The following is a 95,952-nucleotide window of genomic DNA, read 5'->3' as shown; positions in this document are numbered from 1 at the left end:
GTGAGAGTTAGGATCTTTTAAAGCTTGTTTTAATAAAGGTTTACTTTGGAGTTTATCTACCTTGTCCGACTTGGGCGAACTATTATCACTAGCAGCTGTATGATTTTGTCCGATGACATTAATTGTGGCTAATTCGGATAACTGTTTGGTTTTTTGTAAGTGAGAGTTAGGATCTTTTAAAGCTTGTTTTAATAAAGGTTTACTTTGGAGTTTATCTACCTTGTCCGACTTGGGCGAACTATTATCACTAGCAGTTGCATGATTTTGTCCGATGACATCAATTGTGGCTAATTCGGATAATTGTTTGGTTTTTTGTAATTGAGAGCTAGGAGCTTTTAAAGTTTGTTTTAATAAAGGTTTATTTTGGATGTTATCTACTTTATTTGAATTGAACGAACTATTATCATTAGCATGGACATGATTTTGTCCAATGACATCAATTGTTGCTAATTCGGATAATTGTTTGGTTTTTTGTAGGTGAGAGTTAGGAGCTTCTAAAGTTTGTTTTAATAAAGCTTTTCTTTGGAGTTTATCTACTTTATCCGACTTGAACAAACTATTATTACTAGCACTTGCATTATTTTCTGCTTTCAAAGTAATATTATTTTTTCCGTCAAATTGAAAGGCGATCGCAGAAAATTGAACTAGGATTATTTTGAACAAAATTGTTGAAGACAAAAAGCAGCTTACAATTATCTTCAGATTTTTTTTGAATCTCATGAGTGAGATATTTACAATTCTTTGATTTGAAAGTTTACAGGTTTCCACAATAGAAATATGCTGTTTGGTAGATGCAACAATGAAAATCACAATGAATTCAAACTACAGAAGACTAACTACTAGTTGTTTTAGCTGTCAAAATCAATTTTAAGGATCAAAAAATAGTCATTATTTTATTTTTAAAACTCGTTTTTCTGGGTTTGCTTGGACGTATTCAATAGTCATTTCAGTTAATTCGATATAGCCAAATAAAACCGATTTTTTTATCCTGACTGTAAAGAAGAAAATAAAATTAAGCAGATTTACTGCAACAAGAGTGTAATTCTTGAGCAAAAATTAAACCTCAGCAAAATCACCAGAGCTAGAAAAGCGAGTTACTTTTTAGGTGTAAAAACACCTAATGTGAGGATATTCAGTCAAAAAAGTGGGTGAAAAATATGTTTCAGGCTACTCGCCGCCGTCTTGCAATTTGGTATACTGCCGTAACTGCCGTATTACTACTACTGTTTGCCAGTGGCGTTTATTTATACGTCCGCAATACACTGATTGAGCGGATTGATGATACCCTTAACCATGTAGTAGAAATAGTGGAGCGTTGTCTCACAACCAGCCCCTGTGCGTCTACGCTCATATTTGAGCCAATTAATGCTGATGCAGATAAATTTCGTATTAATGTAGAAGCCAGTCTTGGTAATAATACCGATACCGTAGAAGATGACCACATCGACCTAGAATGGTTTAGTCCGACTGGTGAATTACTTTGGTCAACGCTATCTGAACCCCTAAATATTCCTATTCATGCCAACCGCACTGGTGAAACTGTGCGCGTAGTCAAGGGAAAGAGTGAAAATTTAAAATCACCGTTGGCGCAGCCTCTCGTAGAGAAGCGTCTCCGACAGGAAAAGTTCAGTTCGGCCACCAAACTTCTGAGCGGAGAAAGCCTCCTCTCAGAGTCAAGAAAAGTCGCCGCCAAGGGCGAACTGAACTTCTCCCAAGGGAAGACGCCAAAGGCGAACGGTGATTCAGCACTGTTATTACGGCAAATCACACAACGGGTGGAAGTGGGACGGCAGGTATTAGGATATCTACGTGTTAGCCATCCCTGGTTTGAAGTCACTAAACCCAGTCGCCAGTTAATTTTTGATTTGGCGCTAGGCATTGGGTTAATGGTGCTTTCTGTGGGAGCAAGTGGCTGGTTTCTTTCGGGTAAAGCGATGGAACCTGTAGGTGAGTCTTATCAACGCCTCAAACAATTTACTGCTGATGCTTCCCACGAACTTAGAAGTCCTATTACTTTGATTCAAACAAATGTGCAAGTTGCTCTTGCTGACTTGGATTTAGCAGAGGTAGAAGTGACTACTTCTTTGCAGTATCGGCAACAGTTAAAGGTGGTGGAACGGTTAACGCAGCGTTTGGGTAAGTTAGTCAATGACTTACTGTTCCTAGCACGGCAGGATAGTGGTATTAGCAAAGATATGTTTTCACCTTGTCCGCTGGACGCTTTGCTGATGGAGGTGGTTGAAGAACAACAATTGTTAGTCCCTGAAAAAGAAATCGCCCTTTCTTTAGACTTAGTTGATCCTCCCGCCTCCGAAACTAGCCCCGAATTACTGGAAAATTGGTTTACCCTTGTGGGCAATTGGGATCAACTGGTGCGGCTATTCACAAATTTAATTGCTAATGCTTTGCATTACAGTCCAGCAGGTGGACGGGTGAAAGTGGAATTGGCGCGGATAGAGGGAATAAATCGCGTTTCTGGACTACGTTACACCAGTGCCCAGTTGCAAGTTAAAGTGAGTGATACCGGAGTTGGAATTCCAGCGTCAGCACTACCACACTTGTTTGACCGTTTTTATCGGGTAGATCCGGCACGGACTCATACAATTGGGAATACAGCTACAGCCAGCGCTACTGGTTCAGGATTAGGATTAGCGATCGCTCAAGCTATTGTCGAACATCATCAGGGTCATATTCAAGTTGAAAGTATCCAAGGCATTGGCACTACGTTTACTGTCACTTTACCAATAACTCTTGAGTCTTAATTCGGCAATAAATATTTCTTTCCTGTGATAGATGTAAGATTCCAGTCTACTAAAGTGAACTTTAACTATTAGCCAGAAAATTTATTTTTTAGCCGGATGTTATTAAACAAGACAATTTGACTGTTACAAAAATGTGGTTAATGACAATGATTAAAGTCTCTGGTCTTATCTAAAGATTGACGCTTTCAGTCTTGAGAATGAAATATATTTATTTTTTTAGATTATTTACGCATCCTTAGCTAGATACGAAAAATCGAGTGCTTTGTTATATATTAGATGTATTCAACCACTGACCAGCCCAAATTAAATTTACTGCTTGAGAAATCATTAAATAAAGAAAAATTGAAGTTTTTTTTAGGAGTCAATAATGAATATGAAGTCTCAAAAATTTCGCAAGTCCGCTGAGTTCTTTGGCGCTATTTGTGGGGGATTACTGATTAGTCTGCCAGCAATTCCTCAAGCAGTAGCACAAGAATCTACTCCCAAAATTAACCCTTGTCCGAGGATTTTCTACGAAGAACCACATAATAATCAGGTTGTGGTACCGCAGGGATGTCCTCCCAATGCGCTAACACAAAGACTAGCTGCTCAAGGGCTTCTTCCCGTCCCCGCTACCTCATCACAAGACCAAACAAAATTGGGTGTCGGCGGTGAAGCTCCACAACCAAATGTCATACCACTACGCCCAGTCCCTGGCGATCAAACTCAACAGCCCTCACCAGGGAAGGTTTCCACTGACCAACCAGCACTACTACAACCACGGCAAACCCCCAGTGCTACGATCGCACTAACAAATGGTACAGTTAATATCAAGTTGGTAAATGACACTGCGGCTAATGTAACTTTCCAAGTGATTGGCGATACGGCACCGCGATCGCTGCAAGGTAAGTCAGATGTAACACTGCAAGGTTTAAAGGTACCAGTAACGGTGACATTTGAACGAGAAGATCACGGACAGTTGATAGTGACTCCACAACCTTCTTCAGAGCCAGGAAGTTTGGAAGTTACATTTAAGGAAGCCACGAATGCAGCACAAGGTAGAAGTGCTATGAGAATTGAACGAAACGGTTCAGTCTTCTTGAATTAATCAAATAGTGCGAAAATTATAGTAGGGGCAATTCATGAATTGCCCCTACTTTCGCCGCAGCATTTTAGTGACCTTATTCAGCAATTGCACTTCTTGTTTGCTGTCTTCCAATGTGCGTGCTAGGATAATCGCCCTTTCGTAAAAATTGCGGGCAGTTAGGTAATTACCTTGCTGCTCGTATAATTGAGCATAGGACTCAAAAGATTTTAATTCTTCTTGCAAATTTTGCGATTCTTTTGCGAGTGTTAAACGTTGCTCTAGTAAATCAAAGGCCCGTTCGTAGCGTCCTATAGCACCGTGAGCAGTAACTAAACCGTCAATTGCCCGGAATTCATTAGTGCGATCGCGGTTAGTTTTAGCTGTCTGCATTGCTGCCCCATAAGTGGCAATGGTATCCTGATAATTTCCAGATGCTAGGTAGGCATCACCTAAATTATTGAGGGTATTTGCTTCACCGATGGCATCGCCAGTCTGACGGCGGAAAATTAAAGCATTTTCATACAATTTAATCGCCTTGTTATAATCTCCCAACCTGGCTGCTACCAAACCCAAATTACTCAAAGATAGTCCTTCCCCTTCAATATTTTTGACATTGTGAGCAATTGCGAGTGCATCTTCAACAGTTTTACCAGCAGCAGCAGATTCTCCTTGTTGCAGCAGAAATGTACCGATATTATTCAGCACAAAAATCTGAGCTTGCAAGTCTTTAGTATCACGAGCGATCGCTAATCCTCGTCGTAAAGAATCTTCCACCTCTTTTAAACTACCTAGCTGCACATAAGCCTTAGCAAGCAAATTGTAAGTTAGACCTTGTGCTTTCAGGTCGCCAATTGAGTGATATAATTCCAGTGCCCGCAAGCAAGACGCAATTGTTTTATCGGCATATCCTGAGGCGTATTGTTGTTCACCGATACTCAGCAAACTGTCTGCTTCATCTCTTGATTGTTCCCCAACGGAACTATTTAAAGGGCGGTGGAGTTGTTGCGTAATATCAACCGCACCCGCCGCTATCGGACTCAGCAAAAAAGTAAACAGTAAAAAGCAGTGCAAAAGTATCTGATTCGGAGAAATCGCACGCCAGTTGCTACAACTCTCTTGACCAGAGCAACGCACTGGCTTACCTACCCAAACTAAGCCTACCTTTTGCCTTGGAAATAAAAGCCGTTGTTTCATAAAAATTACCCGTAAAGTTGCGGGTTTAAGTAGAAGGTCTAAGAAGAAGTTTTAAGTTTTTAAATTGAAGACAAACAATATACGCATTTATACGCAAGTTATGATTGAGCAAAATCTTCCCCAAAGTATATGGCGCGGATATCTATGGGTAATTTGTCCTCTAGCATACGATAGCCTTCTTGGAGAAAATTGGCTACTTCGCTAGGAGCGATCGCTTGTCCTTCGGCTTGCAGATAGGCAGCGATTCTAGTTTCGCTCCAGTGGAAAGTTTGAGCCATTAAGACGATTAATCGTAAAACAGCTGGAAGTTGGTCTAATGCCTGTTGCACATAGCACCATAGCGGCGGCGAAGTCGCTTGAAGAGAATAATGAATTGCTTCTGTGGGTGGTAGCTTAATCTCGTTAATACAGAAAGCTGTCATATTAATTAACCAATTTTGCATGGTTAAGGCTTCCTCGCCTGATTCAGAGTCAGTTAAATTTAGTCCACCGAGTTCGTAGTAGATATGTCGCCAAGTGAGGGCAAACAGATAATCTGCCTGCACAGGCGATCGCGCCGAATGCCGAATTAAGGTATACACTATGGGACTATAGCGGCAAAAAATCACTGTAAAGTACTTTCCGGCATCTGGATGGCGCTGAAACAGAGTCAGTAGTTCATGGTCACTGTAATGGAACAGCGACTTCACCAGGGGGTGATTAGCTTCCGGAAAATGAGGAATTTGCATAAGCCTTTCAATTGATAGTTGTTAAAATAGTTTTGGGAATTGCACTCCCGTAGTTAATCGCATAATATCTTGGTGTTGCCCAGTTTGTAGCCCACACTCAGACTACTTGAGTATTGATAAACTAGAAACAAAGACTTAATTTTAGTCTTAATCGACAATCATAAAATTGACTCCCTTATAGAATCCTTATTTGTTCATGGTTATAGCAGTTAGTGTGATGTCGTTCCTGCTCAGTCCCCTTACCTTCGGCTCCTTTTTGCCTTCCCTGCCCTTAGATAGCCTGTTCTCCACCCAAGGCATTATGGTAATGCTGCTAGCAGCTTACGCTGGTGCCATGTGGATGTTCCTCACCAGTGCCCCAAAAGTACACACTGTAATGGTGTCAGATTTGGAGATTGCCCGACAGTTGTATGAAGGGCTGCTAGATTTGCCAGCTGCTGAGGTGCCATTGCACTACTACTACAACTACGAACAAACTATAGGCGCAACTGGCATTGATCCACTATATATGTCTACTGGGCCGAGCTTGTCTAGCAAAATGATGAATAATGCCAACGATGGGCTGTGGTATCAATTGAAGAAAAATACCCAGCTACACATCATTACTGGTGCGAGTTTAGGTAGCAAAAATCAGCAACGCCACGTTTGTTTCGACCACGACTGCCTGGAAATGATTTTAATGCGAGTCGAAATGCGCGGTTTGAAATTCAAGATTCGTAACCAGAAGCCTCTGAATTTTTTGGTCAAAGACTATGAAGGGCGAGTTATTGAACTGGCTGAAGTAGCGAATTAGTCGTTAGATTTTAGATTATTTTAGGTTGGGTGGTGCGATGCCTACGGCGGTAAGCATCGCACCACCCAATATTTTTTATATAGCAGGTGAGATATTCTGACTTTTCCCGTTAAGTTGTAGGTTGGGTTGAACGTTCGCGAACAGCGTCCCGTAGGGAAGTCAAACCCAACAAACCACGAAAAATTTTGGGTTTCGTTCCTCAAACGCCACTTGCTTCAAGTCGGGAAACCCGCCCAACACAGTGGCTCCCCAACCTACGCTGGTTTTGGTTTTTGGCTTTAACCCAAGCGTATTTTGCTATGAGCGATTCATCGCTCACTACGAACAGTCATTATGTGGTTTTGCTAAATAAAAGCTTATGGCCGTTGAAAAGATGTACACATCTCATCTGTATGAAACAGATTTCTATGGTTGGACTCAAGAGCAGGTTAGTTTGCTCAAAACTCAACAGTGGAATCAATTAGATACAGTCAACTTGATTGAAGAAATTGAAACTTTGGGCAGAAGAGAACGACAAGAATTGAGAAATCGTTTGGGAGTATTACTAGGACACTTACTAAAATGGCAATTTCAACCTGAAAAACGTAGTAATAGCTGGTTGGGTACAATTCGAGAGCAACGTGTTCAAATTAAGCTGCTTCTGCAAGATAGCTCTAGTTTGAAACCCTATCTAGATGAAGTTTTCCTGACTGTTTATGAACTAGGTTTAGCTTTGGCGATTCGAGAAACTGAGTTAGGTGAGCAAGTTTTTCCAGAAATCTGCCCTTACACTTTAGGCGAAACTCTAAATCCTGAATTTTTAGCAAATCCAAATCAGGTTGATGAGTAGGGCGAGTAATTACCCCAATATTCTTTTATCACCGTAAACCGTGGCAAATAAAAGCAGCCCAGTAACGAGGATGTGAAAAGGGAAATTCATTTTCCCTGATTGTTGTTTGGTCATATATTTCAAGTTCATCTTTTCTGAGTTCGCGTAGCTTAATTTGAGCATTGTGTAACGCTTCGGGACGGCTGTTACCTTCTTGTCGGTGCTGGTAGTAGAAGATGGAAAATAGTGCTGTCGCTAAATCATCTACTATCCAAAGGGTACTGATGACACTTCTAGCACCAGCACACAAAAAACCTGTGGCAAGAGTCAGAATATCATCAGTCAGGGAAGGAGTACCCAAATTAGTTTCGCAGCAAGAAAGAAATACTTCTACAAGCTGAGGCAAACGCCAACCGGGTGTCATCAATTCTCCCAAAGTAATATCACCATCCGCTAATTTTAAATAAGATTCTAAAGGATTATCGAGGCAAGATATCGCATGGTGACAGGAATGAAGTACATTAACTTTTTTTGCTAATTGCCGATAGTTATTACAAGTGGCTTGACTGCTACCAATTAATCTGTTTTCTGGTGGAATGTTGTACATTTGGGCGAGTTTTTCGCCTTCAAATCTAGCACGGGGAAGGTTATCTTCGGCATCTTCCACAGTTCCATATTGTAGAGATATTTCATTAAATGTCCCTACATTGTCGCGTTGTTGACAAAATTCTAAAATTTGGCAGCTTGGGGTATAACAAATCAGAAATTTATCTCCTAAATATTCCTGATATTCTCCTGTAGGCAAAGCAGCGAAGGGAATCTGATGCAGTAACAGGTGAGGTACTAAAATTAATTCTTCTATTCCTTGAAGATATTGGGAAATGAGTTCAGGTATTTGCAGCCGTTCAGCTAGTTCGCGGAGAATACTGTTGATTTGAGTTTCCCATTTTTTGGGATCATTCATATAAGGCAATAACCAATTCTGATCAATCCAGCCTTGTAAAGTTTCTAGTCCTTGTCCTATGCAAGTGTGGAGAGTAATTTGGTTTTGCTGCACGACAAAAATATGGGTGTCGTTGTTGGTAGTGTAGAAACTGAGGATAGCTGTATTGGGCTGGTCAATTAGCTTTTGAATTTCTGACAAGCTGAGGGGGTTTACTTGAATTTCTCCAGCTAATACGGGATCTTCGCGTCTGAGATTTTCCCAAACTTCTTGTTTTTGGGCTTCTAAAAATATAATTTTTTGATTGCATTCTTTCCAAATAGCGCGTGTTTCACTACGGTTATTTTCAGATTTATGGCTTTGGCGTTCTTGATTAATTTGCTGTTGCAGTTTTTCATACTGCTGCAATAATTCTTGGACTTTTGGGGGGATTTCTTCACCTTGATAGAGGTCGTTACTTGCCATTAAGTCTACCAGGCGTTTAGAACGCGATCGCTCTGAATATTCAAAAGCTTTTTCTATTTGTCCAGCGTTAATGCAAGCTTGCACCATGTTTTGATAAACGCCGATGGATTCTTCAAGAATTTTTTGACGACGTGATTCAGATTTTACCCAACTACGGCTAGTCTCTACTGCCTTAATAGCAATACTATAGCCTTTAATAGCTTCGTCCCAGTATCCAGATTTAAAAGCTGTATTACCAAGATTGCGAGAAGCCCTAAGTGATTCATTAGGGTAAGCTGTGTGTGTATGAATTTCTAAGGCTAACCAATAATAATTTATTGCAGAAGTCGCTAATCCTTGATCACGGTAAGCATTACCTAAGTTATTCTGAAGTATGGCATATGTAAATGGATAATTCTCACGAGTATAAAATTTTAAAGAATTATGATAAGCTTGAACTGCCAAATTAAAATTTTCTTGCCGATCTCCCTGAAGCCTTTTATCATATGCAATACCCATATTAAGTTGAGTATTTGCCCATTCTTCAGGAAGTAATTCTTGATTTAATACACCTAATACCTCATTGTAAATCTCTATAGCTAATTCAAAATTATTTGAGCGATTAGGATGTGGAATATCACAGCAAATACATGCGAGATGATTTTTAATAATAACCCATTTTTCAGTAAAACTATCTTGGGTAAAAATTTCTAACACTGCATTACAGATTGATACTAATTTATCTAAATTTACATAATTATCATCTTTTTTTATATTTTTGATTTTTGCAGAGTAAAGAGTAATCAAATTCGTTTGAGTTTCTGCCCACTCTATAGGATATTCTTCACGAGAATAAATTTTTAAAGCATCCTGATAAGCTGCAATTGCCTTTTCTCGATTATCTGTAGGATCGCCATAAATACGATTACCATAAGCATTTCCCAAATTAAGTTTAGATATTGCCCACTCTCTAGGATATTCTTCGCGAGTAAAAATGATTTCAATAACCTCAAAGCATACAATTGCAATATCTAAGTTGTCAGCTATGTTTCCCTGTGGAAACTGTCCAATTAATGTACCAAAATTACCAATAGTTTCTGCTACTGTTTGTACTTTATATAGACTTTCTCCAGCAAAGTAATTTTTAGACCAATGACGCAACAAGTCAGCAAAATTCAAATCTAGTTTGTCTAAATTATCTTGCAATAAAGGATAAAGTACCTTCTTATCACTAGAACTTTGTGAGGTTTTTAGCAATATTTGCAATAAGAAATCTATAACTTCCTCTCTCATCTTTAATTTGCCGATAGTTCATTAATTTAAGGCGTCTTGCTATTTAGCAAAAAAATAATACTTCTAACAATCATTCCAAAATATATGTTAAATTCTCTAGCAATTCATCAGCTAGAATCAACAACTCAATTTCATCAATTTCATCACTAGTTCCGCGATTACTTTCTCCAACCGCCACACTACCCACTAATACATTTTTAACAGCATAAATTCGGTCTTCTTGTTCAGATAAACTCAAACCTCTTTCCAACTCAATAGCAATTTCTTTTAGCGATTTCTCTTTTAGCAGCTTTCTTACCTTCACAGCCACCAAGTCATCACTTTGCAGAAAATTAGTCACTAATTCTATAAAACTTTGCTGCCCATCTTCGTCTTCACCCCATGTTTCTAGCCAATCTCCATCAACATTATCACAATATAAATGAGCGGCTTCAAGCCCATACTTCATAATGTCATCTTGTAATTTTTGAGCAGCTTCTACAACTTGTAAAAAGTTGTCTAATCTCTGCTGACGGTCAGATTGTTTTTCCTGAACCATAAGGACTCACTTTGTTAAGTAATAACGAGGCTATACAAATCCCGTAAATGAAAGTAACCGACAACTATAAATTAAATTTTAAATAACTACCTATACTGAGATTATCGCTGTTATATAATAATATGTTGACTATCTGATTCACAAAATCAGTTGCACGAGGATTGTAACTTAAAAATAATCCTCTATCTATTGTCCAAAAAATTAGGGAATTTTCCCAATCATTAAACTTTTCTTGAGAAAATTCCTCTGAGACGCTCGTGAGTTGAATACATAGTGGCCTATCTTGCCTACTGCTAACAATTATATCAGTTGCCATAGACAGGTCTGCAATATAGCGTTGTACAATTGTCCCGCCACAGTTTTTAATATTATTAGCAATAGAGTCAATTAATTTGGCATCCTCCTGATTGAACTCCCCCGCCATCAGTTTTCGTCTCCAAATATAAAATTTAGGGTCGTTTTCACTCAACCATTTAGGAAACAAGTAGCCATACCAATATTGTAAAGTTGGATTCAGCACTGTTAAAGCTGATTGCTGCTCCTCTTCAGATGGTAATGATTTAAGTCTTAGCCAAACTTCAGCATCTTGGAGCATTTGTTGCAAAAACAGGATGACAAATCTTTCAGCAGTCAGCGAACCCGGTTTGACATCTTTCACCCAGCGATTTATCTCTTCTAACCTTTTCGCTAAACCAGGATCTATGACAGATGCTTGCTCTATGAGTAATATTAATTGTTTTTTAATTTCTTTGGCTTGCAAATAATGATAAACCTCAAAACTGGAGTTGATCGCTGGAATTTTTAAGATTATTTTATCAGTCTAAGCGATCGGTGCAAAACTCCCCATCTTGAAATTTTAGATGTAGCACCAAGGTAGACTTTAGTCTGTGTCATCCTAAATATCTGCCAATTTTTCTAGCAATTCTTCAGCTAAATCCAACAACTCAACTTCATCATTCTCATCACTGGTTCCGCGATTACTTTCTCCAAATCCTACATTACCAACCAACACATTTTTAACAGCAAAAATTCGGTCTTCTTCTTCCGATAACCTCAGACATTTTTCCAACTCTACAGCAACTTCTTGGATTGTCCTTTCACCCAAACGGTCTCTCACTTTGACCGCTACTGAATCGTCACTTTCCAGCAGTTTTACCAAAGCTATTCTCAGTCCATCATCCTCGCTGAAAAACTTCTCAATCGCTACACGCACATATTCCCGCACGCTCATGTTTGCCGCCAATGCCTTTTGTGCAACCACATCTGGTACATCTACCAGCAATACACCTTCGTTATCACTGGCTTGATATAATTCATCCCCTTGTTTGACGGCTACCAGCAAATCTGCACCCAACGCGTGTAAATAGTGCAACACTGATTCCAACTCATGTTCTTTTAAGGCTGACTCCAGTTTGGACACCGCCGCTTGCTGCACTCCTAGTTTTTCCGCTAGCTGCGCCTGAGTCAATCCTGCTTTATTACGTATTTCCCGCATAGTATCGGTGAGATAAAGACGCAAATACTCTAACTTCCCCGCCAGAATCACTTCTGGTTCGTCGCTGACTTTCTGCTGCAACCAAGCTTGAAAATTAGGCTTTTTCATGACTTTTCCCTCTGCTGCAATTCACGCAATCTCACTCTTGCAGGTTCTTTGTCTCTATCTTTGATAGCGTTGTCGTATTTCTTCATAAAGGCGTGCAATACCACAAACCTTTGAGGAGTAGCAGCCGTTAAGATAAACCGTGGATTATGTTCGCTCTTAGTCATCCGTAACTCATACAAATCATCTTCCAGTTTCTCAAAGATGCCACTGGTAAGTGATGCGAGTCCTTTGTCGCACAGGTAGCCAAGATTAACTTGCAAACGCCTAGTTTCGGAAGCACTCAGTAATGGTTTTGGTGAATTTTCTGGTTGCTCCTCTTCAGGAATCATCCTGATGAAAAAAGCCAGCAAATCTTTGGGGATTCCCCCATTGACATCTAGATAAAGTTCCCAAGTCCAGGTCACTTCCTTCCTCACAGTATAGTATTCCTTATAAGGAATGTCAATCGCATTATTCCTTTAAAGGAATATCATATAGAATAAGTGAGTGCAACTTAGGCAATAAAAATGGTGCGTTATGGCTTTGCCTAACGCACCCTACTGTTTATATGCTTAAGTAGGTCAACTCAATTGTTCAAACTTAAATTTCCCTTTAATCAACTTGTTAAAGTATTGACCTTTAGACGGTGCATTGTCTAAGTCTTCCTTGACACTAGGAGGTACTTTGAAATACTCGTAAACACTTCCACTATCAAATTCAATAGTCAGTGTTTGAGTTTTTGGATCGTAGCTAAATTGCTTAATAACGCTGCCTTCTGGCTTGAGTAGAGGGAAAGCGATCGCATCCCGAATACTGGCACAATCTGTTAATAACATTACCAACCGATCAATCCCAATTCCTAAACCACCTGTAGGCGGCATACCATATTCAAGGGCTGTCAAAAAGTCTTCATCTACACCTTGGGCTTCCAAGTCGCCAGCAGCTTTTCTTTCAGCTTGGGCTTCTAGCCGTTCTCTTTGCTCAATGGGGTCTGTTAATTCTGAGAAGCTGTTCCCAGTTTCTCGCCCGACGATAAATAACTCAAATCTTTCCACCAAACCAGGTTGAGAACGGTGAGGTTTTGCTAGAGGCGAAATTTCTACAGGGTAATCAATTACAAAGGTAGGTTGAATTAAATTAGCTTCTACCTTTTCTTCAAAAGCTAAATTTAGTAACTTACCAATTGATTGGGCTTCATCTACACCAGGAATACTAGCATTTTTACTTGCTGTTTTTGCTTCTTCCAAAGTTTGGAAAGAATTGAAATCCAAGCCAGTAAATTCTTTAACTAAATCGTGCATTGTCACCCGCCGCCAAGGTGGTGTTAAATCTATAGGTTCCCCTTGATAGGTGATTTGCAATGTGCCGAGTACCTCTTGGGCGACAGTGGTAATAATCCCTTCTGCCAGCGCCATCATATCGTTGTAGTCGGCGTAGGCTTGGTAAAGTTCAATCGTCGTAAATTCGGGATTGTGTCGAGTCGAAATTCCCTCATTGCGGAAAACCCGCCCCAATTCAAACACCTTTTCAAAACCACCTACAATCAACCGCTTGAGATGAAGTTCTGTGGCAATTCGTAGATACAACTCCATTTCTAAAGTGTTGTGGTAGGTGATAAATGGACGCGCATCTGCACCCCCAGTTTCACTTTGCAAAACTGGCGTTTCAATTTCCAGAAAATCCCGTTCTTCCAAATAACGACGAATCCCAGCAGTAATTTGGGCGCGACGGCGGAAAGTTTGCCGCACTTCCGGGTTAACAATCAAGTCAACGTAGCGCTGACGGTAGCGCTTGGCAACATCCGTTAATCCATGCCACTTGTCAGGTAGGGGCAACAGGGATTTAGTGAGGATAGTATATTGTTTAACGTAGACAGATAACTCGCCCTTTTCAGTCCGTTTAATAGTACCTTTGACTCCCAGAATGTCGCCTGCATCTGTGAGTTGTTTTAAATGATTGAAGGCATCAGCATCAATATCTGCCATGCTTTCTTGGATGCGATTTTTATCCAAATAAAGCTGAATTGTGCCAGTTTCATCTTGCAAGGTGAAGAAAGCCAGTTTCCCAAAAACGCGACGCGCCATAATGCGTCCGGCGATCGCAACTTCTAAATCAACTTCTTCACCACTGGCTAAATCGGCAAATATTTCTTGCAACTGCGCTGCATGATGGGTAGATTCCCAACGATAGGCGTAGGGATTAGTCCCTAGCTGCTTGAGTTGTTCTACTTTCTCCAGCCTGGCGGCTCGGATATCTTCTTCCGACATGGTAACGAACTAAATAGGGCAAGATTAATTATAGATGCTGCAAAAGTTGAGAGGAAGAGATATTTGGGCTTTGCAGATGATCATATCGCCTAAAAGTGATGTACATAGGCGTAGCCCAACCCAGGTATCGCTAAAGGAAATACATAATGACACAAACTAGAGTCCGCCTGTGGACTGTAAACGAATATCACCGGATGTTGGAAACGGGTATTATTACAGAGGATGAACGGGTAGAACTCACCTCACCCCGTATTTGCTCACGCAAACACTCCCCTCTCCTTGCTAAGGAGAGGGGCTGGGGGTGAGGTTTTTAAATGTACTTCATGCGAATCAGAACCGCACTATTTACGATGAGATACCTACAAGAAAAAGTGCGATCAAGCGATCGCATTTTATCAAAAAGGCTGTCAGAGAAAATATTATTGATATCTTCTCTGACAAAGGCTCAAAATTTTACTCTACAAGTAAAACCTTTATTTCTGTACTATTTTTAGCGAATGTCTAGATGAAACAGCTTTCATTTTCAAGTTAGTAAATTGCACGATCGCCTTTACCAACTCTTGCTGTTCTGGTTGCAAATTCAGTTTTTGTAGGGCTTGATTGATATTATTACCAGCCCGGAGATTGTGAGTAAGTTGAGCACGTTGCGATGTGTTTAAGACTGCCTCAATTTCCCTGTTTCTTCTCTGACGCACAGCCTGGAGTTGTTGGCTTTGGAGGGGAGTCAGGTTAATCTCCGACGAGGTGGAGTAGCTTGCAGTTTTGGTCGTTTGGGCGAAAATGACACCAGAAGTAGTATGGAGTTGAACGGGTGCAGCTAAGGCAATTCCCGGCATGAAAAGGACAAGAGCTAGAATACCAGCGAACACAAAAAGCCGTTTTGTCAAGTGAATTGCCATATTGAGAAATGCCTACATCTAAATTTAATGCTCAGATATATAGGACTCCTATTTGATTTTTGAACAACTCAGCTGCTTAGAAGCTTGAGATACAAAGCTTTCTTTCTCAGTATACTGAGCAATATTCAAGTAGGATTCCTATAGTTAAGCAATTTTTAAGTCTTTATTTTGAATTTATCCTAACCCCAAGAGTGAAATAACGTGGTATAATTCACATCTTGCACCAATCTTAAGTAGGGTGGGCACTATTTACTAATGCCGAAAACCTCAATTCTGATACTTGTGCCAGTACCCGCCCTACGGTTATTGCCCCTTAATTACGAATTAGAATCAGGTCTTCTCATTCTGTCGATTTCTCGTTGTAATTCTTCAATTTGACGGCGCAAAGTTTCTGTTTGATTTGCGGAAGATTCTGATGCAACATTTACTGATCCGGAAGCGGGCGATCGCTGATAATTTCCTCGGCGAATTTGCTGATATTCTTCGGATACTGCCCACGTCCGTAAGTAATGCAAGCGTTCAACTGGGAAAGGATGGGTCAACATCGTACCCTGAGCGCCATTGTACATTAAGAATTTATACACCTGATTCAGTCCATCTTCATCCAGTGCCTGATAATTTTCTGACTGCTTGATAAACTCTTGTAAACTACATTCATTGGCATATTTGTTACTACCGCCAGAGAGTTTCATCATCGTTGACATCACGGGATTCAAATCATCCATCACCAGTAGCGCGGCACGATCTGACGATAACTCGGCTTTGCGCCGCCACTCAAAAAAGGCGTAAATCAAGCCTTGTGTTACAAGATTACCAATGCCGAAGGTCAATTCTCCCAAGGCAGAAGCAGCACTCATCGCCCACATCGCCATTTGAATTAAAATAGTATGACCACATTTAATATGCCCCAGTTCATGGGCTAGCACCGCCCGAATCTCGGCCTCGTCTAGTAAGTCTAGTATCCCTGTATTTATGACTATGTAAGGATTATCTTGCCCCAGCGCATAGCTATTTGCTTGGGGATTTTGCGAGACAAACAGTGTAGGTTCTGGGTAAATGTCCAAATCTCGGACACATTCCCGAAACATCTGGTAAATAGTGGAATATTGACGCGGCCCAACTTGAATGGTGTTACCCATTAGATAGACTAATTGAGGGCGTTCGTAGATAAATTCCACAAATTTACGAGCGATTAAATCAAATCCCGGTAAATTTCGTAAAGCTTGCTCGGCTTGGCGATCTAGTGGATGCCTGAAGGCTTCGCTGGAAATTCCTGTGTAAGTTGGCATAATTTAGGGTAATTGGTGATTTGTCAAGAGCGGAGCAAGGAAAGCTCCGCCTCCAGTCGAGAGTCAAGAGTCAAAATTAATTACTCTGGACTTTGAACTTTTGACCCTGGACTTGCAAAGCAGACAACATAATAGAAATGGGGCAATTGGAAGTAAAAGTCACTTTGTATGGAATTAAAAGCGTGTGATTGAGGCAGAAGTTCATTTGTCACTACATAACTTTTTGCGATCGCAAGCGGGGTTCCCTTCCTGGCCCCATCATTTGACGATGGCAAGGTTGGTAGCACGCGCCTTGCGCCTGGGACGTAGCGCCCTAATTCAAGTCGGGGCGGTTTGTGGCTATCAAGGGCGGTATCGTACCAGTTTCGTAGCATCAGCCCTAATGTGGCATGGCCCTGTAATTATTGTTGCTCAAGAAGCGGTGCAGCAACTTCTGCTGCGGGTAGAAATTCCGCGTTTACAGCAGTGGCTACCAGCCAACAAACCGATTAGAACAGGTGACGCTTGGCCTGGTGCCGAATTCCAAGGGCTATTGTTAACCTCCCCAGAAGCTTGGTTAAAAGGACAATTTGCTGGTGGCGATCGCTTTCCCCCAGGCATCCCCACAATTATTGATGGGGTAGATGATCTAGAAGATTGGGTGCGTCATCAACTTACCCAAGATATTCAACCCGATGATTGGGAACAACTCATGCTAGCTTGCCCAAACCAAGCTGAGGCAATTAGCGAAGCACGGGTACAACTGACACACGAACTTTTTCAGCATCCTCCCAATCCCTATGAGTGCTATCTAATTTCCCAGCCAGAAATAGAAATTTTAAGGCGTCTATATTCTGCTTTAGAGTCAGTACAAGCACTGCCAGAACCTTGGAAACAATTCTGGCAACAATTTCAAACCCTTGATGAAAATCTTTCCCCCCATCCTCTCTTCTGGGCGACTATTGCCCATCGACAAGGTTCATTTTCTTTGCACTACGCCCCAATGGAATTAGGCGAAATCCTCTCGCCTATTTGGCAGCGACAACCAGTAGTTTTAATTGGCAGCGCTATCGAACCGGAAACTGAGGCTCCTCTTTTCCGACAGCGCCTGGGTTTGGACGATTTAACTTGCCTGAAGTTCTCTTCGGAGAGTCAAGCAGAAGCAATTCAACTGTATGTACCCTATAAGTTGCCCCTACCGAACACGCCAGAATTTCAAGCGGCATTTATTCACAAAGTCCGCACACTGGTTTGTCTAAGTGCTACAGCACCAGGATTAACGGTTGTCTTGGTGGGAGATGTACCACTCAAGTCTCAAGTTGCGACAATTCTGGCCTCAGAGTTTGGTTCGCGGGTGCAAGTAGAAAAAACTTGTTTGGATGAAAATGGGATTTTGATTAGCGGTTGGGAATTTTGGCGAGAACATCAACGAGTCTTGCCGGCACCTCATCTGTTAATTATTGCTACTTTACCTTTACCATCTTTGGAAAATCCCCTAGTAGCTGGTAGGGTAGCTCGTTATAAGCGATCGCATCAAGATTGGTTTCGTTTATATTTGTTGCCAGCAGCTTTGAATGAATTACAAAGAGCGATCGCTCCAGTCCGAGAAAGTCAAGGCATTGTTGCTTTACTTGATAGTCGTGTGGTTAACCGCAGCTACGGCGCTCAAATTCTCGCAGCTTTAAGTCCTCTGGCACGCATTAACTATCTCGATCCCAGTTTGTTTTCTAACAATGGTGAAGAAAATTCAGCTTAAGGTCATTTGTCAATGCCCCATGCCCCATGCCCCATGCCCAATTTACATTTTATTACCTTTCTATAGCCATCATTTCTGGCAAGATAAATTTAGAACCTAAGTAAAATTTGAGTTGCTGATTATGGGTGAAGCAAAGCGTCGTAAAACCACACAAGGGGAAACATACGGTCAAGAGACTCGAATCTTGCCTTGGCTTCCCATCACAAAAACTCAATCCGAACAATTTGTCGCTTGGACTACTCGTGGTGCCTGGATAGGCATTATCCTGATGGTTGTCGGATGGGCAACTATCCGTTTTATCGGCCCAGCCTTCGGTTGGTGGCAAGTAGTCTACTAAATCCTGCTGTTAATCTTCTCACTTGGAGAGACCTTGAATCTTACTCCCCTTCCCTCGTAGGGAAGGGGCTGGGGGTTAGGTATCTATTGGACTAACCCTGTTTTGTGACTTTAGACAGACGAAAAGTACAAACTGTTTAATATAGCCCCAAATTGGTTAATGTCGAGAAAAACTGATGGCAGTATACGTAATAGTTAGAGTTTTACTTCCCAGCTTTAACAGCACCCGTACCTCTTTTCCTCTTTAGGTTGGAAAGACGATGTTTTTTCTTAGCAGACGGTAGACTAGATAAGTATTTCGGCTTTCCGATGTAAATTAAATGAGCGATCGCTTCTTTATACTTGCTTGCTCATTAAAACTAAGAAAGCTGCTTGCTGCTTAGTAGTAACCCAGCAGGTACTCTATCCAATGGGAATTTTCCCGCAGGTTTGGTCAGTGTACGCTCCACGTCTTGGGTCTATCTTTGTAGTATGTAAAGAAGCACTTTTGACGTGAGATTATGCCCTCCTCTAAAAAACCCCTCACCTATCCATCCAGCCACAAAAGCAATCAAGTCGATAACTACCACGGTACTTCAGTCGCAGATCCTTACCGTTGGTTAGAAGATCCTGACTCTGAAGAAACAAGGACTTGGATTGAGGCACAAAATCAAGTTACTTTTGGCTACTTGAGTGAAATTCCTACCAGGGAAAAAATTAAACAGCGCCTCACCAAACTTTGGGATTATGAAAAATATGGTATCCCTTTTAAACAAGGCGAATCTCTGCCAGACGGTTCCAGCGATCGCTACTTTTATTTCAAAAATGACGGGCTACAAAATCAAAGTGTCTTCTACACTCTGAAAACCCTCGACGACCAACCCAAAGTTTTACTCGACCCCAATAAACTTTCAGAAGATGGCACTGTTGCTCTTTCAGGATTGTCTATTAGCGAAGACGGTAAACTTTTAGCATACGGTCTATCCGCCTCTGGTTCTGATTGGCAAGAGTGGAAAGTCCGCGATGTTGAAACTGGCGAAGACCTCCAAGATTACCTGAAGTGGATTAAATTCTCTGGCGCATCATGGACACACGATCATCAAGGTTTCTTCTACAGTCGCTACGATGAACCGAATGAAAAAACTCAATTAGAAGATGTTAACTATTATCAAAAGCTCTACTATCATCAACTAGGTAAACCCCAATCAGAAGATATACTAATTTATCATCGTCCTGACCAAAAGGAATGGGGTTTTAGTGGCGATGTTACTGAAGATGGAGTCTATCTAATAATTTCAATTTGGCTGGGAACTGACTCCAAGAATTTAGTTTTCTTCAAAGATTTGACTAACCCTAATGCTGAGGTCGTAGAACTGATTAACCAGTTTGAGGCCGATTACAGCTTTATCGAAAATGATGATAGCGTCTTTTATTTCCGCACAGATTTAAATGCACCACGCGGACGAGTAATTGCGATTGATACCAAAAACCCTGCTAAGGAAAATTGGCGAGAACTTATTCCCCAATCTGCGGAAACTTTGGAAAGTTTAGGCATACTCAATAACCAATTTGTTGCTGATTACCTCAAAGATGCTCACAGCCAAATTAAAATTTTTGACCTCAAAGGTGCGTTTGTACGCGAGGTAGAACTACCTGGACTCGGTTCAGCCGGAGGCTTTGGAGGTAAGCGTAATGATACCGAAACTTTTTATAGTTACACCAGTTTTACCACGCCAGGAACTATCTATCGTTACGATATGATAACTGGGAAAAGTACTATTTTTCGCCAGCCACAAGTAGATTTCAATCCTGCTGATTACGAGACTAAACAAGTCTTTTATCATAGCAAAGATGGTACTAAAGTACCCATGTTTATTACCCACAAAAAGGGCATTAAATTAGATGGGAATAACCCCACTTATCTTTATGCCTATGGCGGTTTTAATGCCTCAATGACACCTGGTTTCTCTGTGAGTCTTTTGGTATGGATGGAGATGGGTGGTATCTATGCTATGCCGAATATACGCGGCGGTGGAGAATACGGCGAAGAATGGCATCAAGCAGGAATGAAGGATAAAAAGCAAAATGTCTTTGATGACTTTATTAGCGCAGCTGAGTGGTTGATTGCTAATAAATATACTAAGACAGATAAGCTAGCGATCGCAGGTGGTAGTAACGGCGGTTTATTAGTGGGTACTTGCATAACTCAACGTCCCGATTTGTTTGGTGCAGCCTTACCAGCAGTCGGCGTGATGGATATGTTGCGGTTCCACAAATTTACCATCGGTTGGGCTTGGACTTCCGAATATGGTTCAGCAGATAATCCAGAAGAGTTTCCAGCGCTATATGCTTATTCGCCACTACACAATATCAAACCAGATACAGCTTACCCAGCAACCTTAATTACCACAGCCGATCATGACGATCGCGTTGTCCCTGCTCATAGTTTCAAATTTGCCGCAGCTTTGCAAGAGGCTCACGCAGGTGATGCGCCAACGCTAATTAGAATTGAGACTAAAGCCGGACATGGTGCTGGTAAACCCACGGCTAAAATTATTGAGGAAGCCGCAGATAAATGGGCTTTTTTGGTGCGTACTTTGAATGTTGAAGTTTAGGAGTTGATTTATTTGTAGTAACGTGACAAGCCTAAATTGCTGCAAAAAAATTTGTAGGTTGGGTTGAGGAACGAAACCCAACACTCCGATCAATGTTGGGTTTCGCGTTGCTCAACCCAACCTACATCTAATGCACTATTTTAGCCTTGCCAAGCCAGTAGGGTGCGTTAACGCAGTGTATGTAACGCACCACATTATTTCCATAAGCTCAATTATTTCAGTGCATCTGAATTTAGAACAATTGAGGGAGCATTAGCACTGATCAAGTTACCACCTTTGAATGAAAAGTTGCCAATTACATTTTCTTGCTCTGGCGCATATTTCTCCCAAGGCTTTTGTGCAACAACCCAAACTACCCGAACTAGACGTGTCCACATCTCATCTGTCTTCTCAGCAGTGGAACTAACTGTTTCCACCACATGAGTTACGCGATGACCATAATTGTAATGGTTTTGGCACAGTAGAATGCGATCGCCCTGATCTGCTTTTTTTGCATCCTTTTTTTTTTGTTCCAATTTCTTATTAATTTCCTCCTCGCTTAATCCTTTCTTCTTGTCTTCGTTCATTGCCCAATGTAAATAGAAGAGAGCATCTATTTCACGATATTCTTTGTAAGACCATTCTGTTCTTTTACTAGCAGTATGATTAACAAGCTTGAGGTATTTAATATTGAGGTGATTCCCATTTGTTTCTAAAGAAGGTTCTTTTATTTCTGTCGGGAGTTGGATTGTCGGAGATAAACTTTTAGTCATAAAAGAATGGGAGCATGTCAACTTTGCTAGAACAGATGAACTATTGAAGAGTGGCAGAATCAATGAAAATAGAGGAAGAAATCAATTCTTACTCAACAATGAAACCAGCCAATCAGAGAAAACTCCAGAAACATCTTCAAGCCGGAGCAAAAATTCTGTATCAAGAAGCAGAGACTGAAGAATTAGAGAGTCTAGCCGGGATTGAAAAAACAATTAGAGCGCAAACTCTAGAATACATTACACCAGAATTAGGGGTTTTTTTCTCAAAGAAGCAACAGGAACTTCATCCGGACGAGTAAGAACAATCAAAAGTATTCTCGGAGAATTACCAGTCAGTGAGAAACAAGCACGAAAGTTAAAACTAGACAAAAATCAAAAAATAAGTCCTTATTTAGAGCAATGTTGCTTGAGAGCAAGTGCAAATGTCTCCTATGAAAATGCAGCAAAAGATATTTATAAATATACCGGTATGTCGATTTCTGCTAATACACAACAAAGAATCGTTCAGCGGTATGAGTTTCCCGAAATAGAATGTGAACAAGAGCTAGAAGAAATTAGCGTAGACGGCGGTAAGGTGAGGCTTAGGACTGAAATAAAAAGAGAGCCATGCATCTGGAAAGACTATAAAGCCATCTGTATCAACCAACAAATAAAAGTAGCTAGATTGGGTGAAAATGAAGCTTTAGTCGATTGGGTAAATCAACAACAGTTGGCCAATCCATTAACTTGCTTAGGTGATGGACATCCAGGGATTTGGAAAATAATTCGACAATTTAATTGTCCAGGAGAAAGACGGGAGATTTTAGATTGGTTTCATCTGATCGAAAATCTACATAAAGTTGGTGGTTCTCTCAAACGGCTCAAAGCTGCGGAAACTCTTCTCTGGCAAGGAAAAGTTCATGAAACTCTCGCTCTGATTTCTCCACTGAAAGCTAAAAAAGCTCAAAATTTTTGCCAGTATTTGGAAACCCATCGGCATCGAATTGTGAATTATGATTATTATCAAACCGAAGGTATTTGTTCTATTGGTTCTGGTGCCATCGAGTCTACTATCAAACAGATAGATCGGCGATTAAAAATCTCTGGAGCACAATGGGATGAATCTAACGTCTCTCAAGTTCTCAAGCATCGCTGTGCTTATCTTAATAACCAGCTTTAGAACCTGTTTAGTTCGTTTGTTCTAACAAAGTTGACATGCTCCCCTCAAGCTGTGGAAGTATGGTTATGTAATGAACAAGGTCAAATGAAATTCTATAATGAGCAAGGTGAATTAGGTCAATCTTTGTTAGTTCCTAACTTTCCTAAGCAAATTAAATGGTAATTAATTTCACACGTAACCGTTCAGGGAGCTAAAAAGGCGTAGTTTACCGCCATAGGCATCGCTTAAATTACCTATTTTTAAAATACATCTTAAAATTATCTATAAACTCTACTTCGATGCTGAATCAAGATAATCGTTACTTGATTTAAGTCATCATCTATTTCATAAATGACGCGATATTGACCTACGCGATAACGATAATAACCTGATAACTCACCTCACGTTCCAAAGCCTCAACTACTAAATCATTCAGGGATTCGTTACCCTCCTTAATTTTCTTAGCTTTGACAAGTAAATCAGCCGGAAACCGAATTGTTAGGGCTTCGCGTTCCATAGCGATAATTGCAACCAAATATTGATACCATTTATTCTAACCGCTCTATATTCAGAGCATATTATCACTCAGATGCCAAATTAAAAGGGAATTAAGGTTAAGCGGTAAGGGTGAAGGTAAACAATTATTTACCTTTACCCTTACCGCTTTGCTTCATCTGAGCAAGAGTTTAATATCTTTATCCTTTATGCGTGGTTAAAACGCAACAGCTTGGGCTGTACCAGTCAAAGGGATTGTTGTATAAGTTTGTCTTTGTCCCTGGTTGAATCTAGGGATCACAGAAAAGAGGTTTGTTGTTGTGATTCCCTTAGTTTCAACTATGGCTGAGTTGCTGTTTCCAAGGTTTACACGGGGTAAGAGCAAGGTAAACGTGGTGCTGCCAGTATCTACTGTTTTACGGATAGTTACAGTTACTAGTGTACCAATTTCTGTTTCTACACTACGGATCTGCTCATTACCTGTAAAGTTTAATGTCTGTTGCTTATCTTTATAGGTAAACAGGGGCTTGCCAATAAAGCTTGTAGTTGAGTAAGTAATGCTGACATTCTTCCCTTGAAACTGGTACAAGTTCGGTACTGCTTCTGAGGCATTAGCTGATAATACAGGTATTGCTGTTAACAGCATACCTAATGTGAATGATCCAATAAAATTTCTTGTTTGCATGTCTCAAAAAGTTATTGCTAGTTTGACAGAGATACCTGCCTTAATGGGATAACAATAGGAATCAAACTAATTGTAGAGGTAGATACTCCGAAAAGCTTGTCAACTGGAACACATTGCAACCATTGTTAATATACTTGCAATAATTCGTGATAGTGCCTAAAGTCACATCTGTATTGAAATAATGCTAAGTCAAAAAAATATTAGTCCCTAGTCCTTAGTACTCAACGGCAAAAATAAAGCTACCATTGAAAATGGTGAAAAAGCTGAAAATGTAAGTCTTTTGACTTTTTCAAACCGGCACTAGAGTTTTGTTTTATAATCATAGATTTTGAATTTCGCATTGCTTATGAAGCTACGCTCATATATGCTTATCGGGTTTTTACTTAGCCTTTTCCTAAGTATTGTGCCTTTTTCAGGCAATTTCACCAATGCTGCAACACCGACAGCAGTCGCACCTGTATCTGCTCTCTCGTTCACCCAAGGGGTGCAAAAAACGGTATTGGACAACGGCTTAACAGTGCTAACTAAAGAAGTCCATACCGCTCCAGTAGTGAGCGTACAAGTTTGGTATAAAGTTGGTTCACGTAATGAGGTTAAGGGAGAGAATGGCATTTCTCACCAACTAGAACATTTGATGTTCAAGGGTACAACTGACCGTCCAGTGCAGTTTGGCAGGTTGTTTAGTGCCTTGGGTAGCCAGTTCAATGCCTTTACTAGTTATGACGAAACAGCTTACTTTGGCACAGTGCAACGAGACAAACTTGAAGCACTGCTGACACTGGAAGCCGATCGCATGGAAAACTCCTTAGTTGGGCCTGAGCAACTTACAAGTGAAAAGCGGGTGGTGATCTCCGAGTTACAGGGGTACGAAAATTCACCAGGCTATCGTCTGAGTCGGGCAGTGATGCGAGATGCTTTCCCTAGCAGAGCCTATGGCTTACCTGTGGGAGGCACAAAATCTGATGTAGAAAAATTCACGGTGGAGCAGGTGCGGAATTATTACAAAACCTACTACAGTCCAGAAAATGCGACACTGGTGATTACAGGGGATTTTGCTACAGAACCTGTACTCAAAGTTGTTAAAGAAACTTTTGGTAAGTTATCGCAACGAGCAAAAAAGGACAGGGAATCTTATGACGCACTTGATAACGCAAGCAGAGCACTTGATCATTTCTTAGCATCTTATTCCATCGTTGACGCTTCCTCGTCTACCCCTACCCCTGTTACTAAAAAAGCGCCAATTGTCCTCAAGCAACCTGGAAGTGCAGCAATATTGCAAGCGGTGTATCCTCTGCCAGATATCAAACATCCTGATGTCCCGGCAATTGATGTAATGGATGCCATCCTCACCGGTGGACGTAGCTCTCGGCTTTACCAGGCTTTGGTGGAATCTGGACTTGCTAGTTCAGTGAGTGGCGGTGCAGCTGAACTCATCGAACCAGGTTGGTATGAGATTAATGCTACGGCGGCTCCGGGTCAAGAGTTGGGGAAAATTGCCCAGGTGCTCCAGGAATCTTTAGCAAAATTGCAACAGGAGCCAGTCACCACAGAAGAATTGAACCGGGCAAAGACGCAACTGCAAGCCTCGTATATCTTGGGTAATCAAGACATCACTAGTCAGGCTAGCCAACTGGGATATAACCAAACTGTGGCCGGCGATTATCGTTTTATTGAAAGGTATCTCGCTGCGATCGCAAAAGTCACTCCAGCCCAGGTACAGCAAGTAGCAAAAACTTACCTCAATCCGGCTAAACAAACCATCGGCTTCTTTGAGCCAACTCAACCAGATGGTAAACCAGGAACTTCCAACGCTGGTTCGAGTCGCACAGTGGAAAATTTCAGCCCCGGTAAACCTGTAGATCCAGCAGAACTGGCCAAATATCTCCCACCTGCTACATCAGCTACAGATTCGGGCAAACAATCACTACCAGAAGAGTTTACCTTGAATAATGGTTTGCGGGTTCTGCTGTTAACGGATCGCAACCTCCCCACCATTAACCTAAGTGGACAAATTGACGCCGGTACTGAATTTGACGGCAATCAAAAAGCTGGATTAGCGAATCTGACTGCGAACAACTTAATGAATGGGACGCAGACTAAAAATGCTCTTACCCTAGCAAAAACCTTAGAAGATCGGGGAGCCGATTTGAACTTCGGTGCCAGCCGCGAGGGAGCTAGTATTAGCGGTCAGGGACTTTCAGCAAATCTGCCGATATTGATTCAAACTCTGGCAGATGTGTTAGAAAACGCCACTTTCCCAGCCGACCAGTTAGAACTCAGTCGTCAGAGGGCGTTAACAAGTCTTAAAGTCCAGCTAGATGACCCCAGAGGACTGGGACGACAAGTATTTCAGCAAGCAATTTACCCAGAAAATCATCCATTCCACAGCTTTCCCACATTTGAGAGCTTAAAGAGCATTACTCGTGATGATTTGCTTGGCTTTTACCAGACACACTACCGACCAGATAACACAACGATCGCCTTAGTTGGAGACTTTGATCCGGTTAAGGTAAAAGTTTTGCTAAATCAGGCGTTTGGCAAGTGGCAAGCCACAGGTAAGCCACCTGTGCTGAAAATATCATCCGTGCCATTACCGCAAACTTCGACACGTTTAAACAAAGTAATTCCTGGTAAAGCTGAGGCTGTTACCTACATCGGCTACAACGGCATCGCTCGGAAAGACCCGCGTTTTTATGCAGCACTGGTACTGAATCAAATTTTGGGTGGTGATACCTTATCGAGCCGCTTGGGTACGGAAGTGCGCGATCGCCAAGGTCTAACCTATGGTATTTACAGTGCTTTTGCCGCCGGAATCAATCCCGGCCCGTTTTTGATTCAGATGCAGACTGCTCCTGGAGATACCCAAAAAGCGATCGCCAGTACTTTGGCTTTACTCAAACAGTTGCGTGAGCAAGGAGTAAGTGAAGCTGAATTCAACGCGGCAAAACGCTCAATTACCAATAGCTACCCTGTGGATTTAGCTAATCCCAGTGATGTATCAAGCATCATTTTAGATAATGCTGTCTTAGGACTTTCACGATCAGAAATTCGAGACTTCCCCCAGCGGATTCAAGCAGTCACTATGGCTCAGATGCAACAGGTAATTGCGGATTTCATTAAGCCGGAAAATCTGGTAATTGTCACCGCCGGGCCTGGAGATACTGTACCCAAGGGCGGTTAATTAACTCATCGAATTTTAGATTTTAAATTTTGGATTTTGGATTGAAGGATTCAAAATTCAAAATTTAACCTTACACTACTAAGAGATACATATCCGAACATATTGATGAACTATTTCTCTATCTAACAGAGGAGAGAGTTTATTTAAAAAATCGATAATATCTAGCTCTTAGCGATCGCAGATGAGAGTGCTTTTAAATCAATCCGCTTAGGTTAATACTTGATCCTCCCTAACCCTCCTTAAAAAGGAGGGGACTAGAGCAAATTTTACTCCTAACTCCTAACTCCTAACTCCTAACTCCTAACTCCTAACTCCTAACTACTGCTGTATATTGTTTTCCCGATTTTATTCTTCTTCTTTCTTCTCTTCCAAATTGGTTATCTTTGCATTTGGCATCAGGATATAGTTTTCCTGAGTCTGTGGTTCTTCTTTCTTTTCTTGTACAACTTGAGTGGCATATATTTCCACATCTCGTTGAATAATATCTTCTACATGACCGGCAAAAAGATTAAACGCCTGTTCGTGGCTTGTATAATTACGATAAGGGCCTGTAAACTGTGAGAATTGCCACCCTTGGCTTTTCAAAGATTCGACAGTCCGGCGATAGTGTCGCCAACGTTCTCCATAGTGAAAAAACTCTTCAATGGCAGCACTAATAGCAACTATTTGGCTCAAGCTAAAAGTTGAGCAGATAATGACATTCTTGACTCTATCGTTAACTGATCGAGTAGTGTTAATGTTTAGACTTACCAATGCCGGGAGAATTACACCACCAACAATAGTTGTTATCCGCAACAAATAATGGCGATCGCGTGATAAATTCGCCTTGCCTTCCATCCAGAGTACTTGGTCTAACCAGCGCGATCGCAAAAAATGCCTTTGCACATCGCCTAACTTCATCCCTTCAAATAACTTGTTAAAATCTTGCTTTAAAAATTCCTGATAACTATCTTTTTTTGCCATTATTCACTCCTAACTAGAAAGCAAATTCTTAATTATTTTGCCTAAGTTTTCAACTTCCTTCTCTATGTCGATTAAGTCGATGTATTGTAATGTACCAGATTTAGCTAACTTTTTAGCTCGCTCATCTGTAGCCTGTCCACGCAAGGCATCTGCAAGGATATCTGCGGTTCTACCACTACCAGCAATCACAACAACTAACCTTCCAGCATTAACGCTAGAAAACGCATCATCAAAGGTAATCTCACCACCATTCAAAAGTACAGTCAGCGAAGGTGCATTATTGGCCAGCACAGTTGCAACCTGAGATATCCAAGTAGACTCGTCGCCCCAATTATTGCCAGGAACCAGTACAAAATGAGTATGGTTTGGCTCTAACGGTGTCAAATCAGCAGCAGGTTCTGGTTGATTAGGTAAAGCCACTTTGCTTTCGGGTGCTACACCAATCAAAGCAAACTTAGCACCTATCTGGGTACGAGCCTCACCCATCAATTGCATGACTCCCACATCCGTACCTCCATCCACAACATAAGCCCCCAAACTTTCGGCGATGGGAGCTAAAACTTCCGTAAACAACCGTTGAATGCGGAAAAAGTCGGCTTCACTGATGTTACTTGCACCCCCCACTACTACTAAAACAGAACGCGAACCGCCAAGCCCTATTCCCTCAAGAGCATCTGGTAATTCAGCTTGTTGATCAACTCGAATAGCTAATGCTGTTTGTCCGCTGTCAAAGGTAAGTTTCAAACAATTTTTCATTTGTCAACAATTCTAACTGCTTAAGTTTTCCAGCGTAGAACTTCGCAGTCATGTACCGCAAGCGTTGTATTACGCAGACTCAATTGCCGAAGCGTTCAGCTTTTTGTCCTCACACAAACCGCAGAAAATCGGGTTGTCAAGAAGAGGCAGGGGGAAGGGGGAAGGGGGCAGGGAGCGGGGAGAAATGAAGCCATCCAAGAGCTGTGAAGCTGCATCGGAACATGGGTCTGAGTCCCCACTTCTTATAAGTGGTTCTCGTTCAGATGGGGTCGAATCCCTTTTCTGTTTTATCCCCCCTGCTCTGCCTCCTGCTGTTTTTTAGTTCGTCGAACTCACGTTAAGCTGACAATCCTACCGCCACTTGCCCACTTTTTTACACCGTCCCCTGTCTTTGTATATTCCCAACTTCTGACTCGGAATTTCCTCCGCTGTTATACTGAAACGCTCAACTTTGTCTTACAGAGGAGCGATCGCAGAAAACTTCAATTAACCCAGGTTCAAAAAGCAAGGTTATGATCGTTAATGCATTAATCGAGCTTGGGTCTAATAATAAATAAGTTGGCACAAATAAACCTCCATACTGCGGAGACGATTAATTGCCTCTGTAAAGCAGTCAAAAACCATTGAACTATAGACTTTAGGCATGGACACTTGACTGTTACTTGGGTGCTACATCCAACCAAAATCAGCCGTTGTACAAACTTCCATAAGGATAATTGAAGTGACTAGGACTAATTCAGACTTTCTTTCCTCCAGTGATCCAGCGATCGCGGAGTTAATCAACGACGAACTACAGCGTCAGCGAGATCATTTGGAGTTGATTGCTAGCGAAAACTTTACCTCTGCTGCGGTACTGGCGGCTCAAGGTTCGGTACTGACAAATAAATATGCCGAGGGATTACCTGGTAAACGCTATTATGGCGGTTGTGAGTATATCGACAAAATTGAGCAGCTAGCGATCAACCGCGCTAAACAGATATTTGGCGCTGCTCATGCGAATGTGCAACCCCATTCTGGCGCACAAGCCAATTTTGCCGTGTTCCTGTCGCTGCTGCAACCAGGGGACAAAATTATGGGAATGGATTTGTCTCATGGGGGACATCTCACCCACGGTTCACCTGTAAATGTCTCAGGTAAGTGGTTTCAAGTTAGCCACTACGGTGTCAGCCAACAAACAGAACAACTTGACTATGACCAAATTCGGGAGCTGGCGCTGAGGGAGCGTCCTAAGCTGCTGATTTGTGGTTATTCGGCTTATTCCCGGATAATTGACTTTGAAAAGTTCCGTAGCATTGCTGATGAAATCGGCGCTTACTTACTTGCCGATATTGCTCATATCGCTGGTTTAGTTGCTAGTGGTCTTCACCCCGATCCCATTCCTCATTGTCATGTAGTAACAACAACTACACATAAAACTTTACGCGGACCTAGAGGTGGTTTAATCTTGACCAGCGACGCAGAACTAGGTAAAAAGCTAGATAAAGCTGTTTTTCCTGGCAACCAAGGCGGACCATTGGAACACGTCATTGCAGGTAAAGCAGTAGCTTTTGGAGAAGCTCTGAAGCCTGAGTTTAAAACCTATTCTGCCCAAGTGATTGAAAATGCTCATGCTTTGGCCGAACAACTACAAAATCGGGGTTTAAAGCTAGTGTCAAATGGTACTGACAACCATTTAATGCTCGTGGATTTACGCTCTGTCAGTCTAACTGGTAAGCAAGCGGATCAGCTAGTCAGTACTGTGAATATTACTGCTAACAAAAATACTATTCCTTTTGATCCGCAATCGCCATTTGTAACCAGTGGATTGAGGTTAGGTTCGCCAGCAATGACCACGCGGGGCTTGGGAGTAGCAGAATTTACCGAGATTGGAAATATTATTAGCGATCGCCTGCTTTCTCCAGATTCCGACATCGTAACCCAAGATTGTCGGCGACGGGTAGCAGCATTGTGCGATCGCTTCCCCTTATATCCTCACTTGGAAATTCCTGTACCAGCCTTAGCATAATTGGGCATGGGGCATGGGTTTTCCTTGTCCCCCTTGTCCCCCCTAATCCCCACTCCTTACCTTACTTTTCACGTTATGTGAAAAAGCCTACGAAAAACCTAACCCCCTAACCCCTTTCTCGACGCTCTGAAGGTGAAAATTCAAAGTCTCTCTCCTTTTAGGAGAGAGATTTAGAGAGAGGTTTTCCAGATACCGTGAAAAGTCAGACTCCCCACTCCCCTTCCCCAATCCAATGAGTGCAGAAATTATTTGTGTTGGTACTGAACTGCTGCTAGGAGATATCCTCAACGGCAATGCTCAATTTTTGGCGCAACAATTAGCGCAGCTAGGTATTCCCCACTACTATCAAACAGTGGTTGGGGATAATCCAGAACGGTTGAAGCAAGTTATAGAAATTGCTATTTCCAGAGCGCAAATTCTCATTTTCACTGGTGGACTCGGCCCGACACCAGATGATCTTACCTGCGAAGCGATCGCTGATTTTTTTAAAGTCCCGTTAGTAGAACGCTCTGACATCATCGAAGACATAACCCAGAAATTCGCCCAACGTGGTCGGGTTATGTCACCAAGTAATCGCAAGCAAGCTTTGATTCCCCAAGGTGCAGAAATCCTACCCAATCCCAGTGGAACAGCACCCGGTATTATTTGGCAACCCCGCCCTGAAATCACGATTTTTACCTTTCCCGGTGTTCCTAGTGAAATGCACCTGATGTGGGAAGAAACAGCCGTGCCATTTCTCAAAAGTCAAGGTTGGGGTAAAGAAATTATTTACAGCCGGAGTTTAAAGTTTTGGGGTATTGGTGAATCGGCTTTGGCGGAAAAGGTTGCTTCCTATTTGAAATTACCAAATCCCACAGTAGCCCCTTATGCAGGGAAGGGGGAAGTAAGATTGCGAGTTTCTGCTAAAGCAACTTCAGAAGCAGCTGCAGAAGCCCTAATTGCACCCATTGAGAAACAAATTAAAGAAATCGCCGGACTAGATTTTTATGGTGTCAATGATAATACCCTTGCTTCCGTGGTCGGTCAGTTGTTGCGTACATCAAAAGAAACGCTTTCGGTGGCTGAATCTTGCACTGGTGGCGGTTTAGGGCAAATGTTGACCGAGATTTCTGGGAGTTCTGATTACTTTTGGGGTGGAGTAATTTCTTATGATAATTCGGTGAAGGTTGGGCTGCTGGGGGTTAACCCAGAAGATTTAGATAAATTTGGGGCGGTAAGCGCGATCGTTGCAGAGCAAATGGCTGTTGGAGTAAAAACCCGCCTTGCAACAACTTGGGGATTGAGTATCACTGGTATTGCTGGCCCAACTGGAGGGACAGATACGAAGCCGGTGGGCTTAGTTTACGTTGGTTTAGCTGGGCCCAAGGATGAAGTGGCAAGTTTTGAGTATCAGTTTGGTGCGGCGCGAGGTCGAACTTTAATTCGTCATGTGAGTGCGAATGCAGCGTTGGATAATCTGCGGCGGAAGTTGTTGACGAGGTAGCAGATATGTTAGTCTTGTCATACGATTGTATGACAAGAGAGCATAACGATGCGAATTAATGCCCGATTAGATGACGAGTATGCTGACAAACTAGCTTATATTCAACAGCAGACTAATCAGGCTGTAACAGATGTGATTAAGTCTGCCCTGGAATTGTACTACCAACAACTTCAGCAGCAGCAAAAGAATTCTTTCTCGATGCTCACCGAAACAGGCTTTATTGGTTGCGGCGAGGCAGATCCCAACCTGTCTGTAAATTACAAATCAATTTTGAGAGATGGCTTAAAAGCTAAGTATGATTATCGTTGATACTGGCTTTTGGTTAGCATTGGCAAATCGCAATGACTCGTACCACACTCAAGCAATAATGGTACTTGCCAATCTCAACGAACCTCTAATTACGACTTGGCCTGTCGTCACAGAAACTTGCTATCTACTCTTAACAACGATGGGCGATCGCGCCCAAGTAAGTTTTATCAATAACTTATTTTTAGGGGTCTTTACGGTTTTTGATTTGCAACCCCATCATGGTAAACGTATTTGTGAACTGATGGAAAAATATGCGAACTTACCAATGGATCTTGCCGATGCTTCGCTAGTGGTTTTAGCAGAACACTTGGGACATGGAAGAATTTTGTCGATAGATTTTAGAGATTTTAATGCTTACCGATGGAAAAATCAGCATCCTTTTGAAAATCTGATGCAGATGGAAGTTTAATCATGCAGCTATGAGCAAAATTCCTATCCTCCAACCAAATAACTCATACACTTTCAGAAGCTTAATTTATATCGTGTTCCTGCTGATATAGAAGAGTTGCTTCGTATTTTAGTGGCGATACTAAGTTGCTGATAAAGATGGCAATGTCTTCTTAAAAAAGGGATAGGATGTAGAAATGTCGAAGAAGCGTAAATTGCTAGAGAAAGTCCTTTCTGGTTCCAGAAATATTCAATTTCATGAACTGGTTACTTTGGTTGAGGCGTTTGGATTTTCTCTATCACGGATTAATGGTAGTCACCACATTTTTACTCATCCAGATATTCATGATCTGGTTAACCTGCAAAATCGAAAGGGCAAAGCTGTTCCTTATCAAGTCCGTCAATTTTTGATTTTGGTTGAAGAATACGCACTCACTTTGGAGGATGAAGAATGAAAAACTATCATATTAATATTTTCTACAGTGAAGAAGATGAGGGCTATATTGCTGATATTCCTGATTTGAAATACTGTTCAGCATTTGGTTCAACTGAAGAGGAAGCGCTTCGTGAAGTCTTGCAAGCAAAAGCAGCATGGTTAGATACTGCCAAAACGGAGGGAAAACCAACTCCTGAACCGAGATATCGACCTGCAATTTACCAGATAGCTTCATGATTAATGGATGTGCTGCGATCGCCTTTGGAAATAAATCTTAACACCAATATTCAGGTTATTTAATTGCAGCCAAATCACAGTTTAACTTTTTGTTAATAGAATCTATAATCTTAGCTTCTGCTGGTGTAATTACCCCGTCTAGATCAGCAATTCTTTGACATTGCGCTAGTAGAGGTACAGCAAAATCACTATTAATTTGCTCAACTAAGGTTTCTAAAGATGGTGGAGATTTTATATTAGCTGCGATCGCCTCGATAGAGGCAGGGCTAAGATTGGCAGCTTGTAATTCTGGTAAAATATCTTCCCAAGATTTATCTGGATTATCTGCTAAGACGATATGAACCAAAATCTGATCCATAATCTTTTCTTGAGAAATAGCAGCTTCGAGAAATTTTACGCTCTCTACCTGAGCATCTACTAAAGTTGCCTCTAAAGTTAATGGATTCTGCTTTGCTTCATAAAACTGACAAGCAGCATAACCTAATGCGTATATCATCACTGCATTTGAACTAGCACCAATGACGGCTCCCGCTACTGGCACAATTCGTAGTAACCCCAAACCTGCTTTGATTGCTGTTTTTCCACCCAGCCCTAAACCAAAAATTGCTACTGCTTCCCCTTTGCGATCGGAATCGTTTAAATCCATTCCATAGGCAGCAGCAATTTGATAGACTAACTCCACTGATAATGCAGATGTAGCAGCCCAATCAACAGCAAATGTTAGAACAGCTTCTCCTGGTACAACACTACTAGCAAACCCTGTTATTCCCGCTAAAACAGCTTTTTCCAACATAAGATGATGGGCAATTTCTGCTGGGTGTTCATTTGGGTGTTCTTGCTGTAACTTTCTGACAGCAGCCTCGGCTTTAACTAAATCAACCTGTTGGATTAAAGGGTTTAACCAATCTTTATTTAGAGATTTTATTGCTACTTGCAATTGAGGATTATTACCAACAATTGTTAGCGCCTGCCCTGCTATCTGTGTTCCCTGAAAAGCTGCGCCACCAATCGCACCGCCAATGTCTACAGCCGCTCCTGCAACAGCTTGCCCTGCGTGAACGGCAGCACCTCCAACTACTTCGGCTGTTTCTGCTACTGCTTCAACCAATGAATCCCAAAAAGATGATTTTTTGACAGTTAATTTATTATAGCCTTTCTTAAGCAACTGAGGTACACCCAAATCTTGTTTAACAAGGTTAGTAGCTTTGAAAACGTACCTCACCAAGTCCGGAACCGCTATATCTTTTTTCTTTTTAGTAATGGCAATTGAAGATTCCACTTCAATCTCTGTTTGAGGTGTTAATACAGCTGAATTTACTAATGCTTGTAATTCAATTTCTTGTTGCCAATCGGGAAAATCTTCACCTGTGACTCTACCGTATATTTTGACATTCTTAAAAGATTGGATGCCTAAATTAATTAATCCATCACAAATAACCGGGACTACTAATTTTTGTACTGGAACTTCAATTGATTCCAGCATTATCTGTAGACAATTTTGTTTGAAACTAGTTTTTGGCGTAATTAGGGGTAAATTTAACCACTGACTTACCAGAGTATTAATCGCGTTTGTATCGCCCTGCTTGGCAAGTTCTAGAATATTTTCTTGTGTCATATTTAGTACTAGTGAGAATTTTCCTGACAACCTTACCTTGTTCAAGTATTCCCATTAATCAACTATTAATAACGCTATAACTCTTCCTCATCAACTTCATCAGCTGCAAGGAGTGCTTGTGAGCTATGACGCACATAAAGTACATAAACAGTATCTTCACGAATTGTAAACAAAATACGGTAGATATTTTTTGATTTGCCATAGAAAAGTTGACGCACTTCCTCAGAAAATACCTCATGTTCTAGAGCTAAGGCACACCGACGAGGTTTTTCTTGAAGAAATGCAATAGTATCCATCAACCCTCTAAACCACTGATCTGCCTGCATAGGCTGGGTTATACTCTCTCAGCCACAGGTATGCTGCCTCAATTTGAGCGTCTGCTGTCTTGGCTGTCCTAACTTGAAATGCCATATTTCTGCTGCATTTCTTGCTCAAATTCCTCAACAGGTCTTGTCCTACCTGCGTCTACATCCTCCAGTCCTTTGCTGATTCCCGCAATTGTTTCTAACTGTTCCAAAAGCTCTAGAAGTTTCTGGTAAGACTCAGCATCTTGCACAACTAATTCTGCTTTGCCATTCACGGTTAACACCACCGGTTGTCCAGTTTCCTTCATTAGCTGAATAAATTTAGAAGTATTGCGCTTGAAGCTTGAGAGAGAGTGAATATCTCGAACGATGTTCAGCATGACTTTGATTATGCATTAAATTTGCACTAAATATAATGCTAGCATTCAGATTATTTGATCAGATTAGTAATATTTGACACATTTAACTATTTGCCATCAGCCATCCTATGCCTACCCATCAGCAGAATTAATCTGGGGATCGCTTGCTGTATTCTTGACAATTTGTTACAAAAGTACAAAGAACTTCTAGAGACTAAAAACCACATGTTCGGCGGACTTACTGGTTTACAAGATCCTAAAGGCACAGATTGGGGAGAGCGAATGCTCAACACAGTGGCCAGCCAAACGATTCGCCACCTGTTTACGCAAAGCGAGTCAGTAGAAGTCTTTGTGCGCTGCTACCCCTCCAGCAAACTGTTGCAAGGCAGCATTGACAGCTTTAAAATGAGCGGTCGTGGCTTGGTGATTCGGAAAGATTTCGCGGTAGAGGAGATGTCATTTGAAACCGATGCGGTTGGCATTGACTTCGGCTCGGTTTTAAAGGGCAAACTCAGCCTTAAGCAACCCACTCAAGCGATCGCTCAAGTAATCTTATCAGAAGCAGGCATCAACCAAGCCTTTAGTGCGGAACTGGTGAAAAAGCGCCTGCTGAACCTCACCGTACCATCCCTGACAGAATTATCTGGCGGAGAACCAGTCTCCTTTACGGAAGTTCAGGTACAGCTATTACCTGAAAATCGCTTACACCTTGTAGCAAAAGCAGATTTAAACAATGGCGAACTTGTACCCCTGAGCATGATTCTAACTATAGGCATTGAAAGGCGGCGGCGAGTTTCTTTCAAAGATCCGAAAATTGAACTTGACCAAGTGCCAGAAGTGCAACGGGAAATTTCGCAAACCTTGAGCGTGGCGCTGGTAGAAATTTTAGATAATATGGTCGATTTGGATCGTTTTGACCTTGATGGAGTGAAAATGCGGCTGAACCGATTAGAAACTGAAGGTCAAAAACTTATTTTCAGTGGATATGCTGAAATTGAGCGTATTCCACATAGCGCTTGATATGATACTTTTACGTAAAAACGCCAAGTAAAGTGAAGCTTTAAACAAATAAAATACCGCCTAGATGATTCTAGGCGGTATTTTATTTGTTTAGGTTTTGAAGGGAGTTAGGAGTTATTGATTATGGGTTGTAATTAATTTTTATTAATTATTCCTAATATCATGTCCGGGTAATTAGTTGTGATTCCCATAGTCGTTGCACCCCACACGCCAGATGCTCCACTTGGGGAGACCCCAGACGCTCTCTACGAGACGCTGCGCGAACGCGGACTCGCTAACGCTGCGCTATCGCTTTTAGCGTCTCCCCTTCTCACATTGGGAGAGGCTAGCGCCCGCCGTAGGATGCCCGTTCGCAAGAGCGTCTCCTTTAGGAGAAGGGCTGTAGGGAGAAGACCGCACTGGCTCCCCTTAATCCCCTCCCCGCCGGCTCTTAGGGGAGACAAAACGCAGCTTTGGCGGGGTGGGGTTCTTCGGGTTTAATAAGTATCAAGCGGACATGATATTACTCCTGTACAGACGCGATTAATCGCGTCTCTCTATCTTCCCACCCCTACATATTGGAATCCAGCCCGGATCATTGTTTCGGGGTCAAGGAAGTTACGACCATCGATGATAACGGGGTGAGCCATCAATTTTGCCATCTTCACATAGTCGAGAGTGCTGAACTGCTGCCATTCGGTGACGAGTACTAAAGCATCGCAGCCGTCAGCAAGTCTTTCGGCATCGGTTTCTACTAGTACACCAGAAAGCCCATGACGCATACCTGTTTGGGAAATAATCGGGTCGTAGGCTTTGACTTTGGCTCCCAGTCGGTTTAGCTGCTCAATTAAGATAAGGGCTGGAGCGTCACGCAAGTCGTCAGTATCTGGCTTGAAGGTCAGTCCGAGTAGTCCAACTGTTTTGCCTTTGAGAATTTTCAGAACTTGTTGGAGTTTCTCCAAAGCAATCAATCTCTGGCGCTCGTTGACACTAACAGCAGCTTTCATTAGCTGGGCTTCATAACCATAGTCATCAGCAGTGTGAATCAGAGCGGAGACATCTTTGGGGAAACACGAACCACCCCAACCAATACCAGCTTGTAAAAACTTGTTACCAATGCGGGAGTCTAAACCGATGCCTTTAGCTACTTGGGTAACATCAGCACCGACGCGATCGCAAATATTAGCAACTTCGTTAATAAAACTAATCTTAGTGGCTAAAAAGGCATTAGCGGCGTATTTGATCATCTCCGCCGAACTCAGGTCTGTTGCCAGAATTGGCACTGGGGGTAAAGATTGATCCTCAGCGTACTTGCGTTCCACAATTGGGGCATACAATTGTTTCATTAAGGCTACTGCTCTTTGACTATTGCCTCCTAGTACAATGCGATCGGGGTTGAAGGTGTCGTGAACTGCCGAACCTTCGCGCAAAAACTCTGGATTGCTCACGACATCAAATTCGGCTGCTAACTCAGGTAATTTCTCATCACTCGATACCCCACCTGCGGTTACGAGTGTTTTCTGCTGTTCAGTAACACCATCTAGAACAAGCATCCGCACCCAGTCACCTGAGCCAATGGGTACTGTAGATTTATTCACGATGACTTTATAACCACCGTTGAGATTTTCGCCAATCCCACGGGCTACAGCTTCAACATAACGAGTATCACTTTCACCAGTAGGTAAAGGTGGTGTTCCCACAGCAATAAACAGAATTTCTCCGTGGGTAACTCCAGCAGCAAGATCACTGGTAAAATGAATTTTCTCTGTTTGAATGGCAGACTGCATAATTTCCGAGAGTCCCGGCTCAAAAATTGGGGACTGTCCAGACTTCATTAACTTAACTTTTTCTTCGTTGTTGTCTACGCAAATTACATCATGCCCAATATGAGCCAAGCAAGCACCTGTAACTAAACCAACGTAACCAGTACCAATCACGCAAACACGCATTTTTTAACTCCTCGCTTTTTTCGGGTTAGTCTTCAAAAAGAAGTCTCAACATGAAACTTACACACTGACAATAAACTCAGCCACTAAGTATACTAGCTACCGATAGGGATGAGCCTGCATGAAAATTCAGAGCGACGCTAGGTGCTGCTTAGGTGGTTAAATTATTGACATCGCTTTGAATGCGATCGCTAAAATCTTCTATTGTCAGTTTTAACCCCTCTTGCAGAGGAATGGTAGGTTCCCAATTTAACCAAGTTTTTGCCTTTGTAATATCAGGTTGGCGACGCCGAGGATCGTCCGAAGGTAATGGCTCAAACTTGATCTGCGCGTCCGGGTTGATCATATTTTGCACAGCTTCTGCCAATTGTAAAATCGTATATTCACCAGGATTGCCCAGGTTTACTGGGCCAATGTAGTCGCCATTCATTAGGCGGATGAATCCTTCTACCAAATCGGAAACGTAGCAGAAACTCCGAGTTTGCGAACCATCACCGTACACGGTTAAAGGATTACCCCGCAAGGCTTGAACTATAAAATTACTCACCACCCGACCATCGTTTTCTAACATTCTCGGCCCGTAGGTATTGAAGATCCGAGCAACTCGAATATCAACTTTATTTTGCCTGTAGTAATCAAATGCTAGAGTCTCAGCAACTCTTTTGCCTTCGTCGTAGCATGAACGTATCCCAATGGGATTGACGCTACCCCTATACTCTTCGGGTTGGGGATGAACTTCTGGATCTCCGTATACCTCACTAGTTGAAGCTAAGAAAAATCTAGCTTTCACCCGTTTAGCCAGCCCCAACATATTCAGCGTTCCCATCACGTTAGTTTTAACGGTTTTAACTGGGTTGTACTGGTAATGTACCGGAGAAGCAGGACAAGCTAAATGATAAATTTGATCCACTTCTAACCGAATTGGTTCGGTAATATCGTGGCGGATCAGTTCAAAGTACGGATGACCTAACCATTTAAGGATGTTGCGTTTGTGACCAGTGTAAAAATTATCCAAGCATATTAATTCATGCCCAGCAGTCATTAGTCGGTCGATGAGATGGGAACCAATAAACCCAGCACCGCCCGTCACCAAAATTCTCATAGTTTTCCAGTTACTTACAAATATTTTCAGTAGCTATTGCACTTACTTTTAGATTACCCAGCTTGGGGACAAAAATACAAAATGAAAAAAAATAACAAGGCTCAATCAAAAAGTGTTATTGAACTTACTTATTTTTCTCCAGTTGTAGTTTTGTGAGATTTTTACCTACTTCCTTAATAATTAACTAGCAAAATAACAAACATTGTTTGAAAACTGTCAGTCTTTTAGCTAAAGTTCATCAAATCTTCAATAAGATAAAGTGTTTTTAGGGTTATTACTTACTGTTCTAATTGTTGAATCCAAAGAAGCAGGGAGTAGGTTGACACTCACGCAACTTTAAGACCCTACCATTACCCAAATTTTTGTAATAGTCAAGTTGTGGCATTTACCAACATCCCACCCTGTACTTAAGTGCAGAGGCTGATATCATTTCACAAAATTCCTCCTACAAAACTTTGATAGGGGACTAAAGTTGTACATCCCTACAGCCGATTCATTTGTTGCAAAGATTTTTGTCAATGCGATGCCTCCGAGGGGCTACGCCAACGCAGCCCAAGTTCACTCATTTGGACTGAATGCCTTATATCATACAGCAGATGTAATGCTGGGAACCGTGTTAGACATAACTACATTTGTGGTTTGAGTGCGTTGCGGTTCTCCCAGCATGACAATGGAGCAGGTGAGTTGTCTGGCTAACTGAGTTGTGACATCGCTAATGGCTAACCCTCCAGGGCTGGTACGATTACGGATAAAAGGTAAAACGACTAAATCATATAATCGTGCTGCTTGCAAAATTGCTTGGGCAACATTTTCATGAGCGATAATTTGAATTTCTGGGGCATTGGCCAAAGCCAATTTAGATACCAATAGGGAGAGATGCGATCGCCTCCAAGCAATTTTACTGGAACTAGTGCGGCGATCGCACACATTCAGCACAGTAATGTGACTCTGATTTGCCTCTGCCAGCATCTGGGCAAATTGTACAGGCTGTAATGTCGGTGCTGTTAAGTTTTCTACTGGTACTAAGATCCGCTGAATTTTTTTCGGTGATTCTACTAGACGTGTCACCGCCACTGGACAATGGGATGCCCAAAGCACACCATCAATCACATTCCCAAATAAACGCGCTCGTAACCCAGTCCGTTTACCCCAACCCATAACAATTAAATTAGCCTTTTGTTCGCGAGCAGCTCTGCTAATTCCTTGAGCAAAGGCATCATCAATTCGCAGTACTGGTTCTGCGGCCACGCCCAATAATCGACTTTGTGCCGTGGCTTTAGTCAATAACCGCTCACTCCGTTGTAGAGACATTTCTAACTGCGGTGCATCCATCTGAGCAGCAGCAGTAGCGATCGCCAGTGGTATAATTTTGCCCTGAGACTGACGCGCTAATAAAGCCGCCATTTCAATCAAATACTGCTCGGTCTGAGGATTATACACAGGTACAACTATAGTAAAAGCACTGTCTGTTTCGCGTGCGTTTTGGTCAGGTAGGGGTGGTACTGGCTCTTCGGCTGGTGAGGAATTCAAACCAACAGCTATTCGACTGGTCATTAACGGCCCCAAGGTTGATGTGACAACCATTAAGACAATGACGCTGTGTAATACTTCTAGTGGCAGCAATCCAGCCCGATATCCCACTAACGTAGCTGCTAAAGTTGTACCAACCTGGGGAAGTGACAGCGACCACATCGTTAGCATTTCTTGCCAGTTATAGCGGTAAAGTAGTTTTGTTAACAAAGCTGCGATCAATTTACTGACAATCAAACCGACTATCATCAACACCGTTAACTTGAGCGTGTCCAGGTTGTTGGCAAAAGCGGGTAGATTGATCAGTAAACCAAGGTCAACAAAGAAAATGGGAATGAACAGCACACTGCCAATAAATACTACCTTTTCTTTGACTGGGCCTTCACCCACAGCTTCATTCACCGCCAAACCTGCTAAAAAAGCACCAACAATTTTTTCTACCCCAATCAATTGAGCGCCCACAGCCGCCAGAAACACAGAAAGCAACACAAACAAAAACTTGTTTCCTTCGTCATCTCCAGACCGCTTGAAAAATTCTTTGCCTGCCCAATCAAAGCCTGTGACAACGGCAACAGAGTAAATAATTAACCAACCCGACAAGGTGAGTAGTTTAGCAAAGCTGAATGCTCCAGCATGAGTGACGGCTACACAAACGGCTAATATCAGCACTGCCCCAATATCTGTAAAAATCGTCGCTCCAATGGTGACAGTAACAGCTTCATTATTTACCACTCCGAAACGAGTGATTATGGGATATGCCAAAAGGGTATAGGAAGCAAATAAAGAGCCAATTAAGATTGATGTATTCCAGCCATAGCCTAAAATCAGCCCTACTAAGGTTCCCATCACCAGGGGTACACTAAAAGTCAAGCTAGCAAACCCAAAGGCGCGACTTTTTTGTTGGCGAAATTTTTCTAGATCAACTTCTAGCCCGGCGACAAACAGCAAGTAAATTAACCCTATGTCTGATAGCAGGTTAATCATCGGCGAGTCAGACTGAAATAGATTCCAGCCTGAGGGCCCAAGTACTAGCCCTGAGAAAACCAAACCCACTAATCCTGGTAATCTTAGCCGCTCAAACATTATAGGTATAACTAAGATGACCACCAGCAAAATAGCAAAGGGAACAATTGGTTCCTTGCCAAGAACTTGGGAAGTTGGTTCCAGAACAAGAACTTGTGATATGAGTTCCATAGGTAGGAATTGAAGGGGCTATGGTAAAATTGCGATTACCTTGGGGGCGATCGCTTAATTGATCTAAATAAATGGAGAGGCCACCTGATGAAAAATCAAAAATATTAACTTACACTAACTAGGCAATTGTCTAAGAACTAACTACCTACGGATGGATTTGACTCAAAATGAACCGCAAGCGATCGTAGTCGTCTTTAAGGAGCACACTCAGGCTACGTCCAGCTTTAATTAGCCATTCTCGGTCAGCTTTGCGTAACTGGTATACATCTCGAATGGCAGCGGCGGTCAAAGACTCTATTGGCGCACCGTTAATGCAAAGCAGTGTCCGCAAAAAATCTAGTTCTTCAGTAAATTTAATGATCGCTTCTGGTTCACACCGATAAACAGCTTGATGAATTTGCGGGGGACGGGGTGGTAGGTACTGATATATTCTTTGGTTATAACCTCGATTCTGGGAAGAGTGCTCAAATCCCACGATCGCAGCCCGGAATTCAGTTCTGAGCATGGCAAATATCTGGGGTTGTTCCTCGCGTAAGTCTTGCAAGGACAATCCTAAAGCTCTGGCCCGATGTACGGAATCTATGGGCATAGTTGTGGCATAATATACCACAGCATAAATTTGATTACCAGATTCTTCATCTATAGAACAGACCCAACTACCAAAAGGTGGCATAGAGGGAAAGCTCAAATCTTCTGGTTCCAAACACTGAGCCAAAAATTCGGTACTAGTAGTCTCAATCACCTCCGCAATGTGGTTGGGATGGCGATCGGCAGTAGCAAACTGTGGTAAGGGGAGACGCATGGGAGTGCTGAGTGATGAGTTAAGAGTTATGAGTTAAGAGTTGGGAGTTAAGAGTGATAAGTTGAAGAATCATAACTCCTAACCCCTAACTTCTCACTCCTAACTAATCTCACTCCTAACTAATATTATTTGGCTTTTTTACGTCCGGCTGTGGTCTCTACGAGTTCCAATTCGCTCAGGCGGAAGGTAACTAATTTATCCCAGTTACCACCTTCAAATAATACGGCGACTTTGCCATCAGTCAGTCGTTGCACGAGTCCTTCGTAGCGATAATAGGTATCTGCGGGATTGTTGACGCGAACAGTTGCTCCAGGCAGGATCATGTTTTTAGCCTCGCTTGTTTCCTTTTAATAGCTTAATACTTGTCATTAGTCATTAGTCTTTGGTTCTTAGAAATGACTAATGACGAATCAATAATACTTCTGTCTTTGGCGAAAATTTGCTACTGATTCTACTATTCCCAAGGAAATGAAGTTGGTCAGCATAGCAGAACGCCCATAACTCATCCAAGGTAGGGGAATTCCTGCCACAGGCGCTAAACCTACAGTCATGCCAACGTTCACAATCACCTGAAACATGATCATGGACAAAACGCCAATAGCCAACAAGGAACCAAAGTTATCTTTGGCGGTTTGGGCAATATGTAGTAGGCGCAGGCAAATTAAGCAGAAGACAAACAGCACTACCAAACAACCAACAAAACCGAATTCTTCCCCCACTGCGGAGAAAATAAAGTCTGTATGCTGTTCAGGTACGAAATTCAGTTGCGTCATTGGCCCCTTGAACAGACCCCATCCCCAAATTTCACCAGCACCAATAGCAATGCGAGATTGGATTAAGTGATACCCAGCACCAAGTGGATCGTGATCGGGGTCCATGAATACAGTTAACCGATCTTTTTGATACTCTTTCAAAACATGGTTCCAGGCGAAGACTCCTAATTCGCCACCCACTATATTGAGAATCCACGCACTGATAGCGCCGAAACCAAATCGATGCCAGGGAAGAGTTTGCCAGCCGACAATAGCCATCGCAAATGACCAAACTATCCCTAATGGGCCAAAAGATAGTTCTTTGAATAAAACTATCGGCTCTGAGAAAGGCCAAGATATAGTAAACAAAATAGCGGCAACCACAGGAGAAATCATCAGAATTAACCAGCCTGGGTTAGCATTTGCCCAGTAAAGCATTCCTAAGACGATCGCACCAAATACCATTGATGTTGCTAAATCTGGCTGTAAAAATACTAATCCCCAAGGTATAGCGGTGATTGCCAGAATGCGGAAAACACCTTCGAGGCTAGAAGCAGTGCGCCTGTGTAGTAAAGCTGCTAAGGTGATGATCATGCCAACTTTGGCAAATTCTGAGGGTTGCACATTAAAGCCGGCGATACTAATCCACCGCTGTGCCCCTTTGGCGCTAGTACCAGCAATCATCACAGCGATTAAACTGAAATTCGTTAGTGTGTATGTTACCCAGTGCCACTGCATCAAGAGTTCGTAACGGATGCGAGATAAAAACAGGGCTATAAGCACGCCGATACCCGCTACCATCCAGTGCCACCACCAGTCAGTTACTGGCTGCTTCAGTTCCGTACTGAGGATCATGATGCCGCCAAAGATGCTGATAGCAATAGGCAAACAAAAAAGTAGCCAATCTACATACTGCCAGGGCTTAACCCAAGACTTCCAGCGAATTTTGGGGAGCGATCGTTTTAACAACATTGTGCCAGTTTAGACTTTAGCTTTGAGATTTTAAATTTAAGTGTTGGGCATTGGGCAATTCAATTTTGGATTTTGGATTTTGAATTTTGGATTAAATTTCAATCTAAAATCCAAAATCTAAAATCTAAAATTCTTGCTCCCCCTACTCCCTACTCCCTAATATTCCCAGGACATAGCCCAGGAAGTAGATAGAAATTAAAATTAATTATGTCAAAGCCGCAACTGATACTTTACCAGCAATGGTAAGAGCGATCGCTGTTAATGCTTTTGCCGAAGCCGAATCTGGTTCACCAACGACTATCGGCACACCACTGTCACCACCAACTCGCGTGGAAATCTCTAGCGGCACGCACCCTAACAGTGGCACTCCCAATTCGGCGGCTGTTTTGGAGCCACCACCGGAACCAAAGATGTCATACTGCTTATCTGGTTGATCAGGCGGGATAAAATAGCTCATATTTTCCACGATCCCCAATACCGGGACATTCATCTGCTGGAACATCCGCAATCCCTTGCGAGAATCTAACAAGGCTACAGTTTGCGGCGTGGTGACAATTACTGCCCCTGCCATCGGCACTGCTTGGGTTAAAGTTAACTGAGCATCTCCGGTTCCTGGTGGCATATCTACAATCAAATAATCCAGTTCTCCCCATTCAACTTGATAGAGAAACTGGCGAATTACCCCATTGAGCATAGGCCCCCGCCATATTACTGGTTGATCTCGGTCAATCAAAAAGCCCATTGAAACTAATTTGACGCCGTGATTAAAAGCCGGTTCCAGGATATCACCTGTTTCAGTGGAACGCACTACAATTTGAGCATCAGCCAGACCCAGCATGGTGGGGTCATTGGGGCCGTAAATATCAGCATCTAGCAAGCCGACTTTCGCCCCAGTTTGGGCTAGAGCCACTGCGACATTCACGGCTACCGTACTTTTACCAACGCCACCTTTACCGCTGGAAACAGCAATGATATTTTTCACCCCAGAAATGCCAGTGCGGTCGGGCAAACTTTTTTGTTGCGGTGTTTCTGCCGTCACTTCTATGCTTACATCTGTAACGCCTGGTAGCTTTTTGACAGCTTTCTGACAGTCTTCAACGATAAATTCACGTAAAGGACAAGCAGGAGTGGTCAACACCAAAGTGAAACTAACCTTGCCAGCGTCAATTTTGACGTTGCGAATCATGTTAAGTTCTACCAGACTTTTGCGGAGTTCTGGGTCTTCTACTGGTCGCAACACTTCTAAGACAGAGCGGGAGTCGAGGACATCGTACATAAAAAATTTAAAATGGAAAATTGAAAATGAAGAAATACACTCGTGGCGAACATCTTAGCTATTAACTGGATGCTTTCTTAAGCAATGTCAGCTTAGTGTTATCACTGTTACTGCCGTAATAAAACTTAGCAAATTCTACTATCACCTAATAGAATCTTAACTTTCTTTAGGGATTAGTTATTGGGCATTCGGCACTTGTACTGAGCGAACGCGAGTGCGTCTCGTAGAGAAGCCGTTGGCGCAGCCTAAGAAGAGAAGTATTGGGTATTAGTCAAAAATCCTCCCTCTGCCCCTCATCCCCCCAATCCTCATCACCTAAAAATCAAAACAACTGTCATTGAGGGATTTTTTCTTACCAGATACCGTTGGCAATGCTGTCTTTTCTACTGCCTCGACTAAAGACCGTGCTACGCGGTCTGCATAAGGACGGGATAAAGACCAAATCAAGGGCGATAACCAACCCCGTAGCGTTACAGAATAAGACAAACAAGTACCACAAACTGTTGACTCTACTTGATAAGTCACCCGTTCCTCTATCCCAGGAATCGCCAGCACTCGGATACTCAGCATCTCTCTATGATTGACGCGCTCCACGAAAATTCGGATGGGAATCGGCGAAAAGCGTGTTACAGCTTGAAAAATCAATCCTGGTTTGGGTACTAATCCGTAGGGCACGTTAGTACTCTTAAGTAGTGGATGCCAGGAAACATCTGTTAAGTCAGCGACTTTTTGCCACAGTTCATCTACAGAAGCAGAACTAATCTCTCGATACGTCCGCACCAGAGAAGCGCAAAACCGACGACGTTTGCGGTGGATGAATTTGGATAACCAACCTTGCATTTTCCTAATCCTCCTCCTCGCTGGACAGTTTCTAGTAACTCTGGTATGGTGGGCAACTACGCTCAGTTCCTAAATTAAAACTTTCTCAGAAATGCCCTAAACATCGCAAGCCTCGATTTGGCAAAGACGCCAATAGCCAACATAATAATATGGCAAAGAAGTTTTGAGCAGGCAAGTCTTACCCTTGATACTTCAAGGTTACGACTAAAATCTAGTGTTTATACCAGAATATTTCAATTAAAAATTAAAAAAAAACTCAGTCAATATACAACAAGCCTATACGCATTTGAGGGAAAATAAATCTAGTGATGCCCATCAATCGTATAAATGCTTAACCAGTAAGAAAAAGCAGGTTGGGCAAATAGAGCTTGATTGTCGGCGCGTGTTTCCCCCAAATTTTAAAATGAAAAATTTGTGGCTTTCTGGAAATTGTAATTTAGGTTCGGGAATCTATGTTGACCAACTCGCAAATACCAACTGTAGCAGCATCATCCAAATCTTTGCCAGCAACTGACGCTCAGACTAGGGTCAGTCAGTTTATGAAACAACTGCAAGACGAAATTACCGACTCATTGGCAAAACTAGATGGTGTGGGTAAGTTTCTCGAAGATAGTTGGGAACGCCCAGAAGGGGGTGGAGGGCGATCGCGCGTGCTGCGTGAAGGTGCAATATTTGAACAAGCAGGTGTAAATTTTTCTGAAGTTTGGGGTTCCCATTTGCCAGCCTCAATCTTAACCCAACGCCCGGAAGCAGCAGGGCATGGCTTTTATGCCACGGGCACTTCAATGGTATTACATCCTCACAATCCTTACGTGCCCACAGTTCATCTAAATTATCGCTACTTTGAAGCGGGACCAGTGTGGTGGTTTGGTGGTGGTATTGACTTGACACCTTTTTACCCCTTTGCTGAAGATGCGGCACATTTACACAAAACATTAAAACAGGCTTGTGACCAAAACCACCCAGACTATTACCCGGTGTTTAAGCGGTGGTGTGATGAATATTTTTACCTCAAGCATCGTGATGAAACACGGGGCGTAGGTGGTTTGTTTTTTGATTACCAAGATGGTCAGGGTGCTTTATATCGCGGGCCAAATCCCAATGGGGAAGCGGCTATTTATAGCAACCAGCTGGGAACACCAGCAACCCGCAATTGGGAAGATTTGTTTGCCTTTGTGCAAGACTGTGGTAGAGCATTTTTACCAGCTTACGTACCAATTGTAGAACGCCGACATGGGATAGAATATGGCGATCGCCAACGAAATTTTCAACTCTACCGCCGGGGACGATATGTAGAATTTAACTTGGTTTATGACCGAGGCACGATTTTTGGTCTGCAAACCAACGGACGCACTGAATCAATTCTCATGTCTCTACCACCCTTAGTACGCTGGGAATATGGCTATCAGCCGGAACCCAATTCTCCCGAAGCTGAGTTGTATGAAACCTTCCTTAAGCCTCAAGATTGGATCAATTGGACACCCAGTTAATAGTGCTGAGTTAGGAGTTGGGAGTTGGGAGTTGGGAGTTGGGAGTTGGGAGTTGGGAGTTGGGAGTTGGGAGTTAGGAGTTAGGAGTTAGGAGTTAGGAGTTAGGAGTTCTTCCCTATCTCCCCCACTCCCTCGTTTTAAATTGCTACTCAGTACTGTTTTAGTGAGTTAAACTACTAAAGTTAAGCACTTAGCAGAAAAAGGTGACAATTTTAGCTATAGCTTGTTAATGTCAAGTGACAGCATTACAAAATTCTGTAACTAGTTAATTTTAAGAAAAATGCCACGGGGAGGGCTTTAGTGATTCATATAGACCAAAAAACTTATACAAGCCAAGACGGAAACACCGTTATTGTGCTGACGCCAGCAGGTCGCCTAGATATTACCACTGCTTGGCAATTTCGCCTAAAGTTACAAGAGTGTATTTCTAAACTCAGCCGCCATGTAGTTGTAAATCTGGCTCAGGTAAATTTTATTGATAGTTCCGGTCTTACGTCTTTGGTAGCTGGAATGCGTGATGCTGATAAAGTCAAGGGCAGTTTCCGCATCTGTAATGTACACCCAGAAGCCAAACTCGTATTTGAAGTGACGATGATGGATACTGTCTTTGAAATCTTTGAAACAGAAGAGGAAGCTTTAGAAGGTGTACCTCGTAGCATTGCCAGCTAAAAAAGGAGTTAGGAGTTAAGGGTGAGGAGTGAGGAGTTAATTCAAAATTCATAACTCATGACTTATAACTCATAACTTTATTTTATTGAATACTGATTTCGCTTGGTGTAGCGATAAGGCCCCATAATCGCTCCCCAAGTTGCTTTTCCAGTTGCTGGATCGATTCCTTTGTCGTAGCTGTGAAATTCTGCCGCAGTCGCTTCAAATCCCAAGGAAACATCCACGGTATTGCCAAGATAAGTAAAGCTGCAACGAGTCTCTGGTAGTGGGGTAGCGGTGAAGTTATAGCGATCGCGGGCTAGTGTTTCCTGAGTTACTGTTAGGATACAACCTGGTAGTAAATCTAATTGTTCGGGTGTCAGTGTGTTCAGTAAAGCAGGGTTATGACCCGCGCCTCTTAATGCACCTGCATCTTGAGGCATATAGTATTGCACTTCCAGAGATGTATCAGAGTTGCTTCCCTGGCGCAACCGCATAATTCGCTGGCGGTAAGGTTTATCTAGGTTAAGAACGTTAGCCTGTTCGGCAAACAGGGTGATGCTATCTTCGGTGAACAGATTAATTGGTCTTTGCCACAGCCGGAGGTGGACATACCAAACTGGTTCTCCTATGGCTTGTTCCCGATTATCAAATTCACCAGCTAAATATTCACCTAAAGCAATTAACTGTGGCGAGAAGTTCATAAATGCGATAAACAAATCATTAAAAATATTTTTGGCTAGTTTTTTAGAGGAAAGGGTCTTATCCCCTGTGGTTACTAGCTTATAAAGTACTTCTGACTTGTTTATATTGTAAATGAAACTGTCACCAGTCAAAAGCTAAACTTGGCAAAGTAGCATTTAAGCGAGAAAATAAAGATCCGTCGCCCTTAACATTTTCTTTGTGAATAACGTCCGTACTGTCTCTGATACAAAACGAACTTTTTACAATCTTCACACCCGTCCGATTAACACTATTTATCGTCGGGTAGTGGAAGAATTGATGGTGGAAATGCATCTGCTATCAGTAAATATCGATTTTAGCTACAATCCAATTTATGCCTTGGGCGTCGTCACTACTTTTGACCGCTTCATGCAAGGCTATGAACCAGAACGAGATCAAGAATCAATTTTTAACGCCCTATGTCGGGCTATAGAACAAGATCCGCAACACTACCGACAAGATGCCGAAAGATTACAAGCTGTAGCTAAAGGTTTGCCAGTTAAAGATTTAATTGGGTGGCTAGGCCAAACTACTTACTTAGATCGAGATGCTGACTTGCAAGCACACCTGCAAGCGATCGCCAACAATCCTAACTTTAAATACAACCGTTTGTTTGCAATTGGTGTATTTTCGTTATTGGAACAGTCAGATCCCGAATTGGTCAAAGATGAAAAGCAACTCACTGAGGCGCTGAAAGCGATCGCTGCTGGCTTGCACCTCTCCAATGACAAACTCACCAAGGATTTGGAGCTATATCGTTCTAACCTAGACAAAATGGCGCAAGCACTGGTGGTGATGGCAGATATGCTCTCCGCCGATCGCAAAAAACGCGAACAACGTAAACAACAATCAACTACCCCAGTTGCTCCCCCAAGTTCTAACGAATAGTTAGGAGATGGGAGACGCGATTAATCGCGTCTGTACAGGAGTTAGAAATTAGAGTTAGGAGTTAGGAGTTAGGAGTTAAGAGTTATTAACAACTCATCACTCCTAACTCCTAACTATTGATTTTAGACTAACTCCTAACTTTTGATTTTAGACGCCCAATAATTTGTAGATTAAGCTGTTAATTATAGTCAGCGTAAATGCCCCAACAACAGCACTCCAAATCCCGTAACGCAAGCGAAAGCCCTCTACTGACCAAGCAGCAATACTAAAACAAACCACGGCAATCATAAATGTGAAAATGCCGGATAACAAGTCTAATGTGAGTAAATTTGGGACTGCAAAAACGAGGCTTAAAATCGGTCTGACTATTGCCGTCACGATACCAAGCACTGCGGCAGAAAGGAAGGCTTTACCTGGAGTGTCAATTTCAACTCCCAAAGGCAATTTGCTAATTATCAACAGGCTGATAGCTGTTACTACCCAAACAATTAAAAGCGTCACAATATTCATGCCACAATCCCTGAAACGTGAATGGCAATTGGTGATAAATTACTTTAGTTTATCGGTGGAAAAATGTTTAAAGTTCAACCAATTATCTATAAATTAGCAGGTTTTTTTATCTAGCCGAGATTTATTCTAGATGTCTTTAGGTTTGGGAAAAGGCTTGAAGGGGGAGTAAGAATTTGAGATTTTGGATTTTAGATTGAAATTTAATCCAAAATTTAAAATCCAAAATCCAAAATTGAATTGCCCAATGCCCCTATCTCATCTTTTAAGAGGAGGTTGGGTTTGTTTGGGTGCTACAGGCGCTTGAGATGCTGGTGGGTTGGAAATACCAGGATTGATAGGACTGATGCCTTGTCCAGTTGGAGGTTGACTTATGCTAGGAAAGGGTACGGAATTAGGTGCTAAGGGAAATTTAGGGTTAAGATTCCCTTCGGGATTGATGCCTGGAACTGGTGCTGCACCAGGATCGATTGGGAAAGAGGGGATATTAGGCTGGTTGAGTGAGTTTGTGGGTGGTTGAGATGGGCCAGGAATAATTCCCAAAGAAACGCGATCGCCCCCTACTTGCCGCAGCAAATCTAATGTTTCAATCACATCATTATAAGTTGCTGTTCGTGAAGCATTCAGCACAATAACAGCACTGGGATTTCCTTGGAGATACTGTTTTAACCTCGCTCCCAAATCCTCCCGTTTTACAGGCTGTTTTTCTATGTAAGTATTGCCAACGGCATCGATAGTTACAATCAGACTTCCACTCTGTGATGTTATTCCAGATACTGAACTGGCGCTGGCTTTGGGCAAATCAACATTTATTGCCTGTTGCCGTGTAAATTGTAAAGCCGCTAATAAAAAAAACGTCAGAATACAAAAAACGACATCAATTAAAGGGATGATTTGAATTTGAACTTCTTCAATTGGGGTGTGTAGATTAACTTTCATTTTCTCAATTTAAATGCCTGGTTTTGGGGTTGAATTATTGACTAATTAGGTGCATTTGGCGGTTCAGGAGGTTCAGGAAACCTAGTCTTTCCTGGCTTGCGGGGTGGAGTGAAATTTTCCCGCACAATTGCTGATGTACTATTACTAAAATCAGGTGGGGACTGGCGGTAGAGCAATTCCATCTCATTCCCGGCCTTCCGAAAAACTTTGATTTGGTTGACTACAAAACTTTGAAATAGGCGGTAAAATACCAAACTAATGATGGCAACTATTAGCCCAGTTGCCGTAGCAATTAGGGATTCACCAATACCAGTAGTTACCCCAGCTGTCGATTCAGTTCCCAAATCGCCAATCCGAATTGCTCGCAAAGCTTTGATCAAACCCAAAACTGTGCCCAACAATCCCAACAGGGGCGCTAGGGCAATTACGGCTTCTAAAAGCTTTTCACCTCGCCGCATTCCAGCCAATTCATCTTCTGCTGTAGCCTCCAGTGCTAATCGAAAGGTTTCTACATCAGTTTTTGGAAAACGTAAGGGGGCGTAGAGAAAACGTCCAGCAGGCTGATGGCTTGCTTGTCTTGCAATGTCCGCAGCTACTTGCCAATTATCTTGGGCAGCATCTAGGATGCGATCGACTATTTGCTTTTCCTGAGTCAAAATTCGTAACCAGAACCACAAACGCTCAAAAATCACACTTAAAGATAGAATCGACAGAACAAGCAGAGGCCACATCGCTGGCCCGCCCTTATAAAATAAATCTAAAATATCCACTGTTTGGTTGAGTCGATGGGGAGTATTGTCTCCCGCACCTCTCAGTTAGATCCGTGCGTACCCGTTTCCGTGTACACGGCTCCCGATGTTTTTAGCTTGCGCTTTTGCTCATGTGTTTGTAATCGTGGCAACTCTCATGAATTGCTTCAAGATTATTTTTCTTCCAGTTGGCGTGATTTCCATCGATGTGATGCAGGTGAACCCGTTCCTCATCGATGAACTTTAAGCCGCAGGAAGCACATCTATGGTTTTGCTTCTTAAGAGCTTTAGAGGTTTCGCCGTCGTAGAGCTTACTTTTGCGTTCGCTCCAGTAGGTTGTATCTCCGTCATAGGGGGATTTTACTCCTTTGACCATGACGTGTTTATTTTCGGAGTAGGGAACTGCTGGGAATGCTTTGTCTAGTAGTTTCTTGCTAGAGTAGCGGTTTTGCTTGGTTTCCTTGTTCAATACCGTGTAAGCTTTTGTTTCGATGTGGCATAGCGAGTTTCTCGACCCGTCCATCTTGCAGAACTTATGGTAATTTCTCCAACCTCTAACTACTGGGGCTAATTTCTCAGCCTTTGTGGTAGCACCATAATTCGAGTTGTTGACGATGTGTTTTACTTTCTTACGAAATGCTTTGAAGTTATCCACTGAGGGAGTGCTTCTAAATTTTCCGTTTTTCTGGATTTTAAAGTGCCAGCCGAGGAAATCAAACCCATCTGTCGCGGCGGTAACTTTGGTTTTCTTTTGGCTTACATTCATTCCGCGTTTGCGGAGGAACTCGCTGATTCTTTCAAGTATCTCTATCGCATCATTTTCGGGTCGAATTATAATAACCATATCGTCCGCGTATCGGACTGATGGCTCGGTGATTCTTCCTTGGTTGTCCTTGGATTGATAAATACTTTCTACCCCATTAAGTGCGATGTTCGCTAGTAGTGGGCTGACCACTCCCCCTTGAGGTGTACCCTGTTCGGGGAATTCTGGGTTAATTCCTGCCTTGAGGCATCGGTATATTCCGAGTTTTAAGCCTTTAGGGGCAATGAGTTCGTCCATTATTGCTGAGTGGTTAATCCTGTCGAAGCATTTTTCGATATCGAGTTCAATAACTCGCTTGTTTATTCCGTTGGCTTTGGAGTTTAGGTTGGTGAAAATATACCGTTGGGCATCATGGGCAGAGCGCCCAGTTCTAAACCCATAGCTCCTAGCGTGGAAAGTGGCTTCGTGTGCTGGTTCGAGTGCATATTTTGCGAGGCATTGCCAAGCTCTATCCGCGATGGTTGGTATTTTAAGCATTCTGGTTGTCCCGTCCTTTTTAGGGATGGGGATTTCCCGTAAACCCTGATGCTTCCAATTTCCACTATTCATTTTCAGTAGTTCTTCAAGGTTGAAGCGTTCCATGAATGAGAGGGATTTCTTCCCATCGATACCAGCCGTCTTTTTACCAGCGTTTAGCTGAGATACTTGTCTTATTGCAAGAAATCGAGCCGAGGTTGATTTGAGAATAAGCTTTTGGAGTGACCGCGCTTTCCGCTTATCTCCAACTTGAACAGCTTTAAATACGCGCTTTTGAAGGCGGAAAAGATTTCGGCGGAATTTCTTCCACGGTAGTGCTTTCCAAGATTCACTAGTATGTCTACTGTGTCTAATCATTTTCTCTTCTAGAGTTTGTATTTTCTGAACACCTCAGACCAATTACGGTCTGTCCTACCCGAATTGTGGGGATTCCTCCGCTCGTCTGGGCTACTTGGGGTTCGACTGCCCCTAGACCCACAACTCGTTTTTATTCGTTCCCTCGGAGAGATTGATGAGCCACTGCGTTGCGGGGGTTCCCCCCGTTGTAGCATGTGGCGTTGTTCCGTTAGATGTAGCCAATTCGACTACTGGATTCCCTGGACTCTTGCCGTTCTTTTAACCGCACACGGCGGGAATGGACTCCAGCGAAGTCAGGGATTTTTGTGTTGCGCCCTGCTTAAACATAAGTCGCTTTTCTAGGCTCTGTTTCATCATAGGAACTCCCTGTTAGCGCCAGTGTCAACCCGCAACGGTCGTCTGATTGCGCCCTGTTCCCAGCTTCACTCTACAAGAACCGAGCTTGTTCGGTGTGGGCAGATAAGGAGTCAATTCTGAGTCTGAATGGCAAGGCTTACACTTGCATCTGACCGAGAGTTCAGCCTTTAGTGACAGTAATCTGCTGTCGGGCTGGCTTAGTTATGTACGGACTGGTTACCGTGATTCACTAAGCAACGAATCGCACAAGTTTCCTCCCTTCATGAAATGTGGTAGAGCATTTTAATTCTAGAGATTAATGCAAAATGAGGGACTTCCAAAATATAAATTTCTCGAAAACCTAAAAAGACAGTGTAAGCATGGCGTATTTGACTTAGACTACTAGGCAAACTTGCTGCTGGGTAGGCAATTGAATGATCAACTCACTTCCTTCACCAAGAGTAGAAAAACATTCCAATTTGCCACCATGTTTTTCGGTGATAATTTGATAGCTGATTGCCATGCCCATACCTGTTCCTTTGCCTACAGGTTTGGTGGTGAAAAAAGGATTAAAGATACGGTTTTTCACCTGTTCCGGCATTCCCCCGGCATTATCTGCGATCGCAATTTCCACCCATTGCGAATTGCCCATTGAAGTGCGGATGCTAATCTGACTAGGATTTGCCTCTATTTCCTGAACGGTGCGATTGGCGTTTAATTCGTCTAAAGCATCGATCGCATTCACCAGAACATTCATTAAGACTTGATTGAGTTGTCCGGGATAGCATTCGACTTGGGGCAACTTGCCATAATCCCGAATCACTACAATTGCTGGGTGTTCTGGTTTGTCTTTCAGACGGTGTTGCAAAATCAACAGCGTACTTTCAATTCCTTCATGAAGGTCAACTGCTTTGAATTCTGCTTCATCTATCCGAGAAAAGTTCCGCAGTGATAGCACAATGTTCCGAATCCGGTCAGTCCCCATTTTCATCGAAGCTAGCATCTTGTGTAAATCCTCGATCAGGAATTCCAGATCGATTTCTTCAGCTAGCGCTTGTACCTCTGGATCATTGCTGGGATGACGTTGTTGGTAGAGATGGATCATCCTGAGCAAATCTTGAGTGTAGTCCTTCAGGTGGGTAATATTGCCGTGGATAAAGTTCACCGGGTTGTTGATTTCATGTGCCACACCTGCCACCAGTTGACCCAGACTAGACATCTTTTCACTTTGAACCATTTGTGCTTGAGTGTGCTGCAATTCGCTCAAGGTGGTTTTGAGTTCGGTGGTGCGTTCTTCCACCCTGTTTTCTAACTCTGCCTTACCGTTTTCTAAGGCTGTAAAAGATTCCCGCAATTGACCTGCCATGTGATTAAAGGAGTGGGCAAGTACACTGAGTTCCTGGATGTTGTTGATATCCAAGGTTTGGTCTAAATTGCCTGATGCCATTGCCTGACTTGCTCGGTTCATTTGCAGAATCGGCTGTGTAATCCAGTAGGAGGTTAAATAGCCTATGAGGGTTGCCACAGCCAAGGCTCCAAAACAGAGCAAAATGGTAGTGCGGGTGTTGGCGTTGATTTGTGCCATAAAAGTGTGTTCCGGCACACTAACCACTACTAGCCAATCCAGTCCATATTGGTCACGCCAGGGGGTGACATTGACAAAATTTGGTTCACCTTGCCAATTCAGTTGCAGTTTTTTGGATTCGGTGATGGACTCAAAGCCATTAAAGGTTTGCTGAATTTGTTTGGCAATAGACTGAACTGAATGATCAGAACTGTCAGTGGCTTTTATTCGTCGAATATTTTCCTTGACCAGGGTAAAAGGCTGCTGCGTGCTAGAGTTTGCTATCAGCATCCCATTCCGCTCTAAAATGAAAACTTGTCCAGAACGGCTGATATCCAAATGCCGGAGAAACTCACTCAGTTTCAACAGATGGATATCTGCGGCAACCATCCCCAGTAATCGATTCTGCGCGTCATAAATGGGGCGAGATGCGGAGGCAGCAATGTATGGATACTGATAATTGATAGTGACGATACGTGACCAGATAGGTCTTCCCGCTTTCACGGGTTCTGTGTACCAGGGTTCGTTGAAGTTGTTCCAATTCAAAGTAGCAATGACACTGGTACGATTGCCTTGGTTATCTGTGGCATAGGTGAACCAATTTTTCGGAGGTTTGGCACTCCAATCATCAATCGTGACGGTTTTGCCATCGTAACGAGCGGCTCCTGTGCCTTCACCTGTGGTCAGTCCGATGCCGATGTAGGTCAGGTCATAAGCCTGCATTTGTTTCCAGAAATACTTTGCCACAGTTTTGCGCGAACGCACATCTAATAACCCCATCTGAATGGCATCAGCATTAATCTGGATTACCTTATGGGGAATAGATAGATAAGAATTTAAATGTTGATCTACAATATTGCTAGTTCGATCCATCAACTGGTCTGCCAAGTCGTTGACGGCTTTCTGTCCATTCTTAAATGACAAATAACCCACTAAACCTACCGCTCCAAATATTTGTAAGACAAAGGGAATAATCAGAACCATCTGTAGTGGGATTTTAGATATGCCAAAGTGACGTTTCTTCATCGGTAGGTTCCATCCTGCATTGGTGCTTCGCCTTCTTAAAAGCAGATAAATTTACACTAAAGAGGCGAAACTTTAGATTTATATAGCTAGGATTCCCCTCTAAAATAGACAATCAACATCCATCCAATTTATTTGTTGTCAGGGAATTACTAGACTCTTGTGCAGAATCACAAAGTAGCTATTTGGTGACAGATTACGAGTAGCGTCTTCCAGACTAACTAGGGCGGTTATTCCCACCGGGAGTTTTTAGGATTATTTGTCAAAATTAAAGATAACTGGAGGTTCAAAATATGAAATTTTCAATCCAATCACTTTACACTTGGTATCGTAATGTGCTTCGTAACCCCAAGTACCGTTGGTGGGTAATTTTAGGAACATTGGTCTATTTGGTCAGCCCAATTGATGTTCTCCCAGATTTTATACCCGTTGTGGGACAGATTGATGATGTTTTCCTTTTGACCCTGCTAGTTAGTGAGGTGTCTGGACTGGTAATTGAAGGTTGGAAAGCTCGTAAGGGTGATGTGGGTACTGAAGTAGCTGATAGCACTGAAGGTTCTACTTCTACTGGAAGCACTATTGATGTTGATGCTGTTTCGGTTAAGTAGATTTTAAACGCAAAGGAACGCGGAGGGAAGCGCAGAGGTTCGTAGAGGAAGAGGAAGAGTTAGAGGTTGTTGGCTACGCGTTTGATACCTTATTTGAGGTGGAGGACGTTAAAGTTGAGGAGAAGACCTAGTTTGCAGTTTGCGAGTTTGAGATAGGTTAAGAGTTGAACGGAGTGAATCGGGTGGAAGGATTCTACAGATTTCATCTCTACAATTACTTGGTTTTCGACTATCAAATCTAATCGATAAACACATTCCAATTGCACATCTTGATAAACCAAGGGCAATGGAATCTGCTTACCAACATTCAACCCGGCTTCCTTCAACTCATAATCCAAGCACACCTCATAAGCCGACTCCAACAAACCAGGCCCCAAAGCAGTATGCACCCTCGTCGCACAACCAATAATCACCCCACTCAACTCATTCTCTCTCATCCTCTGCGCTCCTCTGCGTTTCCCTTTGCGCGACGGCAGTCGCTACAAACTCCTCCACCCCCGCAACCCGCTGCCTCCCCTTTGCGTTTAAAAATCTTTCACAAACTCCGTCAAGAACCGGAAAGCCTTCAAAATATAACTAGCACAATCGCTAGGAGAAGTATTGTAAAACGATCGCCACGCACTCCCCTTATCCTCATCATAGCGATCGCTGCGTTGACTATGGTTTTCTAGCCACGCCAATCGCACTGCATGACCAATTAACACATCCAACACAATATATTCTTCGATTTGCAGGTTGGGATTATTAGCTGCGATCGCTCCTAATTCTATTAATGCTTCAATATTAACTTGGCGGTATTCTGGAGCTTCGATTTTATTCAACAGATGCTCGACTAACAGAGCAAAATTTCTTTCCCCCGCTGTCATTTCCGACAGCATTATCTCACTATCTAAACGATTGCGGCGCTCTAGTTTATCCCCAATTACTAGACCCTTGCAATGTCGCATTAATAGCCAAACTTGCTTAAAAAATTCTTTTGGTACGCGCCCCGTCGCACCCTCGGCTTGGCGAAACCGCCGCCAACCACCCGGCGGGACTTCTATTTCTTCGGCGATTCCTGGTAACACCACCCAAGCAATATCACTTTCTTTTTGCTTGACGTGCATTGATTCTTGCTGGCGCAACAGGTTACTCATGCCAGTATATCCAGTTAATACCTGACGCAAGCGCATTTTCACTTCAAAGGGTGAAAGTTGCATTAAATAATCGTATGCTTCATCTTGAGTGACATGCAATTCCCGCGCTAGTTCGCTGGTTATCAATAGGATGAGATAGCCGACTCTCAGCGTTAGTAGTCCCTGGAATAATTCCGGTTCCGAGTGAATTAAGATACCAAGATAGATTAAAATCTCTTGGGTAAGGACGCGATCGCGGATATCCTCACGACAAAAATGATTAATTTTATCGGCAATTTCATCGTGGGGCATGGGTACGGTAATCAAGGACGCCTCACTGTAAGCTTTACCCACAGCAATTTGCTTACCCCTTACCAAAATACTCGTCACTGCATCTGATAGGCTAATATCAACCATTTGGCGTAACCCCGCAGCCCGACGCACTACTGCCCAAATGCCTAAATCTCCAGCTTTGGTGTAAACTTCATCGAGTAAATCAGCCACGGTGACAGGATATCCTGGGCCGCCATACCCCGTATCAAATTCCATTCCCTGCAAGCGAGTTAAAGTTTGCAATAACTCAATTTGCTCGTAGATATTCTCTGATGAGCCTAAGTAAGAAAGTAATAACCCAAAGTTGGTTTCGCACTCCATTTGAAACTCTTGGGTATTTCCTAAGCGCCAGTTTTTCTCAGGATGATCAGCCAAATAATAGCAACGTGGCCTAGCATTTTTCACTGGCGATAGTGAAAATTCCGCATTTTGGAGAAAATCAATTCTTTGGATTCCAGCTGTTAGCATTAACTGATTTAGCCGCCCCAATTTCACCCGCACACCGTTACAAACACCATCTTTCAGTTCTTGCATCAGTTCTAGTAATGCTTCAGAACCGATTTCTAACATGGTGTGCGTCAACATTAAAGTCAAAGTCGGACGCCCTAAATCGTTCCAATATTTTTGAATGTAAGCCAGTTCGCTTCTAATTTGATCTAGCAGAAAATGGTAATCGAGGGTTAGGTAAAACTGTTGAGAGTCTGAAAATGAAGGTAAAAATACAATTGTTTCGCCACGAATCCGAAAGATTCTAGATGTTGTTAAACTCCGCAACCGCCGCACTGGCCGCCCAGTTAAACCAAGTTTGTCGTTACGTCCAATTTGGGTATAAATAGCTGAAAATTCTCCAGCTTTTCTCACCTGAATCGGTTCTACTTGGGTAGGCGTTTGTGTTTCAATTCCGTGAACTTCTAGTTTCGTCTGTAAATCTTCATCTTCTGCTAATAAAGCAATTTGTACCAATGCCTCGCGCTGTTTTCCCACACACAAATGTCTTCCCAAAGGGTCGATATCACCAACCGCCAGTAACCCTTCACTCAACATTTCACTGAGAATATATAAACTTTGCGCCCACACCAAAGGAATATTTTCATTGGGTAAACGTGGTTGCGTTTGGGGTGCTAACTTTTCTGCTTCTATGCTTTCGGCTGGAACATAATAAAGTTCTGGCAATAAACGCAAACCATCTTGTTCTATGAGTAATGATTCTAAAAGCTCTTGGTATTTTTTAACTTGTTCTGGCTCGCCGCGAAATAATCCATCTAGAACTAAATAAGTGAAAAATAATGGCCATTCGCATTCAATATGCTCAAATTGCTTGAGTTCTAACGGTTCGTAGTGCAAGCGTTGATTATCTTCTAAAACCGTTTGGTGTCCATCACGCAGAAAGCGTTTGCAGCCGTATTTACCTGCGAGTTTATTGATAATATCGTTTAAAGTGCGATCGCGTAACTCCAAATCTTCTACTGCAAAGGCAGGATAACTAATAATACTTAACAGCGCCGCATCAATTTCTTTGGAACCAGATTCTCTCGGTAATAAGGATTCTAAAGTAATCCGGGCGCGGGCGATTTCATCTGGTAGCACATGAATCACCGATGCTTGACTACCACGCACACCAAACAAATCCAGTCCGTTGATAGCTTCTAAAGCAGCTTTTGCCATGCCTACAGAACTGGCATTTAACTCAGCACTACCCCGATTAATTTTATTCCCACGTTCCCAAATGCCATAATCTGGTGTGCGGTAAGCTCGTCCAATGTAATAAACCAAATTTTGGACGAAATTTACTTCATCAATGGTATAAATTATTTGCAATCCTGCTGCCGTCATTTGCCCCAACATCAGCAAAAATATAGATGTGGCATCAAGTTGCAAATGTCCCCATTCATCATCACCAACAACAATATCACCAGTCGCGGTATTATATTTTGCGTGTAGTCCATCTAGTAGCGACTGAGTATGTTTAAATGTCTCTACTTTATGAGCCTGTCGCATCATTGCAAAGAGTAACCCGCGCATCAGTTTGATGACACTGTGTTCTAGTTCATAGGTGCGTCCTTTGTCGTCGTCAATCTTGCGGTATGCAAGTCCTAAACCCCAAACTGCCAAAATGCTGTAAACGTTATCTCGTACCCAGGCATCAGTATAATCGCCGTGGGCTGTAATCGCTGTACTCGCAGGTAGTAAACCAGTAATTGGATTTTGACGAGTCAGGATGATCGTTTTAATTTGCTGGTAGTAATAGTCTAGGCGAACTAGCAATTGGGTGGATGTTTTCATGATTTGGTTCAGAACTACTTGCAGAATTCCACCCTATGACTGTGAAGTGAATTACCTAAACCAAGCCAGAACAAATCGGCGATGGGATAACAGCCAAGGGTAGTGTGAGTTTATTATTATCTCGTGTTAATCGGTTTCTGGGCACTTAATTTTAGCGATCGCAAACTAAAATATGATATTTGTTCAAATATTTAAAAATACATGTAATATTTTATACTTTATGTCCCAGTTTTTTAAGGCATAACGAATTCTTTTTGTTGATAATTTACGTTATATAAATGAGTACTAAGTTCCGTTTAATTACGTATGCATTAGCAACTATTAATGAGTACTAAGTCACGTTTAATTACGTATGCATTAGTAGCTATTGTTGCTTTATGATCAGTTCTAAGTTGGAAATAAAATATTTGAGTGGTGAACCAAATAGCAAGCCCTCATTGGTGATTATCTGTGTTATTAAACATTATCTCCAATTAAATTTTTAACTGCCTATTTACCTTATAAAAAATATCACCAATTACGGTGATTTAACAAGCGATGTCTACGACAGGCTGTGACGCTCGTTCGCCTTCGCGTCTCCCTTTGGGACTCGCTCTAAGCGAAGCCATGCCGAAGGCTTTACGCTGCGCTATCGGTGACGCACTAAACTATAATGGCGAATTATACAGATTGGAATCAGGCTTTAATTGATTATTTTATCAGTGGTACACCACACGGAACAAAAATTTATTTGAGCGTTGATGAAGATGTAATAGAACGTATTGGTTATAATTCTGAGAAGTTATCTACAAATGTTATTTGGGTTAATGACTTCTGCATAGCAGTTAGAAGAAAAGTCATCTTTGAGGGACAGGTTAATTTGCAGCATTTAAAAGGGCGTGATTCGCAAGGATTACCCAAAGGAGTTGCTTTTTTATGTGCCACCATTTTAGCCGCTTCACAAATGGCTCAAGAAGAAAAAACATCAGAAACTAATTATTTCAAACGTTTACGAGAGATTTTAGCCTTGGATGGTTTTACTCGTCCATTGGGGATGAAATTTGGTAATGAAGCCGAAGAACCCCTTTGGCGAGAGTGGAATCGTTGGCTAATGGAAGATAGATTTTTACCTTCAGCACAACGAGGTGGTGGTGCAGCTACCTATATTAATTATCCGATTTCTCAATCCTTATTGCGCCGCACTGATAAAGACAGATTGCGAAAACTATTCCAAGAAAAGCAATGGCAAGCCGAATGGGATGCTCAAACTTTATTTGCTCACGTTCGACGAGAAGCAGGGGCATTTGGCATCCATTTAAAAGATTTACTGACGGAAAACAAGCAACGCCATGAGGCGATTATGGAAGCTTTGCATCAAGTTTATGAACAGTGGAAAGCTCAAGGATGTCCTACGGCAGATAAGAATAATTATTGCACTTGGAGTCGTCATCTTTTCTGCGGTTTATATCGCACTGAAGAGCCATTTTTAGGACAGGTAGATTATTATCTTTACCCCAAGCAGCAACGAGGACGCAGCCTAGAATCAGTAGAAGTGAAACAGGGAGATAATCTTCACCTATTAAGAGAAGAACGTCCTGGCTGGTATTTTCCTTTAGAGTATTCAGTCAGTCAGAAGGAGTTAGATAACGGTGCTAAATACCAAATTAGTTCACCAAATGATCTAGATTACCTAATTTTACCTGCTCGTGACTTTTGGATACTAATCCCCGATGCCGAAAATCCTGATTCTGGGGCTTATGCTTCTTGGCAAGCCCCATCATTAGGTACTGAGTTTATTCTCCTATGTAAACAAGAATTGCTTAGTGATATTGAACGCCTGCGAGATGAGCATTTACTAAAGTCGAGTTGTACACCTCAGCCGATATTTAATAATTCTGGATGGGTAGAACTTCAACAGTGCATGGTTGTTTCTCAAGCTTGGGATGGAGTCTTCATCAAAAATCAAGCTCTTAAGGATGCTTTGCAACCAAGTGTTAAATTATTAATCAGTTTCTCTGGCGGCTTGCGCGTACCTAAAATTGGTGCTTGGCTTATGAATCATGGCCCACAAATTACTATTTTTGGTTTCTATTCAACCGCAGAATTAAAAGTAACTCGATTATCAGATAATCAGATAATTCTGGAGAGTTCACAAAGTACAAATACTTCTATAAGGCTTGATTTTTCCGATCCTGGCCATTACCTAATTGAGGCGACTTTTGCAGGTGAATTGAGTCAACGTTTAGTCAAAATTGTAGATTGGGATGAGCTTGCCATAGAAAAATATGTGCATCCTGAAGTGATGGCAATTAATTCTGAATATCATATTTTTGGCAGTGTAATTGGGCAAATTTTTTAAGCTGTTTAGAGTCATTAGGGTGTATCATGCCACAAGTCCAAAGATGGTATAAAGGATTTTCTTATCGGGGAAATCCACAAGACCTGATAAACAAAATTTCCGAACAAGTAAAACGTCAAAATCTTAGTAAACTCATACCACTTTTGCGAGTGGAAAAGGGAGCTAAATCTCGGAAAGAGTTTTGTTTCTTTCTCGCAATTGAAAGTTGCCAAGTAGGTGAATTACCTATAGAATTAGAAACAAGTCTGCTGAAATTATCATTTTTTCAGCGCCCAATCACAGGGAATCGCGGCTTCACTTATGAACAGATAAAATCTATGGTTGGTGTAGCCCATGATGTTTATGATTATACCAGCCTTATTCCTTACCAACCTAGAGAAAATATCACTGCTGACAACCCATTTGAACTGACAGAATTACACTCTATTAATCATTTTGATGCTGATTGGGTGAAACCTTCCCAAAATAGCGATCGCTTCTTATACTGGTTATCAACCCTCGGCAATGGTAGCTGGGAATCCTTTAAAAAAAGCTGCAATGCACTCCAGCTTCAGGAACCTAAACGCATCTTACGAAGGTTGCGCTTATTAGGACATCTTGAGTCTTCACTAGACGGTTCCAAATGGTCAGCGGCTCCTTCAACTATTGTTAAAATTAACTCGCATACTTCCGAATTTATACTGTGTGGTCAACGCAGTATAAGCTTACTCAGACAATTAAAAGAATCTGGAATTGTAGCATCTATTACTCACCAACCCAGAGGAGAAGCACCACCCTGCATTCAATTGGTGGTCAATAACCCTGATGCGATCGCAAATAATTTTCCCATCATCAACGCGGGTGAAGCATCCAAGCAACTTGCCCAAATTCTACCTGATATCGCTACTTGGCAGCAAAGTCTCAGGAATATGCCGGGAATTGTACCGAGTCAGTGGGAATGGCAGCACTTTGACGGTGAGGATTTTGAAATCTGCGGTATTCCTCACGAAACAGGGATGTATCAGATGTCTGATGAGAAGCGAAACCTTCGCTACACCCTTTTTTACAACCAAAACACTAACACTTGGCATCAAGGCGATTGGTATGGTTTGCGCTTTTTAGCTTTGCATCATCATGGTGCATCTTGCCAAGCTGATTACAATGTTGCTACAAAGTGTTTGGCAATACCAGTCAAGCAGCGCTGGCCTGAAATATATGAACGTGCTTTAGTGCTGGCATCTGGACAATTACCAACATATCAGGGTAACTGGTTACTGTATCAAAACGTCGGTGGGGAAGTTGCCTATCAGTTGAGTCAAAAGCTGAATGTTAAATACGAAGAGGCATTAATCTGTGCATGACGTAGTTGGAGCGTATCAACGACTTAACCATATCTATCAGCTGTATATTAAAAGTGCCTTTCCATTACGTTATCGCTCTTTAGCCGCAGAACGCGATCGCCTTTTACAAAAACCAGGTATTTTAAGTCAGCCGCCTTTAATTGAACCAGTTCCCATTTATCCCTCATCGGGGAGAGACTTGCAAACTGCTGTCAAACAACTGCCTGCAAAATACCATGACTTGGCACAACTGGGAAAAATGCTGTTTGAGAATGGCATCGAACTTTATCAACACCAGTGGGAAAGTTTAGAGTCAGTCTTAATCAACCAAAAAGATTTAGTTGTTACCACTGGCACAGGTTCCGGTAAAACTGAGTGCTTTTTATTGCCACTACTCGCCCATTTAGCATGGGAATCCAGCACTTGGTCAGCAAGTCCGTCTCCACCGATTAATCATTGCTGGTGGGATGAAAAAGGCGATCGCATCTCTCAATGGAAACACGTAACTCGCCCCAAAGCCATGCGAGGTTTGATACTTTATCCCCTCAACGCTTTGGTAGAAGACCAATTGAGACGACTGAGAAAAGCCCTAGAAGCGCCAGAAGTACACCATTGGCTAGATAGAGAACGCGGCACAAACCGCATCACCTTTGGACGTTACACTGGACAAACTCCGATTCCGGGTGAACCAACACCTGATAAAATTAAACGACTGCGAAACGAATTAGATGAGTGTGCCAAGCAGCAACAAAATTTACTTCAGGCGAATTTATCTTTAAATCCCGATTTACCTTACTACTTTCCCCGACTTGATGGTGGGGAAATGTGGTCACGTTGGGATATGCAAGATACTCCACCAGATATTCTAATTACTAACTACTCGATGCTCAACATTATGATGATGCGGAGCATTGAAAACGATATTTTTGATATAACTCGTGACTGGCTGGCAGAACCAAATCATCCAGAACGGCAATTTTTCCTGATTATTGACGAACTACACGCCTATCGTGGCACTCCAGGAACGGAAGTTGCTTATATTTTACGCTTGCTTTTTTCTCGGCTGGGTTTAACACCAGATTCGCCAAAGCTGCGGATAATTACGACTACAGCAAGTTTGGAAGATAACCCAGAAGGCAGAAAATTCCTCCGCGAATTTTTTGGACGTGATGACAAACAGTTTGCTTTCATCACTGGACAGCAACAACAGCCAAAAGTAAATGCTAGAAAATCTTTGGTAAATTACCAAAATGCTTTTGCTGATTTTGCTAAATCTGTACAATCAGATCCGTTGCAATCAATGGCACAACCTGATATAAATAATCAGAATGTAGAAAACGCTAGATTAACTTTAGCTAACCAGTTGGGTTATTCAGCATCATCAGGAACAAGTGCAGAAAAACTTGGTGAGGCTTTAGCGACTGTAGATGCTGGTGAAGCTTTGCGGGATGCTTGTCAAGCGGTCAATGGGAGTGTTCGCGCTACAAATATCAAAGATTTAGAACAGCAGCTTTTCCCAAATTTGCAGAGTGCGACAAATTTTGTTTCTGACTCCATGCGGGGACTGCTGTTAGCACTGGGGATGTCGAAATTGGCTAATGGGCGATCGCCCCAACCTGTGCGCGGACATCTATTTTTCCACAACTTGCAAAGCCTATGGGCTTGCTGTAACCTAAGTTGTACCCAAGTTGAAGTTGATCAAATTCAGCGACAAACCGATCCACCGACGATTGGTGCTATCCATGCTAACCATCGCCTCAGCTGCGGTTGTGGTTCCCGCGTTCTCGATTTAATTGTCTGCGAAGTCTGTGGCGATGTCTTTTTGGGAGGATACAAAAGTACTCGCAAGCTAAGTAACATTACAGTAGATATCCTCACGCCAGATCAGCCGAACTTAGAAGGTATACCCGATTTGGTTGTGATGAATCAACGTTACAGCAACTATCGGGTATTTTGGCCATTACCGGGAGAAACACCAGCGTGGACTACACAACCTCAAGTTCTAGAATGGACTGCTGACAAAATAAAACGCCAGTGGGTGAAAGCAAAGTTAGACAAACAAACAGGCGTACTGTTCCAGAATGCAACACCACCGAAACCTGATGAGATTCCAGGGTGGCTTTATCAGGTAAAGGGAGATGATTTAGATCAGCCAGCACTACCAACAAAGTGTCCTCGTTGTGATGCAGACTACGGTAGAAGAGAGAAATTCCCGACTCCTTTACGTATCCACCGCACCGGCTTTCAAAAGGCTTGTCAAGTTATTGCGAGTGGACTGTTACGAGAAATGCCAGCACCTTCTCAAAAAGGGTTAGGTAGTTCTCGCAAGTTGGTAATATTTTCTGATAGTCGCCAAGATGCAGCTAAACTGGCTGCGGGAATGGAACTCGACCATTACCGCGATATGGTGCGTCTACTGCTGATCCAGTCATTTTATCAATATTGGGATGATCTTATAGCCTTTTTGCATATTACTGCTGCAAATAACCCAGCTAGTCTCGCTAAATTGCAGACTTTAAACGCTAATCTTTATAATGCTGTTGTCCAAGCAGCAGATGATATTACTCGGCGCGATCGCTTTGCTAATGCTAATCCTACCTTAGTTACAGAGGCGCTTTTCTGGGTGATGGGTTTACCCGCGAGTAATCAACAGGTGAGTAGTGCATGGCTTGGTTTACTGGAACGCTACCCCGAACGCATTCCTTTATTGGAATTACGGCAAAAAGTTAGAGATGCTTTATTAGAGTGTGGGATTTGTCCCGGCGGTTCGAGTTTTCGCGCCTTGAATTACTGGGTTGGACAAAATCAAGGTCAGCAAAAACATCCTTGGTTTGAATGCTACAACTGGTCTGGTAATTCGGTGACAAGGATTTTTCCAGCTACACAAACCCAGACTGACCATACTACCCAACTGGAAGATATGCTGACTGCTGAACTGATGAATCCATTGTTTGATAACATGGTACGCACAATGGAGGGTTTCGGGCAAGGGTGGGTCAGCTATCAACCGCCAAAAAATACACCACTTAAAATAATTCAAGCAACTGATGCAGTCATCAGACAATTGGGCATCCGTCGCCGACACCAGTATTCTAAGTTTTTTTATCCTGGAACAGATCACAACTTACCCGGCTTTGCCCAAAAGTATATTGAGTCTACAGGTTTAAAACCTCAAGATATACAACAACAATTACTCCAGTCACAAGCTGGAATTTCTGCTAGTGGGAGTTTGGCACTAGATCCAAATAAACTTTATTTAATGTTACCGTCGAATCATTTGGGGTATCGATGCGATCGCTGCAATGCTTTTTATCTGCATCCTGCTGCTGGCTTATGTCCTGAATGTAATAGCCGTACTAGCACCAACAAAAATCCTCAGCAACTCACCGCCGGAACACCCACGGGAGACTTCGATTATTATACTTATCTCTCTTCAGAAAAATCAGGTCAGCCTTTCCGCATGAACGCCGCCGAGTTAACCGGACAAACTGACAGAGATCAACGTACTAAGCGCCAACGCTGGTTTCAAGACATTTTTATCAATGATGAAATTGCCCGTGTCCAAGGTATTGATCTTTTAAGCGTCACAACTACAATGGAAGCGGGTGTTGATATCGGTGCGCTGTTGGCAGTGATGATGGCAAATATGCCACCCCGTCGCTTCAACTATCAACAGCGAGTTGGTCGCGCTGGTAGACGTTCGGCTGGAGTCGCCTTAGCTGTGACTTTCTGTCGTGGTAGAAGCCACGATGATTTTTACTTCCAACGCCCGGAAAGCATCACAGGCGACCCGCCACCGCCGCCTTATGTCGATATGACAAGCGTTCCCATTTTTGAGCGTGTTCTCATTAAGGAAGTCTTGCGGCAAGCCTTTGCAGAGACAAATTTTAGTGGAGGTAGCGATAATGTACACGGTGAGTTTGGGAATGTAGCTGACTGGAATAATTACCAACCGGATATTCAAGATTGGCTGCGCGATCGCCAGAATGAGCCAGCTATAATCACAGTATTAGATAGCTTGCGAGTGCAGACAGCCTTAGCGAATGCCAGCAATGCTCAGATGTTGAGCTTTCTTCGCTATGATTTAATTCCAGAAATTCAAACAATTGTAGAAGACAAGACCTACACCCAAGATCAATTAAGTGAACGTCTGGCAAATGCTGGGTTATTGCCGATGTTTGGCTTTCCGACGCGAGTGCGATCGCTTTATACCCGTTTTCCTGCACGCGCCAACCAATGGCCACCAACGGAGGGAGTAGTTGATCGCAATCTAGATATTGCCCTCAGCCAGTTTGCCCCTCGTTCCCAAACTGTCAAAGATAAAGCTGTGCATACAGCCTGTGGTGTAGTTGAGTTATATCCCCAAGGTAAGAATATAGAATCTAAACCAGGACTTGTGCCAGCACTCACTGAAGAGAACAAATCTTTAGGACTTTGTGGGAACTGTCAAGCGGTGATCTATCCATATAAATTGTTAAATAAACCACATCCAGGATATCAGGAACCGCCAAAAGATATCTGTCCAGTCTGCGGGGTGGATGCTTTGCGTTGTCTAGATGCTAGAGAACCCAAGGGATTTTTTACCAACTTGCAACCCGAAGACTTTGATGGACAATTTGAGTGGCAACCAAACGCAACCAGACCATCTTTAAGTGTAAATGCTCAGGTAGGCAATATCCAGCGTACTCTTAACGCCTCCGTCTCTGCATTTAATGACCACATTATTTCTGTGAATGACAACGGCGGTAATGGTGGATTTGACTTTCAAAATGCCTTAATTTATGGTAAGCCCAAACCCGGAGCTTATGCAGTTTCTTCAGATAAGAATGGCCCAGTAACTACTTCTGGTACTGCCTATCGGGTGGCGTTGTTATCTCGGCGAAAAACGGATATTTTGTTGGTCAATATTGAAGAATGGCCTACTGGTATTTTTGCAGATCCAACCACAGTTATCGGGCGTGCTGCTTGGTATTCCTTTGCTTTTTGGTTGCGGGTAGCAGCCGCCACCCAATTAGATGTGGATGCAATGGAGTTGCAAGCAGGATTCCGATCGCTAGAGCAAAATGAATCTGTGATCGGACAGGCTTTTTTATGCGATCATCTAGAAAATGGGGCAGGATATTGTCGGTTTCTAGAAAAGCCAAAAGAATTTAAAAAATTGATGGATTTGGCGAATCCCAATATTCTTAGTAGCATTGCCAGCAAGTGGATAAATCAGCCACATGGAAACGTTTGTGATACATCATGCAACTTATGTTTGCGAGATTATCAAAACCTTGCTTATCACGGGTTATTAGATTGGCGATTGGCTTTAGATATGGCGCAGTTGGTATTATCAGCCTCATCTACAATTGATCTCAACTCTCCTTGGGGCAGTATTCCAAATCCTTGGAGTCAACTATATCAAGGTATAAATGCACCAATTACCGCTACCCTTCAACGGCTTGGTTACGGCTTACCAACTCAGTTTGGAACTCTCACTGGCTACGTACACCAAAATCCAAAGCGTCAGACAATCTTGATTTTACGCCATCCTCTGTGGCAAGATGACCATCCTGAGTGGATTGCATCGGAAGCGATGCCTTCGGCGAGCTTCGCTAACGCCAAAGCTCAAACACCTTACTGCAACTATGAAGTCAAACCTGCCAACCCATTTCTGATTCTCCGTCGTCCAGGTGACTATGCATAAAGTTGCTTGATACCAAAAATTATTTATTGATGTTGTAAATATTTTAACTCTGTAAAGTTTGCGAGTAAATTTGTTGATTGGCTTGACATAGCTTGTAGCAGTAGTAAAATCTACTTTAAGTTACACGAAAAGCAGGGAAATTAAGTTAGTCATTTGTGATAAATATCACATATAGTAAATCCTAAGATTCAGTATCTACCGGAGAGCGCTATTCCAAGTTAGGATGATGACTAGCGATGCCTTGAATTAGATATCGATATTGAATTGTTGAAATTTTATGGACCATAGTCCAGAAGATGGCAGTATCAACCTCCTCTGATCTGGCGAGGAAGTCTCCCAGCGCGGGGGAGACTTAGGAGATATATCTCATGCTCACACAAGATATTCGGGATTTACTGACTGATACTACCGATTTAAACCAGTTGAAATGGGATTTAAATCGCTTACAACCTGTGGATGTGGGAGAATACATTACACAATTACCTGAAAAACAACGGGCGATCGCATTCCGTTTACTCAACAAAGCTCAGGCAATTGATGTATTTGAATATCTGCCCACAGAGGTGCAAGAAGAACTACTTAATTCTCTCCATGATGTGCAGGTAGTGCAACTTGTAGAAGCGATGAGTCCCGACGAACGGGCAGAATTGTTTGATGAACTACCTGCTGGGGTAATCAAACGGCTATTACAAGAACTCAGTCCAGAAGAAAGGCAAGCAACAGCAACGATTCTCGGCTATCCAGAAGGTACTGCTGGGCGGGTAATGACAACTGAATATGTCCGGTTGCGAGAAGGATTGACTGTAGGCGAAGCCCTAAGCAAAATCCGCCGTCAGGACGAAGATAAGGAGACAATTTACTACGCCTACGTCACAGATGACAACCGGACGCTGGTGAGAGTAGTTTCACTGCGCCAGTTGCTGTTTACCTTTCCCGATGTTTTCATCAAGGATATTTCTAGCGATCGCGTCATTAAAGTGAGAACTGAAACCCCCCAAGAAGAAGTGGCGCGAATCATGCAACGCTATGACTTAATCGCTATCCCCGTCGTTGACCGAGAAGACCGATTGGTTGGCATCGTCACCATTGATGATGTGATGGATATTTTGGAAGAGGAAGCCACAGAAGATATTCAAAAACTGGCGGGTGTGGGTGGTGATGAAGCAGCTTTATCCTCTCCCCTGCTCACCATCCGCAACCGCTTGCCTTGGCTGTTGGGCATCATGGCCTTGTATATTGGTGCCGCCAGTGCGATCGCGCCTTTCCAATCTGTAATTGCCGCAGTGCCAGTTTTAGCAGTCATCATGCCAATATTTTCTAACACTGGTGGTACTGTTGGTATTCAATCATTAACAGTGACAATTCGCGGCTTGGGGGTAGGCGAGGTAACACCCAAAGATACCTTGAAAATTCTCCGCAAAGAACTTTTAGCAGGTTTAGGTACAGCTCTGGCTTTAGCCACCACGATGATCCTGCTTTCCTTAATTTGGGCGCGACCCCAAGAGCGATGGGTGGCTTTAATTGCCGGAATGGTAATGGCAACTAATACAATTGTGGCTGTTACACTCGGCACTTTACTGCCAATGGGTTTGAAACGACTGAAGCTTGACCCGGCCTTGGTTAGTGGGCCGTTAGTGACTACAATGCTAGATACAATTGGATTTTTAACGTTTCTCAGCTTAATTTCTTTAGCTTTAAACGTTTTCCATTTACCAAGTTAATGGATTTATGAAAGACCAAGAAAATCTGAAGTATCCTAACGTTTTGAAGCACATTCAGGCAGAGTCTGAAGCCCTAAATTTTCGTATGGCTTCAGACTCACTGACAGGTTCTTTTCTAAGAACACTTGCTGCGAGCAAACCTGCTGGTATGTTTCTTGAACTGGGCACAGGAACTGGTATGTCTGCTGCTTGGCTTTTGAACGGTATGGATCAGAAATGCAAGCTGATCTCAGTTGACCAAGATGACAAAGTGATATCATTTCCTCTGCATCTGTAAATTAAAAAGCTGTAGAGACGCGATGTCTGACGACAAGCCGCTTTGCGTCTACGCTCGGATCTCTATGCAGGAAACTGATTGCTATTTATGCCTACTAATACCTGGAATCGTCATCACATTCTCTCCCTAGCTGACTTCACTACTACTGAATACGATACAGTTTTACAAACTGCGGCCAGTTTTCAAGAGGTGCTATCACGACGGACAAAGAAAGTGCCAACCTTGCAGGGACAGGTGGTGGCAAATTTATTTTTTGAACCCTCTACTCGGACTCGTAGCAGTTTTGAACTGGCTGCCAAACGCTTGAGTGCAGATACGCTGAATTTCGCCGCAGCATCTTCCTCTATGACTAAGGGAGAGACAATTCTCGACACGGCGAAGACCTATTTGGCCATGGGAACTGATATTATGGTAGTCCGCCATCGAGAGGCAGGAGTACCCAATGCGATCGCATCTGAAATGGATCGTCTCGGTGTAAAAGTTAGTGTCCTCAATGCTGGTGATGGTCAACATGAGCATCCTTCCCAAGCATTGCTAGATTTATTTACCATTTGTACTCTAATTGACCCAGCTAGTCCCAGATTAGAGCTTTTAAAGGGTAAAAAGATTGCGATCGTTGGGGATATTCTCCATTCTCGTGTGGCGCGATCGAATATCTGGAGTTTAATTGCCAGTGGTGCCGAAGTGCATCTGGCAGCACCACCTACCCTCTTGCCCAAGTTCTTTGCCGAGTATATCTCGGAGGAAGTAGGAGACAAATTAATTCTCTCATCTCCCTCATCCCCCACTCCCCACACCCTACTCCCCACTCCCCAACTATTTCTACATTGGCAGCTAGAACCAGCTTTACAGAATGCTGATTTTGTGATGACTTTACGCCTGCAAAAGGAACGTATGACGGCTCATTTACTGCCAAGTTTGCGAGAATATCATCAGTTATTTGGCATTACACGCACAAAGTTGCAACTCTGTAAACCTAACGTCAAAGTTTTGCATCCAGGCCCAGTTAACCGTGGTGTTGAAATTAGTTCTGAATTGATGGATGACCCGGAATTCAGTCTCATTCAATCGCAAGTTACCAGTGGTGTAGCCGTTCGTATGGCGCTGCTGTACCTATTAGGTAGCGGCAAGGCTTAATATAATCTCTTTTAATATTAGTCCCATCGGACTACCTTACGGAAGAATACCTAATCTCATAGAAATTATATATTCCTCCGATCGCATGAGGACAGAATTCTGTAATCTTGGCACACTGGTATCGTAGAAGTTAAGAATTTAATGACTTCTAGAAGTGTCGGAGGTAAATATGAAGCGAATTTTTTTGACGGCAGCAGCCATACTCAGCACGCTATCTTTAGCTGCTCCCATTCCCGTCAAAGCAGAAAACTCCGCCCCTGTCCGGCGCTTGCTGGAAACTAGAGAATGTTCGGGATGTAATTTAACAGGAGCAAACCTCAAAGGCGCTCATCTGATAGGTGTTGACCTGAGAAATGCAAATTTAAAAGGAGCTAATCTCGAAGGTGCTAACTTAGAAGGTGCCGATTTAACTGGTGCTAATTTGAAGTCTGCTAATCTCACAAAAGCATTCGTCAGCGATACTATCTTAAATAATGCCAATCTCACCAACGTTAATTTGAGTAATTCCCGTTTATATAATAGTGACGTAGATGGCGCAGTTTTGGCTAATATTGATTTAAGCGGTGCTCATGTATTTAATACTGCCATTAGCATCGGTGGTGAATACTAATGATGAGTTAAGAGTTATAGAGTTTCCTAATCATATAAGGTATATCATAGCCCCCTCTCGAAGAGCGGGGAGGGGGTTGGGGGTGGGGTTCTTAGGGTTTAATAAGTAATCAAGCGCACATGATATAACTCTGCACTTCCTAAGTTTTATTCACCAGTAATCGACAGTTCATTAACCCAGATTTTCGGGCAAACTCCCCCTGGCGTTAACTCCGCTTCTTTCTCTACATAAATAATTGACTTTAAGAGTTCTAAGAAATCGCCAGCAACAGTTGCTGACTCAATACTTGTTCTGACACCCTTATTAACTAGCCAACCATCAAACGGCAAAGAAAAAGAACCTTGTAAGGCTTTTACTCCTGCATGGAGAGCTTGTAAATCATCGATAAGAATAACGTTTTCAGCAGTTTCTAAGCTAAATTCTTGCTCAGGAGTTGCTGCTGTAAAAACGTGATAAAAATTGGGACTAACGCTGACTTTTGCACCAATACTGGCATTACCTGTTGGCTGGGCATTCAACCTTTTAGCAGTGCCTGCACTATGGAGAAAGCTTGTTAAAACACCATTTTCAATCAGCGAAATCTGACGAGTCGGAGTTCCTTCACCATCAAAAGTTTCGGCACCAACGTTAGCTGGGTGCAGTGCATCATCAAAAACTGAAAGCAGAGGCGAAGCAATTTGCTTACCTAAATCATCAGCAGTAGATAGACTTTGATTGTCCAAAATACTTTGGGCGTTGAACAAGTTAGAAAAAGCACCCAACAGACTTAAGAAAGCTTCTGCTGAGAAAACAACTCGATATTTACCAGTCTTGATTTTTTCATAGTTCAAGTGACTGATAGTTTTATCGGCGGTTTCTTTGATGCAACCATTGATGTCTAAATTGTTTAAACTTTGGTTGATTCTAAAAGCGCCTGCACTACGCGGTTTTTTCCCTTCTTCCTCAGTTTTGCTGTAAAGATAAACTGATGCTAAGGAGTGAGATTCAGTTCTGACTGCACCCTCGCTATTGAGATAAAACCTGTCAATATCTCTTTGGGATAAACCATTATAAGGTACACCTTTAATTGCTGGATGAGCTGCCAGTAATTCTTTTTCAGCTACCAACAATCTTTCTATGAGTTCAGCAACAGGTGCTTGGGGTGTCTTATTTTGAGGTTTATTTGGAATAGGAACAGTAGCTTCGGGACTAAAATCAGGAACATTTTCCTTAACACCAAAGAAACTGGCTTCGTAGGCAGTTTTCAAAGCTAATTCCAATCCCTTGGAATCTACATCTGTGGTGCTGGTGACACCCATTGTATTCTCTTCATTCCAGACACGAACAGTAACACCAGAGCGATTTGAGGCTTTGACTTGTTTTTGCTCACCTTGGTCTACTTGGACGCTAGTATCATCTACTGTTGAGCCATAAATGTCGAATTTCTTAATACCAAGCTTATCAGCATTGTCCTTGGCAGAATTTGCAATCTCATTTATATTCGGCATAGTCAATTTTAGATTTTGGATTTTCTCGCTCCCTGGTTAACATCGGGAGTGTAATACTGGAGGGCTTCTGCCTCGTAGATATAATATAAATAGTGGCAGAGCCACCAAGAAGGCGTTTCCAGGTGGAACCTGGGAACGAGTTTACGAGGTTATCGTCCACCGACGGTAATAGAATCGACCTTGATATGGGGTTGTCCAACTGTGGTGTAAATACTGCCACTCACAGAGCCACAAAAACCTGGTGCAAGTTCTAAATCTTGGGAACACATGGAAATTTTATTCATAATTTCCTTAGCTTCACCGATGAGAATTGCTCCCTTTAAAGGTTTGGTGATTTTGCCATTTTCAATCAAATAAGCTTCATCAACACTAAAGTTAAATTGACCTGTAGCACCAACACTACCACCACCCATCTTTTTACAGTAAATACCTTTATCAACAGACGCAAATACTTCTTCAGTGCTATATTCGCCAGAATCAATATAAGTATTACGCATCCGACTAGCAGCAGCAAAGGTATAATTTTGGCGACGTCCACTTCCAGTTCTGGGGTGTCCGGTGCGTGCAGAACCTGTTCTATCTGCTAAGAAGTTTTTCAGAACGCCTTTTTCAATTAATAGGGTTCTTTGAGCCGGCATACCTTCGTCATCCATGTCAATTGTCCCGAAGGCATTTTCTGAGCGCCCTTCATCCCAGGCTGTCAAACTTTCGTGGGCAATTTTTTCGCCTTTTTTGTCAGCAAAGGGAGTGGTATTGCGTTCAATTTGAGTGGTTTCTAGCAAGTGTCCGCAAGCTTCGTGGAAAATTACGCCGCCAAAGTGATTGGCCATAATGATGGGGTAAGTACCTGATTCAACGTAATCTGCGTAGAGCATTTTTCCAGCCGATTCTGCTATTTTCTCAGCAGCTTGTTGAGAATCCCAAGTTCTTAAGAAGTTGGCATCGCTAGTATTACCCGCGCGATCGCCAATTGAGGTACGATTAGCACCATCGGCACACAAAAGGTTAAATCCTACTGATTGGGTGAGGCGAATATCACGGGCAAAAGTACCGTCACTGGCGGCGATTAAAACTTCTTGCCAATCCCGGAAATAGGTAGCACGGCGCGATTGGACGTGGCTAGCTTTTTGCTTCAGGTGGGCAGTACCATCAAGGAGGACTTCTCCCATTTCGCGGATGGAGCTACACACTGGTAGCCAGGCATCTTTACCTCTTTTGGTGGCGTAATCTCTGAATAATTCCAAGTTGATTTCAGGGATGAAAGCTTTAGGAGCAGGTAGTTGCAATCCCAAGATAGAAAGACCTTTTTCTAAGGCCGCTTTCAAACCGGAAAACGAAAGGTCATTGGTGCTAACGTAGCAGTCAGCTTTACCGCGAAAGACTCTAACTCCCGCGCCTGTAGACAGACTGGGTGAAATACTGGTGATGGAGTCGTCTTCTGCAAGACAACTAATATAGTTCCGACGCTCTAAAAATAATTCGATGAAGTCAGCGCCAGCGGCGCGTCCTAGTCCCAGGAGGGTAGCCAGGGGGGCTTCCCAGGTTTCATCGAAACGCTCTGGTGTGGAGGAATATTGCAGGGTGGGAAGTTGATTCGAGAGAAGTAGCGTACTTGTAAGCATGGGTAGCCTCGTCTGCTGGCGTAATTCAGAGATTTGACTGAAAAATCGTGGTGTGTTCAGTCTAACAAATGAGCGAAAGCCAGAGTCGGCAATTAAGTAGTAGGGGTTTCCCCACCTTGGAAACTCACCTCTCGCCCTTAAGCGTCAGTGAAATATTGTAAGTAACGCCCTTTGGAGAGCGATCGCGATCATGTAGAGTCGAGATAGAATCCAGTTTGATTTTGCGACAATAGGGGTAAAAGTTCCACAGCATTGCTAATATCCGCAGGGACTGTTTTGCTCGTGGATTTGCCATCGCTGCATATTCAAAGCAAGAATTTCATCAAACTTATTTTTGATTTCTGCCTTGCTCATAGCTAGAATGACATCGTTGAGATAAACATTTTTCCATCCACTTAATTTTGTGCGGAACCCTATTTCTTCTAAGATTTATTTGCGATTTCCCATCTTTAGTGGAACTCTTCCTGTTTCTTGCTCATTGAAAGTCTGACCTAAATTGGAAGTTTGCCCTGTCGATGATAGATTCTTAAACAAGAGCTTTAGTGTTCGAGTAATAGTTTTAAGAATTTTCATTTTGCTGGCAGTCGGCTTTTGATCATATCTCAAAACCATTGGAATTTCTACGATTTTTGGTTTGAGGACTTTGGCTTTCAGCAGTAAATCTATCATGCAAGCAAATCCACTTTCAGTAAATAGATTGTCGCCATAACACATATCCAGTTTAGTGACGAAAGTACGGTTATACAGCCTGTAACCACAAGTGTAGTCTCTTACACCTGGTACACGGGCTGCAATTCTAAAAAGCCAGCTAGCCCCGTAACTCATCAGCTCTCTAAATTTTGATAAGCCTATGACTTTGGAGCCTTTTCGATATCTAGATGCGATCGCAATATCATAGCTGCCAGCTATCATGGTGTTATACATCTTTATTAATAGTTCTGGTGGTTGCGTGTTGTCGCAATCCATCGCAGCTAAAAAATCACCTTCTTGAGAAATTTCTAAGAAGGTTGCGAAACCTGTCTTAATTGCTTGACCTAAACCAGCATTTTTGGGATGTTGAACTAATTTCAGTAATATCCCCAGTGATTGAGATTCATCTAAAGCAGTCTGAGCAGTTTTATCACTACTGCCATCATCAACAAGAATCAGTTCTATCTCCATATTAGAGATTTGCTGCAATGTCTGAAACTTTTTGAACAAGGGGCGAATTGATTCTTGCTCGTTGTATGCGGGTAAAAGAACAAAAAGACTCATAATTACCTCGTGTGACTTTTAAAATAAAATACTATTTCTCAAATTTCAAGAATTCAGTAATGTTGATTTTTTGAGAAATTCATCGACCTGTCGCACTACTGCGTTGTTGTTGACGCTATCATTAACCAACTGGGAGGTATTGACGACGAAAAAATCATCGTTTTCAGTACTCACTTTGGGAACAAGATTTGAATAGTCTAAAACTTGTAGTGGCTGTACTTTAATAGCTCGATTAATGTGTGCTGCCACAATATCATCTGCTTTGAGTTCTGGGAACATCAAACGTATGCCTTGGAAAAATACTTGGCGCAATTCATCATCTGGCTGTTTTAACAACGGGTCAGTGGAAAGGATATATTTTGGTAGAAATGTCATGTGATATCCTGCTGTCTCTTGCAAAGAAACTAAGTTACTCATACCGATAACTCCGGTAAAGGGAATATTTCTATCAGCAATATTTACTACGTAATAAGGAACTAGAGCCTTGCGAGTAATAAGTACCATACAGATTACACCCAGGTATTCTACTGTTTCACCAGTGTCTGAAACTTTTACCAGTCCATTAGCAGCAACCTGTTGCAAAATATTAACTGGGCCAGTAAAAATGACTTTATCAAAATGTTCCTTTTTACTCTGAGATTCTACCCACATTCCCCCCCCTGCATGAGGAGCGATATATTCCACCGCAACACCTGTGTGGATACGACCTCCAGCCGCGTAAATTAATTTTTCTATATGGTCAAAAACAGTTTTGTAACCGCCTGAAACATAACCAAGTTGTTCTTTATTTAATGAAGAATCCCGCGCTGAAAATAGTCGTTTGATATAAGCCCAAATAAAAACTGCTGATATTCGCTTATAGTTCTCTCCCAATTTGGATAGAAGCAAGGGTTTCCAGAGCTTTTCGTATGTATTTTTACCACCGAGTTTCAATAGCCAATCTTCAACTAAAATCTTTTCTAAGCGCCGCCAGTTATTAAGGCGTGAACCATATAAGAGAGTAAAAGCTAATCTGATTTTACCTATAATTCCAAACAAAGGAAAGCGCAGAAATTCTATAGTGTTACTAATAGAATAGAATTTTTGCTTGTCGTAGAAACCTGTTAAACTTCGATGCCAACGCAGTTTATCTCCAAGACCAATATCTCTAATAAAATTTATTAAATGAGTATCAGAAGGGAGAATAACGTGATAAAACCGATCCCAGGTAAACAACCCGTAATCATGATAAGTGGTAAGTCCACCAAGCTGCTTGTTGCTATCGAAGATAGTGACTGTATGTCCTTGATGTGAAAGACGTTGAGCTAATACTAGCCCAGTTATACCTCCGCCAATGATACCTATATTCATAAATTTATATTTTTGTAGGGATGTTTTTGAGATTTATCTTCAGAGGCTTTTAAGTTTTATATTAATAACCTCAGTTATTGCCTATTTAATTATTAGTTTACGACAAGAATTACGCCAGCTATGATAATGGAAATTCCTAACCACTGGCTAAATATAACCTGCTCTTTTAGAAGATAGTGAGAAGCAATTGGTATAAGTGCATACATTAATCCTAGAACTGGAAATGCTTGACTCAGAGGAATTGTCCGCAATACATAAAGCCACAATATAGTCATAAATGTATAGCAGATAAACCAAATCAAAAAATAACGAGAGAATAATAGATTTTTGATAGATGTGCTTGCTCCCTTAGTAGGACTAGAAATGTAAAGTCCATACTTGAGTGACAGGTTAGCTGTTGTTCCGAATAAAACTACAACCATTAAAAGTAGCCAAGTAATGATGTTCATTTGTCAATACTTTTTGTGGAATTTACTAGAAAAAATTTATATAGACTTTTTAACTGGAATAACCACTAAAAGAACACCCAGAAAAATAGTGATGACTCCTGCTATTCGAGTTAGTGTAATCATCTCATTAAAAAAGTAGTATGAACCGAAAAGTATACCGACATAATTTAAACTAGTCAGTGGATAAGCAATACTCAATTTAACTGAACGCAGAGCCAATATCCAATTTACTATTCCCAAGCAATAAACACTAACAGCTAATGCTAATTGTTGAATAAATACCCAACTAAATAATCCCTCTTTTAGATTACTCATGGTATGCTTCATCAGCAATTGCCCAGAAATACTAAATAAAATACTGATAAACAAGATTATATAAGGAATTATTTTAACATTTGAAATTTGCGACATAGATTTCATAGTACATTTGCCTCAATCGATATAGTAGGTATGAACCGGACAGTAAACAGCCCGTTGTTTTTAACGTTTCGGATTTCGGTCACACCTTCTGTGCAATTCGACCTCCACTTCAGTAGATAGACAACAAAATTAAGAAGGCTATGTTGAAGGGCTGATATCGAAATGACCGTTGAAGCTTATGTTCAAGAGTTAGCTACTAAACCGCGTCCATCTTGAAAACTGTAATTCTTTCCGTATGAAAAGAAAAAACCCTCATCCCCTAGCCCCTTCTCCCAAATTTGGGAGAAGGGGAGCCGGAAAGAAGTCACTCTTCCCTTGTAGGGAGAGGGATTTAGGGTGAGGGCAAAAACTACGGTTCTCAACATAGATGAGGTTTAAATACTATGCAGCTTACAGTATGGTTGCTGTATTATGGCAGCATCCGATATTATCACAGTAGAGGACGCTAAATTGAGACAAACTAGTTTTATTATTTGGTAATTGGCACAATCAATTTAGGCTTTGCCCAACTGTGAATTGCACAAATCGTCCGGATCAGCAAGTTATGCTTCAAAACTACCTTTAGTGCGATCGCAATATCTAGGTAATATTGAATGCAGACATAGGCAAGGTTGAGGGGTTTGCCACAAACTTGCTCTGGACAAAGTTTAGCAATGCGCGTAGGCTACGCCTATCGTAGACATCGCTTATACTGAACTCAAATTTTATCCGCATGTTCATCAGATGCACCTAAGGGAATAAAAATAGATTACCAGAATTTTTGATTAATTCATTCATTAACTTTCATTAGTTGGATGCTGCTGTTGAAATATTGCTGAACACACGACTGAAGTTCTCAAGCTATTAACTTAACTGGATTGATAAATGTTCTTAATTTTCTCCAGGAAACTTTATTAATTTACTGATATACCATAGAATTTCTCCAGGCTCACAGACATAACTGTAACCTCGGCTGGTAACTAAGCCAATTAATAAAAACTTTTACTCAAATTGAGTGTGTATACGTGCTATTTTTGGGCATGGAAGCACAATGAGTAACAGAAGTCTGCTTAGCTACGGAAACTATAAATGAATCAGTCTACAGTAATGCGCTTTACAGGTTTATGGGGAATTTTAGTGAATGTCTAAATTAAGTTTTTTACGACACTAACGGCAATGTAAACTAGCATTGGCTGATCAACTCGGAGTTGAAGCTGATTGCATCGCATTTGAGATGTTCTTACATTATTTAGTATTAGGTTTACTTGATTGTTCTTCATTACACATAATTTTAACTAAAGTTTTCTCTCTAGATTTATTGTTACATGTAATTACTTACTAGAATACCATGAGAAAAGCGTGTTGCAAATTTATCGCCACAGTTTATCAAAAATTCATTTACCGTCAAACGATAACTTCATAAAATCGAAACTTTCTTCTAGATGAATTTTTCTTTTTAAGGATTTGTACATCTGACTTTTCAGGGGAAGTCCTCAAACCACGAAACAGAGTGGCTTTTTCATCCTCACACAGAAGAATTTTCCATAAAAAAATTACCAACTTCCGTTTTTCAGGAGATTACTGGGTTAGCTGTCTTATAATTTTCAGGAGTTTAAAGTTGAGAAAAAATTAGTTCGTGGTAGTTGGTATTATTTAAATTCTCTAGGTTGTTTTCCTGTAGCTCCAGTTTGTTTGGACTCATTTTCCTGCAAAAGTTTGTTGGTAATGATTAAAACAATGATTAACAATCCAAACTGAATCTGCCAGGGTGCTAATACTAAACTTAAAATCAAGCTAATAGCTGCAAATACACCTGCAAGGTATGCAATTTCATCAGTACTCTTTTTAAACAAGTAGCCAGTAGCTAGAGCAGTACACAGTGGTATCAAGAAAAACAAAGGCATTTTACTAACCTCTGAACTAAAGGTTGTAGTGTTTATAAAACAAATTGAAATTGTTTTTGGAATTTTGGTTAATTTTACATCCAATAAGGTTTTAGCTACAACAGCCGAGCGAAATAAATATTATAGAAAGTCAAGATTACACAACATTGGATCTTATACCAATTGGAATAATGATTGCGACAGATGAAGCGCCTAAAAGCTTGACGAATAACTCCTTCATCTGTGGTTGATACTGCGCCAAACTTGCTTTAAGAGTAGGAACACACAATCCAATACGCTTGGGTTAAGAAGAAAAGTAGGTTGGGTTGAGCAATAGCGAAACCCAACATCCTTAGGACTTTGTTGGGTTTCGTTCCTCAACCCAACCTACATCAGTTTTAGTTTTTAGCCTTAACCCAAGCGTATTGACACACAATCCCTTCTCCTGTGGTTGCCGCTGCGCCAAGCTTGCTTCCCCGTCGCAGGGGTACAGGCGAGGCTCGTTCTGCCGTCCCGACTCAGCGCATAGCTGCGCTATGCTATACAAACTCTTTGGATTAAAAGGGTTAAAAACTTGCGTAGGTGGGTTTTGTCTATTTCGCCAATTGCACTCTTGTGAGCAATCATCTGGGAAATTAGCTTAAAACTTTGGCCTTGCGCCAGGATAAGGATCTAGCATATTACCTTTAGAAGTAGCATTTTCATTTTAGACACCCAATGCTGAACATTCCTCAACTACTGGCAACTGAAATAAACCTCAAACCTCATCAGGTGCAAAACGCGCTGGAACTTTTGGCGGAGGGTGCAACAATTCCCTTTATTGCCCGTTACCGCAAAGAGCGCACCGACGAGATGAATGAGGTGCAACTACGTGAACTGGCTGATCGATATACTTATTTAACAGAACTGGAAGAACGAAAATCGGTGATTTTAAGTGCGATCGCCCAACAAGGTAAACTTACAGATGAACTCAAAGCCAAAATCTCATCCTGCTTACAGAAAAACGAACTTGAGGATTTATACTTACCCTATCGACCAAAGCGACGCACCCGCGCCACCATCGCCAGAGAAAAAGGACTCGAACCACTGGCAGAGTTCATCAAGTCGTTAAATCTAAAAAATGCTGTAACGGCTTCTCTTGAAGAAGAAGCGGCTAAGTATATTTCTGAAACGAAGGGAGTAAAAACAGCAGAAGAGGCGCTCAAAGGTGCTGCTGACATTTTGGCAGAAGAAGTCGCAGAAAAAGCTGAGTTACGCGCATATATCCGCGACTATCTTTTAGAAGAAGGGGTATTCGTCTCCCACATCAAAGATGATTATCCTGAAGGTACAACCAAATTTGAGATGTACCGTAACTATCAAATTAGGGTAAAAAATATTGCACCCCACAATATGCTGGCGTTGTGTCGCGGTGAAACTGAAAAAATATTAAGCTTTGAAATTGCTTTTGATGAGGATACGGTACTTTACTATCTTGAGTCGAAAGAAATTAAAACCAAAGTTCGGACAATTCGGGATTTTTACCAGGCGATGCTGAAAGATGCATTCAACCGTTTGATGAAAGTCTCTCTAATGGGGGAGGTAATTTCTGAGAAGAAAGTTTATGCAGACATGGAATCAATCAAGACATTTGAAACTAATCTGCGGGAGTTGCTGCTGTCTGCACCAGCCGGAATGAAACCAACGCTGGCGATAGACCCTGGATTTAGAACTGGGTGTAAAGTCGCAGTCCTCGACCAAACTGGAAAATTTTTGGAATACCAAGCGGTATTTCCCCACCAAGCAGCTGAACAACGACTCAAAGCAGCACAAACTGTCAAAAATCTAATTGAAAAGTACAAGATTGAGTTAATCGCCATTGGTAACGGTACAGCGTCCCGCGAGACAGAGGAGTTTGTCACGCAAGTATTACAAACAATAGAACGCAAACCAGTTAAGGTGATGGTGAATGAGTCCGGCGCATCTATATATTCTGCAAGTAAAGTAGCGCTAGAAGAGTTTCCCGATTTAGATATTACCGTGCGCGGTGCAATTAGCATCGGTCGCCGTTTGCAAGACCCCTTAGCGGAATTGGTGAAAATCGATCCCAAATCCATTGGTGTGGGACAATATCAGCACGATGTCGATCAGAAGTTGTTGAAAAAGAAATTGGATGACACTGTAGAAAGCTGCGTTAACTACGTCGGCGTGGACTTAAACACCGCCTCCAAAGAACTTCTGACTTCTGTCTCTGGGATTACGGCAACAGTTGCCAATAACATTGTCGCCTATCGCAACCAGTATGGAGCCTTTAAAAATCGCCGACAACTCTTGAAAGTTGCGAAGCTGGGGCCAAAGGCTTTTGAACAAGCAGCGGGTTTTCTGCGGATTCGCGGTGGTGACAACCCATTAGATAATACAGCAGTGCATCCAGAGAGTTATTCTCTAGTAGAAGCGATCGCATCTGATCTAAATGTGCCATTAAATCAGGTGACACAAATTGCCGAAAAACTCAAAAAGACCAACCTGAAGAAATACGTTACTGATAGCGTTGGCGAACCTACACTGCGCGACATCCTCAGCGAACTGGAAAAACCCGGTAGAGATCCCCGTGCAGAGTTTAAGTATGCCACCTTCAGAGAAGGAATTAAGGAAATCAGGGACTTAAAGGTAGGAATGGAACTAGAAGGAATCGTGACGAACGTCGCCAACTTCGGCGCATTTGTCGATATCGGTGTACATCAAGATGGCTTGGTGCATATATCCCAACTTGCTGATAGATTTGTAGACGATCCCAACAAAGTTGTCAAAGTTGGACAAGTAGTCAAAGTGCAAGTGCTAGAAATCAACGAGAAACTCAAACGGATTAGTTTGTCGATGAAAGCAGTTAAACAATAATTAGAAACAGCAGATGGCAGTTTATCAAGTTCGATTCATCAATCCTACACTTGGGTTAGATCGCACCATTCAAGTACCAGATGATCAATATGTGTTGGATATGGCAGAAGAAGCTGGTATCCGCCTCCCATCTGGGTGCAAACAAGGCGAATGTTCTGCCTGTGTCGCCAAACTCATTAGCGGTGAAGTTGAGCAAAGTGAGCAAAAATTTCTGCGCCCAAGTGAAATACAGGCTGGTTATGTTGTTACTTGTGTAACTTACCCTTTATCTGATTGCACTTTAGAAACCCATCAAGAACAAATCTTGTATAAATCAGCCCTTTACTATAAGCCTGAGTCTGGAAAATCTGAGTGATTTTTGCCCTGTAACATTAAATTAATCTTAAATTCGTAGGGTGCGTTAAATTTGTTTAACACACCCTTAAAAACATGGCATCACGGCACTTGCAACTTTTGCAATTGGTCAAACAGAGTAGGGGCAGCTTGCGCCCCTGCAATATATTGTATCCATATGACAACCGCTATAGTTTTCTAAATGATCGACCTAACGGTAGAAGCAAATCTATCTTGCAAGAGAGGTTAAAACGTAGCACATAGTTAAAGATGAGATAAGAAGTTACAAACATTATTAGGTAAAAAAAATGTTGACACCATTATTAACTGCGCTAGCTACAGCTTTGAGCTTATTGATTGTTGATTTAGTTGTTCCAGGCGTTAATATTGCTAATTTTCCCGCAGCTTTGATTGCTGCTTTAGTAATTGGTGTGATTAACGGTTCAGTTAAACCAGTTCTATCTGCTCTCTCCCTACCACTCAACTTTCTCTCATTTGGAGCATTTTCGCTCATCGTCAACGGTTTATGTTTCTGGTTAGCAGCAGTGCTAGTTCCTGGGTTCGCAGTTCGCGGGATTATTGGTTTCCTTCTTGGGCCAGTTATTCTAACTTTTGCTAACACCTTCATTAACAACTACTTTGTTGAAAGAAACCTTTTAACCAGCAGTGGTCATGTCAAAAGCCAAGGTGAATTACCTTCTAGATAAATATTAAAAAGAGGAGAAATACCAATTTCATCACGGTTCTACTCAAAATAAAGTATCCGAAGGTGGATTTCCTAATTCGGCATCTTCAAAAAATGTAACTAAACAAAATCACAAAATTGTAACATCATGAAATTAGTTCGTTTTCTTCTAGGTTTGTTAGTGCCTCCTTTAGGCGTTTTTCTGACAGTTGGAGTTGGCCCAACTTTATTTATTAACATTTTGCTCACAGTTTTAGGTTGGCTACCCGGTAGTATTCATGCAATTTGGGTTATAGCCAAGCATGAAGAACAAGTTAATCAAGAGGGACGTATTTACTAATTACTAATACGCAAGATTAATTTTAAGAAATCTTAAGTAGGGTGCGTTAAAGCTTTAGCCTAACGCACCATTTTTCTGTGAGAATTAGAATTTATAAGCTATTCCAATTTTAACTTGCATAATTAGGGGGACTTCGGCGTAAGCGCTCAGTCAAATGTTGCCCACCCCAGATTTTATTTAATTCGATTATGGATTTAGATGTTTTTCAACTTATCAAGCGGTGCTTTAGCCTTTGGCATAACACACCCATGAAAACTGAGTCTTTAATAATTATACAGATAGGTTGGTAAGGCACGGCATTGCCGTGCCCCTACGAAAAATCTCTATGTATCAGGGTTTTTGTGAAAAAGCAGTCTAGTCTATTTATGAATAGTATCTCGCTCTTTATCAGCAGGTTGCTTCTCTTTGAACAAGTCAGCCGCTGTTAAGAGTAACTGCCTCAATGTTTGTTTAATTTGGCGCTCTTTTCTCGCTAAAGATGTACCAGCTTCACCTAATTGCTCTTCTAGCTGCGATCGCTTTTGTTCTACCTGTACAGCCATAGACTCTGCTTGCGGACGAGCTTTATCATACCAGTGTTTAGCCTCGTCTAGATAATCTTGAACCTCCAGAGAACGTCCGCCATAGCGTGCAGCTAAGTTAGCTCGGACAATCGCTAACTGCGCTTGCAGTTGCGCGTAACGCTTCTTTAACAATCCTACTTCTTCACTATCTTTAATAGCATTGACAGCAGAATCAATTGCAGTTTTGGTAGTAGCAGGTTCTTGCTTACTCGTCTCTTCAATCTCTGCCAAAATTACATCAATCTCTTGCTGTAGTTCTTCTTCTTCACCATCCAGTTGAGCCTGTAACCGCTTGATATCTGTCTGAGTTTGAGCAATGCTTTCGTGTCTTTTGCTATTAATCCCTTCCAGCGCTCCTTCAATGGAAGCCGTCACTTCATCTTTGAGTTCGCTACCTTTTTCTTGAAAGTTTTCTATTACAGCAGAAACTGCATCTCTAACAAGGCTACGAAGCTCAGTCGAACCTTGTTTAAACTCCGATCCTACTTGAGAAACTGCGGATTTAACAATTTCTCGAATCCGATCAGTTCTTAATTGTCCGGTTTCTTTAGCTTGTTGCAGGTCTGCTTGAATTTGTTGTTTGATATTGTTAGGCATTTTCAACTCTTGGGATTTAACTAATTTGGATAAAATTTTCTAGAAATGTTCCCACACTCACATTATGGCGTAGCCTAATAAGGCTAGGCACTTCCTTTAGATAGAAAATAACAACCATAAGGAGGTGATGTGTAGCATATTGCCCATTTGTGAGATGATTAATATTTGTTGGTAGTAATTGAGAGTGAAATATGTGGCGAGTAAATATTACTTGTTCTGGCGATGCCTGGAAGCGCTATGGTACTGAATTTAAAGCGATCGCAGAGAAATATCAAGGTGAATTGATTGGTTCCAAAAAGATGCCAGATGGTACACGCATCATGTCCTATAAAATTGAGGATGTTAGTGATGCAGAAGCCTTTCAAGAAGAATGTGCAAATTTTTCTGGATTTACAACTGACTTTGAATCCCTGTAGTATTGGTTCTGACACTTATGCCTGTAACTAGAATGTCAAAATCGGGAGAAGTTAATTGAAAAAATTACTCACATTAGTATTGGTAACGTTTTTGTTATTAAGAAGTACTTTTACTTTCCCTGCTAGTGCCGCAGATACAGTTAACGGCGAACAAATTTTTAGTGTTCATTGTGCTGGTTGTCATATCAACGGCAGCAACATAATCAGGCGAGGTAAAAATCTCAAACAGCAAGCGCTGAAAAAGTATGGTATGGATTCAATAGAGGCAGTTACATCTATAGTTACCAATGGTAAAAATAATATGTCAGCCTACAAAGAGCGCCTCACTGAACAGCAAATTCAAGATGTTGCTGCTTACGTTCTTGAACAAGCTGAAAAAAGCTGGCGTTAGAAAGTTAGGAGTTGGGAGTTGGGAATTAGGAGTTAGGAGTTAGGAGTTAAGAAGTTAAGACTTTAGCAGTTATTAACTCTAGCAGTCCTAAATCATTCATAATAAAGTAGAAAAGTTAAGAAGGCTGTAAAAACCCGCTTGTCAACTCACTAATTATTAACTCTTCTAACTCCCAACTTCTCACTCCTAACTTCTCACTCTCAACTACTTACTCCTAAACTTGAAAATGAACTTACCAGCAGCTAGCCGTTTCCAATTCACTCCTGATTTGAACATCTGCCGCATATTAAATGGTATGTGGCAAGTCTCCGGCGGACACGGACAGATAAATCCCCAAGCCGCCATTGAGACTATGTTCAAGTATTTAGATGCAGGCTTTACCACTTGGGATTTAGCAGATCATTATGGCCCCGCTGAAGACTTTATTGGTGAGTTTCGCTGTGAACTAATTGATACTCGTGGGAAAGATGCTTTATCTCAGGTGCAAGCTTTTACAAAATGGGTACCTCGTCCAGGCAAAATGACGAAAAAACTGGTTGAGGAAAATATTGATATTTCCCTGAGAAGGATGAATGTGGAATCGTTAGATTTGATGCAATTCCACTGGTGGGAATATCAGGATAAAAATTACCTAGATGCCCTCAAATATATGGCAGAACTTCAGACTGAGGGTAAAATTAAACATCTAGGTTTAACTAATTTTGACACGGAAAACTTGAAGATTATTACCGAAGCAGGGATCAAAATCGTTTCAAACCAAGTGCAATTTTCCCTTGTTGACCGCCGTCCCGAAGTTAATATGGTGGAGTTTTGTCAACAGCATGACATAAAGCTTTTTACTTACGGTACACTGTGCGGCGGGTTGTTATCAGAAAACTATTTGGGGAAACCGGAACCGCAAAGAGCTGATCTATCTACTGCTAGTTTGAAAAAATATAAAAATATGATTGATGGTTGGGGTAGTTGGCAATTATTTCAAGAGTTGCTGGCTATCCTCAAAGAAATTGCTAATAAGTATGGGGTAAGTATCTCCAACGTAGCAGTGCGTTACATTTTAGATCAGCCAACTGTGGGCGGTGTAATAGTTGGTGCCAGACTTGGTGTATCTGAACATATAGAAGATAACGCCAAAGTATTTAGTTTTAGTTTAGATGCAGACGATCGCGATCGCATCAATGCAGTATCTCGCCAATCACGCGATTTGTATCAGCTAATCGGCGATTGCGGCGACGAATATCGGCGATAATTTCAGGAATTGGGTGATAATACGGTGAAGGTTACTGTGGAAACTACTGCTGTCAGCCATGCCCCTAAACTTCACCTTCGCCCTCAGTCAACAGCAGACTTTTGAACTGCGCTGTGATTATGGCTCACGTCGCCTGGATAAAACGGAGTTGGCAGCACTTATTGATTTGTGTGAGCAAAATTATTATGCTCAACAAAAAGATCGTCTACCTTATCTCACCCAGTTGGGACGGCAACTTTATCAATGGCTGGATGGTAAAGAAGGATGGCTGAGAAGGGCGCTGAATGAGGCGGATGAGCAAACAATTCTTTTAGATTTGATTAAAACCAGCGAAGCGCAGGGGTTGAACCCAGAAACAGAACGGGTGGCGTTGGGATTGGCACATCTGCCTTGGGAATTGCTGCATGATGGCGCAGGGTTTTTACTGCAACGTCAAAATATCTCCGTTTTACCAGTGCGTTCTGTGCAGCAGCGTCAAACCCAAATTATTGGCGTGCAAAATCGCCCCTTGCGCTTGCTGTTTATGGCGACTTCTCCTGAAGATCCGAGAGTTCCGCCACTAGGGTTTGAGCAGGAAGAAGCGAACATTTTGCAAGCAACTAAAGATCAGCCTTTGGCGTTGATTGTTGAGGAAAGTGGCTCGGTTGCAGAGTTAGCCAATTTGGTGAAATCCTACCCCGAAGACTATTTTGATGTCTTTCACCTCACGGGACACGGGATAATTTATACCCAAAAAGGCTACGGCTATTTGCTGCCAAAAGGTGTAACTCTGCCAGACAATACCCCCTGCTTCATCACTGAAGATGAGGTGGGAAATATGCAACTCACTATTGTCAACGACTTAGCTAAAGCCTTTCGCGGACGCTGGCCGCGTGTAACTTTTCTCTCTGGTTGTCATACGGGACAGGTTCCTAACAAGGGGACAGTACCCTCGATGGCGCAGGCGTTGGTGAAAGCGGGGGCAGGTATAGTTTTAGGCTGGGCGCGTCCGGTGTTTGACCGCACGGGTATTGTAGCAGCACAGGCACTTTATCAAGCTTTGGCGACGGGGGCAACTGTTGAAGAAGCAGTCAAAGCGGCGCAGCAGGAGATGATTGACAAAGAATGCACCGACTGGCATCTGTTGCGGATGTATCGGGATACGCGCCCCATTGCCGAACTGGTGACACCTCTGAGAACAAGAAATCGTGAAAAGCTGAAGTTTACAGCGCCAGAGCAAGAATTTCTGGATGAGAATAATCTAGTTAAAGTTGCCAGTCGGTTTGAATTTGTCGGACGCAGACGACCTTTGCAACGGTGTCTCAGGGCATTGCGGGAAACCAGCGACCAAATCGGGGTGTTTATTGCTGGGATGGGCGGATTGGGCAAAAGTACCCTGGCGGCGCGGTTATGTACACGGGTGCAAACGCAGCGTGACAATTTTGTGCGAGTCGTGTTGATTGGCCCTCTGGATGAGTGGGGTTTGCTGAATAAGCTCTCTAATAAGTTTGAGCGGTTTGCAGATGTGCCAGCACTTTTGAATGAACCAAAGGTGTCTCTGAAAGGGCGGTTGCAAAACTTTTTTGAGGCAATTGAAAAGGAACACAAGCAACCTTTGCTGCTGGTGCTGGATGACTTTGAGCAGAATATCCCCACAGCTAATATTGAAGATGGTTCGCTGCGGATGACGGCAGATGCTTATGAAATTTTAGGCGCGATTTGTGCGGCATTGGAGGAGAACGGGGCAGAAAGTCGGCTGATTGTCACCTGTCGCTATTTGGAAGAAGACACTTTGCCTCCTCATCGTCTGCACCTGGAACGCCTGGAACAGATGAGCAGCAGTGATATTGATAAAATTTGCTTTCCCTTAGATAAAGAAGTTAGACAGCAGTTAAGAACTCAGCGAATTATTCACATTGCTGATGGTAATCCCCGGTTGCTGAAGTGGCTATTAGAGGTGATTCAGCAGCCGGGATTAGCGGCGGATGAATTATTGAATCGTCTGGAGGAGACTGAGCAGAAGTTTCGTGAAAATATTTTGGCACAAACTCTGCTGGATGCTTTGGAACCGGAAGAACAAAAGTTTCTTGCACGGTTGAGTGTTTTTCATTTGCCTGTGATGGAGGAGATTGTCAAGGCAATTTCTACCGCCGGGGAATTGGCAGTTTTGGGCAAGCTAACCAGCCTTAGCCTAGTTGAATCTGCCACCACTCACCCCAACCAGCCAGCTAATTATCGGGTGACGACAATTTTAGAAGCGTTGTTAGAACCAGTGTTAAGTGAGGAAGAATGGCAAGTAACGCGACAGCAAGCGGTGAAGAAAATCTATCAAGCTTGGTGGGAGGAGACTGGCAAATGCACGGAAGCAGAAGCACTGGAAATTGTGCGCTTGGGATTGCTGGCAAAAGAAGAGGAGATTGCTGTCAGCTTTGCGGATATGATTGCAACCAATTGGGTGAACAATTCCCGCTTTGTGGAAGCTTTTGATTTATGTAAGCAAGTGCTGGCAGTTTTTCTAGATTACCGCATCTTGGGAACAGTCGCCCGTGCAGAAGAGGTTTTGGGTTTGGTGCAAGAAGCTGCTACCCATTATCAGCAAGCTTTAGACCTTTGCCCTGAAGATGACGAAATTTTCAAATCCACCTCCCTCAACAATATGGCGTTGGCAATCTACCAACAAGGGAACCTCGAACGAGCGCTCTATTTATGGCAACAATCATTGGAAATTGATGAGTGCATTGGCAATTTTAACGGTAAGGCTACCAGCCTCAGCAACATGGCAGATGCAATTGCTACTCAAGGCGATATCGAAAGGGCATTTTCTCTATGGCATCAATCATTAGAGATTGTAGAGTACATTGGAGATTTCCAAGGCAAAGCAGTGATACTCTGTAGCATGGCAAGCTTAATTGTCAAAAAAGGGGATGTTAAACAAGCACTTTCCTTGTGGCAGCAATCCTTAGAAATCTTTGAGCATATTGGGGATATCAGAGGCAAAGCTCAAACTCTGCACAACATAGCAGGGGCGATACATATTCAAGGAGACATCGAACAGGCACTTTCTCTGTGGCAGCAATCTTTGGAAATAAAACAGAGTATTGGTGATATCCAAGGACAAGCTGCAACATTATCTAACATAGCGTGGGCATTAGCTAAACAAGGCAACATCGAAACAGCAATGCAACTGTGGCAACAAGACTTTAACATCTCAGAGCGTATTGGGGATATTAAAGGAAAAGCTGCAACGCTATCCAACATGGCATGGGTGAGTCTTCAAGAAGGGAACATTGAACAAGCGCTTTCTTTGTGGCAACAAACCTTGGAACTTGATGAGTGTATTGGAGATGTAAAAAGCAAAGCCACAACACTGGCAAATATGGCTTATGTAGCATGGCAAATTGGTGATACAGCCAAGCAGCTAGACCTAAATTTACAAGCTGCTCAGTCACTTGTAAGGGTTCATGCTTATGGTGATTTGCTTACGGTTCTGAATAATTTAGGTGTAGCGGATGAAAGCAACGGTTTAGTTTACTTAGCTCAAGCAATCTGGCTTTCGCTAAAAATTGAGGCTCCTGTAACAGATACCATTCAATTTATTGTTAATCTGTATCGAACTCTATCTCTAGGTGATGAACTGCAAGCGTTACTAATGGCAGTTGCAGCATGTTTATGCAAGCAACTAGGTAAAGATCATGCACAATTAGCAGAATTCCAGGATTTGATTGACTGGATGATATCAGTGGTGGCAAATGTCAATGGAATTGAAACGCCAAAGGAGTTTGCTCCCTGGTTTGTCCAGCAACGGCTAAATGATCCAGAATATTTCCTCCCCCGACTCAATCAACGCCTAGAGGAGATAGTTGGCGATGGGTGGTTGTTTGACCGCAGTCAAGTTTCAATGGGTGGATAAGGGGAAATGCGATCGCGTTAATCTTAATGATTTTTGTTGGCTTGCCCAGAGAGGAGATGCGATGAAGATAAGGGAGATGCGATCGCGTTAATCTTAAATTAATCGCTCACAATGTAACCAGCTTATGCAGTCCTTCAATATTACTCTGCCAGATGCGATCGCGTTAATCTTAAATTAATTGGCAATAATGTAAAAATTTTCTGCAATCAGTCCTCTAGACTCGTTCACGAATATCAAAGACTCGTCGGCGAATATCAAAGACTCATTCACGAATATCAAAGACTCATTCACGAATATCAAAGACTCGTCGGCGAATATCAAAGACTCGTCGGCGAATATCAAAGACTCATTCACGAATATCAAAGACTCATTCACGAATATCAAAGACTCATTCACGAATATCAAAGACTCATTCACGAATATCAAA

At 42.3% G+C, this 95,952-nt stretch carries 80 protein-coding genes and 2 pseudogenes; 36 read left to right on the top strand and 46 right to left on the bottom strand.

The annotated features are described in order from the left end of the window. Window positions 1–678: pseudogene (locus V7K30_RS12230) on the bottom strand (hypothetical protein); the annotation flags it as partial. 479 nt (window positions 679–1,157) lie between these two features. Here V7K30_RS12230 and V7K30_RS12225 point away from each other — a divergent pair. Further along, complete coding sequence (locus V7K30_RS12225) at window positions 1,158–2,762, top strand: sensor histidine kinase (RefSeq protein WP_334999419.1); 1,605 nt, start codon at window positions 1,158–1,160, stop codon at window positions 2,760–2,762. A gap of 367 nt (window positions 2,763–3,129) precedes the next feature. Beyond that, a complete protein-coding gene (locus tag V7K30_RS12220) occupies window positions 3,130–3,849 on the top strand; it encodes a hypothetical protein (protein ID WP_334999417.1) in 720 nt (239 codons plus the stop codon). A 45-nt stretch (window positions 3,850–3,894) separates the two neighbouring features. Here V7K30_RS12220 and V7K30_RS12215 read toward each other — a convergent pair whose 3' ends face one another. Together V7K30_RS12215 and V7K30_RS12210 are read right to left on the bottom strand one after the other, a co-directional pair. Then, on the bottom strand, window positions 3,895–5,022 hold the full coding sequence (locus tag V7K30_RS12215) for a tetratricopeptide repeat protein (protein ID WP_334999415.1): 1,128 nt from the start codon (window positions 5,020–5,022) through the stop codon (window positions 3,895–3,897). A 98-nt stretch (window positions 5,023–5,120) separates the two neighbouring features. Further along, the gene (locus V7K30_RS12210) at window positions 5,121–5,750 is read right to left on the bottom strand and encodes a sigma-70 family RNA polymerase sigma factor (protein ID WP_334999413.1); all 630 of its coding nucleotides are present in this window, start codon (window positions 5,748–5,750) and stop codon (window positions 5,121–5,123) included. 196 nt (window positions 5,751–5,946) lie between these two features. On the opposite strand from V7K30_RS12210, the gene V7K30_RS12205 reads away from it, so the two are divergent. Both V7K30_RS12205 and V7K30_RS12200 read left to right on the top strand, forming a co-directional pair. Further along, complete coding sequence (locus V7K30_RS12205) at window positions 5,947–6,543, top strand: glyoxalase-like domain protein (protein ID WP_334999411.1); 597 nt, start codon at window positions 5,947–5,949, stop codon at window positions 6,541–6,543. Between the two features lie 373 nt (window positions 6,544–6,916). Further along, window positions 6,917–7,372, top strand: coding sequence for a DUF29 domain-containing protein (locus tag V7K30_RS12200; protein WP_334999423.1), 456 nt, complete (start codon window positions 6,917–6,919; stop codon window positions 7,370–7,372). Between the two features lie 28 nt (window positions 7,373–7,400). On the opposite strand, the gene V7K30_RS12195 is transcribed toward V7K30_RS12200, so the two are convergent. The 6 genes from V7K30_RS12195 to lysS all read right to left on the bottom strand — a co-directional run bounded on the left by V7K30_RS12195 (window position 7,401) and on the right by lysS (window position 14,418). Continuing rightward, window positions 7,401–10,031, bottom strand: a complete 2,631-nt coding sequence (locus V7K30_RS12195; RefSeq protein WP_334999409.1) for a CHAT domain-containing protein — start codon at window positions 10,029–10,031, stop codon at window positions 7,401–7,403. Window positions 10,032–10,101: 70 nt separating this feature from the next. Further along, the gene (locus tag V7K30_RS12190; protein ID WP_334999407.1) at window positions 10,102–10,569 is read right to left on the bottom strand and encodes a hypothetical protein; all 468 of its coding nucleotides are present in this window, start codon (window positions 10,567–10,569) and stop codon (window positions 10,102–10,104) included. A gap of 64 nt (window positions 10,570–10,633) precedes the next feature. Continuing rightward, window positions 10,634–11,329, bottom strand: coding sequence for a hypothetical protein (locus V7K30_RS12185; protein ID WP_334999405.1), 696 nt, complete (start codon window positions 11,327–11,329; stop codon window positions 10,634–10,636). A 135-nt stretch (window positions 11,330–11,464) separates the two neighbouring features. Further along, complete coding sequence (locus tag V7K30_RS12180) at window positions 11,465–12,172, bottom strand: helix-turn-helix domain-containing protein (RefSeq protein ID WP_334999403.1); 708 nt, start codon at window positions 12,170–12,172, stop codon at window positions 11,465–11,467. After that, complete coding sequence (locus tag V7K30_RS12175; protein WP_334999401.1) at window positions 12,169–12,576, bottom strand: type II toxin-antitoxin system RelE/ParE family toxin; 408 nt, start codon at window positions 12,574–12,576, stop codon at window positions 12,169–12,171. The genes V7K30_RS12180 and V7K30_RS12175 overlap by 4 nt, the downstream gene beginning before the upstream one ends. Window positions 12,577–12,732: 156 nt before the next feature. Beyond that, window positions 12,733–14,418, bottom strand: a complete 1,686-nt coding sequence (gene lysS / locus V7K30_RS12170; protein WP_334999399.1) for a lysine--tRNA ligase — start codon at window positions 14,416–14,418, stop codon at window positions 12,733–12,735. Window positions 14,419–14,564: 146 nt separating this feature from the next. Between lysS and V7K30_RS12165 the strand changes: the two genes are divergently transcribed. Beyond that, the gene (locus tag V7K30_RS12165; RefSeq protein ID WP_334999397.1) at window positions 14,565–14,723 is read left to right on the top strand and encodes a hypothetical protein; all 159 of its coding nucleotides are present in this window, start codon (window positions 14,565–14,567) and stop codon (window positions 14,721–14,723) included. Between the two features lie 168 nt (window positions 14,724–14,891). Here V7K30_RS12165 and V7K30_RS12160 read toward each other — a convergent pair whose 3' ends face one another. Both V7K30_RS12160 and V7K30_RS12155 read right to left on the bottom strand, forming a co-directional pair. Beyond that, window positions 14,892–15,317, bottom strand: a complete 426-nt coding sequence (locus tag V7K30_RS12160) for a hypothetical protein (protein WP_334999395.1) — start codon at window positions 15,315–15,317, stop codon at window positions 14,892–14,894. 317 nt (window positions 15,318–15,634) lie between these two features. Next, window positions 15,635–16,606, bottom strand: a complete 972-nt coding sequence (locus V7K30_RS12155; protein WP_334999393.1) for a M48 family metallopeptidase — start codon at window positions 16,604–16,606, stop codon at window positions 15,635–15,637. 184 nt (window positions 16,607–16,790) lie between these two features. On the opposite strand from V7K30_RS12155, the gene V7K30_RS12150 reads away from it, so the two are divergent. From V7K30_RS12150 to V7K30_RS12140, 3 genes are all read left to right on the top strand, one after another. Continuing rightward, window positions 16,791–18,341 carry an ATP-dependent DNA helicase gene (locus V7K30_RS12150; protein ID WP_334999391.1) on the top strand — a complete coding sequence of 517 codons (1,551 nt, stop codon included), beginning with the start codon at window positions 16,791–16,793 and terminating at the stop codon, window positions 18,339–18,341. A gap of 121 nt (window positions 18,342–18,462) precedes the next feature. Beyond that, window positions 18,463–18,678 (top strand): DUF2839 domain-containing protein, encoded by a 216-nt coding sequence (locus V7K30_RS12145; protein ID WP_334999389.1) that lies wholly within the window; start codon window positions 18,463–18,465, stop codon window positions 18,676–18,678. Between the two features lie 499 nt (window positions 18,679–19,177). Further along, window positions 19,178–21,271 carry a prolyl oligopeptidase family serine peptidase gene (locus V7K30_RS12140; RefSeq protein ID WP_334999387.1) on the top strand — a complete coding sequence of 698 codons (2,094 nt, stop codon included), beginning with the start codon at window positions 19,178–19,180 and terminating at the stop codon, window positions 21,269–21,271. Window positions 21,272–21,483: 212 nt separating this feature from the next. On the opposite strand, the gene V7K30_RS12135 is transcribed toward V7K30_RS12140, so the two are convergent. Continuing rightward, the gene (locus V7K30_RS12135; RefSeq protein WP_334999386.1) at window positions 21,484–22,023 is read right to left on the bottom strand and encodes a hypothetical protein; all 540 of its coding nucleotides are present in this window, start codon (window positions 22,021–22,023) and stop codon (window positions 21,484–21,486) included. A gap of 98 nt (window positions 22,024–22,121) precedes the next feature. Between V7K30_RS12135 and V7K30_RS12130 the strand changes: the two genes are divergently transcribed. Further along, window positions 22,122–23,182, top strand: a protein-coding gene (locus V7K30_RS12130; protein WP_334999422.1) for an ISKra4 family transposase whose coding sequence is annotated in 2 segments (ribosomal slippage) — window positions 22,122–22,278 and window positions 22,278–23,182 — 1,062 coding nt in all. Because the reading frame shifts where the segments join, the coding sequence is not laid out codon by codon here. A gap of 257 nt (window positions 23,183–23,439) precedes the next feature. On the opposite strand, the gene V7K30_RS12125 is transcribed toward V7K30_RS12130, so the two are convergent. The 3 genes from V7K30_RS12125 to V7K30_RS12115 all read right to left on the bottom strand — a co-directional run bounded on the left by V7K30_RS12125 (window position 23,440) and on the right by V7K30_RS12115 (window position 24,341). Then, window positions 23,440–23,505: a hypothetical protein gene (locus tag V7K30_RS12125; protein WP_334999421.1), complete on the bottom strand. Its 66-nt coding sequence runs from the start codon at window positions 23,503–23,505 to the stop codon at window positions 23,440–23,442. A gap of 23 nt (window positions 23,506–23,528) precedes the next feature. Beyond that, window positions 23,529–23,678, bottom strand: a complete 150-nt coding sequence (locus V7K30_RS12120) for a YlcI/YnfO family protein (protein ID WP_334999384.1) — start codon at window positions 23,676–23,678, stop codon at window positions 23,529–23,531. A 195-nt stretch (window positions 23,679–23,873) separates the two neighbouring features. After that, window positions 23,874–24,341 (bottom strand): hypothetical protein, encoded by a 468-nt coding sequence (locus tag V7K30_RS12115; protein ID WP_334999382.1) that lies wholly within the window; start codon window positions 24,339–24,341, stop codon window positions 23,874–23,876. A 346-nt stretch (window positions 24,342–24,687) separates the two neighbouring features. Here V7K30_RS12115 and V7K30_RS12110 point away from each other — a divergent pair, with 346 nt between their 5' ends. Then, window positions 24,688–27,522 (top strand): M16 family metallopeptidase, encoded by a 2,835-nt coding sequence (locus tag V7K30_RS12110; protein WP_334999380.1) that lies wholly within the window; start codon window positions 24,688–24,690, stop codon window positions 27,520–27,522. A 345-nt stretch (window positions 27,523–27,867) separates the two neighbouring features. Here V7K30_RS12110 and V7K30_RS12105 read toward each other — a convergent pair whose 3' ends face one another. Together V7K30_RS12105 and V7K30_RS12100 are read right to left on the bottom strand one after the other, a co-directional pair. Further along, window positions 27,868–28,485 carry a DUF4231 domain-containing protein gene (locus V7K30_RS12105; protein ID WP_334999378.1) on the bottom strand — a complete coding sequence of 206 codons (618 nt, stop codon included), beginning with the start codon at window positions 28,483–28,485 and terminating at the stop codon, window positions 27,868–27,870. Between the two features lie 9 nt (window positions 28,486–28,494). Beyond that, window positions 28,495–29,241: a hypothetical protein gene (locus V7K30_RS12100; RefSeq protein ID WP_334999376.1), complete on the bottom strand. Its 747-nt coding sequence runs from the start codon at window positions 29,239–29,241 to the stop codon at window positions 28,495–28,497. A 721-nt stretch (window positions 29,242–29,962) separates the two neighbouring features. Here V7K30_RS12100 and glyA point away from each other — a divergent pair. From glyA to V7K30_RS12070, 6 genes are all read left to right on the top strand, one after another. Then, window positions 29,963–31,246, top strand: a complete 1,284-nt coding sequence (glyA, locus tag V7K30_RS12095; RefSeq protein ID WP_334999374.1) for a serine hydroxymethyltransferase — start codon at window positions 29,963–29,965, stop codon at window positions 31,244–31,246. A 232-nt stretch (window positions 31,247–31,478) separates the two neighbouring features. Continuing rightward, window positions 31,479–32,729, top strand: a complete 1,251-nt coding sequence (locus V7K30_RS12090) for a competence/damage-inducible protein A (protein WP_334999372.1) — start codon at window positions 31,479–31,481, stop codon at window positions 32,727–32,729. 48 nt (window positions 32,730–32,777) lie between these two features. After that, entirely contained in the window at window positions 32,778–33,038 is a 261-nt protein-coding gene (locus V7K30_RS12085) for a CopG family transcriptional regulator (protein ID WP_334829378.1), read from the top strand. Continuing rightward, window positions 33,025–33,447: a type II toxin-antitoxin system VapC family toxin gene (locus V7K30_RS12080; protein WP_334999370.1), complete on the top strand. Its 423-nt coding sequence runs from the start codon at window positions 33,025–33,027 to the stop codon at window positions 33,445–33,447. Before V7K30_RS12085 ends, V7K30_RS12080 begins: the two co-directional genes overlap by 14 nt. A 175-nt stretch (window positions 33,448–33,622) precedes the next feature. Continuing rightward, on the top strand, window positions 33,623–33,880 hold the full coding sequence (locus V7K30_RS12075; protein ID WP_334999368.1) for a type II toxin-antitoxin system HicA family toxin: 258 nt from the start codon (window positions 33,623–33,625) through the stop codon (window positions 33,878–33,880). After that, window positions 33,877–34,098, top strand: coding sequence for a type II toxin-antitoxin system HicB family antitoxin (locus V7K30_RS12070; protein WP_334999366.1), 222 nt, complete (start codon window positions 33,877–33,879; stop codon window positions 34,096–34,098). Before V7K30_RS12075 ends, V7K30_RS12070 begins: the two co-directional genes overlap by 4 nt. 55 nt (window positions 34,099–34,153) lie before the next feature. Here V7K30_RS12070 and V7K30_RS12065 read toward each other — a convergent pair whose 3' ends face one another. The 3 genes from V7K30_RS12065 to V7K30_RS12055 form a co-directional block, all read right to left on the bottom strand. After that, window positions 34,154–35,713, bottom strand: coding sequence for a hypothetical protein (locus V7K30_RS12065; protein WP_334999364.1), 1,560 nt, complete (start codon window positions 35,711–35,713; stop codon window positions 34,154–34,156). A 74-nt stretch (window positions 35,714–35,787) separates the two neighbouring features. Continuing rightward, window positions 35,788–36,009 (bottom strand): hypothetical protein, encoded by a 222-nt coding sequence (locus V7K30_RS12060; RefSeq protein WP_442941059.1) that lies wholly within the window; start codon window positions 36,007–36,009, stop codon window positions 35,788–35,790. A 98-nt stretch (window positions 36,010–36,107) separates the two neighbouring features. Continuing rightward, window positions 36,108–36,398: a type II toxin-antitoxin system prevent-host-death family antitoxin gene (locus tag V7K30_RS12055; RefSeq protein WP_334999362.1), complete on the bottom strand. Its 291-nt coding sequence runs from the start codon at window positions 36,396–36,398 to the stop codon at window positions 36,108–36,110. Window positions 36,399–36,602: 204 nt separating this feature from the next. Here V7K30_RS12055 and V7K30_RS12050 point away from each other — a divergent pair, with 204 nt between their 5' ends. Next, the gene (locus V7K30_RS12050; RefSeq protein WP_334999420.1) at window positions 36,603–37,397 is read left to right on the top strand and encodes an LmeA family phospholipid-binding protein; all 795 of its coding nucleotides are present in this window, start codon (window positions 36,603–36,605) and stop codon (window positions 37,395–37,397) included. A 536-nt stretch (window positions 37,398–37,933) separates the two neighbouring features. Here V7K30_RS12050 and V7K30_RS12045 read toward each other — a convergent pair. From V7K30_RS12045 to V7K30_RS12010, 8 genes are all read right to left on the bottom strand, one after another. Next, a complete protein-coding gene (locus V7K30_RS12045) occupies window positions 37,934–39,325 on the bottom strand; it encodes a UDP-glucose dehydrogenase family protein (protein WP_334999360.1) in 1,392 nt (463 codons plus the stop codon). 148 nt (window positions 39,326–39,473) lie between these two features. Further along, a complete protein-coding gene (locus V7K30_RS12040) occupies window positions 39,474–40,424 on the bottom strand; it encodes a UDP-glucuronic acid decarboxylase family protein (RefSeq protein WP_334999358.1) in 951 nt (316 codons plus the stop codon). 585 nt (window positions 40,425–41,009) lie between these two features. Then, window positions 41,010–43,148, bottom strand: a complete 2,139-nt coding sequence (locus V7K30_RS12035) for a cation:proton antiporter domain-containing protein (RefSeq protein ID WP_334999356.1) — start codon at window positions 43,146–43,148, stop codon at window positions 41,010–41,012. 145 nt (window positions 43,149–43,293) lie between these two features. Next, the gene (locus V7K30_RS12030) at window positions 43,294–43,950 is read right to left on the bottom strand and encodes an HAS-barrel domain-containing protein (protein WP_334999353.1); all 657 of its coding nucleotides are present in this window, start codon (window positions 43,948–43,950) and stop codon (window positions 43,294–43,296) included. A gap of 125 nt (window positions 43,951–44,075) precedes the next feature. Beyond that, entirely contained in the window at window positions 44,076–44,273 is a 198-nt protein-coding gene (locus V7K30_RS12025; RefSeq protein ID WP_069070957.1) for an NAD(P)H dehydrogenase subunit NdhS, read from the bottom strand. A gap of 87 nt (window positions 44,274–44,360) precedes the next feature. Then, window positions 44,361–45,674 (bottom strand): rod shape-determining protein RodA, encoded by a 1,314-nt coding sequence (rodA, locus tag V7K30_RS12020; protein ID WP_334999352.1) that lies wholly within the window; start codon window positions 45,672–45,674, stop codon window positions 44,361–44,363. Between the two features lie 205 nt (window positions 45,675–45,879). Then, window positions 45,880–46,950 carry an Mrp/NBP35 family ATP-binding protein gene (locus V7K30_RS12015; protein ID WP_334999350.1) on the bottom strand — a complete coding sequence of 357 codons (1,071 nt, stop codon included), beginning with the start codon at window positions 46,948–46,950 and terminating at the stop codon, window positions 45,880–45,882. Window positions 46,951–47,265: 315 nt separating this feature from the next. Next, window positions 47,266–47,790: an SRPBCC family protein gene (locus V7K30_RS12010; RefSeq protein WP_334999348.1), complete on the bottom strand. Its 525-nt coding sequence runs from the start codon at window positions 47,788–47,790 to the stop codon at window positions 47,266–47,268. A gap of 452 nt (window positions 47,791–48,242) precedes the next feature. Here V7K30_RS12010 and hemF point away from each other — a divergent pair, with 452 nt between their 5' ends. Together hemF and V7K30_RS12000 are read left to right on the top strand one after the other, a co-directional pair. Further along, window positions 48,243–49,280 carry an oxygen-dependent coproporphyrinogen oxidase gene (gene hemF, locus V7K30_RS12005; protein ID WP_334999346.1) on the top strand — a complete coding sequence of 346 codons (1,038 nt, stop codon included), beginning with the start codon at window positions 48,243–48,245 and terminating at the stop codon, window positions 49,278–49,280. A 300-nt stretch (window positions 49,281–49,580) separates the two neighbouring features. Next, window positions 49,581–49,949, top strand: coding sequence for an STAS domain-containing protein (locus V7K30_RS12000; protein WP_334999344.1), 369 nt, complete (start codon window positions 49,581–49,583; stop codon window positions 49,947–49,949). 77 nt (window positions 49,950–50,026) lie between these two features. Here the strand turns inward: V7K30_RS12000 and V7K30_RS11995 are convergent, their stop codons facing one another. Further along, window positions 50,027–50,632 (bottom strand): chromophore lyase CpcT/CpeT, encoded by a 606-nt coding sequence (locus V7K30_RS11995; protein WP_334999342.1) that lies wholly within the window; start codon window positions 50,630–50,632, stop codon window positions 50,027–50,029. 199 nt (window positions 50,633–50,831) lie between these two features. Here V7K30_RS11995 and psb29 point away from each other — a divergent pair, with 199 nt between their 5' ends. Next, complete coding sequence (psb29, locus tag V7K30_RS11990; protein WP_334999340.1) at window positions 50,832–51,539, top strand: photosystem II biogenesis protein Psp29; 708 nt, start codon at window positions 50,832–50,834, stop codon at window positions 51,537–51,539. 147 nt (window positions 51,540–51,686) lie between these two features. On the opposite strand, the gene V7K30_RS11985 is transcribed toward psb29, so the two are convergent. The 5 genes from V7K30_RS11985 to V7K30_RS11965 all read right to left on the bottom strand — a co-directional run bounded on the left by V7K30_RS11985 (window position 51,687) and on the right by V7K30_RS11965 (window position 58,317). Then, entirely contained in the window at window positions 51,687–52,049 is a 363-nt protein-coding gene (locus V7K30_RS11985; RefSeq protein ID WP_334999338.1) for a phage holin family protein, read from the bottom strand. Window positions 52,050–52,304: 255 nt separating this feature from the next. Further along, window positions 52,305–52,985 carry an ExbD/TolR family protein gene (locus V7K30_RS11980; RefSeq protein WP_334999336.1) on the bottom strand — a complete coding sequence of 227 codons (681 nt, stop codon included), beginning with the start codon at window positions 52,983–52,985 and terminating at the stop codon, window positions 52,305–52,307. A 41-nt stretch (window positions 52,986–53,026) separates the two neighbouring features. Further along, window positions 53,027–53,755, bottom strand: a complete 729-nt coding sequence (locus V7K30_RS11975; protein ID WP_334999334.1) for a MotA/TolQ/ExbB proton channel family protein — start codon at window positions 53,753–53,755, stop codon at window positions 53,027–53,029. A 91-nt stretch (window positions 53,756–53,846) separates the two neighbouring features. Then, window positions 53,847–55,391 carry a group II intron reverse transcriptase/maturase gene (locus V7K30_RS11970; protein WP_334999332.1) on the bottom strand — a complete coding sequence of 515 codons (1,545 nt, stop codon included), beginning with the start codon at window positions 55,389–55,391 and terminating at the stop codon, window positions 53,847–53,849. Window positions 55,392–56,121: 730 nt separating this feature from the next. Then, window positions 56,122–58,317, bottom strand: a complete 2,196-nt coding sequence (locus tag V7K30_RS11965; protein WP_334999330.1) for an ATP-binding protein — start codon at window positions 58,315–58,317, stop codon at window positions 56,122–56,124. Between the two features lie 290 nt (window positions 58,318–58,607). On the opposite strand from V7K30_RS11965, the gene V7K30_RS11960 reads away from it, so the two are divergent. Then, entirely contained in the window at window positions 58,608–58,922 is a 315-nt protein-coding gene (locus tag V7K30_RS11960; RefSeq protein WP_334999328.1) for a YkvA family protein, read from the top strand. An 89-nt stretch (window positions 58,923–59,011) separates the two neighbouring features. On the opposite strand, the gene V7K30_RS11955 is transcribed toward V7K30_RS11960, so the two are convergent. Further along, the gene (locus V7K30_RS11955; RefSeq protein ID WP_334999327.1) at window positions 59,012–59,359 is read right to left on the bottom strand and encodes a GxxExxY protein; all 348 of its coding nucleotides are present in this window, start codon (window positions 59,357–59,359) and stop codon (window positions 59,012–59,014) included. Window positions 59,360–59,446: 87 nt separating this feature from the next. Beyond that, a complete protein-coding gene (locus tag V7K30_RS11950; RefSeq protein WP_334999326.1) occupies window positions 59,447–62,653 on the bottom strand; it encodes a glycoside hydrolase family 15 protein in 3,207 nt (1,068 codons plus the stop codon). A gap of 652 nt (window positions 62,654–63,305) precedes the next feature. Here V7K30_RS11950 and V7K30_RS11945 point away from each other — a divergent pair. The 7 genes from V7K30_RS11945 to V7K30_RS11915 all read left to right on the top strand — a co-directional run bounded on the left by V7K30_RS11945 (window position 63,306) and on the right by V7K30_RS11915 (window position 75,744). Next, complete coding sequence (locus V7K30_RS11945) at window positions 63,306–64,991, top strand: hypothetical protein (RefSeq protein ID WP_334999324.1); 1,686 nt, start codon at window positions 63,306–63,308, stop codon at window positions 64,989–64,991. A gap of 26 nt (window positions 64,992–65,017) precedes the next feature. After that, window positions 65,018–66,331 carry a hypothetical protein gene (locus V7K30_RS11940; protein ID WP_334999322.1) on the top strand — a complete coding sequence of 438 codons (1,314 nt, stop codon included), beginning with the start codon at window positions 65,018–65,020 and terminating at the stop codon, window positions 66,329–66,331. Then, window positions 66,324–71,999, top strand: coding sequence for a DEAD/DEAH box helicase (locus tag V7K30_RS11935; RefSeq protein ID WP_334999320.1), 5,676 nt, complete (start codon window positions 66,324–66,326; stop codon window positions 71,997–71,999). The genes V7K30_RS11940 and V7K30_RS11935 overlap by 8 nt, the downstream gene beginning before the upstream one ends. Before the next feature lie 368 nt (window positions 72,000–72,367). After that, window positions 72,368–73,720: a magnesium transporter gene (mgtE, locus tag V7K30_RS11930; protein WP_334999318.1), complete on the top strand. Its 1,353-nt coding sequence runs from the start codon at window positions 72,368–72,370 to the stop codon at window positions 73,718–73,720. Window positions 73,721–73,727: 7 nt separating this feature from the next. Then, window positions 73,728–73,997, top strand: coding sequence for a hypothetical protein (locus V7K30_RS11925; protein WP_334999316.1), 270 nt, complete (start codon window positions 73,728–73,730; stop codon window positions 73,995–73,997). An 87-nt stretch (window positions 73,998–74,084) separates the two neighbouring features. Next, entirely contained in the window at window positions 74,085–75,134 is a 1,050-nt protein-coding gene (locus V7K30_RS11920; protein WP_334999314.1) for an aspartate carbamoyltransferase catalytic subunit, read from the top strand. A gap of 169 nt (window positions 75,135–75,303) precedes the next feature. Next, window positions 75,304–75,744 (top strand): pentapeptide repeat-containing protein, encoded by a 441-nt coding sequence (locus tag V7K30_RS11915; RefSeq protein WP_334999312.1) that lies wholly within the window; start codon window positions 75,304–75,306, stop codon window positions 75,742–75,744. Window positions 75,745–75,890: 146 nt separating this feature from the next. Here the strand turns inward: V7K30_RS11915 and V7K30_RS11910 are convergent, their stop codons facing one another. The 8 genes from V7K30_RS11910 to V7K30_RS11875 all read right to left on the bottom strand — a co-directional run bounded on the left by V7K30_RS11910 (window position 75,891) and on the right by V7K30_RS11875 (window position 84,293). Further along, on the bottom strand, window positions 75,891–77,231 hold the full coding sequence (locus tag V7K30_RS11910; protein WP_334999310.1) for a TldD/PmbA family protein: 1,341 nt from the start codon (window positions 77,229–77,231) through the stop codon (window positions 75,891–75,893). Between the two features lie 149 nt (window positions 77,232–77,380). Further along, entirely contained in the window at window positions 77,381–78,853 is a 1,473-nt protein-coding gene (locus V7K30_RS11905; RefSeq protein ID WP_334999308.1) for a TldD/PmbA family protein, read from the bottom strand. A gap of 124 nt (window positions 78,854–78,977) precedes the next feature. After that, window positions 78,978–79,148 (bottom strand): hypothetical protein, encoded by a 171-nt coding sequence (locus V7K30_RS11900; RefSeq protein WP_334999305.1) that lies wholly within the window; start codon window positions 79,146–79,148, stop codon window positions 78,978–78,980. 134 nt (window positions 79,149–79,282) lie between these two features. After that, window positions 79,283–80,107, bottom strand: coding sequence for a glycosyltransferase family 2 protein (locus V7K30_RS11895; RefSeq protein WP_334999303.1), 825 nt, complete (start codon window positions 80,105–80,107; stop codon window positions 79,283–79,285). Between the two features lie 45 nt (window positions 80,108–80,152). After that, window positions 80,153–81,457, bottom strand: a complete 1,305-nt coding sequence (locus V7K30_RS11890) for an NAD(P)/FAD-dependent oxidoreductase (RefSeq protein WP_334999301.1) — start codon at window positions 81,455–81,457, stop codon at window positions 80,153–80,155. A gap of 92 nt (window positions 81,458–81,549) precedes the next feature. Continuing rightward, window positions 81,550–81,906, bottom strand: coding sequence for an EamA family transporter (locus tag V7K30_RS11885; RefSeq protein ID WP_334999299.1), 357 nt, complete (start codon window positions 81,904–81,906; stop codon window positions 81,550–81,552). Between the two features lie 36 nt (window positions 81,907–81,942). Next, a complete protein-coding gene (locus tag V7K30_RS11880; protein ID WP_334999297.1) occupies window positions 81,943–82,326 on the bottom strand; it encodes an EamA family transporter in 384 nt (127 codons plus the stop codon). 1,628 nt (window positions 82,327–83,954) lie between these two features. Beyond that, window positions 83,955–84,293, bottom strand: coding sequence for a hypothetical protein (locus V7K30_RS11875; RefSeq protein ID WP_334999296.1), 339 nt, complete (start codon window positions 84,291–84,293; stop codon window positions 83,955–83,957). A gap of 612 nt (window positions 84,294–84,905) precedes the next feature. Here V7K30_RS11875 and V7K30_RS11870 point away from each other — a divergent pair. The 4 genes from V7K30_RS11870 (at window position 84,906) to V7K30_RS11855 (ending at window position 88,423) form a co-directional block, all read left to right on the top strand. Then, entirely contained in the window at window positions 84,906–87,065 is a 2,160-nt protein-coding gene (locus V7K30_RS11870; RefSeq protein ID WP_334999294.1) for a Tex family protein, read from the top strand. A 13-nt stretch (window positions 87,066–87,078) separates the two neighbouring features. After that, window positions 87,079–87,420, top strand: a complete 342-nt coding sequence (locus V7K30_RS11865) for a 2Fe-2S iron-sulfur cluster-binding protein (protein WP_334999292.1) — start codon at window positions 87,079–87,081, stop codon at window positions 87,418–87,420. A 286-nt stretch (window positions 87,421–87,706) separates the two neighbouring features. After that, a complete protein-coding gene (locus V7K30_RS11860) occupies window positions 87,707–88,105 on the top strand; it encodes a phage holin family protein (protein WP_334999290.1) in 399 nt (132 codons plus the stop codon). Between the two features lie 126 nt (window positions 88,106–88,231). Continuing rightward, window positions 88,232–88,423 (top strand): YqaE/Pmp3 family membrane protein, encoded by a 192-nt coding sequence (locus V7K30_RS11855; protein ID WP_334870740.1) that lies wholly within the window; start codon window positions 88,232–88,234, stop codon window positions 88,421–88,423. Window positions 88,424–88,782: 359 nt separating this feature from the next. On the opposite strand, the gene V7K30_RS11850 is transcribed toward V7K30_RS11855, so the two are convergent. Continuing rightward, entirely contained in the window at window positions 88,783–89,583 is an 801-nt protein-coding gene (locus V7K30_RS11850) for a histidine kinase (RefSeq protein ID WP_334999288.1), read from the bottom strand. Window positions 89,584–89,774: 191 nt separating this feature from the next. Between V7K30_RS11850 and V7K30_RS11845 the strand changes: the two genes are divergently transcribed. The 4 genes from V7K30_RS11845 (at window position 89,775) to V7K30_RS11830 (ending at window position 95,525) form a co-directional block, all read left to right on the top strand. Further along, the gene (locus V7K30_RS11845) at window positions 89,775–89,999 is read left to right on the top strand and encodes a hypothetical protein (RefSeq protein ID WP_334999286.1); all 225 of its coding nucleotides are present in this window, start codon (window positions 89,775–89,777) and stop codon (window positions 89,997–89,999) included. A gap of 55 nt (window positions 90,000–90,054) precedes the next feature. Next, complete coding sequence (gene petJ / locus V7K30_RS11840) at window positions 90,055–90,390, top strand: cytochrome c6 PetJ (protein WP_334999284.1); 336 nt, start codon at window positions 90,055–90,057, stop codon at window positions 90,388–90,390. 226 nt (window positions 90,391–90,616) lie between these two features. Beyond that, window positions 90,617–91,636 carry an aldo/keto reductase gene (locus V7K30_RS11835; RefSeq protein ID WP_334999282.1) on the top strand — a complete coding sequence of 340 codons (1,020 nt, stop codon included), beginning with the start codon at window positions 90,617–90,619 and terminating at the stop codon, window positions 91,634–91,636. Between the two features lie 58 nt (window positions 91,637–91,694). Then, complete coding sequence (locus tag V7K30_RS11830) at window positions 91,695–95,525, top strand: tetratricopeptide repeat protein (protein ID WP_334999280.1); 3,831 nt, start codon at window positions 91,695–91,697, stop codon at window positions 95,523–95,525. A 174-nt stretch (window positions 95,526–95,699) separates the two neighbouring features. Here V7K30_RS11830 and V7K30_RS11825 read toward each other — a convergent pair. Next, window positions 95,700–95,952: pseudogene (locus V7K30_RS11825) on the bottom strand (hypothetical protein); the annotation flags it as partial.

The sequence above is a fragment of the Nostoc sp. genome, from assembly GCF_036917655.1.
Taxonomy (GTDB): Bacteria; Cyanobacteriota; Cyanobacteriia; order Cyanobacteriales; family Nostocaceae; genus Nostoc.
The sequence above is the reverse complement of the archived record's forward strand: the minus strand, read 5'-3'. Positions and strand labels throughout refer to the sequence as shown.

What these genes read in the sequence shown, in the direction of transcription:
- mgtE (WP_334999318.1), top strand. Translation starts at nt 72,368, where the DNA reads ATGCTCACACAAGATATTCGGGATTTACTGACTGATACTACCGATTTA.
- V7K30_RS11860 (WP_334999290.1), top strand. Translation starts at nt 87,707, where the DNA reads ATGTTGACACCATTATTAACTGCGCTAGCTACAGCTTTGAGCTTATTG.
- V7K30_RS11890 (WP_334999301.1), bottom strand. Translation starts at nt 81,457, where the DNA reads ATGAATATAGGTATCATTGGCGGAGGTATAACTGGGCTAGTATTAGCT.
- V7K30_RS12190 (WP_334999407.1), bottom strand. Translation starts at nt 10,569, where the DNA reads ATGGTTCAGGAAAAACAATCTGACCGTCAGCAGAGATTAGACAACTTT.
- V7K30_RS11955 (WP_334999327.1), bottom strand. Translation starts at nt 59,359, where the DNA reads ATGAGAGAGAATGAGTTGAGTGGGGTGATTATTGGTTGTGCGACGAGG.
- V7K30_RS11895 (WP_334999303.1), bottom strand. Translation starts at nt 80,107, where the DNA reads ATGAGTCTTTTTGTTCTTTTACCCGCATACAACGAGCAAGAATCAATT.
- V7K30_RS11960 (WP_334999328.1), top strand. Translation starts at nt 58,608, where the DNA reads ATGAAATTTTCAATCCAATCACTTTACACTTGGTATCGTAATGTGCTT.
- V7K30_RS12215 (WP_334999415.1), bottom strand. Translation starts at nt 5,022, where the DNA reads ATGAAACAACGGCTTTTATTTCCAAGGCAAAAGGTAGGCTTAGTTTGG.
- lysS (WP_334999399.1), bottom strand. Translation starts at nt 14,418, where the DNA reads ATGTCGGAAGAAGATATCCGAGCCGCCAGGCTGGAGAAAGTAGAACAA.
- V7K30_RS11910 (WP_334999310.1), bottom strand. Translation starts at nt 77,231, where the DNA reads ATGCCGAATATAAATGAGATTGCAAATTCTGCCAAGGACAATGCTGAT.
- V7K30_RS11925 (WP_334999316.1), top strand. Translation starts at nt 73,728, where the DNA reads ATGAAAGACCAAGAAAATCTGAAGTATCCTAACGTTTTGAAGCACATT.
- V7K30_RS12210 (WP_334999413.1), bottom strand. Translation starts at nt 5,750, where the DNA reads ATGCAAATTCCTCATTTTCCGGAAGCTAATCACCCCCTGGTGAAGTCG.
- V7K30_RS12155 (WP_334999393.1), bottom strand. Translation starts at nt 16,606, where the DNA reads ATGCCAACTTACACAGGAATTTCCAGCGAAGCCTTCAGGCATCCACTA.
- V7K30_RS11830 (WP_334999280.1), top strand. Translation starts at nt 91,695, where the DNA reads ATGCCCCTAAACTTCACCTTCGCCCTCAGTCAACAGCAGACTTTTGAA.
- V7K30_RS12060 (WP_442941059.1), bottom strand. Translation starts at nt 36,009, where the DNA reads ATGGATACTATTGCATTTCTTCAAGAAAAACCTCGTCGGTGTGCCTTA.
- V7K30_RS12195 (WP_334999409.1), bottom strand. Translation starts at nt 10,031, where the DNA reads ATGAGAGAGGAAGTTATAGATTTCTTATTGCAAATATTGCTAAAAACC.
- V7K30_RS12180 (WP_334999403.1), bottom strand. Translation starts at nt 12,172, where the DNA reads ATGAAAAAGCCTAATTTTCAAGCTTGGTTGCAGCAGAAAGTCAGCGAC.
- V7K30_RS11865 (WP_334999292.1), top strand. Translation starts at nt 87,079, where the DNA reads ATGGCAGTTTATCAAGTTCGATTCATCAATCCTACACTTGGGTTAGAT.
- V7K30_RS12030 (WP_334999353.1), bottom strand. Translation starts at nt 43,950, where the DNA reads ATGCGTCTCCCCTTACCACAGTTTGCTACTGCCGATCGCCATCCCAAC.
- V7K30_RS11900 (WP_334999305.1), bottom strand. Translation starts at nt 79,148, where the DNA reads ATGGCAAATCCACGAGCAAAACAGTCCCTGCGGATATTAGCAATGCTG.
- V7K30_RS11870 (WP_334999294.1), top strand. Translation starts at nt 84,906, where the DNA reads ATGCTGAACATTCCTCAACTACTGGCAACTGAAATAAACCTCAAACCT.
- V7K30_RS12080 (WP_334999370.1), top strand. Translation starts at nt 33,025, where the DNA reads ATGATTATCGTTGATACTGGCTTTTGGTTAGCATTGGCAAATCGCAAT.
- V7K30_RS12065 (WP_334999364.1), bottom strand. Translation starts at nt 35,713, where the DNA reads ATGACACAAGAAAATATTCTAGAACTTGCCAAGCAGGGCGATACAAAC.
- V7K30_RS11885 (WP_334999299.1), bottom strand. Translation starts at nt 81,906, where the DNA reads ATGAACATCATTACTTGGCTACTTTTAATGGTTGTAGTTTTATTCGGA.
- V7K30_RS11995 (WP_334999342.1), bottom strand. Translation starts at nt 50,632, where the DNA reads ATGAACTTCTCGCCACAGTTAATTGCTTTAGGTGAATATTTAGCTGGT.
- V7K30_RS12205 (WP_334999411.1), top strand. Translation starts at nt 5,947, where the DNA reads ATGGTTATAGCAGTTAGTGTGATGTCGTTCCTGCTCAGTCCCCTTACC.
- V7K30_RS11835 (WP_334999282.1), top strand. Translation starts at nt 90,617, where the DNA reads ATGAACTTACCAGCAGCTAGCCGTTTCCAATTCACTCCTGATTTGAAC.
- V7K30_RS11985 (WP_334999338.1), bottom strand. Translation starts at nt 52,049, where the DNA reads ATGAATATTGTGACGCTTTTAATTGTTTGGGTAGTAACAGCTATCAGC.
- V7K30_RS11965 (WP_334999330.1), bottom strand. Translation starts at nt 58,317, where the DNA reads ATGAAGAAACGTCACTTTGGCATATCTAAAATCCCACTACAGATGGTT.
- V7K30_RS12145 (WP_334999389.1), top strand. Translation starts at nt 18,463, where the DNA reads ATGGGTGAAGCAAAGCGTCGTAAAACCACACAAGGGGAAACATACGGT.
- V7K30_RS12160 (WP_334999395.1), bottom strand. Translation starts at nt 15,317, where the DNA reads ATGGCAATTCACTTGACAAAACGGCTTTTTGTGTTCGCTGGTATTCTA.
- V7K30_RS11950 (WP_334999326.1), bottom strand. Translation starts at nt 62,653, where the DNA reads ATGAAAACATCCACCCAATTGCTAGTTCGCCTAGACTATTACTACCAG.
- V7K30_RS12035 (WP_334999356.1), bottom strand. Translation starts at nt 43,148, where the DNA reads ATGGAACTCATATCACAAGTTCTTGTTCTGGAACCAACTTCCCAAGTT.
- V7K30_RS11940 (WP_334999322.1), top strand. Translation starts at nt 65,018, where the DNA reads ATGCCACAAGTCCAAAGATGGTATAAAGGATTTTCTTATCGGGGAAAT.
- V7K30_RS12200 (WP_334999423.1), top strand. Translation starts at nt 6,917, where the DNA reads ATGTACACATCTCATCTGTATGAAACAGATTTCTATGGTTGGACTCAA.
- V7K30_RS12055 (WP_334999362.1), bottom strand. Translation starts at nt 36,398, where the DNA reads ATGCTGAACATCGTTCGAGATATTCACTCTCTCTCAAGCTTCAAGCGC.
- V7K30_RS12120 (WP_334999384.1), bottom strand. Translation starts at nt 23,678, where the DNA reads ATGGAACGCGAAGCCCTAACAATTCGGTTTCCGGCTGATTTACTTGTC.
- V7K30_RS11880 (WP_334999297.1), bottom strand. Translation starts at nt 82,326, where the DNA reads ATGAAATCTATGTCGCAAATTTCAAATGTTAAAATAATTCCTTATATA.
- V7K30_RS12040 (WP_334999358.1), bottom strand. Translation starts at nt 40,424, where the DNA reads ATGAGAATTTTGGTGACGGGCGGTGCTGGGTTTATTGGTTCCCATCTC.
- V7K30_RS12050 (WP_334999420.1), top strand. Translation starts at nt 36,603, where the DNA reads ATGTTCGGCGGACTTACTGGTTTACAAGATCCTAAAGGCACAGATTGG.
- V7K30_RS11845 (WP_334999286.1), top strand. Translation starts at nt 89,775, where the DNA reads ATGTGGCGAGTAAATATTACTTGTTCTGGCGATGCCTGGAAGCGCTAT.
- V7K30_RS12090 (WP_334999372.1), top strand. Translation starts at nt 31,479, where the DNA reads ATGAGTGCAGAAATTATTTGTGTTGGTACTGAACTGCTGCTAGGAGAT.
- V7K30_RS12015 (WP_334999350.1), bottom strand. Translation starts at nt 46,950, where the DNA reads ATGTACGATGTCCTCGACTCCCGCTCTGTCTTAGAAGTGTTGCGACCA.
- V7K30_RS12105 (WP_334999378.1), bottom strand. Translation starts at nt 28,485, where the DNA reads ATGGCAAAAAAAGATAGTTATCAGGAATTTTTAAAGCAAGATTTTAAC.
- V7K30_RS11855 (WP_334870740.1), top strand. Translation starts at nt 88,232, where the DNA reads ATGAAATTAGTTCGTTTTCTTCTAGGTTTGTTAGTGCCTCCTTTAGGC.
- V7K30_RS11905 (WP_334999308.1), bottom strand. Translation starts at nt 78,853, where the DNA reads ATGCTTACAAGTACGCTACTTCTCTCGAATCAACTTCCCACCCTGCAA.
- V7K30_RS12115 (WP_334999382.1), bottom strand. Translation starts at nt 24,341, where the DNA reads ATGCAAACAAGAAATTTTATTGGATCATTCACATTAGGTATGCTGTTA.
- V7K30_RS12085 (WP_334829378.1), top strand. Translation starts at nt 32,778, where the DNA reads ATGCGAATTAATGCCCGATTAGATGACGAGTATGCTGACAAACTAGCT.
- V7K30_RS11980 (WP_334999336.1), bottom strand. Translation starts at nt 52,985, where the DNA reads ATGAAAGTTAATCTACACACCCCAATTGAAGAAGTTCAAATTCAAATC.
- V7K30_RS12010 (WP_334999348.1), bottom strand. Translation starts at nt 47,790, where the DNA reads ATGCAAGGTTGGTTATCCAAATTCATCCACCGCAAACGTCGTCGGTTT.
- V7K30_RS12110 (WP_334999380.1), top strand. Translation starts at nt 24,688, where the DNA reads ATGAAGCTACGCTCATATATGCTTATCGGGTTTTTACTTAGCCTTTTC.
- V7K30_RS12100 (WP_334999376.1), bottom strand. Translation starts at nt 29,241, where the DNA reads ATGAAAAATTGTTTGAAACTTACCTTTGACAGCGGACAAACAGCATTA.
- V7K30_RS11920 (WP_334999314.1), top strand. Translation starts at nt 74,085, where the DNA reads ATGCCTACTAATACCTGGAATCGTCATCACATTCTCTCCCTAGCTGAC.
- V7K30_RS11850 (WP_334999288.1), bottom strand. Translation starts at nt 89,583, where the DNA reads ATGCCTAACAATATCAAACAACAAATTCAAGCAGACCTGCAACAAGCT.
- V7K30_RS12135 (WP_334999386.1), bottom strand. Translation starts at nt 22,023, where the DNA reads ATGACTAAAAGTTTATCTCCGACAATCCAACTCCCGACAGAAATAAAA.
- V7K30_RS11970 (WP_334999332.1), bottom strand. Translation starts at nt 55,391, where the DNA reads ATGATTAGACACAGTAGACATACTAGTGAATCTTGGAAAGCACTACCG.
- V7K30_RS12220 (WP_334999417.1), top strand. Translation starts at nt 3,130, where the DNA reads ATGAATATGAAGTCTCAAAAATTTCGCAAGTCCGCTGAGTTCTTTGGC.
- V7K30_RS12075 (WP_334999368.1), top strand. Translation starts at nt 33,623, where the DNA reads ATGTCGAAGAAGCGTAAATTGCTAGAGAAAGTCCTTTCTGGTTCCAGA.
- V7K30_RS12165 (WP_334999397.1), top strand. Translation starts at nt 14,565, where the DNA reads ATGACACAAACTAGAGTCCGCCTGTGGACTGTAAACGAATATCACCGG.
- V7K30_RS11915 (WP_334999312.1), top strand. Translation starts at nt 75,304, where the DNA reads ATGAAGCGAATTTTTTTGACGGCAGCAGCCATACTCAGCACGCTATCT.
- V7K30_RS12140 (WP_334999387.1), top strand. Translation starts at nt 19,178, where the DNA reads ATGCCCTCCTCTAAAAAACCCCTCACCTATCCATCCAGCCACAAAAGC.
- V7K30_RS12025 (WP_069070957.1), bottom strand. Translation starts at nt 44,273, where the DNA reads ATGATCCTGCCTGGAGCAACTGTTCGCGTCAACAATCCCGCAGATACC.
- V7K30_RS12045 (WP_334999360.1), bottom strand. Translation starts at nt 39,325, where the DNA reads ATGCGTGTTTGCGTGATTGGTACTGGTTACGTTGGTTTAGTTACAGGT.
- V7K30_RS11945 (WP_334999324.1), top strand. Translation starts at nt 63,306, where the DNA reads ATGGCGAATTATACAGATTGGAATCAGGCTTTAATTGATTATTTTATC.
- V7K30_RS12225 (WP_334999419.1), top strand. Translation starts at nt 1,158, where the DNA reads ATGTTTCAGGCTACTCGCCGCCGTCTTGCAATTTGGTATACTGCCGTA.
- rodA (WP_334999352.1), bottom strand. Translation starts at nt 45,674, where the DNA reads ATGTTGTTAAAACGATCGCTCCCCAAAATTCGCTGGAAGTCTTGGGTT.
- hemF (WP_334999346.1), top strand. Translation starts at nt 48,243, where the DNA reads ATGTTGACCAACTCGCAAATACCAACTGTAGCAGCATCATCCAAATCT.
- V7K30_RS12070 (WP_334999366.1), top strand. Translation starts at nt 33,877, where the DNA reads ATGAAAAACTATCATATTAATATTTTCTACAGTGAAGAAGATGAGGGC.